General features: G+C 70.8%; 102 protein-coding genes and 4 tRNA genes (2 of these 106 running past the window's edge). 68 read left to right on the forward strand and 38 right to left on the reverse strand.

Going from position 1 to position 111305, the window contains the following annotated elements; all coding sequences use genetic code 11:
* Positions 1-1428 carry the 5' portion of a phosphoketolase family protein gene (locus AC3RJ6_RS09435; RefSeq protein ID WP_491426796.1) on the reverse strand. It extends 981 nt beyond the left edge of the window, so the window shows 1428 of its 2409 coding nt (coding positions 1-1428); its start codon is at positions 1426-1428; its stop codon lies off the left edge, out of view.
* Between the two features lie 114 nt (positions 1429-1542).
* On the opposite strand from AC3RJ6_RS09435, the gene AC3RJ6_RS09440 reads away from it, so the two are divergent.
* Both AC3RJ6_RS09440 and AC3RJ6_RS09445 read left to right on the forward strand, forming a co-directional pair.
* Positions 1543-2469 (forward strand): AEC family transporter, encoded by a 927-nt coding sequence (locus AC3RJ6_RS09440; protein WP_491426797.1) that lies wholly within the window; start codon positions 1543-1545, stop codon positions 2467-2469.
* 43 nt (positions 2470-2512) lie between these two features.
* Entirely contained in the window at positions 2513-3271 is a 759-nt protein-coding gene (locus tag AC3RJ6_RS09445) for a DUF1353 domain-containing protein (RefSeq protein ID WP_491426798.1), read from the forward strand.
* Here the strand turns inward: AC3RJ6_RS09445 and AC3RJ6_RS09450 are convergent.
* Positions 3261-3569: a hypothetical protein gene (locus AC3RJ6_RS09450; RefSeq protein WP_491426799.1), complete on the reverse strand. Its 309-nt coding sequence runs from the start codon at positions 3567-3569 to the stop codon at positions 3261-3263. The two genes, AC3RJ6_RS09445 and AC3RJ6_RS09450, sit on opposite strands and share 11 nt — an antisense overlap.
* A gap of 95 nt (positions 3570-3664) precedes the next feature.
* On the opposite strand from AC3RJ6_RS09450, the gene AC3RJ6_RS09455 reads away from it, so the two are divergent.
* Entirely contained in the window at positions 3665-4273 is a 609-nt protein-coding gene (locus AC3RJ6_RS09455; RefSeq protein ID WP_491426800.1) for a TetR/AcrR family transcriptional regulator, read from the forward strand.
* A gap of 192 nt (positions 4274-4465) precedes the next feature.
* Here the strand turns inward: AC3RJ6_RS09455 and AC3RJ6_RS09460 are convergent, their stop codons facing one another.
* The gene (locus tag AC3RJ6_RS09460; RefSeq protein WP_491426801.1) at positions 4466-7984 is read right to left on the reverse strand and encodes an OmpL47-type beta-barrel domain-containing protein; all 3519 of its coding nucleotides are present in this window, start codon (positions 7982-7984) and stop codon (positions 4466-4468) included.
* Between the two features lie 192 nt (positions 7985-8176).
* On the opposite strand from AC3RJ6_RS09460, the gene AC3RJ6_RS09465 reads away from it, so the two are divergent.
* Positions 8177-10723 carry a DEAD/DEAH box helicase gene (locus AC3RJ6_RS09465; protein ID WP_491426803.1) on the forward strand — a complete coding sequence of 849 codons (2547 nt, stop codon included), beginning with the start codon at positions 8177-8179 and terminating at the stop codon, positions 10721-10723.
* A 7-nt stretch (positions 10724-10730) separates the two neighbouring features.
* Here AC3RJ6_RS09465 and AC3RJ6_RS09470 read toward each other — a convergent pair whose 3' ends face one another.
* Positions 10731-11687 (reverse strand): EamA family transporter, encoded by a 957-nt coding sequence (locus tag AC3RJ6_RS09470; protein ID WP_491426804.1) that lies wholly within the window; start codon positions 11685-11687, stop codon positions 10731-10733.
* 267 nt (positions 11688-11954) lie between these two features.
* Between AC3RJ6_RS09470 and AC3RJ6_RS09475 the strand changes: the two genes are divergently transcribed.
* Entirely contained in the window at positions 11955-16190 is a 4236-nt protein-coding gene (locus AC3RJ6_RS09475; protein ID WP_491427161.1) for an ExeM/NucH family extracellular endonuclease, read from the forward strand.
* A gap of 160 nt (positions 16191-16350) precedes the next feature.
* Positions 16351-18417, forward strand: a complete 2067-nt coding sequence (gene recQ / locus AC3RJ6_RS09480) for a DNA helicase RecQ (protein WP_491426806.1) — start codon at positions 16351-16353, stop codon at positions 18415-18417.
* Between the two features lie 23 nt (positions 18418-18440).
* Here recQ and AC3RJ6_RS09485 read toward each other — a convergent pair whose 3' ends face one another.
* Positions 18441-19835: a TetR/AcrR family transcriptional regulator gene (locus tag AC3RJ6_RS09485; RefSeq protein WP_491426807.1), complete on the reverse strand. Its 1395-nt coding sequence runs from the start codon at positions 19833-19835 to the stop codon at positions 18441-18443.
* Between the two features lie 181 nt (positions 19836-20016).
* Here AC3RJ6_RS09485 and AC3RJ6_RS09490 point away from each other — a divergent pair, with 181 nt between their 5' ends.
* The 6 genes from AC3RJ6_RS09490 to AC3RJ6_RS09515 all read left to right on the forward strand — a co-directional run bounded on the left by AC3RJ6_RS09490 (position 20017) and on the right by AC3RJ6_RS09515 (position 27299).
* Positions 20017-20856, forward strand: coding sequence for a histidine phosphatase family protein (locus AC3RJ6_RS09490; protein ID WP_491426808.1), 840 nt, complete (start codon positions 20017-20019; stop codon positions 20854-20856).
* A gap of 115 nt (positions 20857-20971) precedes the next feature.
* Complete coding sequence (locus AC3RJ6_RS09495; RefSeq protein ID WP_491426809.1) at positions 20972-22819, forward strand: glycoside hydrolase family 3 protein; 1848 nt, start codon at positions 20972-20974, stop codon at positions 22817-22819.
* A gap of 10 nt (positions 22820-22829) precedes the next feature.
* Complete coding sequence (locus AC3RJ6_RS09500) at positions 22830-23228, forward strand: DUF7144 family membrane protein (protein WP_491426810.1); 399 nt, start codon at positions 22830-22832, stop codon at positions 23226-23228.
* Between the two features lie 218 nt (positions 23229-23446).
* Positions 23447-25603, forward strand: a complete 2157-nt coding sequence (locus AC3RJ6_RS09505) for an acyl-CoA dehydrogenase family protein (protein ID WP_491426811.1) — start codon at positions 23447-23449, stop codon at positions 25601-25603.
* A 96-nt stretch (positions 25604-25699) separates the two neighbouring features.
* Complete coding sequence (locus AC3RJ6_RS09510) at positions 25700-26443, forward strand: alpha/beta hydrolase (RefSeq protein ID WP_491426812.1); 744 nt, start codon at positions 25700-25702, stop codon at positions 26441-26443.
* 76 nt (positions 26444-26519) lie between these two features.
* Positions 26520-27299 (forward strand): TetR/AcrR family transcriptional regulator C-terminal domain-containing protein, encoded by a 780-nt coding sequence (locus tag AC3RJ6_RS09515; RefSeq protein ID WP_491426813.1) that lies wholly within the window; start codon positions 26520-26522, stop codon positions 27297-27299.
* A 187-nt stretch (positions 27300-27486) separates the two neighbouring features.
* Here AC3RJ6_RS09515 and AC3RJ6_RS09520 read toward each other — a convergent pair whose 3' ends face one another.
* Together AC3RJ6_RS09520 and AC3RJ6_RS09525 are read right to left on the reverse strand one after the other, a co-directional pair.
* Positions 27487-27669: an HPP family protein gene (locus AC3RJ6_RS09520; RefSeq protein WP_491426814.1), complete on the reverse strand. Its 183-nt coding sequence runs from the start codon at positions 27667-27669 to the stop codon at positions 27487-27489.
* Positions 27670-27697: 28 nt separating this feature from the next.
* On the reverse strand, positions 27698-28708 hold the full coding sequence (locus tag AC3RJ6_RS09525; RefSeq protein WP_491426815.1) for a malate dehydrogenase: 1011 nt from the start codon (positions 28706-28708) through the stop codon (positions 27698-27700).
* Between the two features lie 118 nt (positions 28709-28826).
* Here AC3RJ6_RS09525 and pip point away from each other — a divergent pair, with 118 nt between their 5' ends.
* From pip to AC3RJ6_RS09540, 3 genes are all read left to right on the forward strand, one after another.
* Positions 28827-29876: a prolyl aminopeptidase gene (gene pip / locus AC3RJ6_RS09530; protein WP_491426816.1), complete on the forward strand. Its 1050-nt coding sequence runs from the start codon at positions 28827-28829 to the stop codon at positions 29874-29876.
* A 9-nt stretch (positions 29877-29885) separates the two neighbouring features.
* Positions 29886-30776, forward strand: a complete 891-nt coding sequence (ypfJ, locus tag AC3RJ6_RS09535) for a KPN_02809 family neutral zinc metallopeptidase (RefSeq protein WP_491426817.1) — start codon at positions 29886-29888, stop codon at positions 30774-30776.
* A 194-nt stretch (positions 30777-30970) separates the two neighbouring features.
* Positions 30971-31255 (forward strand): hypothetical protein, encoded by a 285-nt coding sequence (locus AC3RJ6_RS09540; RefSeq protein ID WP_491426818.1) that lies wholly within the window; start codon positions 30971-30973, stop codon positions 31253-31255.
* On the opposite strand, the gene AC3RJ6_RS09545 is transcribed toward AC3RJ6_RS09540, so the two are convergent.
* Together AC3RJ6_RS09545 and AC3RJ6_RS09550 are read right to left on the reverse strand one after the other, a co-directional pair.
* The gene (locus AC3RJ6_RS09545; RefSeq protein ID WP_491426819.1) at positions 31247-31945 is read right to left on the reverse strand and encodes an alpha/beta fold hydrolase; all 699 of its coding nucleotides are present in this window, start codon (positions 31943-31945) and stop codon (positions 31247-31249) included. The two genes, AC3RJ6_RS09540 and AC3RJ6_RS09545, sit on opposite strands and share 9 nt — an antisense overlap.
* Positions 31946-31955: 10 nt before the next feature.
* Entirely contained in the window at positions 31956-32945 is a 990-nt protein-coding gene (locus AC3RJ6_RS09550; protein WP_491426820.1) for an EamA family transporter, read from the reverse strand.
* A 164-nt stretch (positions 32946-33109) separates the two neighbouring features.
* Between AC3RJ6_RS09550 and AC3RJ6_RS09555 the strand changes: the two genes are divergently transcribed.
* The 3 genes from AC3RJ6_RS09555 (at position 33110) to AC3RJ6_RS09565 (ending at position 35201) form a co-directional block, all read left to right on the forward strand.
* Entirely contained in the window at positions 33110-34153 is a 1044-nt protein-coding gene (locus AC3RJ6_RS09555) for a zinc-dependent alcohol dehydrogenase family protein (RefSeq protein ID WP_491426821.1), read from the forward strand.
* 69 nt (positions 34154-34222) lie between these two features.
* Entirely contained in the window at positions 34223-34930 is a 708-nt protein-coding gene (locus AC3RJ6_RS09560; protein ID WP_491426822.1) for a DUF2510 domain-containing protein, read from the forward strand.
* Positions 34931-34997: 67 nt separating this feature from the next.
* Entirely contained in the window at positions 34998-35201 is a 204-nt protein-coding gene (locus tag AC3RJ6_RS09565) for a hypothetical protein (RefSeq protein WP_491426823.1), read from the forward strand.
* 60 nt (positions 35202-35261) lie between these two features.
* Here the strand turns inward: AC3RJ6_RS09565 and AC3RJ6_RS09570 are convergent, their stop codons facing one another.
* A complete protein-coding gene (locus AC3RJ6_RS09570) occupies positions 35262-36713 on the reverse strand; it encodes an MFS transporter (protein ID WP_491426824.1) in 1452 nt (483 codons plus the stop codon).
* A 115-nt stretch (positions 36714-36828) separates the two neighbouring features.
* On the opposite strand from AC3RJ6_RS09570, the gene AC3RJ6_RS09575 reads away from it, so the two are divergent.
* The 5 genes from AC3RJ6_RS09575 to cls (AC3RJ6_RS09595) all read left to right on the forward strand — a co-directional run bounded on the left by AC3RJ6_RS09575 (position 36829) and on the right by cls (AC3RJ6_RS09595) (position 41888).
* A complete protein-coding gene (locus tag AC3RJ6_RS09575; protein WP_491426825.1) occupies positions 36829-37845 on the forward strand; it encodes a PHP domain-containing protein in 1017 nt (338 codons plus the stop codon).
* Complete coding sequence (locus AC3RJ6_RS09580; RefSeq protein ID WP_491426826.1) at positions 37845-38663, forward strand: hypothetical protein; 819 nt, start codon at positions 37845-37847, stop codon at positions 38661-38663. Before AC3RJ6_RS09575 ends, AC3RJ6_RS09580 begins: the two co-directional genes overlap by 1 nt.
* Positions 38663-39541 (forward strand): hypothetical protein, encoded by an 879-nt coding sequence (locus AC3RJ6_RS09585; protein ID WP_491426828.1) that lies wholly within the window; start codon positions 38663-38665, stop codon positions 39539-39541. Before AC3RJ6_RS09580 ends, AC3RJ6_RS09585 begins: the two co-directional genes overlap by 1 nt.
* Before the next feature lie 507 nt (positions 39542-40048).
* The gene (locus tag AC3RJ6_RS09590; RefSeq protein WP_491426829.1) at positions 40049-40312 is read left to right on the forward strand and encodes a hypothetical protein; all 264 of its coding nucleotides are present in this window, start codon (positions 40049-40051) and stop codon (positions 40310-40312) included.
* Between the two features lie 103 nt (positions 40313-40415).
* Positions 40416-41888 carry a cardiolipin synthase gene (gene cls, locus AC3RJ6_RS09595; RefSeq protein ID WP_491426830.1) on the forward strand — a complete coding sequence of 491 codons (1473 nt, stop codon included), beginning with the start codon at positions 40416-40418 and terminating at the stop codon, positions 41886-41888.
* Between the two features lie 39 nt (positions 41889-41927).
* Here cls (AC3RJ6_RS09595) and AC3RJ6_RS09600 read toward each other — a convergent pair whose 3' ends face one another.
* Positions 41928-42173 carry a hypothetical protein gene (locus AC3RJ6_RS09600; protein WP_491426831.1) on the reverse strand — a complete coding sequence of 82 codons (246 nt, stop codon included), beginning with the start codon at positions 42171-42173 and terminating at the stop codon, positions 41928-41930.
* Between AC3RJ6_RS09600 and AC3RJ6_RS09605 the strand changes: the two genes are divergently transcribed.
* A complete protein-coding gene (locus AC3RJ6_RS09605; RefSeq protein ID WP_491426832.1) occupies positions 42166-42624 on the forward strand; it encodes a nuclear transport factor 2 family protein in 459 nt (152 codons plus the stop codon). The two genes, AC3RJ6_RS09600 and AC3RJ6_RS09605, sit on opposite strands and share 8 nt — an antisense overlap.
* 19 nt (positions 42625-42643) lie before the next feature.
* On the opposite strand, the gene AC3RJ6_RS09610 is transcribed toward AC3RJ6_RS09605, so the two are convergent.
* Both AC3RJ6_RS09610 and AC3RJ6_RS09615 read right to left on the reverse strand, forming a co-directional pair.
* A complete protein-coding gene (locus AC3RJ6_RS09610) occupies positions 42644-43618 on the reverse strand; it encodes an epimerase (protein ID WP_491426833.1) in 975 nt (324 codons plus the stop codon).
* A 333-nt stretch (positions 43619-43951) separates the two neighbouring features.
* Entirely contained in the window at positions 43952-44296 is a 345-nt protein-coding gene (locus AC3RJ6_RS09615; RefSeq protein ID WP_491426834.1) for a DUF2750 domain-containing protein, read from the reverse strand.
* Positions 44297-44365: 69 nt separating this feature from the next.
* Here AC3RJ6_RS09615 and AC3RJ6_RS09620 point away from each other — a divergent pair, with 69 nt between their 5' ends.
* The 3 genes from AC3RJ6_RS09620 to AC3RJ6_RS09630 all read left to right on the forward strand — a co-directional run bounded on the left by AC3RJ6_RS09620 (position 44366) and on the right by AC3RJ6_RS09630 (position 46214).
* Positions 44366-44815 carry a hypothetical protein gene (locus AC3RJ6_RS09620; RefSeq protein WP_491426835.1) on the forward strand — a complete coding sequence of 150 codons (450 nt, stop codon included), beginning with the start codon at positions 44366-44368 and terminating at the stop codon, positions 44813-44815.
* A gap of 93 nt (positions 44816-44908) precedes the next feature.
* Positions 44909-45382 carry a hypothetical protein gene (locus AC3RJ6_RS09625; RefSeq protein WP_491426836.1) on the forward strand — a complete coding sequence of 158 codons (474 nt, stop codon included), beginning with the start codon at positions 44909-44911 and terminating at the stop codon, positions 45380-45382.
* Positions 45383-45590: 208 nt separating this feature from the next.
* Complete coding sequence (locus tag AC3RJ6_RS09630; RefSeq protein WP_491426838.1) at positions 45591-46214, forward strand: hypothetical protein; 624 nt, start codon at positions 45591-45593, stop codon at positions 46212-46214.
* 27 nt (positions 46215-46241) lie between these two features.
* Here AC3RJ6_RS09630 and mobF read toward each other — a convergent pair whose 3' ends face one another.
* Together mobF and AC3RJ6_RS09640 are read right to left on the reverse strand one after the other, a co-directional pair.
* Positions 46242-48887: a MobF family relaxase gene (gene mobF / locus AC3RJ6_RS09635; RefSeq protein WP_491426839.1), complete on the reverse strand. Its 2646-nt coding sequence runs from the start codon at positions 48885-48887 to the stop codon at positions 46242-46244.
* Between the two features lie 377 nt (positions 48888-49264).
* The gene (locus AC3RJ6_RS09640; RefSeq protein WP_491426840.1) at positions 49265-50521 is read right to left on the reverse strand and encodes a hypothetical protein; all 1257 of its coding nucleotides are present in this window, start codon (positions 50519-50521) and stop codon (positions 49265-49267) included.
* 115 nt (positions 50522-50636) lie between these two features.
* Here AC3RJ6_RS09640 and AC3RJ6_RS09645 point away from each other — a divergent pair, with 115 nt between their 5' ends.
* Positions 50637-50846, forward strand: a complete 210-nt coding sequence (locus tag AC3RJ6_RS09645) for a hypothetical protein (RefSeq protein ID WP_491426841.1) — start codon at positions 50637-50639, stop codon at positions 50844-50846.
* An 83-nt stretch (positions 50847-50929) separates the two neighbouring features.
* Here AC3RJ6_RS09645 and AC3RJ6_RS09650 read toward each other — a convergent pair whose 3' ends face one another.
* From AC3RJ6_RS09650 to AC3RJ6_RS09670, 5 genes are all read right to left on the reverse strand, one after another.
* Positions 50930-51892, reverse strand: coding sequence for a hypothetical protein (locus tag AC3RJ6_RS09650; protein WP_491426843.1), 963 nt, complete (start codon positions 51890-51892; stop codon positions 50930-50932).
* Positions 51893-52703: 811 nt separating this feature from the next.
* Positions 52704-53663, reverse strand: a complete 960-nt coding sequence (locus tag AC3RJ6_RS09655) for a hypothetical protein (RefSeq protein WP_491426844.1) — start codon at positions 53661-53663, stop codon at positions 52704-52706.
* Positions 53660-54145 (reverse strand): helix-turn-helix domain-containing protein, encoded by a 486-nt coding sequence (locus AC3RJ6_RS09660; RefSeq protein ID WP_491426846.1) that lies wholly within the window; start codon positions 54143-54145, stop codon positions 53660-53662. Before AC3RJ6_RS09660 ends, AC3RJ6_RS09655 begins: the two co-directional genes overlap by 4 nt.
* 20 nt (positions 54146-54165) lie before the next feature.
* The gene (locus AC3RJ6_RS09665) at positions 54166-54981 is read right to left on the reverse strand and encodes a TIGR04255 family protein (RefSeq protein ID WP_491426848.1); all 816 of its coding nucleotides are present in this window, start codon (positions 54979-54981) and stop codon (positions 54166-54168) included.
* 302 nt (positions 54982-55283) lie between these two features.
* The gene (locus tag AC3RJ6_RS09670; RefSeq protein WP_491426849.1) at positions 55284-55994 is read right to left on the reverse strand and encodes a hypothetical protein; all 711 of its coding nucleotides are present in this window, start codon (positions 55992-55994) and stop codon (positions 55284-55286) included.
* A 140-nt stretch (positions 55995-56134) separates the two neighbouring features.
* Between AC3RJ6_RS09670 and AC3RJ6_RS09675 the strand changes: the two genes are divergently transcribed.
* Both AC3RJ6_RS09675 and AC3RJ6_RS09680 read left to right on the forward strand, forming a co-directional pair.
* Positions 56135-56332 (forward strand): hypothetical protein, encoded by a 198-nt coding sequence (locus AC3RJ6_RS09675; RefSeq protein WP_491426850.1) that lies wholly within the window; start codon positions 56135-56137, stop codon positions 56330-56332.
* The gene (locus AC3RJ6_RS09680; protein ID WP_491426851.1) at positions 56332-57630 is read left to right on the forward strand and encodes a tyrosine-type recombinase/integrase; all 1299 of its coding nucleotides are present in this window, start codon (positions 56332-56334) and stop codon (positions 57628-57630) included. The genes AC3RJ6_RS09675 and AC3RJ6_RS09680 overlap by 1 nt, the downstream gene beginning before the upstream one ends.
* A 37-nt stretch (positions 57631-57667) precedes the next feature.
* Here AC3RJ6_RS09680 and AC3RJ6_RS09685 read toward each other — a convergent pair.
* The 3 genes from AC3RJ6_RS09685 to AC3RJ6_RS09695 form a co-directional block, all read right to left on the reverse strand.
* Positions 57668-57740 (reverse strand) — tRNA-Phe (locus AC3RJ6_RS09685).
* A 76-nt stretch (positions 57741-57816) separates the two neighbouring features.
* Positions 57817-57890 (reverse strand) — tRNA-Asp (locus tag AC3RJ6_RS09690).
* 65 nt (positions 57891-57955) lie between these two features.
* Positions 57956-58028: transfer RNA gene (locus AC3RJ6_RS09695), tRNA-Glu, on the reverse strand.
* A gap of 288 nt (positions 58029-58316) precedes the next feature.
* Here AC3RJ6_RS09695 and AC3RJ6_RS09700 point away from each other — a divergent pair.
* Together AC3RJ6_RS09700 and AC3RJ6_RS09705 are read left to right on the forward strand one after the other, a co-directional pair.
* The gene (locus AC3RJ6_RS09700; RefSeq protein ID WP_491426852.1) at positions 58317-59594 is read left to right on the forward strand and encodes a M23 family metallopeptidase; all 1278 of its coding nucleotides are present in this window, start codon (positions 58317-58319) and stop codon (positions 59592-59594) included.
* Positions 59587-60906, forward strand: coding sequence for a C40 family peptidase (locus tag AC3RJ6_RS09705; protein WP_491426853.1), 1320 nt, complete (start codon positions 59587-59589; stop codon positions 60904-60906). Before AC3RJ6_RS09700 ends, AC3RJ6_RS09705 begins: the two co-directional genes overlap by 8 nt.
* 147 nt (positions 60907-61053) lie before the next feature.
* Here AC3RJ6_RS09705 and ppa read toward each other — a convergent pair whose 3' ends face one another.
* Entirely contained in the window at positions 61054-61539 is a 486-nt protein-coding gene (ppa, locus tag AC3RJ6_RS09710) for an inorganic diphosphatase (protein ID WP_491426854.1), read from the reverse strand.
* A gap of 63 nt (positions 61540-61602) precedes the next feature.
* Here ppa and tilS point away from each other — a divergent pair, with 63 nt between their 5' ends.
* From tilS to cls (AC3RJ6_RS09800), 18 genes are all read left to right on the forward strand, one after another.
* Positions 61603-62676 (forward strand): tRNA lysidine(34) synthetase TilS, encoded by a 1074-nt coding sequence (tilS, locus tag AC3RJ6_RS09715; protein WP_491426855.1) that lies wholly within the window; start codon positions 61603-61605, stop codon positions 62674-62676.
* A gap of 161 nt (positions 62677-62837) precedes the next feature.
* The gene (gene hpt / locus AC3RJ6_RS09720) at positions 62838-63389 is read left to right on the forward strand and encodes a hypoxanthine phosphoribosyltransferase (protein ID WP_491426856.1); all 552 of its coding nucleotides are present in this window, start codon (positions 62838-62840) and stop codon (positions 63387-63389) included.
* 75 nt (positions 63390-63464) lie between these two features.
* Positions 63465-65207, forward strand: a complete 1743-nt coding sequence (locus AC3RJ6_RS09725) for an MFS transporter (RefSeq protein ID WP_491426857.1) — start codon at positions 63465-63467, stop codon at positions 65205-65207.
* Positions 65208-65238: 31 nt separating this feature from the next.
* Positions 65239-65955 carry a DUF2652 domain-containing protein gene (locus AC3RJ6_RS09730; RefSeq protein ID WP_491426858.1) on the forward strand — a complete coding sequence of 239 codons (717 nt, stop codon included), beginning with the start codon at positions 65239-65241 and terminating at the stop codon, positions 65953-65955.
* Positions 65956-66108: 153 nt separating this feature from the next.
* Positions 66109-68127, forward strand: a complete 2019-nt coding sequence (gene ftsH / locus AC3RJ6_RS09735) for an ATP-dependent zinc metalloprotease FtsH (RefSeq protein WP_491426859.1) — start codon at positions 66109-66111, stop codon at positions 68125-68127.
* A gap of 40 nt (positions 68128-68167) precedes the next feature.
* Positions 68168-68761, forward strand: a complete 594-nt coding sequence (gene folE, locus AC3RJ6_RS09740; RefSeq protein ID WP_491426861.1) for a GTP cyclohydrolase I — start codon at positions 68168-68170, stop codon at positions 68759-68761.
* A gap of 109 nt (positions 68762-68870) precedes the next feature.
* Positions 68871-69662: a dihydropteroate synthase gene (folP, locus tag AC3RJ6_RS09745; protein WP_491426862.1), complete on the forward strand. Its 792-nt coding sequence runs from the start codon at positions 68871-68873 to the stop codon at positions 69660-69662.
* Positions 69655-70035: a dihydroneopterin aldolase gene (folB, locus tag AC3RJ6_RS09750; protein WP_491426863.1), complete on the forward strand. Its 381-nt coding sequence runs from the start codon at positions 69655-69657 to the stop codon at positions 70033-70035. Before folP ends, folB begins: the two co-directional genes overlap by 8 nt.
* Positions 70032-70517 (forward strand): 2-amino-4-hydroxy-6-hydroxymethyldihydropteridine diphosphokinase, encoded by a 486-nt coding sequence (folK, locus tag AC3RJ6_RS09755; RefSeq protein ID WP_491426864.1) that lies wholly within the window; start codon positions 70032-70034, stop codon positions 70515-70517. Before folB ends, folK begins: the two co-directional genes overlap by 4 nt.
* Entirely contained in the window at positions 70514-70984 is a 471-nt protein-coding gene (locus AC3RJ6_RS09760; RefSeq protein ID WP_491426865.1) for a DUF3180 domain-containing protein, read from the forward strand. The genes folK and AC3RJ6_RS09760 overlap by 4 nt, the downstream gene beginning before the upstream one ends.
* Positions 70977-71525 carry a PH domain-containing protein gene (locus AC3RJ6_RS09765; RefSeq protein WP_491426866.1) on the forward strand — a complete coding sequence of 183 codons (549 nt, stop codon included), beginning with the start codon at positions 70977-70979 and terminating at the stop codon, positions 71523-71525. Before AC3RJ6_RS09760 ends, AC3RJ6_RS09765 begins: the two co-directional genes overlap by 8 nt.
* A complete protein-coding gene (locus AC3RJ6_RS09770) occupies positions 71522-73387 on the forward strand; it encodes a PH domain-containing protein (RefSeq protein WP_491426867.1) in 1866 nt (621 codons plus the stop codon). Before AC3RJ6_RS09765 ends, AC3RJ6_RS09770 begins: the two co-directional genes overlap by 4 nt.
* Positions 73377-74129 (forward strand): Rossmann-like and DUF2520 domain-containing protein, encoded by a 753-nt coding sequence (locus AC3RJ6_RS09775; RefSeq protein WP_491426868.1) that lies wholly within the window; start codon positions 73377-73379, stop codon positions 74127-74129. The genes AC3RJ6_RS09770 and AC3RJ6_RS09775 overlap by 11 nt, the downstream gene beginning before the upstream one ends.
* The gene (gene panC, locus AC3RJ6_RS09780; RefSeq protein ID WP_491426870.1) at positions 74126-75001 is read left to right on the forward strand and encodes a pantoate--beta-alanine ligase; all 876 of its coding nucleotides are present in this window, start codon (positions 74126-74128) and stop codon (positions 74999-75001) included. Before AC3RJ6_RS09775 ends, panC begins: the two co-directional genes overlap by 4 nt.
* Before the next feature lie 97 nt (positions 75002-75098).
* Entirely contained in the window at positions 75099-76610 is a 1512-nt protein-coding gene (gene lysS, locus AC3RJ6_RS09785; protein WP_491426871.1) for a lysine--tRNA ligase, read from the forward strand.
* 20 nt (positions 76611-76630) lie between these two features.
* Positions 76631-76768: a hypothetical protein gene (locus AC3RJ6_RS09790; RefSeq protein WP_491426872.1), complete on the forward strand. Its 138-nt coding sequence runs from the start codon at positions 76631-76633 to the stop codon at positions 76766-76768.
* Positions 76769-76783: 15 nt separating this feature from the next.
* On the forward strand, positions 76784-76960 hold the full coding sequence (locus AC3RJ6_RS09795; RefSeq protein WP_231430020.1) for a hypothetical protein: 177 nt from the start codon (positions 76784-76786) through the stop codon (positions 76958-76960).
* 4 nt (positions 76961-76964) lie between these two features.
* The gene (cls, locus tag AC3RJ6_RS09800) at positions 76965-78437 is read left to right on the forward strand and encodes a cardiolipin synthase (RefSeq protein ID WP_491426873.1); all 1473 of its coding nucleotides are present in this window, start codon (positions 76965-76967) and stop codon (positions 78435-78437) included.
* A gap of 72 nt (positions 78438-78509) precedes the next feature.
* Here the strand turns inward: cls (AC3RJ6_RS09800) and AC3RJ6_RS09805 are convergent, their stop codons facing one another.
* Positions 78510-79559, reverse strand: a complete 1050-nt coding sequence (locus AC3RJ6_RS09805; RefSeq protein ID WP_491426874.1) for a pirin family protein — start codon at positions 79557-79559, stop codon at positions 78510-78512.
* A gap of 75 nt (positions 79560-79634) precedes the next feature.
* On the opposite strand from AC3RJ6_RS09805, the gene AC3RJ6_RS09810 reads away from it, so the two are divergent.
* Together AC3RJ6_RS09810 and AC3RJ6_RS09815 are read left to right on the forward strand one after the other, a co-directional pair.
* Entirely contained in the window at positions 79635-80081 is a 447-nt protein-coding gene (locus tag AC3RJ6_RS09810; protein WP_491426875.1) for a hypothetical protein, read from the forward strand.
* A gap of 248 nt (positions 80082-80329) precedes the next feature.
* Positions 80330-84253, forward strand: coding sequence for a prealbumin-like fold domain-containing protein (locus tag AC3RJ6_RS09815; protein ID WP_491426876.1), 3924 nt, complete (start codon positions 80330-80332; stop codon positions 84251-84253).
* Positions 84254-84322: 69 nt separating this feature from the next.
* Here AC3RJ6_RS09815 and AC3RJ6_RS09820 read toward each other — a convergent pair whose 3' ends face one another.
* Positions 84323-84556: a helix-turn-helix domain-containing protein gene (locus AC3RJ6_RS09820; protein ID WP_491426877.1), complete on the reverse strand. Its 234-nt coding sequence runs from the start codon at positions 84554-84556 to the stop codon at positions 84323-84325.
* Complete coding sequence (locus AC3RJ6_RS09825; protein WP_491426878.1) at positions 84556-85170, reverse strand: hypothetical protein; 615 nt, start codon at positions 85168-85170, stop codon at positions 84556-84558. The genes AC3RJ6_RS09820 and AC3RJ6_RS09825 overlap by 1 nt, the downstream gene beginning before the upstream one ends.
* Before the next feature lie 191 nt (positions 85171-85361).
* Between AC3RJ6_RS09825 and AC3RJ6_RS09830 the strand changes: the two genes are divergently transcribed.
* The 4 genes from AC3RJ6_RS09830 (at position 85362) to AC3RJ6_RS09845 (ending at position 89932) form a co-directional block, all read left to right on the forward strand.
* Complete coding sequence (locus AC3RJ6_RS09830; RefSeq protein ID WP_491426879.1) at positions 85362-87890, forward strand: ATP-dependent Clp protease ATP-binding subunit; 2529 nt, start codon at positions 85362-85364, stop codon at positions 87888-87890.
* A gap of 93 nt (positions 87891-87983) precedes the next feature.
* Positions 87984-88490 (forward strand): amino-acid N-acetyltransferase, encoded by a 507-nt coding sequence (locus AC3RJ6_RS09835; RefSeq protein WP_491426880.1) that lies wholly within the window; start codon positions 87984-87986, stop codon positions 88488-88490.
* Positions 88491-88622: 132 nt separating this feature from the next.
* Positions 88623-89264, forward strand: coding sequence for a hypothetical protein (locus AC3RJ6_RS09840; RefSeq protein ID WP_491426881.1), 642 nt, complete (start codon positions 88623-88625; stop codon positions 89262-89264).
* Positions 89265-89524: 260 nt separating this feature from the next.
* Positions 89525-89932 carry a dehydrogenase gene (locus tag AC3RJ6_RS09845; RefSeq protein WP_491426882.1) on the forward strand — a complete coding sequence of 136 codons (408 nt, stop codon included), beginning with the start codon at positions 89525-89527 and terminating at the stop codon, positions 89930-89932.
* A 172-nt stretch (positions 89933-90104) separates the two neighbouring features.
* Here AC3RJ6_RS09845 and radA read toward each other — a convergent pair whose 3' ends face one another.
* Positions 90105-91469, reverse strand: a complete 1365-nt coding sequence (gene radA, locus AC3RJ6_RS09850; protein WP_491426883.1) for a DNA repair protein RadA — start codon at positions 91467-91469, stop codon at positions 90105-90107.
* A gap of 102 nt (positions 91470-91571) precedes the next feature.
* Here radA and AC3RJ6_RS09855 point away from each other — a divergent pair, with 102 nt between their 5' ends.
* Both AC3RJ6_RS09855 and AC3RJ6_RS09860 read left to right on the forward strand, forming a co-directional pair.
* The gene (locus AC3RJ6_RS09855) at positions 91572-92795 is read left to right on the forward strand and encodes an NAD(P)-binding domain-containing protein (protein WP_491426884.1); all 1224 of its coding nucleotides are present in this window, start codon (positions 91572-91574) and stop codon (positions 92793-92795) included.
* A gap of 48 nt (positions 92796-92843) precedes the next feature.
* Positions 92844-92934, forward strand: a tRNA-Ser gene (locus AC3RJ6_RS09860).
* 48 nt (positions 92935-92982) lie between these two features.
* On the opposite strand, the gene AC3RJ6_RS09865 is transcribed toward AC3RJ6_RS09860, so the two are convergent.
* Complete coding sequence (locus AC3RJ6_RS09865) at positions 92983-97770, reverse strand: NAD-glutamate dehydrogenase (protein WP_491426885.1); 4788 nt, start codon at positions 97768-97770, stop codon at positions 92983-92985.
* A gap of 191 nt (positions 97771-97961) precedes the next feature.
* Positions 97962-98339 carry a group I truncated hemoglobin gene (locus tag AC3RJ6_RS09870; protein ID WP_491426886.1) on the reverse strand — a complete coding sequence of 126 codons (378 nt, stop codon included), beginning with the start codon at positions 98337-98339 and terminating at the stop codon, positions 97962-97964.
* 283 nt (positions 98340-98622) lie between these two features.
* Here AC3RJ6_RS09870 and AC3RJ6_RS09875 point away from each other — a divergent pair, with 283 nt between their 5' ends.
* Positions 98623-99180, forward strand: coding sequence for a GNAT family N-acetyltransferase (locus AC3RJ6_RS09875; RefSeq protein ID WP_491426887.1), 558 nt, complete (start codon positions 98623-98625; stop codon positions 99178-99180).
* Positions 99181-99185: 5 nt separating this feature from the next.
* On the opposite strand, the gene AC3RJ6_RS09880 is transcribed toward AC3RJ6_RS09875, so the two are convergent.
* Positions 99186-100268: a DNA polymerase IV gene (locus tag AC3RJ6_RS09880; protein ID WP_491426888.1), complete on the reverse strand. Its 1083-nt coding sequence runs from the start codon at positions 100266-100268 to the stop codon at positions 99186-99188.
* 94 nt (positions 100269-100362) lie between these two features.
* Here AC3RJ6_RS09880 and AC3RJ6_RS09885 point away from each other — a divergent pair, with 94 nt between their 5' ends.
* From AC3RJ6_RS09885 to AC3RJ6_RS09895, 3 genes are all read left to right on the forward strand, one after another.
* Positions 100363-100656 (forward strand): DUF6412 domain-containing protein, encoded by a 294-nt coding sequence (locus tag AC3RJ6_RS09885; protein ID WP_491426889.1) that lies wholly within the window; start codon positions 100363-100365, stop codon positions 100654-100656.
* 127 nt (positions 100657-100783) lie between these two features.
* Entirely contained in the window at positions 100784-101572 is a 789-nt protein-coding gene (locus AC3RJ6_RS09890; protein WP_491426890.1) for a YidC/Oxa1 family membrane protein insertase, read from the forward strand.
* Positions 101573-101670: 98 nt separating this feature from the next.
* Entirely contained in the window at positions 101671-101940 is a 270-nt protein-coding gene (locus tag AC3RJ6_RS09895; protein WP_491426891.1) for a GlsB/YeaQ/YmgE family stress response membrane protein, read from the forward strand.
* 45 nt (positions 101941-101985) lie between these two features.
* On the opposite strand, the gene AC3RJ6_RS09900 is transcribed toward AC3RJ6_RS09895, so the two are convergent.
* Complete coding sequence (locus tag AC3RJ6_RS09900) at positions 101986-102729, reverse strand: glutamine amidotransferase (protein WP_491426892.1); 744 nt, start codon at positions 102727-102729, stop codon at positions 101986-101988.
* On the reverse strand, positions 102726-103463 hold the full coding sequence (locus AC3RJ6_RS09905) for a LysR family substrate-binding domain-containing protein (RefSeq protein ID WP_491426893.1): 738 nt from the start codon (positions 103461-103463) through the stop codon (positions 102726-102728). The genes AC3RJ6_RS09900 and AC3RJ6_RS09905 overlap by 4 nt, the downstream gene beginning before the upstream one ends.
* Positions 103464-103624: 161 nt before the next feature.
* Here AC3RJ6_RS09905 and AC3RJ6_RS09910 point away from each other — a divergent pair, with 161 nt between their 5' ends.
* Positions 103625-103993: a DUF5997 family protein gene (locus AC3RJ6_RS09910; protein WP_491427162.1), complete on the forward strand. Its 369-nt coding sequence runs from the start codon at positions 103625-103627 to the stop codon at positions 103991-103993.
* A 3-nt stretch (positions 103994-103996) separates the two neighbouring features.
* On the opposite strand, the gene AC3RJ6_RS09915 is transcribed toward AC3RJ6_RS09910, so the two are convergent.
* Both AC3RJ6_RS09915 and AC3RJ6_RS09920 read right to left on the reverse strand, forming a co-directional pair.
* On the reverse strand, positions 103997-104644 hold the full coding sequence (locus AC3RJ6_RS09915) for an alpha/beta hydrolase (protein ID WP_491426894.1): 648 nt from the start codon (positions 104642-104644) through the stop codon (positions 103997-103999).
* Complete coding sequence (locus AC3RJ6_RS09920) at positions 104641-105390, reverse strand: FadR/GntR family transcriptional regulator (RefSeq protein ID WP_491426895.1); 750 nt, start codon at positions 105388-105390, stop codon at positions 104641-104643. Before AC3RJ6_RS09920 ends, AC3RJ6_RS09915 begins: the two co-directional genes overlap by 4 nt.
* 127 nt (positions 105391-105517) lie before the next feature.
* On the opposite strand from AC3RJ6_RS09920, the gene AC3RJ6_RS09925 reads away from it, so the two are divergent.
* The 3 genes from AC3RJ6_RS09925 (at position 105518) to AC3RJ6_RS09935 (ending at position 108177) form a co-directional block, all read left to right on the forward strand.
* A complete protein-coding gene (locus AC3RJ6_RS09925; protein ID WP_491426896.1) occupies positions 105518-106954 on the forward strand; it encodes a GntP family permease in 1437 nt (478 codons plus the stop codon).
* Positions 106955-106970: 16 nt separating this feature from the next.
* Entirely contained in the window at positions 106971-107531 is a 561-nt protein-coding gene (locus AC3RJ6_RS09930) for a gluconokinase (protein WP_491426897.1), read from the forward strand.
* Between the two features lie 64 nt (positions 107532-107595).
* Complete coding sequence (locus AC3RJ6_RS09935; protein ID WP_491426898.1) at positions 107596-108177, forward strand: NUDIX hydrolase family protein; 582 nt, start codon at positions 107596-107598, stop codon at positions 108175-108177.
* Between the two features lie 12 nt (positions 108178-108189).
* Here AC3RJ6_RS09935 and AC3RJ6_RS09940 read toward each other — a convergent pair whose 3' ends face one another.
* Positions 108190-109164: a nucleoside hydrolase gene (locus AC3RJ6_RS09940; RefSeq protein ID WP_491426899.1), complete on the reverse strand. Its 975-nt coding sequence runs from the start codon at positions 109162-109164 to the stop codon at positions 108190-108192.
* Positions 109165-109218: 54 nt separating this feature from the next.
* On the reverse strand, positions 109219-109722 hold the full coding sequence (locus AC3RJ6_RS09945; protein ID WP_231430045.1) for a GNAT family N-acetyltransferase: 504 nt from the start codon (positions 109720-109722) through the stop codon (positions 109219-109221).
* 165 nt (positions 109723-109887) lie between these two features.
* Here AC3RJ6_RS09945 and AC3RJ6_RS09950 point away from each other — a divergent pair, with 165 nt between their 5' ends.
* Positions 109888-110532, forward strand: coding sequence for an RNA polymerase sigma factor (locus AC3RJ6_RS09950; RefSeq protein ID WP_491426900.1), 645 nt, complete (start codon positions 109888-109890; stop codon positions 110530-110532).
* Positions 110529-111026: a hypothetical protein gene (locus AC3RJ6_RS09955; protein WP_491426901.1), complete on the forward strand. Its 498-nt coding sequence runs from the start codon at positions 110529-110531 to the stop codon at positions 111024-111026. The genes AC3RJ6_RS09950 and AC3RJ6_RS09955 overlap by 4 nt, the downstream gene beginning before the upstream one ends.
* 103 nt (positions 111027-111129) lie before the next feature.
* Here AC3RJ6_RS09955 and AC3RJ6_RS09960 read toward each other — a convergent pair whose 3' ends face one another.
* Positions 111130-111305, reverse strand: the final stretch of a protein-coding gene (locus AC3RJ6_RS09960) for a hypothetical protein (RefSeq protein ID WP_491426902.1). 415 nt of this gene lie beyond the right edge of the window; 176 of the gene's 591 nt are visible here — the last part of the coding sequence; the start codon falls outside the window, past its right edge; the stop codon is at positions 111130-111132.

Here is a 111305-nt window from a genome sequence, read left to right on the forward strand (position 1 = left end):
GAGCAGGTATCCCTCGAGCAGGCCCTGCATGAGGTGCTCGCTGAGGGCCTCGATCACCCGGCCGCGCCGGGCGAGGTGCTCGTCGAGGGGATGCAGCGCCTCGGCCCAGACCCGGTCGGTGACCTCGAAGACCGCGCCGAGCCGGTTCGACAGCACCTCGTCGGGCCCGAACAGGCGGAACGAGTCGGGGTTGTCGCGCACGACGTCGGCGAGCCACGCCCCGAACACGCGGGTCGCCTCACCGGTGACGCCGCGCCCGTCGGCCGGCACGTCGACCGCGTGGGGCCGGGTCGGCGGCAGCTCGAACGGGCGCACGATGCCGCCGTTCGCGTGCGGGCTCGCGCTCATGCGCAACTCGCCCGCCGGGCGCAGCACGTCGAGCTCGCGGGCCGGGCGACCGGCGTCGTCGAACAGCTCCCCGGTGCGGTACGACCGCAGCCAGTCCTCGAGCATCGCGAGGTGCTCGGGGTTCTCGCGCACCTCCGCGAGGGGCACCTGATGCGCGTGGAACGTGCCCTCGACCTGCACCCCGTCGACGACGCCCGGGCCCGTCCAGCCCTTGGGCGTGCGCAGCACGATCGCCGGCCACCGCGCCGCCCGTGCCGCGAAGGCCCCCGCTGCGGCATCCGCCCGGATCGAGGCGATGCGGTCGTAGGCGACGTCGATCGCATCGGCCATCCGCGCGTGCACCGACATGGGGTCTTCGCCGTCGAACCCGCCGGTCACGAGCAGCGGCTCGTAGCCGTTGCCCCTGAAGAAGTCGACGAGCTCCGACTCGGGGATGCGCGCGAGCAGGGTGGGGTTCGCGATCTTGTAGCCGTTGAGGTGCAGGATCGGCAGCACGGCGCCGTCGGTCGCCGGATCGAGGAAGGCGTGGCCGCGCCAGCTCGCGGCGAGCGGTCCGGTCTCGGCCTCGCCGTCGCCGATGACGCACGCGACGACGAGCCCCGGGTTGTCGAGCGCCGCGCCGTAGGCGTGCATGAGCGCGTACCCGAGCTCGCCGCCCTCGTTGATCGAGCCCGGCGTCTCGGGCGCTGCATGCGAGGGGATGCCGCCCGGGAACGAGAACTGCCGGAAGAGCCGCGCCATGCCCGCACGGTCGGCCGTCACCTCGGGGAACAGCTCGGAGTACGTGCCGTCGAGCCACGCGTTCGCGACCATCGCCGGGCCGCCGTGACCGGGTCCGCAGACGTAGAGCGTCGGGGTGCCGCGCTCGACGATCGCGCGGTTGAGGTGCGCGTACACGAGGTTGAGCCCGGGGGAGGTGCCCCAGTGGCCGAGCAGGCGCGGCTTCACGTCGTCGCGCGTGAGCGGCTCGTCGAGCAGCGGGTTGCGCATGAGGTAGATCTGGCCGACGCTCAGGTAGTTCGCGGCGCGCCACCACCGATCGACGAGCTCGAGCGGCAGTCGTTCGTCAGCTCCGGTCATCGTCCACCCCGTTCGATCGCACCCGCATCCCCGAGCCTAGCCGGGCGCTTTCAGCGGGTTGAGGAGGGAGCGCAGCGACCGTCTCGAAACCCGGACACGGTTAGGCTCGAGCCGATGGGATCGGTGTTCACGGGATTCGCGGTGATCGCGCTCGCCGTGTTCGTCGGCTGGCTCGCCGCCCGCACCGGCGTCGTGGGGCCGGAGGCCCGGCCCATCCTCGCCCGCCTGAACTTCAGCGTGCTCGCGCCGTTCCTGCTCTTCTCGGTGCTCGCGACCGCCGACGTCGGGGCGCTGTTCTCGGCGCTGCTGCCCGTCTCCGCGCTCGCCGCCGTCACGATGATGCTCGTCTTCGGACTCGTGTCGATGCTCGTCTGGCGGCGCAGCCTCGAACGCACCGTGATCGGCTCGCTCGCCTCGGGCTACGTGAACGGCAACAACTTCGGCATCCCCATCGCCGTCTACATGCTCGGCGACGCGGCGTACTCGGCGCCGATCGTGCTGCTGCAGCTGCTGCTCTTCGCGCCGGTCGCGCTCGCGATCCTCGGCGCGCGGGTGCAGGGCGACACCTCGGCCTGGAAGATCATCCGGTCGACGTTCACGAACCCGATCATCGTCGGGTCGCTGCTCGGGGTCGGAGTGGCGGTGGCGGGCATCGACCTGCCGCCCGTCGTGCTCGAGCCGATCGAGCTCATCGGGCACGCGGCCGTGCCCCTCATGCTCATCTCCTTCGGCATGTCGTTGCACGGGCAGCGCCTGCTCGCCGCGGGAACGGGGCGGCGCGACGTCGTGCTCGCGGCGAGCCTGAAGCTCATCGCGATGCCCGTCGTCGCCTGGCTGCTCGGCAGGTTCGCCTTCGGCCTCGACGACACCGCGCTCTACGCCGTGACGGTGCTCGCCGCGCTGCCGACCGCGCAGAACGTCTTCAACTACGCGCAGCGGTACGACACCGCCGAGATCCTCGCGCGCGACACGGTCTTCATCACGACACTCGGCTGCCTGCCCGTGCTGCTGGGGCTCGCCCTCGTGCACTCGCTGACCTGACTGACGGGAGCGCCATGATGGGTGGGAGCCAAGGAGGTCGCCCATGCCGTTCCTCGCCGACGACGGTGCCCCGCTCGCCGAGCTCGGGCTCGCCCAGCGCCCCGCCGACCACCCGACGTTCGAGCTGACGGCCGCGTTCGCGTACCTCGACCCCGTCACCGGGCGCCGATACCGGGTGCCGGCCCGCGACGAGGCATCCCGTCGACAGGGCGAGGACGGCGCCGAACCGCTCGACGGCTTCTCGACCGACCTCGCCTCGGTGCCGACGCCCCTGTGGGGCATGATCGCGAGCTACGGGCGGCAGTCGGCGCCCGCCGTGCTGCACGACGCCAGGTCGCGCGAGGCAGCGGCGCTCGGCGACCCGCGGGCCGCGCTCGTGCAGCGCCGCGAAGACGACCGGGTGTTCCACACGGCGCTCCGCGAACAGGGCGTGCCGCGCATCCGCGCCCGGCTCATGCAGGCGTGGGTCGCCGCCGATCGCGAGCGGCAGTTCGGGGGTGTGCGCGGCTGGACCCTCGTCGTGCAGTCGGCGGCCGGTGCGCTCGCGCTCGTCGCGGCATCCGTCGCCGCGTTCTGGAACCCGTGGTGGCTCGTCGCGTGGCCCGTCGTCGCGCTCGCCGTGTTCGTACACGGCCGGCTCGCCGGGCTCGTGGCGACGCTCACGTTCTCGCTCGCGCTCGTGGGGCCGTTCATCCTCGTGCAGCTCGCCGCGCTCGTGCCGTTGCGCGTCGTCGAGGCGCTCGTCGAGCTGGTCACGGGCGGCGACCCCGGCGGCGTCTGGCGGCCGACGCTCAGGCCGTGAGTCGACGACGGGCGGCGCGTCGGCGGAGTGCCCCGTAGCCGCGCATGAGCTGCGGCACGACGACGTAGACGGCGGCCGGCACCACCACGAGCGTGAGCACGAGTGCGCGCAGCACTGGGTGCCACCCGTCGGTGATCGGGGCCAGCGCGACCATGCCGACGGAGACGAGCGGGAAGATCGCGAGCCAGGTGATGACCGCCCTGACGTGGACGGAGGGCGCGGCGGGGGCGGTCGGGGCGACCGGCGCGGTCGGCGCTGCGGCGGCGACGACGGATGGGGTGGCGGTGGTGACGTCCATGGATGATCTCCTCAATTCCAACTGAATGGTTGTAATTGAAGCACGGGGTTCGAAGAATCACAACCATCTGGTTGGAAATTGCTAGGATGGGTCGCATGGCCTGGGACACCGAGCGCACGAAGCGACTGCTGCTCGACGCGGCGACCGCCGAGTTCAGCACGTACGGGCTCGCGGGGGCGCGCATCGACCGCATCGCCGCCTCGGCCGGGGTCAACAAGGAGCGCATCTACCAGTACTTCGGCAAGAAGGACGAGCTCTTCGAGACCGTGCTCGCGACGCGGCTCCGCGCCACGATGGACGACGTGCCGATGGCGGGCGAGGGGCCCGAGGCCGTCGGCGACTACGCGGGGCGACTCTTCGACCACCACATCGCCGACGGCGTGATCCCGAGGCTCGTCGCCTGGGAGGGGCTCGAGCTCGGCGCGGCGCCCGTGGCTGGCGAGGACCGCCGCCGCTACCACGAGGAGAAGGCGGCGCGCTTCGGCGCGATGCTTCCCGGCGTCGATCGCGAGACGGCCGGCGAGCTGCTGCTCACCATCGTCACGCTGGTGAACGGCTGGCCGGTGCTCGCGCAGCTCGACGAGCTGCTCGTGCCCGGAGGCGGCGGTGAAACCCGCGGCCGCCCCGAGCGGGTCGAGCGCCGGCGCGCGGCGATCGTCGACATGGCCACCGCCGCGGCACGGTCGGCGCTCGCGAGGGCGTAGCCCGCCAGAGCACACCGCCCGCCGAGGTTCAGGGACAACCCTGATCCTCGGCGGGCGGATGCCGCGTACGTTGGACACCAGATCGTCGCCGCGGCATTGCAGGGGGAACTGTCACCGCGGGTCGAGGCGATCGCGCCGGCCGGTACCTCGGACCCGAAACGGGGCGCCGGCCGGCTTCACCTTCTCCGGCGGTCAGCCCTTCGGACCCGCCTTCCGCTCGAGTTCGAGCGTGCGCGCCGCTTCGGTGTTGCCCGCCGCGTCGACCGCGCGGTACTCGATCGCCGTCGTCGCCTTGCCGACCTGGATCGGACCCGTGTACGGCTGGAAGCCGCCGTCGCCGACGCGCACCTCGATCCGGTCGACGCCGGCGGTGGCGTCGACGGCCGTCAGCGTCACGATGCGCTTCTTCGTGTCGACCCGGGCCGTGGTGACCGGAGCGACCGTGTCGCGGCGGACGGTGATGGCGGCCTCGTCGGAGACATTGCCCGAGGCATCCGTCGCCCGTACCGTGACCGTGGTCGCGCCCTCGGCGGTGATCGCGATCGGCGCGACGTAGGGCTGCCAGCCCGACGCCGTCGAGACCTCGATCGCGGGTGACTCGTCGAGATCGTCCGTCGCGGTCGCCACGACCTCGACGGCGCCCGTGAACCAGCCGCTCGCCGGAGCCTCGGGCGAGGTGGCGAGGGCGACCGTCGGCGCCGTGGCGTCGCGCACGACCGGGTGGGTGCGGAACGCGTCGACGATCATGTAGCTGCCCGTCTTCATCGTGCCCGTGATCGTGTGCACGCCCGGTGCGAGGTCGTCGAGCGAGAGCACCGTCTGCTGGTGCAGCCGGGTCGGGCTCGAGAACGACTGCGTCTTCACGAACTGGCCGTCGATGCTGATGTCGACATCGCCGAGGTCGCTGTTGATCTGCGACACGATGTCGATGCCGGTGCCGTGGAAGGTGAGTTCCCACGAGTCCCCGAGGTTCTGCGTCGCGTCGATGTCGTCGAGCCAGGCCCCGCCGCCACCGCGCGCCGCGTCGCGCCAGAGCCAGGTCTCGCGGGTGGGCGATGCGGCCGTGCGATAGACGACGCCCGACGTGTTGTTGAGCAGCTCGGGTTCGGTCGGCTTCGTGAGCGAGACGGTGACGTCGGTCGAGGCGCGGCGCACACCGAGCGTGATCGGCTCGCCGGCGGGCAGCGCGTTGTAGGCCTGCCAGAACGAGTTGCGCTGCTCGGTGACGGCGGTGCCGTTGATGCTGCGCACGAGGTCGTCGGTGCGCAGTCCCGCGTCGGCCGCGACGCTGCCGGCGGGGACGGCGACGACCTTCACGCCCTTGAAGTCGCTGATCGCGTACGACGACTGCTCGGCGGTCGTGGTGATGTTCGCGATGCTGCCGCCCCAGAGCGGCTCGACGTACTTGCGCCGGGCGAGCTCGATCGGGTCGGGGCCGGTGGTCCCCGTCGGCAGCACGGCCTGCGGCGGCAACGCGCCGCCGGGGGCCCCGAAGCCCGTCATCGGGATGTTCTCGTAGCCGAGTGCGAGTGCCGGCGAGGCATCCCCGACCGTGAAGTCGTAGTCGCCCACGGGGTCGGCGTTCGAGAACGCCGGATCGCCGACGGCCGAGTCGCGGTCGAGGCCTGCCGCGTACCAGCTCGTCGCGGTGTTGAGCGTCTTTCCGTCGACCGAGAGCTTCTCGGTGCCGCCCCCGCCCGGCCGGATGTCGATCGCGGCGCCGGCGTTCCAGAACAGGTTCGCGCCGATCGCGTACCGGGCGCGGACCGGGTCGTTGAGCACGTTGTCGTACGGGAGCCGGCCGAGCGTGATGTTGTGGTCGATCTCGTCGCCGCCGGGCATGTAGCTGACCTGCTCGTAGGTCGACCCGTCGAGGATGAGGTTGTTGCGGAGCGTGCGGTCGAACCCGTCGCGCAGCTTCACGCCGCCCTTCAGCAGCACGTTGTCGGTCATGACGAAGTTCGAGGAGCCGTCGTCGAGGTCGATGGCCCAGTCGCCGTCGTGCCAGAAGCGGTTGTGGTCGATCGTGATCGGCTCGATCGTGTCGAGCTTCATCATCTCGCGCGCCTGCTCGGCGGTGAGTGCGCCGCCGGTGTTGCCCATGAACTCGACGCCGTCGGCCAGGCTCGCGAACGCGTTGTTCGCCGCGCCGGTCTTCCAGAACCGGGTGCGGCCCCACGCGTTGATCGAGCCGTTGTCGCCCGTCTCGCGCACGCAGTCGAAGATGTCGTTGTCCTGGACGAGGTGTCCGCCCCACGTGGTGTCGGAGAAGTTGAGGCAGGCGCGCGGGCTGTCCGAGAGCGAGTTGCCGCGCACGGTGACGTCGAGGGCCATGGAGATGTTGACCGACGAGGTCTGCTTCTCGTAGCGCCCGTTGTTGCGCATGACGTTGCCCTCGATGAGCACGTCGCGCGGGTAGTCCTCGGTCTTCGGTCCTGCGCCGAGGTCGGTGATGCGCGGGGTCGTGAAGTAGTTGCCCGCGTAGTCGCGCACGGCGGCGGGGGATCCGACGACGTGCACGTCGGTCGCGCCGTTGTCCTCGAAGCGGCTTGCGGTGATCTTCGTGCCGCTGTTGTAGCCGTCGAGGAAGATGCCGTTGCCGCCGAGGCCGGTGAACGAGGAGCCCGTGATCGCGACGTCGCGGCTGTTCTTCACGGTCGCGGCGCCCTTGCGCACGACCGACCAGTCGCCACGCGCGAGACCCTCGAAGGTGTTGTTGAAGAGCGTGCGGTGGGTGCGCTCGAAGGCGAGGTTCTCGAACGCGATGTCGTGGATCGGGTCGCTCGGCGACGTGCCCGTGAGCGTCACGAGCTCGTCGAGCTCGCCGACCTCGATCGTCGCGGCACTGAGGTCGACGCCCGCGGCGGGCTTGAGGTACAGCTTGTTCGCGTCGCGGTCGAGGAACCACTCGTTCGCCGCGTCGAGCTCCTCGCGGATGTTCTCGACCATGACGGCGCCGCTGTTCATCGGCAGTCCCGAGCCGCAGTCCTGCGGGCGGTTGTTGTCGCCGACGAACTCGAGCTGCAGCGCGTCGGCGCCGCGCCCCTCGATCGTGAACGAGACGCTGCCCCAGTCGTGGCAGTGCATCGCCCGCACGTAGCCGGTCGCCGGCTTCGACCAGTTCGCCGACCGGGAGTTCAGTGTCGCCATGGTGGTCGTGCCCTCGAGCCGCTTGGCGCTGTCGTCCCAGTTCGGGTAGCGCGCCATGACCTGGCGGGCGTCGTCGACGAAGAGCTCGTCGAAGTCGATGCCGGCCGGCACGTCGGTCACCATGATGCCCGGGTCGGCCGCGGTCGGCGCCCACGCGCCCGTGAGCTTGCGCCCGCCGTTGAGCGTGGCGCCGTCGCCGGCTCCGACCCAGCGCACGGGGGCGGCCGCACTGCCGGAGTCGGCGTTCGTGAGCGCGAGCGTCTCGTCGAGGTAGTAGTCGCCCTCGGCGAGCAGCACCGTGACGGGTGCGCCGCCGGGGAGGGCGTCGCGCACGAGCTCCTGCGCCCGCGCGAGCGACTTGACGGATGCCTCGGCCGAGTCGCCGGCCGCGGCGTCGTCGCCGTCGGGGGCGACGTAGACCGTCACGGCCTCGGCGGCGTGCGCCGGGAGGGCGGTGAACGTCGACAGCGCGAGGGCGGCGAGGCCGACGCCGGCGATCGTCTGGAGGAGGCGGTGCGCCGGCTTGGCGGCGTTGGATGACGGGTCGATCTGTGCTGACACGGGGAACTCCCTCGTTCGTCGGGTGTCGTGCGCCGGAATCGGCGAAACATCGGATCTCTATCGGCTCACGTTAGGGCCGTGAGTCGAATCCGTCAACGGTCGACGAAGATTCATCGCAGATTCCTCGGATGTCACGACATGAGCAGGTCGGCGCGAAGCGGTCGTGGTGGCGGCGCATGACAGACTCGACACGTGACCCAGCCGCTCCTCGACCGCGCGCCGAGCCCGTACGACGCCGACGAGATGTACGACGCGTTCGTCGAGTGGGCCGACGACCGGGGCTTCGCGCTCTATCCCGCGCAGGACGAGGCGGTCATCGAGATCGTGTCGGGGGCGAACGTCATCCTCTCGACGCCGACCGGCACGGGCAAGTCGCTCGTCGCCGTCGCCGCGCACGCGACGTGCGTCGCACGCGGCGGGCGCTCGTACTACACGGCGCCGATCAAGGCGCTCGTGAGCGAGAAGTTCTTCCAGCTCGTCGAGATCTTCGGGGCCCGGAACGTCGGCATGGTCACGGGCGACAGTTCGGTCAACGCCGACGCGCCGATCATCTGCTGCACCGCCGAGATCCTCGCGAACCTCGCCCTGCGCCACGGCGCCGACGCCGACGTCGACCAGGTCGTGATGGACGAGTTCCACTTCTACGGCGACCCCGACCGCGGCTGGGCGTGGCAGGTTCCGCTCATCACGCTGCCGCGCGTGCAGTTCATCCTCATGTCGGCCACGCTCGGCGACGTCGAGGCGATCGCCGACGACCTCTCGCGGCGCACCGGGCGACCGACCGCCCAGGTCACGGGCGTGGAGCGGCCCGTGCCGCTGCACTTCTCGTATGCGAAGACCCCCGTGCAGGAGACCGTCGAAGACCTCCTCGGCACGCGGCAGGCGCCCGTCTACATCGTGCACTTCTCGCAGGCCGCCGCCATGGAGCGCGCGCAGGCGCTGTCGTCGATCCGGGTCGTGACCCGCGAGCAGCGCGACGAGATCGCCGAGGCGATCGGCGGCTTCCGCTTCACGACCGCGTTCGGCAAGACGCTGTCGCGGCTCGTGCGCGCCGGCATCGGCGTGCACCACGCGGGGATGCTGCCGCGCTACCGCCGCCTCGTCGAGACCCTTGCCCAGCGCGGCCTGCTGCGCGTGATCTGCGGCACCGACACGCTCGGCGTCGGCATCAACGTGCCGATCCGCTCGGTGCTCATCACGCAGCTCTCCAAGTTCGACGGGCAGCGCATGCGCCAGTTGAGCGCCCGCGAGTTCCACCAGATCGCGGGGCGCGCGGGCCGCGCCGGTTACGACACGGCGGGCACGGTCGTCGTGCTCGCGCCCGAGCACGAGATCGAGAACGAGACGGCCGTGCGCAAGGCCGGCGACGACCCGAAGAAGCTCAAGAAGGTCGTGCGCAAGAAGGCGCCCGCCGGGTTCGTGACGTGGAGCGAGGTGTCGTTCGAGCGGCTCATCGCCGCGGTGCCCGAGGCGCTCACGCCGCACCTGCAGCTCACCGCGGCGATGCTCATCAACGTCATCGCGCGCGGCGGTGACGTCGTCGGCGACATCCGTGCGCTCGTCTTCGACAACCACGAGTCGCGTGCGCGCCGCTTCGAGCTCGCCCGGCGCGCCCTCGAGATCCTGCGCACCTTGCGCGACGCCGACGTGGTCGTGATCGCCCCGGCCGTCGACACGGCGACCCACCCGCTCGGCGTCGAGCTGCACCTCACGGTCGAGCTGCAGCCGAACTTCGCGCTCAACCAGCCGCTCTCGCCCTTCGCACTCGCCGCGATCGAGCTGCTCGACCCTCGAGCTGCACCCGGCACGGGCATCGCGACCGGCCACTACGCGCTCGACGTCGTCTCGGTCATCGAGTCGACCCTCGACGACCCGCGACCGATCCTCTCGCAGCAGCAGTTCAGGGCGCGCGGCGAGGCGGTCGCCGCGATGAAGCAGGACGGTGTCGAGTACGAGCAGCGCATGGAGGCGCTCGAGGAGGTCACCTGGCCGAAGCCGCTCGACGAACTGCTGCACCAGGCCTTCGAGACGTTCGCGTCGAGCCAGCCGTGGGTGCGCGACTTCGAGCTCTCGCCGAAGTCGGTCGTGCGCGACATGTTCGAACGCAGCATGTCGTTCGGAGAATACGTCTCGCACTACCAGCTCGCCCGCAGCGAGGGGCTGGTGCTGCGCTACCTGTCCGATGCGTTCCGCGCGGTGCGGCAGACGGTACCCGACGATGCGAAGGACGAAGAGCTCTACGACGTCATCGAGTGGCTCGGCGAGCTCGTGCGCCAGGTCGACTCGAGCCTCGTCGACGAGTGGGCCGAGCTCATCGACCCCACAGCCCACCTGCCTGAAGACGAGCGTGCCGTGGTGCCGCCCGCGCCGCCCTCGGTCGTCACGAACCGGCGCGCGTTCACGGTGCTCGTGCGCAACGAGCTGTTCCGCCGGGTGCAGCTCGCGGCCCTCGAGCGCGACGAGGAGCTCGCCGAGCTCGACCCCGAGGCGCACTGGCCCGACGCGCTCGACCGCTACTACGCCGAGCACGACGACATGGGCACCGGTCCGGCGGCGCGGTCGCCGCGCATGGTCGCGATCGACGAGTCGGATGCCGCGAACGGAATGTGGCGCGTCGAGCAGACGATCGACGACCCGGCGGGCGACCACGACTGGCGCATCCGCGCCGAGGTCGACCTCGAGGCATCCGCGGAGGAGGGCGTCGCCGTCGTGCGCGTCACCGAGGTCGTGCGGTTGTAGCGTCGGCCTACGCGGCCGCGAGCATTCCCGCGGCGATGAGCGCGAGCACGAGGCCGACCCACTGCACGGGCGCGATGCGCTCCTTGAGCACGAGCGCCGCGAGCAGGATGGTGCCCGCCGGATACATCGCGCCGAGCACGGCGGCGATCGCGAGCTCTCCCGCGCGGATGCCGAGCAGGAGCAGGGTGTTCGCCGCCGCGTTCACGAGCCCGCACGCGATCGCGATGCGGAGGCCGCTGCGGCGGTCGGCCGCGGCCCGTTCGACGGCGGTGAGCACGACGGCGGCCTCCGTGCCGGCTTCGGGGTCGGCGCGGTCGGCGTCGGCCGTCGGGGCCGCCTCGGGCCGAGGCATCCGCCCCGCCGTCGAACGCGCCCGCAGCGCGAGCCCGCCCGCGACCGCGAACATGATCGCCGCCGTCACCGCGCTGTTGACGAGGAGCGGCCACAGTCCGCTCTCGTCGGCGGTCTGGTCGATGATGATGAAGAACGCGCCGATCGCGGCGCCGGCACCGATGCCCATGACGATGCCGGCGATGCTCGGCCGCACGGCGCCCCGCTCGGGCACGAAGCCGACGAGCACGACGGCGACGAGGGCGATGGCGAGCGCCCAGTATGCGAGCGGGCCGAGGGAGCCGCCCGTCGCGAGACCCCACACCATCGGCACGACGGCCGACACGACGGCCGTGAGCGGCGAGAGGATCGACATCGGGCCGATCGCGAGCGTGGCGTAGAGCAGTCCGATCGCGACGGCCCCCGCCGCGCCCGCCGCCGCGCCCCACCAGAGGTCGGCGGGCGTCGCGGTGCCGCCGATCAGGGGTGCGGCGATCGCGAGTGCGACGAGCCCGGCGAGGCCCGAGACCGCGGTCGCGAGCACCGCGCCGATGCGCTTCGCCGCCAGTCCGCCGAGGAAGTCGGCCGCACCGAAGACGAACGCTCCGGTGAGCGAGAAGATGGCGGTGAGCATGGTCGGTCAAGCGTATCCGGCGGGATGCTGCTCATTCGCGCGGCCCTCATCAGGGGTTCTGCTCATCTGAGCACGACGTGCCGATTCCGTTATGAAATCGCGGCGAACAGGGCCTGAACCCCCCTTGGCAGGGTCGGAGGGCGGACCTAGGCTACGGAACATCGCCCTGCCGCCGGCGCGTTCGACTCGACGCCGAATCCGAGGTGGAGGCGTGGTCGTCCGATGAGGAGAGTCATGCAACGTCGCACAGTCAACTGCTTGTCAGCGGTGGCCTTGGCCGCCGCGGGCACGCTCGTCGCCGGGGTACTCGGCGCCGCGCCCGCGTTCGCCGCGGTCGACGGCTCGGGTGTCGTGATCAACGAGGTCTACGCGCGCGGAGGCAGCGCGAACCAGCCGTATCAGAACAAGTTCGTCGAGCTCTACAACCCGACCAACGCCGACGTCTCGCTCGCAGGCTGGTCGATCCAGTACCGCTCGGCGACGAGCACCGGAGCCTCGAGCGGTGTCGGCGCGCTGACCGGCACCATCAAGTCGGGCGGCTACTACCTCATCGGCCTGAACAGCAACGGCGGCACCGGTGCGGCACTGCCGACCCCCGACGCCTCGTTCTCGGTCGCGCCGAGCGGTACGACGGGCTCGCTCTTCCTTGCGAAGACCGCTTCGGCGATCAACCCGGGCAACGGATCGGTCGTGAACAACCCCCAGGTCGCCGACTACGTCGGCTACGGCGGGTCGCTGAACTTCGAGACGGCTGCGGCGGCCTACCCGGGCTCCAACTCCGACCCGGGCAGCATCGTCCGCACGAACTTCAAAGACACCGACGACAACTCGAAGGACTTCTCCTTCACGGCGACCCCGACGCCGCAGAACTCGGGCAGCCCGGGTGGACCGGTGCTGCCCGTCGCGAAGACGATCGCCCAGATCCAGGGCACCGACGTCGCGACGAGCCCGCTCGTCGGCCAGGCCGTCATCACCGAGGGCGTCGTCACGGCCGACCACCGGGTGGGCGGCTACGAGGGCATCTACATCCAGACGCCCGGCCCCGACGTCACGCCGAAGGCCTCCGACGGCGTCTTCGTCTACCTCCACGGCGAGAACCCCGCCGATGTCGAGATCGGCGACAAGGTGCGCGTCACGGGCACCGTCGAGGAGTTCAACGGCCAAACGCAGGTCAGGCCCGCCACGGCGGCCGACGTCGAGCTCGTGCAGGCGGACGCGGGGCTTCCCGCTCCCACCAAGCTCCCCGCGACGGCCGTCGGCAACGCGGCCCGCGAGGTGTTCGAGGGCATGCTCGTCGTGCCCGACGGCACCTACAAGGTCATCTCGAGCCACAACCTCAACCGCTTCGGCGAGCTCTGGCTGAACGCCGGCAGCGCGATGCCGGTCAAGTCGACCGAGACGCAGCGCCCGGGCACCAAGGCCGCGAACGACATCGCCGCGGCCAACAAGGCGAGCCGCATCCTCCTCGACGACGGCTACAGCATCGCCGTGCGCGATCGGGACGGCAACGACAACCCCGACCACCCCGGCGACCAGCCGTACTTCACCAAGGGCACCGTCGTGCGCAACGGCGACACGGTGAAGTTCCCGACCGCCGGCTACGTGCTCGGCTGGGGCTTCAACGAGTGGCGCCTGCAGCCGACGACGCCGATCAACGACGCGAGCCCGGCTTCGCTGAAGCCGACGTACACGGCGACGAACCCGCGCCCCGCGGTTCCCGCCGTCGGCGGCGACATCACGGTCGCGTCGTTCAACGTGCTCAACTACTTCACGACGCTCACGAGCGAGAACGGCGAGGCCCGCGGTGCGGACACCGCCGAGGAGTTCGCGGTGCAGAAGGCCAAGATCGTGAAGGCGATCAACAGCCTCGACGCCGACGTCGTGGCGCTGCAGGAGATCGAGAACTCGGCGGCGCTCGGCGAGACGCCCGACGAGGCGCTCGCGAACCTCGTCGCCGGGCTCAACGATGCCACGGCGCCGGGCACCTGGAAGTACGTGAAGACGCCCGAGGCCCTGCACGACGCCGCGATCACCGACGTCATCACGAACGCGATCATCTACAAGCCCGCCACGGTCAAGCCGAGCGGCGAGGCGCAGACGATCATCGATGAGACCGTGTGGGACATCGCGCGCGAGCCGATCGCCCAGACGTTCAAGTACGGCAAGCAGTTCGTGACCGTCATCGCGAACCACTTCAAGTCGAAGAGCGGCACCGACCCGACACCCCAGGAGGGCCAGGACGCCTTCAACGACGAGCGCGTGAAGCAGGCCGAGTCGCTGCTCGCCTTCGCGAACTCCCTCTCCGAGGACCGCAAGAACGCGATCTACCTCGTCGGCGACTTCAACTCGTACGCCAAGGAGGACCCGATCAAGGTCTTCACCGACGCCGGCTGGACCGACCTCGTCTTCAGCAAGGCGCGCGGCCAGTACACGTACACGTTCGACGGCGAGCTCGGCTCGCTCGACCACGTGATCGCGTCGCCCGCAGCGGCGAGCCGGGTGCAGAAGGCCGCGGTCTGGTCGATCAACTCGCCCGAGTGGGCGGGGCGCGAGTACTGGGGCCCGGCCGCCGAGACGGTCGCCGAGGCCACGCCGTTCCGTTCGAGCGACCACGACCCGATCCTCGTCGGCGTCGGCTCGGAGGGCGTGCCGGGCAAGGTCGACATCGACCTCGTCACGGTGAACGACTTCCACGGCCGCATCGAGCAGTCGGCCCCGTCGGGCGGCATCGCGGCGCTCTCGACCGCGGTCAAGCAGATCCGCGCGGGCAACCCGAACACGGTGTTCGCGGCTGCCGGCGACATGATCGGCGCCTCGACGTTCACGTCCTTCATCCAGCAGGACGAGCCGACGATCAAGGCGCTCAACGCCGCCGGTCTCGACGTCAGCTCCGTCGGCAACCACGAGTTCGACCAGGGCTTCGCAGACCTGACCGAGCGCGTGATGCCGATGGCCGACTGGGAGTACCTGGGCGCCAACATCCGTGACAAGGCGACCGGCGACGCCGCGCTGCCCGAGTACTTCACCCAGGAGTTCGACGGCGTGACCATCGGCTTCGTCGGTGCAGTCACCGACGAGCTCGAGTCCCTCGTGAGCCCGGCGGGCATCGCGGACATCTCGGTGGAAGACCCGACCACGGCGATCAACCGAGTGGCCGACCAGCTGAGCGACGGCAACGACGAGAACGGCGAAGCCGACATCGTCATCGCCCTCGTGCACGAGGGCGCGGCGACGACCGACATCTCGTCGGCGGTCGACCCGGCCTCGCGCTTCGGCAAGATCGTGCTCGGTGCCGACGCGAACGTCGACGCCATCGTCTCGGGGCACACGCACCTCGCGTACAACCACGTCGTGAAGCGCACCGACCACGCCCCCATGCCGGTCATCTCGAGCGGTCAGTACGGCGAGCGGTTCAGCAAGATGGACATCCAGTGGGACCGCAAGACGAAGACGTTCACCATGAAGAACGAGATCTTCAACCTGATGGACGGCACGACGCCGCTCTTCGCGGACGACCCGGCGGTCAAGCCCATCGTCGACGACGCCGTCAAGGTCGCCGACGAGCTCGGCAGTGTCGTGCTCGGTACCGCCGACGGTGCGTTCGGCCGCGCGGTGGCGTCCGACCCGGCAGGTGCCTCGTCGTTCCCCGAGAACCGCGGCGGTGAGTCCACGCTCGGCAACCTGGTCGCCGACGTGCAGCTCTGGTCGCTCAACGAAGACCGGGCGGACGACGCCAAGGTCGACGTCGCCTTCATGAACCCGGGCGGCCTCCGCGCCGACCTGGCTTCGGGCTCGGTCACGTACCGACAGGCCGCCAACGTGCAGCCCTTCGCGAACACGCTCGTCACGCTCGAGCTCACCGGTGCGCAGATCAAGCAGGTCCTCGAGGAGCAGTGGCAGCCGACCGGCTCGTCGCGTCCGTTCCTGAAGCTCGGTGTCAACAAGGAGCTCACCTACACCTACGACCCGTCGGCCGCCGCCGGTTCGCACATCACCGAGATGCTGCTGAACGGCGACCCGATCGACCCGGCCGCGGTGTACCTCGTGGGTGCGAACTCGTTCCTCGCTGCCGGTGGTGACAACTTCTTCACCCTCGGCAAGGGCGCGAACAAGGCCGACTCGGGCAAGATCGACCTCGAGTCGATGGTCGACTACTTCGAGGCGGCGCCCGACCACACCATCGCCCCCGACAACGCGCAGCGCGCGGTCGGCGTCCACGTGGACGGCGACGGTACCTACGCGCCGGGTGAGACCGTCACGGTGCAGCTGTCGTCGCTCGACTTCAGCCGCACCGAGCCGGTCGCCGGCACCGTCGTGATCTCGCAGGGCGGAGCGCAGCTCACCACGGCTCCGGTCGTGCGGGCCTACACGCCGACGGTCGACGAGATCGGCAAGGCGACGGTCACGTTCGCGGTTCCCGCGGGCGCGAGCGGACCCACCGTGTTCGACATCACGGTGCCCACCACGGGCACGGTGAGCTCGTTCACGCTCAACGTCGGCTGACCCGAATCCGACAGGACGGGGGCCGGGTGCATCGCACCCGGCCCCCGTTCCGTGTTCCGGCCGCGGCGGCACCCGTCCTCCACAGGGGCGGATGCCTCGGGCCGGGCGTGCACGCAGCCGCACCGGGCCGCGCGTCGGCGGCGCTCGGTAGACTCGCCGGGTGAGCTGGAGCGCCGAACCCGACTGGAGCGACGAGGTCCCGTTCGACCCCGACGAGCTCGCGCCGCCGCCCGACGACGAGTGGGCGCCGCCTCCGCCGCCCGACGAGTACCGGGGTGGCGCGGTCGCCTGGAGCGCCGCGGACTCCGGTTCGGCGAAGCCTCCGGCCGGCGCCGGTCGGCCCGCGGCGCACCGGCCGTCCGCGCGCGCGGCATCCGGTCTGCAGCGCCCCGCGGTCGCGGCACCGGCCCGCTTCACGAGCGCGCTCGAGGCGCTGCACACGGTCTTCGGCTACGAGTCCTTCCGCGGCGAGCAGGCGGCGATCATCGATCAGGTCGCGACCGGCGGCGACGCCGTCGTGCTCATGCCGACCGGCGGCGGAAAGAGCCTCTGCTACCAGGTGCCGGCGCTCCTGCGCGAGGGCACGGGCGTGGTGGTCTCGCCGCTCATCGCCCTCATGCACGACCAGGTCGACGCGCTCGTGCGCAACGGCGTGCGGGCGGCGTACCTCAACTCGAGCCAGCAGCCGGGCGAGCGCGCCGCGGTCGAGCGGGCCTACCTCGCCGGCGAGCTCGACCTGCTCTACATCGCGCCCGAGCGCCTCAACACCGAGTCGGCGAAGCAGCTGCTCGCGCGCGGCACGGTCGCCCTGTTCGCGATCGACGAGGCGCACTGCGTCGCGCAGTGGGGCCACGACTTCCGGCCCGACTACCTGGCTCTCTCCGAGCTCGCCGAGCGCTGGCCCGACGTACCGCGCATCGCGCTCACCGCGACGGCGACCGAGGCGACGCATCGCGAGATCACCGAGCGGCTCGCACTCGGCGACGCGAAGCACTTCGTGTCGAGCTTCGACCGCCCCAACATCCAGTACCGCATCGCGCCGAAGCTCGAGGTGCGCAAGCAGCTGCTCGACTTCGTGCGCAGCGAGGGCGTCGATGCGCAGGGCAACCCGGTGCCGGGCATCGTGTACGCGCTCAGCCGGGCGAGCACCGAGAAGATCGCCGCGTTCCTCGCCGCCAACGGCGTCAACGCGCTGCCGTACCACGCGGGTCTCGATCCCGAGCTGCGGCGCTCGACGCAAGACCGGTTCCTGCGCGAAGACGGCATCGTCGTCGTCGCGACGATCGCGTTCGGCATGGGCATCGACAAGCCCGACGTGCGCTTCGTCGCGCACGTCGACCTGCCGAAGTCGGTCGAGGGCTACTACCAGGAGACGGGCCGTGCCGGCCGCGACGGTGCGCCGGCGACCGCCTGGCTCGCGTACGGATTGCAAGACGTCGTGCAGCAACGCCGCATGATCGACGAGAGTCCCGGCGACCTCGCGCACCGCCGGCGCATGTCGGCGCACCTCGACGCGATGCTCGCGCTCTGCGAGACCGTGCAGTGCCGCCGGCAGAACCTCCTCGCCTATTTCGGCGAGCAGTCCGAGCCGTGCGGCAACTGCGACACGTGCCTCGAGCCGCCCGCCTCATGGGACGGCACGGTGCCCGCGCAGAAGCTCATGTCGACGATCGTGCGGCTGAAGCGCGAGCGCAGGCAGCAGTTCGGTGCGGGGCACCTCATCGACATCCTGCGCGGCAAAGAGACGCCCCGTGTGCGCCAGTACGGCCACGACACACTGTCGACGTGGGGCCTCGGCCACGACCTCAGCGACCAGCAGTGGCGCGGCGTGGTGCGGCAGCTGCTCGCGCAGGGGCTGCTCGCCACGCAGGGCGAGTACGGCACGCTCACGATCACCGACACCGCGGGCGAGGTGCTCTCGGGCCGGCGCAGCGTCATGCTCCGCACCGAGGTCGAGCGGGCGCCCCGCTCGCGTGCGAAGGCAGCTCCGGCCGCCGCCGACCTCGAGCCGGCCCAGGCCGAGCTCTTCGAGCGGCTCCGCGCCTGGCGCGCCGGTGAGGCGCGCGAGCAGGGGGTTCCCGCCTACATCGTCTTCGGCGACGCGACGCTCCGTGCGGTCGCGGTCGCGAAGCCGGCGAGCCTCGACGAGCTCGACGGCATCACGGGCATCGGGGCGAAGAAGCGCGAGGCCTACGGCGAGGCACTCATCGCCGTGGTCGGCGGCTGACGGCGGCTGACGGCGGCCCCGCGTCAGCGCGACGCCTCGGTTCGCGGCGGTCGCGCGCCGGGCACGATCAGATCGTCGAAGTAGACCCGCAGGTGGTCGCCGACGCCGATCGACGGGTCGTACAGCCACTGCACCTGCAGGCCGTCCCACGTCGCCGGAAGCCACTCCGCCTCGCGCCGGGGGTCGCGGTCGGGGCGCAGCGCGCCCTCGCTGCGCAGCCGGCGGAACAGGTCGCCGAAGTACCGGCGACTCTCACGGAACCGACGCGCGAAGTACTCGTGGGCGGGATGCCCCGGGGTCGCGCCCTCGCACGAGAGCACGGCGTACAACTCGATGAGTCCGGGTTCCGTCCGTGCGGTGCGGTCGGCCGCGTCGGCGAGCCGGTAGAGGCCCTCGACGGCGGTCGCTCCAGCGGGTTCTGGCGAGATCGTCCGCCGGTCCCGCAGTCGCAGCACGGCGGTCAGCAGTTCGTCCTTCGACGAGATGTGGTGCACGAGCGTCGCCTTCGACATGCCGGCGTGCTCGGCCAGTTCGCGCAGGCTCGTGCCGTGGTAGCCGCGCTGGGCGAAGAGCTCGATCGCGCTCGCGGTGATCTGCGCGCGCCGCTCGCGACCGACCCGGCCCTCGCGCTCCGCGGGTCCGCCCGGCGAATCGGGTGACTCGTCCTCGATGATCACGGTCGGTGAGAGCGGCCCGGAGTCCGACCCGCCGCCGTCGCCGTCCGCACCATCGGCGTCGTCGGCGCGGGGGCCGAGTCCCAGCAGCCACCGTTCGTGCCGCTCGAGGTGCTCGACGACGTCGATCGACGGGTCGTAGCGCTGCTGCAACTGCAGTCCGTCCCACGCGGCGATGACGAGTGCCGCGTGCGCGTCGGCGTCGAGGTCGGCGCGCACGGGCGGCGAGGCGAGCTGCTCGGCGATGGCGTCGCGCACGCGTGCGTAGCGCGCCCGCAGGTGGGCGTGCGCGGGATGACTCGGGCTCGTCGCCTCGCCCGAGAGCGCCGTGTAGAGCGCGAGGTAGCCGGGCGTCGTGGCGTTGCGGGCGGCGAGCTCGGCCATGCCGAGCGAGTCGGGGGCGAGCTCGAGCCGGTCGATCCAGTCGGCGTTCGCCTCGTCGAGCCGGGTGACGACGGCACTGAGCAGCGCCTCCTTCGAGCTGAAGTGGCGCAGCAGTCCGGGGTGCGTCAGTCCGGACTTCGCGGCGACGTCTCGCAGCGACACCGTCGCGATGCCCTCCGCGACGAACGCGTCGGTCGCCGCGTCGATGATGCGAGTCCGCGTCGCCGCAGATCGCGCCTGCCGTGCAGGAGCGGGGGAGTCGCCGAACGCCGTGCGGCCGGTCGGCCCGCCATCGGCGCCGTCCGGCGGCCCGCCATCGGCGCCGTCCGTCGGCACCGTGTCGGCCGGGTGCGGGCTCATCGGCGCCTCCTCATCGTCTCGAGGCTACCCGTGATGCGGCATCCAATATTGTTACCAATCGGTCGAAAAAGCGGCTAGGCTCCCAGCAACCCGATCTCGACAACCCGATCCCAGCAACCCGGTCCCTCCACGCGCCGACCCGTCCCGGCACGCGACCGCACACCGAAAGGACCCGATGACAATGTCGTCACGTCGCCTCATCCGCATCGCCGCAGCCGGCACCGTCGCCGTGGCGGCGATGTGCTCGCTCGCCGCCTTCTCGGCTCCGACCGTCGTCGACGCCGCCGCCCAGGCGGCCGCGCCGGCCGCGACCGGCACGAAGGCGAAGGGCAAGACGGTCACGATCTACCTCACCCGCCACGGCGAGACCATGCTCAACGCACTCGGTCGCGTGCAGGGGTGGTCCGACTCGCCGCTCACCGACGAGGGCCGCGCGGTCGCCGAGCACCTCGGCGCGGGGCTCGAGGAGTCGGGCATCGACTTCGAGGCCGCCTACTCGGCCGACATGGTGCGTCACTTCGAGACGGCCTCGATCGCGCTCGACGAGCTCGGGTACGCGGGCGACGTCGTGCGCGACGAGCGCCTCCGCGAGATCGCGTTCGGCAAGTACGAGGGCGGCGACGGCCTCGAGATGTGGAACGACATCGCGGTCGAGCTCGGCTACGCCGATCTCGGCGAGATGTTCGCCGACCCCGAGTTCGACATGAATGCCGCGCTCGAGGCGATGGCCCGCCTGAACGAGGGCTCGGGCCTGAAGGCCGAGACGCCGGGCGAGGTCGCCGACCGCGCGCTCGCCGCCCTCGACGACATCGCCGCGAAGCAGTCGAAGAAGGGCGGCGACGTGCTCGTCGTCTCGAGCGGCATCACGATCATCGCGGCGCTCGACGCGCTCGGCGCCGACCTCAGCGAGGTGGTCGAGGGCATCGAGAACGGCGCGGTCTCGGAGCTCGAGTACCGCGGCGGCGAGTGGAAGGTGCTCACGGTCAACGACCTCGGCTACGTCGAGGCCGGGGCGAACTGACGTCCGCCGGCCGGGCCGCACGGCCCGGCCGGCTCACCGAGCGGCGTTCAATCCCGAACGCCGCTCGGTTTATACTCGAGGGGCGACCTCGTCGCCCGCATGAAGGAGTGCAGACATGACCGATGTGCAGAACGCCGCCCCCGAGGCATCCGCGACCGAGACGCAGGCCGAGCCGATCGACACGCGCTACCTCGATGCGACCCTGCCCGTCGCCGAGCGGGTCGAGATCCTGCTCGCGCAGATGACGCTCGAGGAGAAGGCGGGCCTCTTCTTCCAGACGGTGATCGGCATCAACCCCGACGACACGCTGGCTGAGCAGCGCGAGGAGGGCGACGCCGGCGGCGGGTCGACCGACGAGTTCGTCAACGGGCTCAAGATGAACCACTTCAACATCCACCAGGCTCCGGCCGACCCGGGCGTGTTCGCCGAGTGGCACAACCGCATCCAGGAGCTCGCGGCGTCGACGCGCCTCGGCATCCCCGTCACGATCTCGAGCGACCCGCGCAACTCGTACAGCGACAACCCGCTCGCCGCGCTCTTCGCCGGCGCCTTCTCGGTGTGGCCCGAGCCCATGGGCCTGGCCGCGATCGGCGACGAGGCGACGGTCGAGCGCTTCGCCGACATCGCGAGGCAGGAGTACACCGCCGTCGGCATCCGCGTGGCGCTGCACCCGCAGATCGACCTCGCCACCGAGCCGCGCTGGTCGCGCGCCCTGCAGACCTTCGGCGAGGACGTCGAGCTCTCGAGCCGGCTCGGCGCCGCCTACATCCGCGGCTTCCAGGGCGAGACCCTCGGCGCCGACTCGGTCGCGACGATGACGAAGCACTTCCCGGGCGGCGGCCCCCAGCAGGACGGCGAGGACCCGCACTTCGCGCACGGCCGCGAGCAGGTCTACCCCGGCGGCGAGTTCGAGCTGCACCTGAAGCCGTTCGAGGCGGCCTTCGAGGCGGGCACGAGCCAGATCATGCCCTACTACGGCATGCCGGTCGGCACCGAACTCGAGGAGGTCGGCTTCGGCTTCAACAAGTCGGTCATCACGGGCCTGCTGCGCGAGCGCTACGGCTTCGACGGCATCGTCTGCACCGACTGGGGCCTCATCACCGACGACGAGATCATGGGGGAGCCGTTCCCGGCGCGCGCGTGGGGCGTCGAGCACCTGACCCCGCGCGAGCGGGTGAAGAAGGTCATCGACGCCGGCTGCGACCAGTTCGGCGGCGAGTCGTGCCCCGACCTCCTCGTCGAGCTCGTGCGCGACGGCGAGATCACCGAGGAGCGCATCGACGCCTCCGCCCGGCGCCTGCTGCGCGAGAAGTTCGTGCTCGGGCTCTTCGACCACCGCTTCGTCGACGTCGACCGGGCGCGCCGCGTCGTCGGCTCCGCCGAGTTCGTCGCGGCCGGCGCGGCGGCGCAGCGGGCGGCGATCACCCTGCTCGTCAACACCGAGCGGGCGGATGCCTCGGCCGGGGCATCCTCGCCCACCCTGCCCATCGCGCGGGGCCTGAAGCTCTACGTCGAGGGCATCGCCCCCGAGATCGCCGCCGAGTACGGCGAGGTCGTCGGCTCGCCCGCCGATGCCGAGGTCGCGATCCTGCGCCTCGCTGCCCCGTTCGAGCAGCGCCCGACGTTCTTCGAGAACTTTTTCCACTCGGGTTCGCTCGACTTCCCGGGCGACGTGCTCGACCACGTGCGCGAGGTCGCGGCCGCGGTGCCGACGGTCGTCGACGTGTTCCTCGACCGGCCCGCGATCCTCACGCCGATCGTCGACGAGGTGGCGGCGATCACCGCGAACTGGGGCGCCGACGCGCACGCCCTCCTCGACGTGCTGACGGGTGCGGCCGAACCGCAGGGCAACCTGCCGTTCGACCTGCCGCGCAGCATGGCCGCCGTCGAGCAGAGCCGACCCGACGTGCCGTACGACACGGCAGACCCGCTCTTCCGCCACGGGCACGGCCTGCGCTACTAGCATCGTCGCCATGGGAGCCGTGAAACGACCCGGTGGAGTGACGTTCGTCGCAGTGTTGACCTGGATCTCGGGCCTGCTCGAGATACTCGGCGGCACGCTGCTGCTCTTCCAGACGAGCGTGGCCGCGACGGTCGAGGCGTTCGGCGGCGCGAGCCAGCTCATCGCGTCGGCGATCGTGTCGATCCTCATCGGCGTGGTCGTCATCATCGTCGCGACGGGCCTGCTGCGGGGCAGCAACGGCGCCCGCATCGTCGTGACCATCGTCGAGGCGCTCTCGATCATCTCGTCGGTGTTCTTCGCGATCGCCTATCCGGCGGGCGCGATCGGCGAGTACTTCAGCGCCGCGATCGCCGTCATCGTGATCGCGATCCTCTGGACGCGCCGGGCCGACGCCTTCTTCCGCGGCTGAGCAGGTCGCCATTGTGGATGCCACTGCACCGCAGTGGCTCGGGTTTGTAGAGCCTGTACAGCGCCCATCGCGGCACCCCGATCGCCGTTTGTAGGGCGCGGACGCACCGTTTCGGGCTCGCCGGGCACGGTCATACCGTGGAGAGAGGTTCAGCGACGCCGCAGGCCGCGCGCCGCCAGGTCATGCACACCGACTCCATACGAAGGACGAGACCGACGATGGTTGACACCGCACCACGCACCTCGAACGAGCGCTCCGTCGAGCGCACCGCACCCGCGAACGCGCGCACCGCGTCCGCGAGCGCGCGCACCGCGCGCGCGGGCGCCGCGTCCGCGAACGCCGCCCGCCCCGAGGCATCCGCGCAGCCCCGCATCGACGTGGAGGCGCTCGGCCGGCAGCTGCTCGGCACGTGGGCCGACATCCGCATCGCCGCGCGCGAGCGCGCAGCCATGCCCGAGCTGCAGCGCATCGAGGGTCAGTCGATGAGCGAGCACCGCGAGCGCGTGCTCGGGCAGCTGAAGCTCCTCGTCGAGCAGGGGGCCGTGCACCGGGCGTTCCCGAAGTCGCTCGGCGGCCAGGAGGACCACGGCGGCAACATCGCCGCGTTCGAAGAGCTCGTGACGGCCGACCCGAGCCTGCAGATCAAGTCGGGCGTGCAGTGGGGCCTGTTCGGCGCCGCGGTGCTGCACCTCGGCACGAAGCCGCACCACGACAAGTGGCTGCCCGCCATCATGTCGCTCGAGGTGCCCGGCGCGTTCGCGATGACCGAGATCGGCCACGGCTCCGACGTCGCCGCCATCGCGACGACGGCGACCTACGACGAGGAGACCGAGGAGTTCGTCATCCACACGCCGTTCCGCGCGGCGTGGAAGGAGTTCCTCGGCAACGCCGGGCTCCACGGCAAGCACGCGACCGTGTTCGCGCAGCTCATCACCAAGGGCGTCAACCACGGCGTGCACTGCTTCTACGTGCCGATCCGCGACGACGAGGGCGAGTTCCTGCCCGGCGTCGGCGGCGAGGACGACGGCCTCAAGGGCGGACTCAACGGCATCGACAACGGCCGCCTGCACTTCACGAACGTGCGCATCCCGCGCGAGAACCTGCTGAACCGCTACGGCGACGTCGCGCCCGACGGCACCTACTCGAGCCCGATCGAGAGCCCCGGCCGCCGCTTCTTCACGATGCTCGGCACGCTCGTGCAGGGCCGCGTCTCGCTCGACGGCGCCTCGACCGTCGCGAGCGCGATGGGCCTCGCGATCGCGATCACCTACGGCAACCAGCGCCGCCAGTTCACCGCGTCGAGCGAGACCGACGAAGAGGTGCTGCTCGACTACCAGCGGCACCAGCGGCGCCTGCTGCCCCGCCTCGCGACGACGTACGCGCAGTACTTCGCGCACGACGAGTTCCTCGTGAAGTTCGACGCGGTCTTCAGCGGCAAGGCCGACACCGACGACGACCGGCAGGACCTCGAGACGATCGCCGCCGCGCTGAAGCCGCTCTCGACGTGGCACGCGCTCGACACCCTGCAGGAGGCGCGCGAGGCGTGCGGCGGCGCCGGCTTCATCGCCGAGAACCGCATCGTCGGACTCCGTCAGGACCTCGACATCTACGTGACGTTCGAGGGCGACAACAACGTGCTGCTCCAGCTCGTCGCGAAGCGCCTGCTGACCGACTTCTCGAAGCAGTTCAAGAACGCCGACGCCGGGGCGATGGCCCGCTACGTCGTGGCGCAGACCGCCGAGCGCGCGTACCACGGCACCGGCCTCCGCCGCCTCGGCCAGACGATCGCCGATTTCGGCTCGACCGCCCGTTCGGTCAGCGAGCTGCGTGACGAGGAGACGCAGCGCGAGCTCCTCACCGACCGCGTCGAGACGATGATCGCCGAGATCGCCGGCCGCTTGCGCGACGCGCGCAAGCTGCCGAAGGCCGACGCCGCGGCGGCGTTCAACCGCAACCAGAACGAGCTCATCGAGGCGGCCCGCGCACACGGCGAGCTGCTGCAGTGGGAGGCCTTCACCCGGGGCCTCGCCCGGGTCGACGACGAGGGCACGAAGCAGGTGCTCACCTGGGTGCGCGACCTGTTCGGGCTCGGGCTGCTCGAGAAGCACCTCGCCTGGTACCTCATCAACGGCCGGCTGTCGCCGCAGCGCGCCCAGGCCGTGACCGCGTACATCGACCGCCTCATCGAGCGCCTGCGCCCGCACGCGCAGGACCTCGTCGACGCGTTCGGCTTCAAGCCCGAGCACCTGCGCGCGACGATCGCGACCGGCATCGAGCAGGAGCGCCAGGACGAGGCGCGCGCCTACTTCGACGAGCAGCGTCGCGCGGGCACGCTGCCGGTGCCCGAGAAGGCGAAGGCCAAGAAGAAGAAGTAGCCGCCGCGCGCGGCGCGAGGGCCGAGGCATCCCGATCACGGATGCCTCGGCCCTCGGCCGTTCGCACCGCCGGCGCCGGCCCGGCAGACTGTGGGCATGGCCCGCTTCGTCCGCATCCTCGTCGCCGCGGTCGCGGTGCTCGGGCTCCTCGTCGTCGTGTTCCTCGTGTACGCCCACACGGTGATGCAGGGCGAGCGGCCGGCCGCGCTCGAGGCGTGGCGCGACGACGCGGTCGAGATCACGAGCACCGACGTCGGCATCGTGATCGAGCCCGTCGAGGGCGCGACCGGGGCGGGCCTCGTGTTCGTGCCGGGCGCCAAGGTCGACCCGTACGCGTACCTGTACAAACTCTCGGGCGTGGCCGAGGCCTCGGGGCTCACCGTCGTCATCACGAAGCCGACGCTCAATCTCGCCTTCTTCGACCAGCGGCCGCTGTCGACGTTCACCGATCTCGCGCCCGAGGTCGACGAGTGGTACGTCGGCGGCCACTCGCTCGGCGGCGTGCGCGCCTGCCAGCTCGCCGGCGGCGGGGCGGATGCCTCGGGCGAGCCCGCGGTCGTCGGGCTCGTGCTGTTCGGGTCGTACTGCGCGAACGACCTCAGCGGGTCGCAGCTCGACGTGCTCAGCATCTCGGGGGCGAACGACGGCCTCTCGACGCCGGCGAAGGTCACGGCCGCGGCGCCGCTGCTGCCGCCCGGTGCCGAGTTCGTCGAGCTCGAGGGCGTGAACCACGCCGACTTCGGCGACTACGGCCCGCAGCCGGGCGACGGCGAGTCGACGCGCGACGACGCCGACGTCCGTGACGAGCTCGCGGCGGTCGTCGCCGAGTTCGTCGGGTGATCCCCGAGCCTCGCGCCATCGGGACGCGCGTCGCGGTGAACGCCGTGAGGCGTACGCAGAATGTAGGCTAGCGCGCATGCCCGCTGATTCCACGGGGCTCGGCGAGCCCGACCTCACCCTGCGACTGCTGTGGCGCGAGCGGCTCGGCCGACCCGTCGGCACCCGCGGTCCGAAGCAGCGGTCGAGCGTCGACGAGGTCGTCGAGGCGGCCGTGGTGCTCGCCGACGACGAGGGGCTCGAGGCGCTCTCGATGCGCCGCATCGCCGACCGGCTCGGCATGAAGCCGATGTCGGTCTACACCTACGTGCCGGGCCGCGCCGAGCTCATCGACCTCATGGTCGACCACGTCGCGGGCGAGGTGCCGCTGCCCGTGGCGTCGGGGTCGCTGCGCGACCGGCTCGCCCTCATCGCACGCCTGCAGTGGAACGAATACCTGCGCCACCCCTGGCTGCTCGCGATCGACACGAGCCGGCCGCCGCTCGGCCCGCACATCTCCGACCACTGGGAGTGGTGCCTGCGCGCGATCGACGGCTTCGGGTTCGACGACGTCGACCTCGACCGGGTGCTCACGATGCTGCTCGGCTTCGTGGCCGGGCCCGCCCGGGCGCACCTCGACGCCGAGCGGCTGCGCCGGTCGTCGGCCGAGTCCGACGACGACTGGTGGGCGCGCAACGCCCCGTTGCTCGACCGCATCATGGAGCCTGAGCGCTACCCGGTCTCGGGCCGGGTCGGCCAGGCCGCCGGTGCCCTCGACGTCGCCCCGACCGATGCCTTCGAGTTCGCCCTCGCCCGCGTCATCGACGGCATCGAGGCCTACCTCGCGGCGACGACCGCGGGTTCACCGTCCGCTGGTTGAGGAGCGCCGACGCGGAGCGGCGACGCGTCTCGAAACCTCCACCCGCTGGTTGAGGAGCGCCGACGCGGAGCGGCGACGCGTCTCGAAACCCCGTGAGCCGCTCTCAAAAGCTGCTCCCGAGGTTTCGAGACGCGTGCTCCTTCGTCGCGCGCTCCTCAACCGGCAGAAGGGGTCGCCGGAGCCGGTGTCAGCTGTCGGCCGGGGGCTTCATGATGAGCCCGGCGACCGCGCCGACGACGAGTCCGGCGGGCAGCCACAGCCAGAACGTCGTCCACAGGCTGATGACGACGCCGATGATGAGCCCGACGATGAGCCCGACGATGAGCTGCTTGCGGCGGGCGGCGGGCGACGGGCTGGGGGATTCGGCCATGAACCAAGCCTAGGCGGCGAGTTCGCCGTCAGATGAGCGAGAGCGCCCGCACCGCCTCGCGCTCGTCGGCGAGCTCGGCGACGGATGCCTCGACGCGGTGTCGCGCGAAGGCATCGAGCTCGAGCCCCTGCACGATGCGCCAGGCGCCCTCGACCGACTCGACCGGGAACGATGAGATGAGCCCCTCGGGCACCCCGTACGAGCCGTCGGAGACGACGGCGGCGCTCGTCCACCCGTTCGGTGTGCCGGCGACCCAGTCGCGCATGTGGTCGATGGTCGCGGCGGCGGCCGAGGCGACCGACGACGAGCCGCGCACCTCGATGATCTCGGCGCCGCGCTTGGCGACCCGCGGAATGAACTCGTCGACGAGCCACTCGCGGTAGCCGTCGGTGCCGAAGCGGGCGGTGAGCAGCGCCGGCACCGAGTCGCCGGCCGCGGTCGCGTGCGCGAGGTCGGGGAACTGCGTCGCCGAGTGGTTGCCCCAGATGGTCACGCCGCGCAGGTCGGCGACCGGGGTGTCGACCGTGACCGACAGCTGACCGAGCGCCCGGTTGTGGTCGAGCCGCGTGAGCGCGGTGAAGCGTTCGGCCGGCACGTCGGGGGCGTTCGACGCCGCGATGAGCGCGTTCGTGTTCGCCGGGTTGCCGACGACCACGACGCGGATGTCGTCGGCCGCGCCGGCGTTGATCGCCGCGCCCTGCGGGCCGAAGATTCCGCCGTTGGCGGCGAGCAGGTCGCCGCGTTCCATGCCCGCCGTGCGCGGGCGGGCGCCGACGAGGAGCGCGACGTTCGCACCCGAGAAGGCGGCCTTCGGGTCGTCGTAGACCTCGACGTGGCGCAGCAGCGGGAACGCCGAGTCCTGCAGTTCGAGCGCGGCGCCCTCGGCGGCGCGCACGCCCTGCGGGATCTCGAGCAGGTTGAGCCGCACGGGGGTGTCGGGGCCGAGCATCGCCCCGGAGGCGATGCGGAACAGGAGTGCGTATCCGATCTGTCCGCCGGCGCCCGTGAGCGTGACGGTGACCGGCTTCGTCGAAGCCATACCGAGAGCCTAACCACGCGAGGAGGTCGTTCGCTGCGGTCGGCGGGCGGTTGTCAACCCCGACCCCGTTGCGGCGCGGCACCGGGTCGCGGCATCCTGCGATCGATACCGTTGCCGCATGCGAGAGATGTATCCGGAGATCGAGCCGCTGGAGACCGGCATGCTCGACGTGGGGGACGGGCAGCACATCTACTGGGAGGTGTCGGGCAACCGCCACGGCAAGCCCGTGGTGTTCCTGCATGGCGGCCCCGGCGGCGGCACGTCGCCCTCGCACCGCCGGCTGTTCGACCCCGAGCGCTACCGCATCGTGCTCTTCGACCAGCGCGGTTGCGGCCTCTCGATCCCGCACGCGTCGGAGCCCGAGGCCGACCTGTCGGCCAACACCACCTGGCATCTCGTCGCCGACATGGAGCGGCTGCGCACCCACCTCGGCATCGACCGCTGGCAGGTGTTCGGCGGCTCGTGGGGCAGCGCGCTCGCGCTCGCCTACTCGCAGACGCATCCCGAGCGGGTCACCGAGCTCGTGCTGCGCGGCATCTTCACGCTGCGCAGGTCGGAGCTCGACTGGTTCTACGAGGGCGGCGCGTCGGCGCTGTTCCCCGACCTGTGGGAGGAGTTCGTCGCCCCCGTCGACCCGGCCGATCGCGCGCATCTCATCGAGGCGTACGGGCGGCTCCTCTCCGACCCCCGCCCCGAGGTCTACGAGCCGGCGGCGATCGCGTGGTCGCGCTGGGAGTCGTCGACGATCACCCTGCTGCCGCAGGCCGAGACGATCGCGCGCTTCACCGCGCCCGAGTACGCGGCGGCGTTCGCCCGCATCGAGAACCACTACTTCCGGCACGGCGGCTGGTGGGAGGAGGGGCAGCTCATCAGGGACGCGGAACGCCTGCGGGACATCCCCGCCGTCATCGTGCAGGGCCGTTACGACGTCTGCACCCCCGTCATGACCGCGTGGGACCTGCACCGCGCCTGGCCCGAGGCCGAGTTCATCATCGTCGACGACGCGGGCCACGCGTTCGACGAACCCGGCATCCTCGACGCGCTCATCACGGCGACCGACCGGTTCGCCGAGGAGGCGCTCGGGTCGGGTGCACCGGCGACCGGCGACGACGGCCCGGCGCTCGCCGAAGACGGTTGGGATGCCGCGGACGAGCCCGCGTCGGAGTAGCGTCGGCTCATGACGTTCGATCCGAATGCGGACATCTCGCGGGGCCGGGCCTCGAAGCGGGGGCGCAACACGGGCATCGCCGTCGGCGGCGGCCTCGGCGTGCTCGCGCTCGTCCTCATCGGGGGCTTCTTCGGGGTCGACCTGTCGGGTCTCCTCGGCAGCGGCGGCGTCGACCTCGGCGGTGGCGGCTCGACGGAGGACACGTCGCTCGAGCAGTGCCTCACGGGCGAGGACGCGAACGAGAACGTCGAGTGCCGCATGAAGGGCGCCGCGGCCTCGCTCGAGGAGTACTGGGAGCGCGAGGCGCAGCGCCTCGACTTCGACTACGTCGCCCCGAACGACCTCGTGATGTTCGACACGGCGACCTCGACGGGCTGCGGCAGCGCGTCGGCGGCCACGGGGCCGTTCTACTGCCCGCCCGACCAGACGATCTACCTCGACGTCAGCTTCTACGACGAGCTGCGCCAGCGGTTCGGGTCGAGCGGCGGGCCGCTCGCCGAGATGTACGTCGTCGCGCACGAGTGGGGCCACCACGTGCAGAACGTGCTCGGCATCCTCGAGCAGGCGCAGGACGGGCAGACCGGGCCGGCGTCGAACGCCGTGCGCGTCGAATTGCAGGCCGACTGCTTCGCGGGCGCCTGGGCGGCGAGCGCTTCGAGCGTGCCCGACGTCAACGGCGTGCCGTTCTTGAAGCCCATCTCGCCGGAGCAGTACCGCGACGCGCTGAGCGCGGCCGCGGCCGTCGGCGACGACCGCATCCAGCAGGCCGCGCAGGGCCAGGTGAACCCGCACACGTTCACGCACGGCACGAGCGAGCAGCGGGTCGACTGGTTCCGCACCGGGTTCGAGCAGGGCGCCGGCGCGTGCGACACCTTCTCGGTGCCCGCGAACCGGCTCTGAGGCTCGGACTCGTCGACGCGGGGCGACCCCCGGTCGCGGATCACGCCGCTCGCGCCCGAGCGACGTCGACCCCGGGCGGCACCGTTCAGAACCCGCGTCATGATCTCTGCGGCATCGCGTCTCTTCGGTGAAGGGCGCCGCTGGAGCGCCCGTGGAGCGACGGGAGCTCGGAGATGCGACGACGCAGGATTCCGGTGCCGCACCGCGAATTCTTCCGTGCGGTGATGATCGACGAGACGGTGGCGCTCGCGTGCACGTGCCCGCGCGGCGTGGACCACTGGTACGCCGAGCCGCAGACGACCACCGGGTCGGCCGAGTCGGCCGACGCGGCAGGCGTCACGGCGACGACCGAGGCGAGCCGTTCGACCGGCCCGGCCGAGGCCGAGACGGAGAACGCCGGCCGACCGGCCGCAGGGTCGATCGCGGCCCTCACTGCCGAACGCGCCGACGCCGAGCCCGCCGCCCGGCCGTCAGCCTGAGACGGCCGCGACGATCGCCTGCCCGAGCTGCACGGGCTTCGTGAACTGCGGCCAGTGGCCGGTCGGCAGGTCGATGTAGTCGACGTGGTCGACCTTCGCGAGCTCGCGCACGTAGGGCACCTCGGCGGCGATCCACTCGGTGAGCATCGCGCTCGGGAACTCGCAGGCGATGATCGTGATCGGCACCGAGTAGCGGCGGTCGTCGCGCAGCTCGATCGGGTCGTACGCGACCGCGACCGGTTCGGGCACGGAGCGAGCACGGAACTCGGCGCGCAGCGCGTCGTCGAGGTCGACGAGGTCTTCGTCGCCGAACACCTCCCACGGGGGCAGCGGGATCTCGCCGTCGACGATCGGCAACTCGTCGTTGATCGAGTCGCCGTCGGCGAGCGGGCCCGCGTCGACGTAGACGACCCGCGCGATGCGGTCGGGTCGTGCGTCGACGACGCCGTGCGCGACCGCGCCGCCGCCCGAGTGCCCCACGAGCACGACCGGCCCCGGCAGCGCGTCGACCGCCGCCACGACCGCGTCGATGTGATCTCGGAGACCGATGCCCGAGCGGTCGGCGTCGACCGACTCGAGGCCCGGCAGGGTGAGGGGATGCACCGTGTGCCCCGCCTCTTCGAGGAGCGGGGTCACCTGCGACCACGATGACGCGTCGAGCCAGAATCCGGGAATGAGGATGAGGTCCATACCGGCGACGTTAGGGCCGACCGGTGACATCGGCGGACCGCACGGGCTGTGCCGGCTCGGTGCTGCGGCGTCGGCCGCCGGCACCGCCCGCCGCGAGCACGACGATGCCGGCGGCGAGCACCGAGAGCCCCACCGCGGCGCCCGCCGTCAGCTGCTCCCCGAGCAGGGCGACTCCGAGCACGCCCGCGGTCAGCGGCTCGGCGAGCGTGAGCGTCGAGACCGTGGCCGGTGCGAGCCCCGTGAGGCCGTAGCCGAACAGCACGTACGCGAGCGTGGTGGTGACCAGCCCGAGCCACGCGGCCGTCGCGAGCCCTGCGGGGGTCGCGAGCCACGAGGCATCCGAGCCGAAGAGCACGGGCACCGCGGCCGCCGCCGCCGTGCCGAAGAGCGCGCCCATGCTGCCCGTCGACGACCAGCCGCGGTCGAGCAGCGCCTTCGCCGCGAGCGTGTAGACCGCGTACGACGCACCGGCGCCGACCGAGGCGAGCAGGCCGAGCGGCCCCACCGACGCGTCGGCGCCCGCGCCGCCCGCCGTGCTCGCCGCGAGGATCGCGACCCCGGCCGTCGCGATCGCGGTCGCGACCGCCCAGCGGTGGCCGGGGTAGCGACGGCGCAGCGTCCAGTCGAGCGCGCCCGTCAGCACCGGTGCCGAGCCGAGCGCGACGACCGTGCCCACGGCGACGCCGTTCGCCGCGGTGCCGGCGAAGAACGCTGGCTGGTAGGCGAGCACGCCCGCGGCGCCCGCCGCGACGAGCAGCCAGGCCGGCAGCGGATGCCTCGCGGTGAGCGGTCGCGCTGGGCCGGTCGGCGGCGCGGCGGGTGTCCCGTCCGCGTCGCGCCGCCGCCGGAGCCCGAGGGCGAGCAGCCCGAGCGCGCCGCCGCCGATCACGAGCCGGGCGGCCCCGAGCGAGATCGCGCCGGCGTCGGGTCCGAGCGCCTGCGCAGTGCCGGTCGTGCCGAAGCACACGGCGGCGAGGAGCACGGCGAACACGAAACGCATGAAAGATTGTTACACAATTTCGCCCCGGCGGCAGCCTCGCGTGGGCGCGACCCCCGCGGGCCGGTAGGCTGCCGGATGTCGCGCGCGCGGCGCGGGTGGGGCCGCCGGGCCGAGCGATACACCGCGTCCCGACCCGACGGGCCGGCTGAACCGAGAGGACCCCCGTGCGCGCCGTGCTCTTCGACGACTTCGGAGCCCAGCCCCGCCTCACCGAGGTGCCCGAGCCCGCCTGCCCGCCCCGCGGCGCCGTCATCCGCGTGCGCGCGACCGGGCTCTGCCGCAGCGACTGGCACGCCTGGATGGGCCACGACGACACCGTGAGCCTGCCGCACGTTCCCGGCCACGAGTTCGCCGGCGAGATCGCCGCGCTCGGCTCGGAGATCGCGGAGGACAGCGGCTGGCAGGTCGGCGACCGCGTCACCGCCCCGTTCATCTGCGCGTGCGGACGCTGCGACGAGTGCCGCTCGGGCAACGAGCAGGTGTGCGACCACCAGTCGCAGCCGGGCTTCACGCACTGGGGGTCGTTCGCCGAGCTCGTCGCGATCGACGAGGCCGAGCTCAACCTCATCCGCCTGCCCGAGTCGCTCGGCTTCGTCGAGGCGGCCTCGCTCGGCTGCCGCTTCGCGACCGCCTACCGCGCGATCGTGTCGCGCAGCCGTCTCGCGCCCGGCGAGCAGATCGCGGTGCACGGATGCGGCGGCGTCGGCCTCTCCGCGATCATGATCGCCGTCGCGGCCGGTGTGAAGGTCTACGGCGTGGATGTCTCGGACGCGGCGCTCTCGGCGGCCGAGTCGCTCGGCGCCGTGCCCGTGCAGGGTGGCGAGGGCGCCGCTGCGCGGATCGTCGAGGCCTCGGGCGGCGGGGTCGACGTCTCGGTCGACGCGTTCGGATCGAGCGAGACCTCGTTCGCCTCGGTGCAGAGCCTCAAGAAGCGCGGACGCCACGTGCAGATCGGGCTCATGGTCGGCGACTCCGCGCTCGCCGCGATGCCGATGGACGCCGTCATCGCCGGCGAGCTCGAGCTGCTCGGCAGCCACGGCATGGCCGCGCACGAGTACCCGTCGATGCTCGGGGCGGTCGCCTCGGGCGACTTCCGCCCGATCGAGCTCGTCGGCCGTCGCATCACGCTCGACGAGGTGCCGGCGGCGCTCGCCGCGATGGGCACCGCCGGCGCCTCCGGCTCGGGCATGACCGTCGTCGAGCTCTAGCGACGGCCGGTCCCCGGGCGCCCGGTGGGTCGCGCGGCCTACGATGGGCTCGACCCGACTGGAGGAACGATGAGCGATCCGCGACTGCCCCCGCCCGGCTGGTATCCCGAGCCGAGCGGTGTCGAGGGCCAGCGCTGGTGGGACGGAACCCGCTGGACGGAGTACGCGACCCCGCTCGCACCGCCGCCCCAGCCCGTGCAGCCGGCCTACCGGGCCGAGCAGCCGCAGTACGGGGCGTACGCGCAGCCGCAGCAGCCGGCCCCGTACGGCAGCGCGCAGCCGGCGGTCGCGGTCGGCACACCGACCGATACGGTGTGGATCTGGCTCATCATCTTCGTGCCGGTGCTCGGCGTCGTGCCGTTCTTCCTCGTCGACTGGCATCGGGTCATGGGGCTGGGCATGGCCGCGCAGAACTCGCTCGACCCGGCCGCGCAGCTCGCCGTCTACACCGACCCCTGGTACATCGTCAGCTCTCTGAGCGGCTGGGTGATTCTCGGCCTTGTCGTGCTCTTCGCGTATCTCGACCGACGCGAACTGCTGCGGCGTGGATTCGCGCGACCGTTCCACTGGGCGTGGGCGTTCTTCGCGTTCGTCAGCACCCTCGTCTATGTGATCGGCCGCTCGGTCGTGGTCAAGCGGGAGGCCGGTCGGGGATCCGCCCCGATGTGGGTCGCGATCGCGATCAACGTCGCGATCATCGTCGGGGGGATCGTGTGGTTCGTCGCACTGATGGCCGAGGTCTTCCGCATGGCCGTGGAGCTGGCCCCGACGTACTGACGCCGGGAGCTGTGCATCGGGGCCCCGCGCCGCTAGCCTGACCCCATACGAACAGGGAGGTCGGCTCATGGATCTCGGCATCATCGCCATCATCGGCGTCGTGGTCGTCATCATCGCCTCGGCGATCTGGCTGGCCCTCCGCGAGCGGCGCACCCGCACTCGTCCCGGCGATCCGCACGTCGCGCTGCACTCGGGCGATCGCGCGCACAGCGAGGCCGTCGCGGGCGCTCACGTCGCCGACGCGGTGCGCGATGGCGGCGGGGTGCTCTGACGCGCTGACACGACGCGACGCCCGCCCCGGTTCGCCAGGACGGGCGTCGCGTCGTGTTGCTCAGGCGTCGACGGCGACCGATGCCGTCGACGTCGTCGCGTCGTCGGCCGAGGCGGTCGCACCGCCGCGCGCCCCGCGCAGGAACAGTGCGGTCGCGATGAACCCGAGCACGGCGACGACGCCCGCGCCGAGGAACGCCGCCGAGAAGCCGGCGGTGAGCGCCGCGGCATCCGCCCCGCCCGCCGTGACGGCCGCGCCCACCGCCGTGAGCACCGCGAGCCCGACGGCCGAGCCGATCTGGTAGCTCGTGTTCACGAGGCCCGAGGCGACGCCCGTCTCCTCGGGGTTCGCTGCGCCGATCGCGGTGCCGAGCGACGGCACGAACGCGAGTGCCATGCCGAGGGCGGCGACGAGCGACGCAGGCAGCACGTCGGCGACGTAGCTGCCGTCGGGCCGGGCGAGCGAGAGCCAGCCGAGGCCGACCGCGAGCAGCACGAAGCCGGTGACGATGAGCGGCTTCGCGCCGAACCTGGCCTGCAGACGCGGGGCGAGCGCGACCATGCCGATCACGATGAGGGCGGTCATCGGCAGGAGCGCCGCTCCTGAGGCGAACGCACCGGCGCCGAGCACCTGCTGCAGGTAGAGGTTCAGGAAGAACCACATCGGCACCCAGGCGGCGCCGAGCAGCAGCTGGGCGAGGTTCGCGGCGCCGAGGCGCGGTGCCCGGAAGATGCCGAGCCGCAGCAGCGGCTGGCGGCTGCGCGCCTGGATCACGAAGAACAGGGCGAGCAGTACGGCGCCGACCGTGAGGGCCACGATCGTCTCGGCCGAGGCCCAGCCGACCTCGGGTGCGCGCACCACGCCGTAGACGACCGCGGCGAGTCCGCCCGTTGCGGTGATGGCGCCGGCGACGTCGACCGATCCGCGACGACGAGGCACGGCGGGCAGGGCGAGCGGCGTGAGCGCGATGACGAGCACGGCGATCGGCACGGTCACGTAGAACACCCACGGCCAGCTCGCGTACTCGGTGAGCACGCCGCCGAGGAAGACGCCGGCGGTGCCGCCGATGGGCGCCGCGGCACCGTAGACGGCGAATGCGCGGGGGAGTTCGGGCGTGCCGCCGAAGAGGACCATGAGCAGGGTGAGCGCGGCGGGGGCGATGAGCGCGGCGCCCGCACCCTGCACGGCGCGGCCGGCGATCTCGAGGCCGACGTTCGAGGCGGCGCCGGCGAGCACCGAGCCGGCGGCGAGCGTCAGCCACCCGGCGATGAAGACCCGGCGGGCGCCGAACAGGTCGGAGAGGCGGCCGCCGAGCAGCAGCAGTCCGCCGAAGGCGATGACGTAGGCGTTGAACACCCACGACAGCGACTCGGGCGTGAAGCCGAGCTCGGCCTGGATGTCGGGCAGGGCGACGCCGATGATCGACGTGTCCATGATGACGACGAACTGGGCCGCAGCGATGAGCGCGAGGCCGAGCCACCGACGTGGTGCGGCGGCCGTGGAGGTGGACATGATGTGCTGCTCCTTCGGATCTGCTTGGAACTAAATACCCCTAGGGGGTATAGATATACCGACGAATCCGGCCCGCGTCAAGCGCGATGCGGTCGACTCGCGACACAATCGGGGTATGGATCCCGTGACGGCCCTCGAGGAGATCGCGTTCCACCTCGAACGCGATCGCGCCTCGGCGTACAAGTCGAAGGCGTTCCGCAAGGCCGCCGACGCGATCCGCGACCTGTCGCCCGACGAACTCGCCGCCCGCGCGGCCGACGGCCGGCTGCGACGCACCGCGGGCGTCGGCGACTCGACGTTCGCCGTCATCTCGCAGGCGCTCGCGGGCGAAGTCCCCGAGCGGCTCGCCGACCTGCGCGCGAAGGCCGGGCTCTCGCCGGCGGGAACCGCCGCCAACGGGCTGCGGGCCGACCTCCGCGGCGACCTGCACGCGCACACCGAGTGGTCCGACGGCACGACGAGCCTCGCCGTCATGGCGAAGTCGGCCGAAGCGCAGGGCCTCGAGTACCTCGCGATCACCGACCACTCGCCGAGCCTCAGGGTCGCGAACGGGCTGAGCGCCGAGCGCCTCGCCGAACAGCAGGAGCTCATCGAGGTCGTGCAGGCCGGCGAGCCGAACCTGCGCCTGCTCGCCGGCATCGAGGTCGACATCCTCGTCGACGGCTCGCTCGATCAGACGCCCGACATGCTCGACCGGCTCGACATCGTGGTCGCGAGCGTGCACTCGAAGCTGCGCACCGAGCGGGCCGAGATGACGAGACGGATGCTCCGTGCCATCGCCGACCCGCACATGAACGTGCTCGGCCACTGCACGGGCCGACTCGTCGAGGGCTCCCGCGGCACCCGCCCGCAGTCGGAGTTCGACGCCGAGGCCGTGTTCGCGGCGTGCGCCGAGCACGGCGTCGCCGTCGAGATCAACTCTCGCCCAGAGCGGCAGGACCCGCCCGACGACCTGATCGCGATCGCCCTCGACGCCGGGTGCCTGTTCTCGATCGACAGTGACGCGCACGCGCCCGGCCACCTGTCGTTCCTCGAGCTCGGCGCAGCGCGCGCCGAGGCGAACGGCGTGCCCGCCGACCGCATCGTCACGACGTGGCCGGTCGAGCGGCTGCTCGAGTGGGCGCGCGGCTGATGGGCGGCATGCGAGCGGCGCGCGCCGCGGCGGCGGCCGTGGCGGCGATCACGGTCGTGCTGCTGACCGGCTGCGTGAGCGGCCCGGCCGCGCCCGATCCGTCATCCGCATCGTCACCGTCAGCATCGCCGAGCGGGTCACCGGGGAGCGGGCTCGATCCCGAGACGATCCTGACGTGCGGGGGTGTCGAGGTGACGGCCGGCGCCCTCGATCAGCAGGTGCCCGTATCGTCGCTGCCGCCCGCCTTCGGGGCACTCCTCGATGAGTCGCCCGTCGTGCCGATCGACGATCTCGACGACTGGTTCGTCGCCGTCGATCGCGACGACCACGTCGTGCTCATGCGCGAGGCCGACCCGCCCGTCGACCTCGGTGGCGGAGACGTGCGCGACTTCGACCTGATCTCGGTCTCTGCGAACCCGGGCGCGATGCCGATCGACGACAACTGGGGCGTCGACACGGCGACGAGCTGCTCGCCTCGCATCGACCTCGGCGGGCTCGGCGAGGCGTCGCTGACCCTCGACCCCGCGGCCATGCCCCGACCCGCCGATCGTGAGATCGCACTGCTCGCGACCGAGCGGTCGTGCAACTCGGGGCAGCCGGCAACGGGGCGCATCGAGGTGGTCGACGTCGTCGAGACCGAGACCGCGGTCGAGCTCGTCGTCGGCGTCGCGCCGCAGACCGACGGGGCGTACACGTGCCAGAGCAACCCGCCGACGCCGTTCACCGTCGAACTCGAGCACGAACTCGGTGACCGGGTGCTCCTCGACGCATCGGTGGTTCCCGCGCACGAGATCATCGCGCCGGGGGCGATCCGCTGATGCCGGCGACGAGGGGCGAGTCGCCGAGCGAGACGCGCGGCGAGCTCCTCGCCCTCGTGCGCGCGCAGGCCGAGCGACGCCGGCCGACCGACCTCGTGCGCCAGTACCGCGACGACGGGTTCGTCGCGCCGAGCCCGATCGACCAGCGCCTCTCCACGACCCTCGACCGGCTGGCGCTCGATTCGGCGCCGTTCGCCGAGGCACTGCTGCTCTCGCCCGTTGCGCCGCTCGGCACCAGCTCGGTCGTCGCCCCGACCTCGCAAGACCGCACGGTCTCGACGATCCGCACCACCGAGGTCGTCTCCGATCCCACGAACGTGCTCGCGCTCGAATGCGCCGCGCGGCTCGCGGAGTCGCCCGAGCCCGTGCACCTCGCGACAGTGCACCAGACGATGCGCGCGCAGTCGCTCACGGGCGGCAAGCCCTCGCACTCGCGCCACTTCCGGCTGTTCGCGCTCGCCTCGGCCGGGCGTGCGCAGGCCGACGACGGCTTCGAGGTCGACGCGGTCGCTCGTCAGCTCGGCGTGTTCGACCGGTTCTTCGACGCCTGCGCCGACGAACTCGGGCTCGCGTTCCGCGACCGGCGCGCGATCGTGCGCACGGCGCCCGGGGCGCAGACGCTCGGCGACCGGATCCGCGAGCGCCTCTCCGAGCGTTTGCCGCACGTCGAGACAACGGCCGAGACGCTCGCGTCGAACTACTACGACGGGCTCAGGGTCGGGTTCGGCGCGCACGACCGCGCCGGCGACTTCGTCGAGATCGCCGACCTCGGCCGGTTCGACTGGGTGGCGCGTCTGCGCAGCGACCGGCGGCTGCGCCTCGTCGCGAGTGGACTCGGCATCCAGCTCGTGCCGCTGCTGTTCGGCGACGCGCGCTGAACTGCTGCCATCATGGCCGAGTGGACGACGAGCAGGCCTTTCCCGAGATCCCCCTGACCGGCGGCAACATGGAGCCCGTCGTCCGTGTGGGCGACACCGTGCGCCGGGTCGCGGGGGAGTGGACGCCCGCCGTGCACGCCCTGCTCGCCGCCGTGCGGGCTTCGGGCGTCGACGAGGTGCCCGAGCCCTTCGGCCTCGACGAGTCCGGTCGCGAGGTCGTGAGCTTCATCGAGGGAGGCATGCTCGTCGACGCGCCGTTCGAGGTGCAGTGGTCGACCGCCGTGCTCGAGCAGGCCGGCCGGTTGCTGAGACGCGTGCACGAGGCATCCCTGCCGCTCGCCCACGACCCGGCGCTCACGTGGCGAAGGCCGCCGCACGAACCCGTCGAAGTGGTGCGCCACAACGACGTCGCCCCGTACAACCTCGTCGTCGAGGGTAGGCGCATCGTCGGGCTCATCGACTTCGACTTCGCCGCGCCTGCACGATCTCGCCTACCTGGCGTACCGCATGGCGCCGTTCGCCGAGGACGCGGAGGGGTACGACCCCGACACGACGTCCGACGGGGAGCGACCGGTCGACCGGGTGCGCCGGCTCGTCGCCGCCTACGGCGCCGACTACTCGGTGACCGAGGTGCTCGCGGCCGCCGCCGAGCGGCTCGACGAGCTCGCCCGCTTCACCGACGGCCGTGCCGCGACGACCGGACGCGACGACTTCGTCGAGCATGCGGCGATGTACCGGCGGGATGCCGCGCGCCTGCGCTCGTCCGAGTGACCGCCGACCGCTATCGTTGTCTCACCCGCGGCGGCGAGGGGTGCCGCCGGGCCCGAGGAGGAGCCATGATCCGTTACAGCCGTGAGTCCGACGGACGGCGTTCGTGAACTTCGATCCGACGGTCTTCTGGACTGTCGTGCTCATCCTCGCGGACTGGACCATCCGCATCATCGCGCTCTTCATCGTGCCGAAGGATCGCAAGCCGACGGCGGCGATGGCGTGGTTGCTCGCGATCTTCCTCATCCCGTTCATCGGCGTGCTCCTGTTCCTCATCATCGGCAACGCCAAGCTGCCCGAGAAGCGGCGCAAGCGTCAGCAGGAGGTCGACGCGCTGATCGCGCAGAATGTCGACGCCCACGACTACACGGTCGACCGCTCGACCTGGCCGGCGTGGTTCGCCTCGATCGTGCAGCAGAACCGCACGCTCGGCGCCCTGCCCGCATCGGGTGGCAACCGAGCCGAGCTCATCGGCGACTACCAGGCCTCGATCGACCGCATGGCCGCCGAGATCGACACGGCGCAGTCGTGGGTGAACATCGAGTTCTTCATCGTCGCGTGGGACGACACGACCCGCGAGTTCTTCGCCGCGATGGAGCGTGCGGTGCAGCGCGGTGTGAAGGTGCGCCTGATGATGGACTACATCGCGTCGGCGAAGGTGCCCATCCACAAGCAGACGATCGCCGAGCTCGACCGCATCGGCGTCGCGTGGAAGTACCTGCTGCCCGTGAAGCCGTTCAAGGGGCAGTTCCAGCGGCCCGACCTGCGCAACCACCGCAAGCTCGTCGTCGTCGACGGGCACGTCGGTTACACCGGTTCGCAGAACCTCATCTCGCGCGACTACGACTCGCCGAAGAACCAGAAGCGCGGACTCATGTGGCAGGAGCTGGTGACGCGCGTCACCGGGCCGACGGTCGCGGCGATCAACACCGTCTTCCTCTCCGACTGGTACGCCGAGACCGGTGAGAACCTCATGGACACGGCGCACGTCAAGGTCGCCGAGCTCGCGCTCGACGAGTCGCCCGAGGCGCTCGTCTGCCAGGTCGTGCCGAGCGGCCCGTCGTTCGACGAGGAGAACAACCTGCGCATGTTCCTCGGCCTCGTCAACGCCGCGCAGGAGAAGGTCATCATCACGAGCCCGTATTTCGTGCCCGACGAGGCGATGATGTACGCGATCACCTCGGCGAAGTTCCGCGGCCTCGACGTGCAGCTCTTCGTCTCGGAGATCGGCGACCAGGGCATGGTGTGGCACGCGCAGCGGTCGTACTACGAGCCGCTCCTGCGCGCGGGCGTGCGCATCTTCATGTACCCGGGCCCGTACATCCTGCACTCGAAGCACATGACGATCGACGACGACATCGCGTTCATCGGCTCGAGCAACATGGACATCCGCTCGTTCCTGCTCAACTTCGAGATCTCGATGCTCGTGCGCGGCGAGTCGTTCGTGCGCGACATGCGCGAGGTCGAGGAGGGCTACCGGCAGATCAGCAAGGAGCTCACCCTCGACGCCTGGCTCAACGAGCCGACGCGCGCGAAGTTCCTCGACGGCGTCGCGCGGCTGACGTCGGCGCTCGAGTAGCGGAGCGGCATCCGCTTCGCTAGAGGGCGGTGCCCGGTCTCAGGCCGGCGTGCCGCCCTCGACCGCGCTCAGCACGGCGTCGACGTCGCTCTCGTCGGAGCCGAGCCCCGCGTCGGCGAGGCGGTCGCGCACCATGCCGCGCGCGTCGTCGACGTGGCCGAGCAGCAGGTCGCCGCGAACCTGTTCGATCACGCCGTCGAGCTTCTCTGCGCGCGTCGCGTCGTCGGAGCCGGCCTCGACGGGTTCGGCCTGCAGGTCGTCGTTGCGCTCGTGAAAGGTGTCCATCGGCCGATGCTCGCAGCTCGACGGCCGGGCGCCAACCCCCTTCACAACACGCGCTGAATGTGCTCGGATCGCCCGCATGAGTGATCTCACCCTCGACGAACTGCTCGCCATCGAACACGACGGCTGGTCATCGCTGTGCTCCGGCACGGGCGGGGCCTTCTACGGCGAGCTGATGACCGACGACGCCGTGATGGTGCTCGTGAACGGAATGGTGCTCGACCGCGATGCCATCGCGAGCTCGCTCGACGACGCACCGCCGTGGGCGCGGTACGAACTCAGCGACGCGCGCCTGGTCGACATTGGCGAGGATGCAGCCGCCCTCGTCTATCGTGCGGTCGCGTCGCGGGATGACGGCAGCGAGACGTTCGAGGCGCTCATGTCGAGCGTCTATCGCCGCGTCGACGGGCGGCCGCGGCTGGCGCTGTATCAGCAGACGACGATCACGCACTGAGGGGGCCGGGCCACCTTGCTCAGCGAGCCGAGACGTTCGTGATGGCGGCACGCACGTCGGGGTACTCGAAGGTGTAGCCGGCCTCGACGAGAGCAGCGGGAAGCACCCACCGGCTCTTGAGGACGAGTTCGGGTTCGGTGCGCAGCGCCCACATCGCGGGTTCGAGCATCCACCTCCAGGCTGGGAGGCCGACGGGTGCGCCCACGCTGTAGCGCAGGGTTCGCATCAGCGTTCGGTTGTCGGTCGGATTCGGGCTCGCGAGGTTCACGGGGCCGGAAATGTCATCGCGGTCACGGATGAAACGGATGGCGCCGATGACGTCGTCGAGGTGGATCCAGCTGAACTTCTGCCGCCCCCGGGTGCGATGCCACACCGACTGATCGGCACCGGTCGGCGCCGGCCCGATGCCCCGGTAGCGTCTGTGCGGGAACCACGGGCTGTCGATCTGCGGACCGCCGAGGCCGAGGCGTGCGAGTGTCACCAGCGACTTCGTCGCCGGTCCGTCACCCAGCACGATGGCCATGCGGAGCGCGACTCGGCGAGTGTGCGGCAGATCGCCGGCGAAGAACTCCCGCTCCCAGTTGCGCGCCACGTCGACGGAGAACCCCTCGCCGAGTTCACCGTCGGCTTCGGTGTTCGGCCGATGCATGCTGTGCCGGTAGATCGTCGCGGTCGAAGCATTCAGCCACAGCGCGGGTGGCGCCTCGGCGATTCGAACCGCTTCGCGGAGTGCGCGCGTGGTGTCGACCCTGGATCGGAGGATCTCGTTGCGGTTCGCGTCGGTGTAGCGGCAGTTCACCGACTTGCCGGCCATGTTCACGAGCACCGACGATCCGTCGACGGCACGGGCGATCGCAGAGGGATCGCTCCACGTGACTTCTCCGGTTCGACCGATCCGCCGCACGACGTATCCGTCGTCGATGAGGGAGTGAACGATCGCGGTGCCGACGAACCCGCTTGCGCCCGCGACCACGGCGACCGGCGTCTGCGACATGTGACCCCCAGTTCATTCCGGCGCTGTCGCCAGCGTAGTGAAGCGACCGGGCGGGTCCGCGAGAACACAAGAAGACCACCAAGGCTACCCGGGGGTCTTCATCCGGTGGCTCCGACCGACTCGATTCGATGACCTTTCGATTTTCAGTGAGCCTGGGCGGTTTTCGCTCAATTCTTGTGGTTGCGATATCTCTCTGATCAGGGATTCTTCGAAACGGTCACAGTTGGTTTCAGATAGTTTTCGCGCATTCAATGGCACATTAATGGCACAGATTTCCGTGGCGGAGGTAGGAATCGGCTTCGCGAAGAGAGCGGTTTTCGATGCCTGCGGGTGTCAGCCATTCAGGCGATCGAGCACTTCCGTCGGCGTGAATTCGTAGCCAGTGGCGTTGGGGCCCGCCCAGTTCAGGCCCACCAGCAAGCCGTCGCGCTCGAGCCCAGGCAGCCACCGATCCACAAACTCACCGCGGCCCAATTCGCGCGGTTGGAACTGCGCGTAAGCCGGAACGGTCGCGATGATTCGCTCGACCCGTGAGAGCCGGGACCAGAACGGCATCGATCGGCGACCGTCTACTCCTTCGGGTGCGGGGAAGCCGCCGTCGTCCTCAACGGTCCACACCGATCCGTCGCCGCCCACCTCGCGGAAGAATGCACTCGCCTGCGTAGCGCTCGTCGTCACGGACTGAAAGTAGCGCACCCCTGCCGCGTCGTCCTACTGCCGGAGCTCAGCAAGTGTTTGAATCGCACTATGGCCGAAGTGGACGCGATTCGGCTCCGCGAGGCGTTCGGTGCGGATATCGGGTGCCTTCCTGACGGACTTGTCGTCAACTCCACCGCAGATGACTGGCCGGAAGTGCTCCGTGCGCTGAGCTCAGCTGGCTGGACCCCGGTCTGGGACGACCACGTGGTTGTTCTTCCCGACCACCTCGGACAGTCGGCGCGCGAATACGAGACATTCGCAATCAATCCAGGGGAGGACCTTCACATTCGTTTCTTCCCAACGACCGAGGTCCTCTTCGACATCGATCTCCGCGAACTCAAAAACCAGGCATCGGTGGACTTGCTCTGCGATGTCATTCGCCGAGTCGGAGGACACCTGGCCAAAGACGTCCTGATCTCGCAGGAGGGAGATTGGGAACAGGTCGTCGTTCGGTACGACTCCGCAGCAGACCGCTTCATAATCACCGCATCGGCGTGAGATGGCGGAGTACCTGCTCCCATTCCGGCGCATATCCTCCAACCGCGTCGAGGCGGATTGGCTTTGCGCCCCTGAGCAACTACGTTCCTGAACGTGACGATGAAGTGGCTCACCCGTGAATGGGCTTCAGGCGGGCTCGATGACGACGAGGCGGACGAGCGTTGGGAGAGCTACCTGGCGCACAATGACGAAGTGCTTCCGCGACTGGGTAGTGGTGCAGAGCGATTGGTCCGGGACATCAATCTGCATGACGCACAAATCCATGCCTTCGATCACAGGGCGGACAACGTCCTCGTGGTTCGTGCCCTCATTGGTGACCTGCAGGTCGGCTATGAGTTCATCGAGCTGTCATTTCTTGAATCGCAACTCCGCCTCGAACCTGGATCAACCCTCGAATCACTGCGGCTGCTGGAGGACGAGACCGAGATCGCCTACGACGAGGTTGACGTCGAAGCCAGTGGGCGTTTCGTGCACCGCGTGCTCCTCTGGCCGCGCGGCGAGTACGAAGTGGTCTTCACAAGTCTCTCCGAGCGCCGGGAGCCAGCGGCCCAAAGCTCCCGTCGCTGATTCATCTCTGAGACCTTGCGCGCCGAAGGCTCGGAGTAACGGCAAACCACGCTCGCAGGGGGGCGAGCACCGATCTGCATCATTCGCTGGGTTCTCTGGGATCGGGAGTGCTCGTCATCGGCGAGAGGTCACGCCCGCACCAAAAGCGTTGGAAGTGCACGCTCACCAGTTGAGCGCGGGCCGATCCAGCACAGGTTACGCTCGGCGGATGGCACTGAAGCTCGAGGTCCGCGGAAGTCGTTCTCTCGATTTCCCTAGTTATGACCGCGCAGCCGAGATCTCACACCTGCGCGTTGTCGAATGCCGATTTGAGCGGTGGGACACGATCGGCGATCTGCACAACCTCGTCTCGCTTGAAGTGTTCGGCTGGCTCGCACCTTCATTCGATGCGCTGCGGCCGTTGGAGCAGCTTGAGCAGCTGCGCATCCACCACATGCCGAACGTGGCGAACCTCACGGCGCTGAGAAGTTTGCGGTCACTTCGGCGGCTGATCCTTGAGACGAGACCGAGCTGGGATGGCAGCAAGGTCACGCAGGTCGAGTCGCTTGAACCACTTCGCCTTCTCGCGCTCGAGGAGATCAACATGTTCGGTGTGCGGCCCGTATCGAAGGCAGTCGATGACCTCCTGGCGATCCCGACGCTCGAGAGGGCGCGCCTGTCCAAGTTCGCCTCTCGGGAAATCAAACGGATCAATGCCGTCGTCCCAAATGAATGGGTTGCGTGGCAGGAGCCAACGTGGGAGGTCCTCGAGGAGGTAGCTACCAATGGAGGTCCGCGCTCACAGAGCGTCACCATTTGGTCGCGGCGGATCGAGGCAAGCGCGGCGACCTGATTACCAGGCCAGCCCACTGAAGGATCCTCATCGGCTCAGCCCGTATTCAGGCGTCATCCGAGGCACGGTGCCGGCAGCGAGCCCGCGCACTGACTCCCGCGCAGCCGCCGCAGCATTCGTGAGCCCGTGATCAGCGCGGTCGCGTTCTGTCGCAAGTACGAACTGTTCGCAAGCCTCCTCGGCATCCGCCGCCGCAACGAGATGCACGCGGTTCAGGCTCCGCCCACGCGTCATCCCCACATAGACGCACGCCGCCCCCGTTGCATCGCCAACCGCCGTGTGTGACTCGTCCACCGTCGACCCCTGCACCCCGTGGGCGGTCACTGCGTACGCGAGATGGGTATGCTCAGCGACGTACCCGGCAGGCAGTCGCACTGATCTCGGCCGATGGTCAGCGGCACGCTCCGTCGCCCACACCGCGCCGTCCTCGTCGACGCTCTGAACGACCCACACCTGCCGATTCGCGACCCGCACGCCCGAGTCGTTCCGCCGAGTCTGAACTACATCCCCGCGCCCAATGCTCAGCCCATCGCTCCCGGTCACCGTGCGGTTGTCATCGACGTCCCTGGCGCGCACCCGCTCCTCGCGGATCCGCGCGTTCAACTCGCGCGCCTCGTCGTTCGTCGCAACGGTCATCGCGCAGCCCTCGCGCCATTCGCTCGCAAGTGCCTCGAGCTGCGCATCCGGGCTCTCATGAATCGCAACGAGACCGAGCGCGCACAGCCGATCGAAGACCGCCTCCGGATGATCGCCGCTCCGCATCTGCACGGTGAGCGCGGCGTACGCGGGGTCGACGAATCGGTGCACGGCCGTCATGCGATGCGCGCGGGGGAGCAGCTGCGCGGCCATGTCGAGCACACCGCCGCGGCCGACCGCGGCGAGCTGCGCGCGGTCGCCGACGAGGGCGACGCCGGCGAGGTGCTCGTTGGCGATGGTCAACACCGCGACCGCGGTGTCCTGGTCGAGCATGCCCGCCTCGTCGACGACGATCCGTTCGCCCAGCGTGAGCCGAGCGGATGCCGCGGGGCCGACGTACGCGGCATCCGTATCGGGGTCGTGGTCGCCGAGGGCGAGCCGCGTCCACACGCCGTCGCGATCCCACCGCCACCCGTGCTCGTGCACGAGCTTGGCGACGCTGTCGGCCGCAACCCCGAGCTCCTGGTGCACAACGTCGGCCGCCTTCTTCGTCGGCGTGACCACGCGGGTCTTGCGACCCTGCATCGCCGCCGCCCTGATCGCGGCGGCGAGCATCGTCGTCTTGCCCGCACCGGCCACACCCTCCACGACGACGAGCGATTGAGTGGATGCCACGGCCGCAGCCGCGCGCGCCTGTGCCGGGTCGAGTCGGAGTCGCCGTGCGATGCGCGACAGGTCGGGCGCGCGTACCTGCGGCCGCTCGGCCCGAGCCGTGAGCAGATCGCGCAGCCGGGTCTCGACGGCGATGACGTGCACGCTCGTCAGGTGCGCGACGTGCTCAGGTCGCGGCCCATCGGGCGGCAGCACTGACAGGCAGTTCTCCTCGCCGAGCTCCGTGGCGAGCGTGACGAACTCGTGCAGCGGCGTCGGGTCAGCAAGCACGCCGGCCTCGGTGATGAGGTGCGATACGTGCTCCTGGATGTCGTGCACCGTCCACGTCGACGCGGCGGCCGCGCATCGATCGAGCGCGCGGGACGCGACATCCTGCACGCTCAGCTCATCGAGCGCGACGGCCCGTTGCGCCGGCACGCGTTTGAGATCAGGTCGATAGCCGGATGCCTCGAGCTCGCGTCGCCACGCATCCTCGCTGCCGAGCTGGGCCGGCTTCTTGTGCGGCCGCTCGTGATCCCACGACATCGCGGTCAGACGCGACATCGCGGCGGGCCCTGGTTCCTGGTGCGGATGCTCCGCACGCCACTCCTTCTCAAACTGCGCCAGGTTGCGCGCGACCTGCTCGGCACGCTTGCTCATCGCCGCGTTGAACGGCTGCAGTTCGGTGACCTCGGCCGTCACTGGATCGAGCGTGAGGCCGTGCGCGTCGAGGGTGGCCGCGAGCTGCGGGTGCGCCGCGATCACCGCGGTGCCGAGCGCGCGGATGGCACCTTGCTGCCGGAACAGCGCGGCCGTGTCGAGACCTCGCCACGCGGCATCCGCCCACACCCGCGTGCCGATCTGGAAGTGGATGTGCCGGTGCGGGTCGCCGGCCCGCGAGGTCTTGTGCGAGACCGCGACTGTCTCGAGTTGCTCGACCGGCACCACCCGCTGCGCGCCTCGCGGGCCGACTCGCGTGACCGAGTGCTGGCCGAGCCAGACGCGGATCTCGGCGACCGCGTCGCGCTGCGCAGCATCGAGGGCATCGGATACCTCGGGGTGAAGCGCTGCGGCGATCGACAGCGACTTCGGCGCGTTGACGACCATCTCGGCGAACCGCGGAGATCCGTGGCGGGCGTCGCCGGCGTGGCGGGGCGTGCCCATCGACTCGCCGGTGAGCGGGTTGATCCAGTCGACCCACTGGGCGTACTGGTCGGGAGTGAGTGCGCCCTCGCCGATCAGGTCGCCGTTGCCGTCGACGACGGCGAACTCAGCCAGCGCCGTGCCGCCCTCGAGGTAGTAGTCGTCGGCGCGGGAGCGATCGGACTCGAGGTACCGGCGCGCGTCGGCTCCGGAACCTCGGTACAGGATCACTCCACCACGCATCGCCTTCCTCCGAGCTAGCTCAGGTTCTTGCAACTACCTACGGTAGCATACGTCCATTCAGGTTTGAGGCATGAGGGCATGATTCCACTTGGGTGGGCGACGACGAGGTGACCAATGTGGCGTCTTCGAAGGGCAGTGCCCCTGTATCCGTCAGGTCGGCTGGCGCTGCAGTAGCTGAATCCCGCCGGTGGTTCCTCGATCACCGCTGGTGAGGTCCGTCTTCGTGAGGCAGCCGGTGAGCAGCAACGGCGAGTCGAGACGAACAGCAGCTGCGACGAGTGGAGCGGGCGCGGTGAGCGCTTGGGTTCGGGTCGGTGGGCGTTCCATCGCCTGCTGGTCGATGCCGACCGCGCCCGCGAGGGCACCGGCACTGCTCCCTAGGTCACGTCGCCCTTGCGTGGGCGATCGAAAGCGGCTCGCACCTGGTCGAAGACCTCCTCGATCACGTAACCGGGGTGCACCTCGATGAGTGCGCAGCCGTTGTCTTCGCAGAGGCGGCGCTTGGTTCGATCGCGATCCTGCTGGCGGCTGAATGCTTCTTCACCTCCGAAGAAGCCCACCGGCTTCGAGTGCTGGGCACCTTGGTACTCGACGCCGACCAGGCGATGCGGGAACCCGATGTCGAGAGATTGCTGACCGAGCCACCATGGTCGCCACTGATGGACGACCTTCTCGTCGGGAAACGCTCGCTGGAGCTCACGAAGCAGCGCCGTCTCGGATACCCAGCCTTCGCCGACCCCGGGGAGCCCATCCGCGCGGCGCTGGGCGTTCTCGGCATCGCGCAGGAGTTGGCGACACTTCGCCGTGACGAGGAACTCGCGCGGATCGTTCACGCCCCAGGCCGCCGGCCAGTGGATCTCGCGTGTGATTTCGGGGTATCCGCCGAACGCGGAAAGGGCTCGCGGCGTGAACTCGGGCGGCCGCGAAGCCGACAGGATCGCTCGAACCTGCTCACCGTTGAAGCGCTCGGTCACGTCGTCTTCGACAGAGAGTGCGACGTCTTCGACGGATGCGTCGACGTTCAGCCTCCGCCAGAACTCGTCGAGGACGCTGAGTCCGTGTTCGGCATGGAACGCATCGAGTGCAGCGTCGAGCCTGTCGAGGATCCCTTGGCCGCGACCGTTTGAGCTTCGCGCGGGCAGACGATCGCTCCAGAAGAAGATGTCGATCGAGGTCAGCGGCGGGTATCCCAGGTGCTCGGCAAGCGCCAGGTGAAGATTCATCCGACGGGTCTGTGGGAACGCCGAATAACCTGCTGCGAAGTTCCCCTCGAGGAAGTAGGTGGCCGCAGTGACATCCATTGGAAAGGACAGTCCGCCGCTGTCGCGGTATGTGTCCGCCAGACGCCGGATCTCGCTCAAGGCGCTCGTTTCTGCCTCGATCGTGTCTGCGAGCTCGTGGAGCAACACCGTGGCGTAGCCGGACTGGCCGTCGACGTCGACAGGATCCCCGCTCATGAACCCCGGTTGGAAGTCGCGCACGTAGAACGAGCGTTGCAGCCTGTTCATCTCCGGGCGTTCGCCGAGTCGGCCTAGGAGGTCGAACTTCGGTACTCGGCGCTCGGCGACACGGAGTGAACCCGGCGCAGGCGGCGTTGCTGGTGCCGGTGCGGGTGTGGTCGTCTCTGCGGTCATCCGGCCATCATGGCATCGAGCTGGATGCCTGTTCGGTCAACCCTCTGCCGCTGGTCATCTCGTTGACAGCAATCTGGTGCGCGGGCAGTCTGATCGTTCACGAGAAGGAGTGTGTATGGGCTACAAGGTCGTCATGAAGTACTCGGATGGGTCCACCGAGGAAGAGGACGAAGTCTTCGAGACTGAAGAGGAGGCCAACGCCTACGGCGAGGACCAGGTCGGCAACTACAGCACAGGCGGCGAGATCCTGCATCTGTCCAACCCGGGTGACTACCCCGATGACGATGATGAGGCGGACTTCGAAGTCATCGAGATCGACGACTAGGTCAAGGCGACGACGAGATCCACGAGAAGACCCCCGAGGCGATGCTGCCTCGGGGGCCTCTATTTTCGTGCTCGGCGGCACGCTTAGCGCTGTAGCGTGTCCCAGTCAGCGACTGCGCTCTCCGCAGCGTGGAAGAACTCCGGGTCTGCTCCCACCTCGTGCAGGATGAGGAGCAGATCCGCGCCGTTGGTCGCGACGCGGTGGTCGCCGGCCTCGACACCCATCAGGTAGTCGGCCGCGACATTCTCGCGGGTCGCGAACTCGCCGCGCGCACCCGAGGGATCACGCTGCGCGATCAGCCACTCGTGGAAGGGGCTGGTCTTCAGCTCTGCGTACGGGTCTGCGCCTGCCCAGCGAGCAGGCGCGGCGCTCCTCGGGCTTCCCGCACCAGGCTGGTCGAGCACGTGACGGAGGTGCTGGAACCCCGGTGGGCGGTGATGGTGAGCCTTCGGCACAGACCCGCCACGGCCGAGGGTCTTCTGCACGTACAGGTACTCGAACGCGGGAAGCGCGATGACCACGTCCGGGCTCGTGGCATCGAACGACGGCGCCATCGGAAGCCCCAGCACAGCAGCTGCGCAGATGAGCTGACCGTTCGTGACGTAGCCGTACACGGGCTCGAGGAACTTCTCGGCGATCTCCTTCAGGCCGTGGCTGCCGTGCCATGGGTCATCGCGATCCGGCAGTTCGTCGATCGCCGGCGGGTTCAGGCTCTCGATCGGCGTGAACATGCGCAGCATCTCCGCGCAGAGCACCACCGTGAGGAATCCATCGGCGCCCGAGACCGGCAGCGGCTGGGTGGAGTGCATGCCGCCTGCACCCAGGAGCGGGTCCCCGGTGCTGCTGGTGCCGCCGATGACCGGATGGTCCTCGAGGATGGCGATGAGTGCTCGTGCACTGATTCTGTCGCCGAGGATTCCCTGAGCGAGCGGGTGCTCCATCATGCGAAGGCACGTGGTGTAGCTCAGGCTCGTGAAGCGGCTCCATGCGCGAGCGTCGCGTTTGATGTCGGTTATGACGCCGAGGGTGCTGTTAACGTTGGTCATCTTCTCTGTTCTCCGGGCTTCGCAGTACTCCCACGCCTGATTGCGAACCCTGGAATCAGAGTGTGAACTCGATCGTCAGATCCTGCGCTTCTGGATCACCATGGTTGTCCTCGGCGCCGGAACCGCGTGGAGTTCTGACTCGGAGAAGGGCCGACCAGACTGCCCTGAGGACAAATTCTAATTGACCGGGCCTCCGCTGTCCGGGCACTCCTTCGAAAAGCTAGTGGTCTCAACCGATCAACGCACCACCTCGCGGCATGACGATGGGGAGGTACCAGCGCGGGTTTCTCAAGCGTTGAGGAAGACGAGCTGTGGTCGCGTTGGCGGGCGGGTGACTCGATCCGGTTGATCGCTCGTGTTCTGGGGTGCACGCCCTCTCGCGTCCAGCATCATCTCGCGCGAGTCGGTGGGGTCCGCCCAGCTGATCGTCATCCTGCGGAGGCGCACTTGAACGCGATCGAGCGCGAGGAAGTGTCCCGGGGCATAGCTGCCGGTAAGTCCGCTCGCGTTATTGCCGGTGCCCTGGCCGTTCGCCGTCGACGATCCCGCGTGAGATTCGACGCAATGGCCGCCGTGACGCGTACTGGGCGGCCGCAGACCGCCGCCGCGGAGCGGGCTCGCAGGCCGAAGCCGACCCGGCTCGCCAGTGATCCGGCGCTGTCGGCCGTAGTGACGGAACGCGGCCCTGATCTCCGCGGCGAGATCGATATTGGGACCCACGAGCACTGCGCCCGCTGCCGGTCTAAAATTCATCCGCTGCACGCCTGGATCTCATCCGGAGCCTGTGGATGCCGAGGCGGTAGAACGCCACTCAGGTCGCGGCGACTGGTCCTTCGCTGGAGGAATCCGAGAGAACAGAGAAGTCCAGCGTCTCTGACGATTTCATGAGTCTGTAGGTGTATTCGATGTCAGACATCACGCTCAACTCGATGGAAGCCACCTCGGCGGTCGCGGCAGGTAGCACTGCCTTGGCAAGGGCGACTATCCATGTCTCCCATAGGGCGACGACCGCGGCGTCATTCTCGGCCTCGATGTTCTTTAGGATGAGGTGAGACACGCGCTCCAAGGCGATGGTCGCGGGCATCTCGCCATTTTTCAGGTCTGTGACGGTGCCCACGCCCCATCTCCACGACGAGTCGCGGGCGTCAGCGGCAGGAAGATACTCCTCGGGGACGACTGCCGTGATGCTGATGTCTCGACCAGCTGACTCCCAGTCCAGACAGGAGATGCGGAACTCGTCGACTAGCCGGAGAACGGTCGCCAGCGAAGTGCTCTTCTCGTACCACTCAGCGATCTTCTTCTTCATCTTGCTGAGCGAGTCGTGAACCGCGTCGGGGAAGGCGAACCGATGCAATCCGCGACCGATACGGGCAGATAGCCGGTCAGCAGCTTCACCGCTTCGTTCCTGGACCGCATGAGTCAGAACCGCAGCACCGTCAAGGACGGCCCGAGGAACGGAGAGGACGCGTTCCAGATCAGCAACGTGGTTTGGTTGTGCGCCAACCGGGATCAACAAGGGCTTGGCGCCTTTGCGAACCGCCGACATCACTGCTGCTGTCACCTCGGCGACTGGCGCTACCAGGACACGCTCGCGATCTTGGACCAAGTCACAGGTCTGACTCATCAGGACTACACCGTGCGGCGTCTCCACCTGCTCGGGGTCCTCATCGTCACCGACCCAGTAGCTGAGATGATCGAGCGCGACGGTGTCGCCCTGCGCGGCCGCGCTCCAATTCAGCGGCTCCCCCAGGCCGCCCCTGTCCGGGCTCACAGGCCCAAACGTTCCTCAACCGGAACGCCGAACTTGATCTTTTGCGGCGCGTCCGCCTTGGCTGCGAACTGCTTGAAGATGCTGGGGCCCTTTGAGGAGTCGAGAAGGATCTTGCGCCGTTCTTCCGGAGAGTCTGCGGAGAGCGAGAACACCAGCATCTCCAGCTCGCGCAATCTTTCCTCGTGCGCCGGAGCTATCGCGGTGCCAGCCGCCCAGTTATGGATTGATCGCCTAGACACCCCCAGGAGCCGACCCAACTGATCCGCAGTCAGACCGGACTCCACCTTCAGGTTGGCCACGATCGCAGACAGGTCAGCGGCAGGGTCCGTCTTTACGGTGAAAGCGCCTGTGGCCGTACCGAGACCGGCCTGAAGCGCCTCGTCAGAAAAGATCATCCAGGCAGACTTCGCCACTTCGCGCGGCTCGTCGACCACAACAGACCACGGCGAGACGATCATTGCCAGCGACGCGGTGATGCTCAATCCGGTCGTAGTTATGCCGCTCATGAGTGACCATCCAGTCGCTGCTCCGCTTGCTCCTTGAGTACCAGCTTAAAGAAGTCGTAGGCCGTGTCGGCCAGGCGACCAGCGACTGCCTGGATCTGGCCGGTCGAGTAAACCATCTTCGTCTCTTGCGAGGCGTCCAGGTCGAGCACCCACGACTGAAGGGGCACAGGCTGAATAGATGGATCCATTGTTTCGTTCGGTCCGAGATAGCCAGACCGTACATGCAAAGTTACGTCTTCGGCCCTATAAATCGCTTGACTCAGCGTGTTTATGAGCTGCACCCCGTTCTCCCCCTCCAGCCCCGCCATTCCCAAGACGCGACGGTCGAAGATCTCAGGCAGTTCGGACATGAAGTCTGGCTCGGAAAGGCGGTTCACGTACCGAACACCCACGCGATCCGTCACCTGGATCTTCAGCACGCTGTGCAACAAGCCAACCACCTGATCGAGACGCTCAGCCAACTCGGAATAGCGGTAGTCCAGGTGAGGCGCGCAGTACAGACTCACAAACGTCTTCGTCAGTTGAACGACCCAAACGTCGTCGATGGAGCGCCACTGATACGTGGTTTCACCTCGAACGGGCTGGACACCGTCAGGGGTGATTTGGAATCCTTGATCAACGATCTCGTGGTACAGGGGGAAGTTGTCCAGGTGCTTCCCAAAGGTCAGCGCAAGCTCTTTGAAGTCCAGGGCGAGATGGCCGTGCTCGGGCCACCGGACCTGCACAAGGACGAGGGCTAGCGGCGCACGGGACATCTCCACACGGCGCTCGGAGTCGCCGGTAAACGGGCGGAAGCGCACTCTTTCGGTCATGCTTCACACCCTACTTCACACCCCCGACGATGAGCCAGGGGTAACCCGGGAGCAAACGTAGTGAGGCCGCCCAAGGTCCGCCACCAGACGGTGACCCTGAGGGCCGAACTACGGGCGAGTGGTGATCCGTAGATCGTGGCGGTCGCTTACCTCGCCCTTCATGATGCTCTGTTGAGGCGCGTCAGCCGCAACGGTCGGCGCCGTCTGGGATCGGGCAATCGGCGGTGTCAACACAGCTGGATGCGGTGTAGCTCGCGCTGGAGCGACCACCGAATGTGTGGGCGCCCGGCTCCATCGTGGAGCTACCCCGCCCGCCCTCGGCGCCCAGGTGGCAAGAGCCCGCGCTCGCGGGCTTTCGTGATCCAGCCTTGCGCGGTCGAGAGGGCGACAGCGTTGATCTGCGCCATCGTCGCGCTCGGGTTCGCGTCGCCCTGCTGCGTCAGCTGGCCGTGCTGCAGGGCGACCAGCTCGTAGAAGTCGGACACCTTCTTCGGGTCGCCGAGGGGCTTGAGCAGGTCGCGCTCGCTGACCTTCCGGCCTGAGGGCAGCACGATCTTGCCGCCGGTGATCGTCTCGGTGCGCTTCATCGCGAAGAGGCGCTTGTTGATCGCGGCCTCGATGCGGGCGGTCGGCAGCTCGCGCAGGAGCTGGCTCGTGATCGGGTCGCCCGGACGCCAGGGGAGGTAGATCACGCCGGTGATCCGGATCTCCTCGGGCACGGCGAAGAGCTGACGCTGCAGGCGGATCATCACGCGGGTGTGCGTGGCCTCGTGCTCGAGGTAGCGCCAGCGGCCGTCGATCGTCTCATTCTCGTCAGAGGTGCGCTGGCCTTCACCCTGCGAGTCGGTGGTGATGCTGTCGCCGTAGCCGAGCACGGCGTCGATCTGTGCGCTCGCATCGTCGTCGCGCTCACCGGGAAACCGGCTGGGCAGGTACCAGCCATCGGGCAGGTCTTCGGCGAGCAGCAGGCCGTCGTGCGACTGGTCGCCTGGGCGGTGCGGGGAGTCCGACATGCGACGAGTCTAGCCACACAACTCAGGTACTTGCCGAAACCCGCGACTTCGGGCATAATCTCAGGTACTTGCAAATAGCCGCGCGTGGGTCGGCATGCACGAGGTGCCAGCCGGCGGCCGATGAGTCGAGGGGGAGCGTCATGTCCGACACCGCTTGGAGGGTGGAGTACCTGAGCCGAGTCGAGGCGGCCGAGCGCTGCCGCATCCCGGTCTCGAGCTTCGACAAGCTGCGCCACGACGGGCTCATCCCCGAGCCCGACGCGCGCATGGGCAAGCACCTGCTCTGGAGCGCCGACACGATCGACGAGCTGCTCGCGCGGGGTGGAACGGAACTCTGATGGCCGGGCGGCCGACGAAGGACACCCCGTCTCGGGTCGATCCGCGCACGGGTCGGCCGCTGCCCGAGGGCATCCGCTGGCGCGCCGACCGTCAGCGCTACCAGATTCGCGTCGTCGGCCCGAGCGTCGAGGGCGGCGCCGCCGAACGCTCCCGCACGTTCTTGACTCTCGCCGAGGCGAAGCGCGAGCTCGCCAAGATGGTCGCCGGACGCAACCCGAACGGGTCGATGACACTCGACCAGTGGCACGACAAGTACTGGCCCGCGATCGCGTCCTCCATCCGCCCGGCAACGGCCCGCAGCTACGGCGTCGCCTGGCGGCTCCGCGTGAAGCCGAGCCTCGGCCGGCATCGGCTCGACGAGATCACCTCGCCCATGATCGAGTCGGCGATGGTCGCCTGGTCGGGCGGGGCATCCGCCAAGAACGACGCGCTCGCGGTGCTCTCCCGCCTCCTCGACGGCGCAAGGCGGTCGCGGTTCATCGACTACAATCCGGCCCGCGAGGTGAAGCGGCCGAGCATGCGCGAGTCGATCTCGCCGGTGTCGCGGGCGCTCACGCTCGAGCAGATCGCCACCCTGCTCGACCTCATTCCCGACGGCGTCTACCGCCGATACTTCGCCGCCCTCGTCTACACGGGCATGCGCGCCGGCGAGGCGACCGCGCTGCGCGTCGGCGACGTCGACTTCGGGCGCGGCGTCATCCGCGTCAGCCGGTCGCTGAGTCCGGGCGTGCGTGGCGAGCTCATCGAGCAGTCGCCCAAGAGCCACAAGTCGCGGGATGTCCCGCTGATCGACGCGCTGCGCCCGTACGCCGAAGCTGCGGCGCGCGGCAAGCGGGGGAGCGACCTGCTCTTCGACGGTCCCGACGGCGGGCGACTCACCAATCACAACGCACGTCGCGCGGTGGGCTGGGAAGAGCTGCGCGAGGCGATCGGCCGACCTGATCTGCGCATCCACGATCTGCGGCACACGTTCGCCACGATCCTGTTCGACGCCGGCGCCACGGCACCCGACGTGCAGGCGACCCTCGGCCACTCGAGCCTGCAGGTCACCGAGCGCTACTCGCGCGCTCGCGAAGGCGTCGCGATCCGAGCCGGTGCAGCACTGAACGATGCGCTCAAGAGAGCCGACGAAAACACAGATGCGAGCAGAACCAAGACCGGCACCAAGAGCCAAGCCAAGAGCACCGCCAAGGCCGCCCATCCAGAACCGGAAATGGCACAACGCCGAACCAGGCGAACCCTTAATGGCACATTAATGGCACAGCCTCACCGACCGCCTCGAGGGATGTCCCTCTGACACGAAAAAACCCCCGGCGAACCGGGGGTTTTGACTGTGGCTCCGACCGGCATCGATCCGGTGACCTTTCGATTTTCAGTCGAACGCTCTACCAACTGAGCTACAGAGCCTCGCGGCATCCTCGAAAAGATACCTCGATAAGGAGAAAGCCCCTTCTCTCGTAAGGGAAAGGGCTTGTCGCCTGAGCGACCCTGACGGGACTTGAACCCGCGACCTCCGCCGTGACAGGGCGGCACGCTAACCAACTGCGCCACAGGGCCTCGATGTGAGTGAACACTGCGTGATTTCTCACTGAGACTATTCAATTGTAACTTGCCGTATTCAGTGACCCCAACGGGATTCGAACCCGTGCTGCCGCCGTGAAAGGGCGGTGTCCTAGGCCACTAAACGATGGGGCCGGAGGTCTTGCCTGGGGCATGACCGCCGACAGCCAAGCATACGTGCTGATTCGCGAGAGTGCAAAACGAGCGATCGGATGCCTCGTGGCGGCCCCGTTCGCGACCACGTCGGGCCCTCGTCGACGACCCTGCGGGCGCCCGCGGCATCCTCGGACATGCCCGCCAAATCCCCGGAATCGGCACGGCCCGTGCCTATCGTGAAGGCTGCCAGGGCCTGGAATTCGCCTGCGCCTGGAATCGAGAGAGCGAGGAGCGCGGGGAACCCGAGGCCCGCGTGGACGGGGAACCATGATCCGCACCACAGCACGAACGAGCGCAGCGCGACGGCTGCTGGCCGGCGCCCTGCTCGCCGCGGTCGCCGTCGTCGGAGCGGTCGCCGCACCGCAGTCGGCGTCGGCCGCCGACTATCCGACGTGGGACGAGGTCGAGCAGGCGAAGGCCGACACCGCGGCGGGTGCCGCGGCGGTCGAGGAGATCACGGGACTCATCGGGCAGCTCGAGGCGAACGTGGCCGAGACCCGCGCCGAGGCCGAGCGGCGCACCGACGACCTCCTGGTCGCGCAGCAGAAGTACGACGACGCGGTGACGAAGGCGAACCGCATCCAGGCCGAGGCCGACGCGTCGAAGAAGGAGGCCGACGACGCCGAGCGCAACGCCGGGCAGGTGGCCGCGCAGCTCTACCGCAGCGGCGCGGGCGACCTCAGCGTGAACCTCTTCCTCGAGGCCGGCGACGCGAAGTCGACCGACGCGCTGCTCGCGAAGCTCGGCAGCATGAACCAGATGGTCGAGCGCTCGAGCGAGGTGTACCGCCTCGCTCAAGAGAAGCAGAACGCCGCCGCCGCGCTCGGAGACCAGGCCGAGGTCGCGAAGGCCGAGCGCGAAAAGCTCCGCATCGCCGCGGAGGAGGCGCTGCGCGCCGCGCAGGAGGCGCAGGCGCAGGCCGAGGCCGCGCTCGCCGAGTCGCAGGCGAAGAAGACCGAGCTCGAGGCGCAGCTCAAGTTCTTGAAGGACGCCGAGGCGAAGACCACGAAGGCCTACGAAGAGGGCGAGCGCAAGCGCAAGGAAGAAGAGGAGCGCCGGCGCAAGGAGGAGGAGCGTAAGCGGCGCGAGGCCATCGAGAACGGCAACTCGGGCGGCGTCGCGAGCTCGGGCTGGGCGCTGCCGGCGTCGGGCTGGATCTCGGGCGACTACGGACCGCGCGAGGTGATCTGCTCGGGCGGGTACTGCTCGAACTCGTTCCACTACGCGACCGACCTCGCGACGGGCTGCTGGGCGCCCATCTACGCCGCCAACAGCGGCGTCGTCACCTACGCGGGCTGGTCGGGCAGCTACGGCAACTTCGTGAAGATCGACCACGGCGGCGGCATCTCGACCGGGTACGCGCACATCGTCGACGGCGGCCTGCTCGTCGGCTACGGCCAGTGGGTGTCGTCGGGGCAGCAGATCGCGTGGACCGGCACCACCGGGGCGTCGACCGGCTGCCACCTGCACTTCGAGGTCTACGACGGCTGGAACCGCATCGATCCCGTGCCGTTCATGGCGGCGAGGGGCGTCTACCTTGGCTGAGCAGCGCACCGGCCCGATCTCGCGGAACTCCGCGGCCGCCTTCTCGGCGGCCGTCGCGGTCGGTGCGGTCACGGCGTCGATCGGCCTCGTCGGGCCGCCGGCGGCCGCCGAACCCGACTACCCGTCGTGGGCCGAGATCGAGCAGGCCAAGCAGAACGAATCGACCAAGCAGGCCGAGATCGATCGGCTCGGCGGCCTCATCGCCGGCTTGCAGGCGACGGCGGATGCCGCGATCGAAGCCTCGATGAAGGCCGACGAGGCCTACCGCCAGGCCGTCGACGCCCGCGACGCGGCGCTCGCGCGCGAGACCACGCTCGCCCGCCAGGCCGACGAGGCCGAGGCGGTCGCCGAGATCTCGAAGATGCGCGCCGGGCTCATCGCCGCGCATCTCGCCCGCTCGGGCGGCGGCGACCTCACGAGCGAGCTCATGTTCGCCCCCGACCGCGCCGACGACCTGCTGCACCAGCTCGGCACGGCCGCGAAGATCGGCGAGCAGGCGCAGGGGCTCTACGAGCAGGCGCGGGCCGACCGCAACTCGGCCGACTCGCTGCGCGCACAGGCCGAGCAGGCCGCCGACGAGCGCGAACGGCTCGCGGGCGTCGCCGAGGCACGTGCCGACGAGGCGCGCTCGGCCGCCGACGCCGCGACGGCCGCCGTCGCCGACGCCGAGCGGCGCTCGGTCGAGCTCTACGCCCAGCTCGCCTCGCTCAAGGACACGACCGCCGAGCTCGAGCGTGAGCGCGTCGAGGGCCAGGCGCGCGAGGCGGCGCAGGCCGCCCTCGAAGAGCAGGAGCGCAAGGAGCGCGAGGAGCGCGAGCGGCAGCAGCGCGAGCAGGACGCGCGCGATGACGCGGCGTCCGGCGGTGGCGACTCCGGCAGTGCGCCCGCGCCGGCTCCCGCGCCCGCGCCGGCACCGCCGCCGGCTCCGGCTCCGCCGAACAGCGGCGCGGTCGAGTCGGCCATCTGGTTCGCGAGCCAGCAGCTCGGCGAGCGCTACGTGCTCGGCGGTGCGGGGCCCGACGTGTGGGACTGCTCGGGCCTCACGAAGGCCGCGTACGCGTACGCGGGCATCGGCATCGGCACGCACTCGGCGACGAACCAGTACTACACGCTCGCGGCGCGCGGCAAGGCGGTGCCGCTCGGCAGCATCCAGCGTGGCGACCTGCTGTTCTGGGGGTACGGCGGCGACTACTACCACGTCGCCATCTACCTCGGCGGCGGCCGCATCCTCGAGGCGCCCCGCGAGGGCGTGCCGGTGCGCGAGTACTTCATCTGGGGCAGCCCCTCGGCGGCGGCGCGGCCCGCGGGCTGACGTCTGCCGTGGGTTGAGGAGCGACGAAGGAGCGTCTCGAAACCCGGTGACGCGAGGAGGTTTCGAGACGTCGCTGCGCTCCTCCTCAACCCGCATGGTGCACGAAAGGGGGCGAGCCGATGGCTCGCCCCCTTTCGAATGCGGCGCTCAGTGGCCGGGGAAGGCCTCGATCGCCTTCTGGATGAGCGCCTCGGCCTCGGCCGCGTTCGCCCAGCCCTCGGTCTTGACCCACTTGCCGGGCTCGAGGTCCTTGTAGTGCTCGAAGAAGTGCTCGATCTCCTTCTTCGTGTACTCGGGGATGGAGTCGACGTCCTGGATGTGGTTCCAGCGCGGGTCGCCCGCGGGCACCGCGATGACCTTGGCGTCGCCGCCGCCGTCGTCGGTCATGTGGAAGACGCCGACCGGGCGCACCTTGACGCCGACGCCCGGGAACAGCGGGTACTCGAGCAGCACGAGCACGTCGAGCGGGTCGCCGTCGTCGCCGAGCGTGTTCTCGAAGAAGCCGTAGTCGGTCGGGTAGACGAACCCGGTGTAGAGCACGCGGTCGAGGAAGACCCGGCCGGTCTCGTGGTCGACCTCGTACTTGTTGCGGCTCCCCTTCGGGATCTCGATGACGGCGTTGTACTCGCCCATGTGGCTCTCCTGTTCTGGAAGTCTCGCCGGGCCCTCGGCACACGGCGGAATAAGGTTACCCCGATGACTTCCGACGAAGAGCTGGATGCCTCGAGCCCCCGCCGTCCGCGGTTGACCCCGCCGATCGCCGATACCCGCCGCGCGGTGCGCGCCGTCGTCGGTCGAGTAGCGACGAAGGAGGGTATCGAGACCACGTCGCAGGATCCGCTCGTGCTCGTCGCGCTCTCGGGCGGTGCCGACTCGCTCGCGCTCGCCGCGGCGACCGCGTTCGAGGCGCCGCGTGCGGGAGTGCGGGCGGGAGCGGTCGTCGTCGACCACGGGCTGCAGCCGGGTTCGGCGGATGCCGGGGAGCGAGCCGCACGCGCCGCTCGCGAGCTCGGGCTCGACCCCGTCGTCGTGCGACGCGTCGACGTGGCGGCGGGCGCCGGCCCCGAGGCATCCGCCCGCGAAGCCCGGTATGCCGCGCTCGACGAGGTCGCCCGCGAGACGGGCGCCGCGCTCGTGCTGCTCGGCCACACGCTCGACGACCAGGCCGAGACCGTGCTGCTCGGGCTCGCACGAGGGTCGGGGGCGGCGAGCCTCTCGGGCATGGCGCCGGTCGTCGGGCGGTACGCACGGCCGTTCCTCGGCATCCGCCGTGCGACGACGCGGCAGGCGTGCCTCGACGCCGGACTGGAGCCGTGGGACGACCCGCACAACCTCGACGCGGCGTACGCGCGGGTGCGGGTGCGCGAACGCGTGCTGCCCGTGCTCGAGGCCGAGCTCGGACCGGGCATCGCCGAGGCGCTCGCCCGCACCGCCGAGCAGCTGCGCGAGGACGAGGCGGCGTTCGACGAGCAGATCGAGGAGTTCATCGAGGAGATCTGCGAACCCGCCGAGGCGGGCATCGCCGTGTCGGCCGCCGCGCTCGCCGCGAACCCCGCAGCGCTCAGGCAGCGCATCATCCGGCACGTCGTCGCGAGCGAGTTCGGGGTGTCGCTCAGCCGGGTGCAGACGCTCGAGGTGGCGAGGCTCGTCACCGACTGGCACGGCCAGGGGCCGATCGACCTGCCCGGGGGAGCGCTCGCCACCCGCTCGGGCGCCCACGTCGTGTTCTCGACGACGGGGTCGACCGAGATCCTGCCGCACGATCACTGACCAGGTCGGTCGAGGAGCGAAGCGTATCGAGACCACTACCCGTCGGTCGAGTAGCGACGAAGGAGCGTATCGAGACCACGCGCCGCAGGCACGGGTGGTCTCGATACGTCGCTTCGCTCCTACTCGACCGACCGAGAGGGCCGCTCGCCTAGAATCGACGCATGGATGCGCGCGAGATTCAGGCCGACCTCACCGAGACCCTCGTCACCGAAGCCGAGATCCACGCGAAACTCGCCGAGCTCGCCCGCCGCATCGAAGCCGACTACGACGGCAAGGACCTGCTGCTCGTCGGCGTGCTGAAGGGCGCGGTCATGGTGATGGCCGACCTCGCGCGCGAGCTCAAGGCGCACGTCAACATGGACTGGATGGCGGTCTCGTCGTACGGCGCGGGCACGCAGTCGTCGGGCGTCGTGCGCATCCTGAAGGACCTCGACGCCGACCTCACCGGCCGCCACGTGCTCATCGTCGAGGACATCATCGACTCGGGCCTCACGCTCAGCTGGCTGCTCGGCAACCTCGAGTCGCGCGGCGCCGAGTCGGTCGAGATCTGCGCCCTGCTGCGCAAGCCCGACGCGGCGAAGGTCGAGGTCGACGTGAAGTACCTCGGCTTCGACATCCCGAACCAGTTCGTCGTCGGCTACGGCCTCGACTACGCCGAGCGCTACCGCAACCTGCGCGACGTGGCGATCCTCGCCCCGCACGTCTACAGCTGAGTGCAGCCGGAGCGGGGTCTCGATACGCTCCGCTACTCTCGACCACCCGGGTCGCCGGGGCATAGGGTCGACGCCATGGGCGACGGCCGCCGAAGCAGATTGCGCGACGCTGCCGCTGCCTTCGCCTCGAACGCCCGCAACCCCAACCTCCGCCGGGCCCAGCTGAGCTTCCTCGGCGCGTGGACGGCGGAGTGGGCGTTCACCGTCGCGCTCGGCATCGTCGCGTACCGCGACGGCGGTGCGGCCGCGCTCGGCCTCGTCGGCCTCTTGCGAATGGTGCCGTCGGCGATCTTCGCGCCGCTGCTCTCGCCGATCGCCGACCGGGGCCGGCGCGAGCGCGTGCTCATCCTCGTCTCGACGGTGCGCGGAGCGGCGACCGCCGGGGCGGCCGTCGTCGTCGCGATCGCGGGCCCGCCCGTCGTCGTCTACGTGCTCGCGATCGTCTCGACGATCGCGGCGACGCTCTACCGCCCGGCGCACTCGGCACTGCTGCCGTCGCTCTGCAGCACCGGCTACGAGCTCGCGAGCGCGAACATGGTGCGCGGCCTCCTCGACTCCGCCGCGACCCTCGTCGGTCCGCTCGTCGCCGCCGTGCTCCTGCAGTTCACGGGCGTCGACGTCGTGTTCGCGGTCGCGGCCGCCGCCTCGTTCGCCGCGGCGGGCCTGCTCGTCGGGATGCGCTACGAGGCGCCGCCGCGACCCTCGGCGCCTCCGCGGCGCAGCCTCGCCGCGGAGGCCGTCGAGGGGGTGAAGGCCGCCGCCTCGAACCGCGACCTCCTGCTCATCCTCGGGCTCGCCTCGGCGCAGGCGCTCACCCGCGGGGCGCTCACCGTGCTGTCGGTCGTCGTCGCGATCGAGCTGCTCGGCACCGGCGAGCCCGGCGTGGGAGCGCTCATGACGGCCGTCGGCGTCGGCGCCGTGATCGGCTCGCTCGCGGCATCCCTGCTCGTCGGCACCGCACGCCTCGGCGCCTGGTTCGCCGCCGGCGTCGCGCTGTGGGGGCTGCCGCTCGCGCTCATCGGGCTCGTGCCGCAGCAGGCGGCGGCGCTCGGCCTGCTCGCCTTCATCGGCGTCGGCAACTCGCTCATCGACCTCGCGGGCTTCACGCTCATCGGCCGGCTCGCCCCCGACGAGGTGCTCGCGCGCGTCTTCGGCGTGCTCGAGAGCGTCGTCGCCGTCTTCATCGGCATCGGCGCGGTGGTCGCGTCGACGCTCGTCGACCTCGCGGGCGTGCAGACCGCGCTCATCGCGATCGGCCTCGTCTGCCCCGTGCTCGCGGTGGTGTCGTGGCGAAGGCTCCGCCGGCTCGATCGCACCGTCGACGCCCTCGACGACGACGTCGCGCTGCTGCGCCGGGTGCCGATGTTCCGCACGCTGCCCCTGCCCGCCGTCGAACAGCTCGCCCGGGGGCTCGAGCCGCCCGTGCGGCTCGCCGGCGGCGAGACCGTCTTCAGGCAGGGCGAGGTGGGCGACCGCTACTACCTCATCGAGGCCGGCGCGGCCGAGGTGGTCGGCGACGGTCGCGCGGTCGCGACGCTCGAGGCCGGCGACGGCTTCGGCGAGATCGCCCTGCTGCGGCGCAGCCGGCGCGCGGCGACCGTCGTCGCCGACGGTCCGCTGACCATTCGGGCGCTCGCCTCCGACCGGTTCCTGCCGGTCGTGCTCGGCTACACGCCGAGCGCCCGGCAGGCGGCGGCCGACGTCGACGTGCGGCTCGAGCGGTTCGAACCGGCCGACGGCTCGGCCGCGCCCGGTCTTCCTCCGGTCGACGGGGCCTCGCCCGACGAGCCGCCCGAGACCCCCGATTCGCGGGGTTGAGGCCGCCGCCGATCGGTGCGAGCCTGAGCGGATGGAGTCCGGCCGAGCGGTGCTGCTGATCGCCGACATCGGCGGCTACACCGACTACATGAGCTCGCACCGGTTCAGCCTCGCCCACGCCGAGGTCAACACCGCGCGCATGCTCGAGAAGATGATCGACGCCGCACCCGGCTACGACCTCATCGAGATCGAGGGCGACGCCGCCTTCATCTCCCGGCCGGCCGACGGCCGCGACCCCGAGGCCGAGGTCGCCGACATCCTGCGCGTCGCCGTCGCGATGCACCGCGCCTTCCACCTCGAGCGGCAGAACGTCGCCGCGAACCTCTGCCCGTGCGCCGGCTGCAAGGAGGCCGCGGAGCTCAAGCTGAAGTTCGTCGCCCATGTCGGCGACGTGGCGACGCAGACGATCCGCGAGCGCATCAAGCTCGTCGGCATCGACGTCATCCATGTGCACCGCATGCTCAAGAACCCGGTCGCGATCCCCGAGTACGTGTTGCTCTCCGACGAGCTGCATGCGAGCGGCACGGGCGCACTGCCCGCGTCGGTGCACGAGATCTCGCAGGACCTCGAGGGCATCGGCACCGTGCGCGCCTACTTCGTCGACGTCGGCGACCTCGACGGCGAGCTCCCGCCGCTTCCGCCGCCGTCGGTGCGCGGACGGCTCGGCCGCACGTTCGCGGCGGCCGGACTCAGCATGCCCTACCTGCTCGGGATGCGGCGCACGCGACGGGATGCCGCGGCGCACTGAGAGCGCTGCGCGCTTTCAGCGGCAGCGAACAATCGTCCGCTTCAAGCGCTGCGCGCTTTCAGCGGCAGCGAACAATCGTCCGCTTCAAGCGCTGCGCGCTTTCAGCGAACAGGCAGCCGCCGCCCAGCGGTGCCGGGGTAGCCTTGCAAGATCATGAACATGAAGAAGGTCTTCCGCGGGCCGATCATCTACATCCTGCTCGCGATCGTCGCCGTGTGGATCGGGTCGAGCCTCATCACCGCCTCCGGCTTCAAAGAGGTGTCGACGCAGAAGGGCCTCGAGCTGCTGAGCGACGGCAAGGTCGCCGCCGTGAAGATCGTCGACGGCGAGAACCGCGTCGACCTCACCCTCGCCGAAGAAGACGAGAAGCTCGGCAAGCAGGTGCAGTTCTACTACGTGACGCCGCGCGGCACCGACATCGTCAACGCCGTCGACGACGCGAACCCGAAGGACGGCTACAACGACGAGGTGCCGCAGCCGAACTGGTTCATGTCGATGCTCGGCATCCTGCTGCCGCTGCTGCTCATCGGCGTCTTCTTCTGGATCATGCTCTCGGGCATGCAGGGCGGCGGCAACCGCGTCATGCAGTTCGGCAAGTCGAAGGCGAAGCTCGTCTCGAAGGAGAGCCCGAAGGTCACCTTCGACGACGTCGCGGGCGCCGACGAGGCGATCGAGGAGCTCCAGGAGATCAAGGAGTTCCTCAAGGAGCCGGCGAAGTTCCAGGCCGTGGGCGCGCGCATCCCCAAGGGCGTGCTGCTGTACGGCCCTCCCGGCACCGGCAAGACGCTCCTCGCCCGCGCGGTCGCGGGTGAGGCGGGCGTGCCGTTCTACTCGATCTCGGGCTCCGACTTCGTCGAGATGTTCGTCGGCGTCGGTGCATCCCGCGTTCGCGACCTCTTCGACCAGGCCAAGCAGAACGCGCCGGCCATCATCTTCGTCGACGAGATCGACGCGGTCGGCCGCCACCGCGGCGCCGGCCTCGGCGGCGGGCACGACGAGCGCGAGCAGACGCTGAACCAGCTGCTCGTCGAGATGGACGGCTTCGACCCGAAGACGAACGTCATCCTCATCGCGGCGACGAACCGCCCCGACATCCTCGACCCGGCGCTGCTGCGCCCGGGCCGCTTCGACCGGCAGATCGGCGTCGACGCGCCCGACCTCAAGGGCCGCCAGCGCATCCTCGAGGTGCACTCGAAGGGCAAGCCGCTCGCCAAGGGCGTCGACCTCGAGGTGCTCGCGCGCAAGACGCCGGGCTTCACGGGCGCCGACCTCGCGAACGTGCTCAACGAGGCCGCGCTGCTCACCGCCCGCTCGAACGCGCAGCTCATCGACAACCGCGCCCTCGACGAGGCCGTCGACCGCGTGATCGCCGGCCCGCAGCGCCGCACCCGCGTCATGAAAGACAAGGAGAAGCTCATCACGGCCTACCACGAGGGCGGCCACGCCCTCGCCGCAGCCGCGATGAACTACACCGACCCGGTCACGAAGATCACGATCCTGCCGCGCGGCCGCGCCCTCGGCTACACGATGGTCATGCCGCTGGAGGACAAGTACTCGGTCACCCGCAACGAGCTGCTCGACCAGCTCACCTACGCGATGGGCGGCCGCGTCGCCGAGGAGATCGTGTTCCACGACCCCTCGACGGGCGCCTCGAACGACATCGAGAAGGCCACCGCCACCGCCCGCAAGATGGTCACCGACTACGGCATGTCGGCCAACGTCGGCGCCGTGAAGCTCGGCCAGTCGTCGGGCGAGATGTTCCTCGGCCGCGACATGGGCCACCAGCGCGACTACTCAGAAGAGATCGCCGAGAAGGTCGACATCGAGGTGCGCACGCTCATCGAGCAGGCGCACGACGAGGCCTGGCAGGTGCTCAACGACAACCGCGACATCCTCGACAAGCTGGCCGCCGAGCTGCTCGAGCACGAGACGCTCGACCACAACCAGATCGCCGAGATCTTCAAGGACGTCCGCAAGCTGCCCGAGCGCCCGCTGTGGCTCTCGAGCGACAAGCGACCGGTGAGCAGCATCCCGCCGATCAGCTTCCCGACCGAGAAGATGCCGATCGACTCGGGCGCCGTCGACGGCGGCGTCGACTCGGGCGCCACGCCGACCGAGGAGCCGGCCGCCGCGCGCGCGCCGCGGTCGAACCCGCGGCCCGCGACCGCGTGAGCCCGGTGAGCTCGTAGGCACAGATCCGAAGGGCGGCCCCATGGCCGGAGTCGACACCGAACGCATCGAGCGGGCCGTGCTCGAGATCCTCCTCGCGATCGGGGAGGATCCGGCACGTCCCGGCCTCGAACGCACTCCGCAGCGCGTCGCCGAGGCGTACGCCGAGTTCTTCGGCGGCCTCGACGTCGACCCGATGACGCACCTCGCCGACAGCGTGCCCCTCGGCGACACCGAGTCGGGCGTGCCCGCGACGAGCGACGCGGTCGTCCTGCGCGACCTGTCGTTCCGCTCGGTGTGCGAGCACCACCTGCTGCCGTTCGTGGGCACCGCGCACGTCGCGTACCTGCCCGGCGACCGGGTCGTGGGCCTCGGCCGCATCCCCGCGGTCGTCGACACGCTCGCGCACCGGCCGCAGCTGCAGGAACGGCTCACCGAGGAGATCGCCGACGCGCTCGTCGAGGGCCTCGACCCGAAGGGCGTGCTCGTCGTGCTCGACGCGCAGCACCGGTGCGTGACCACCCGCGGGTCGCGCCAGGAGCGCAGCTCGACGGTGACGATCGCGAGCCGGGGCGCGCTCGCGGAGCCCGCGGCACGAGCCGAGATCATCGCGCTGATCGGGGCGGACGATGGGTGAGGCATCCGGCCGGTCGAGTAGCGCGGAGCGCGTATCGAGGCCCTCCGCTGAGCATGGTCTCGATACGGTCGCTCCGCTCCCTACTCGACCGACCGACACGATCGCCGTGATGGGCGTCGTCAACGTCACGCCCGACTCGTTCAGCGACGGCGGGCAGTGGTTCGACGCCGACGCGGCGATCGCCCACGGCGTCGAGCTCGTCGAACAGGGCGCCGACCTCGTCGACGTCGGGGGCGAGTCGACCAGGCCGGGCGCCGCCCGGGTCGAACCCGACGAGGAGTTGCGCCGGGTCGTGCCCGTCATCAGGGAACTCACGGCACGGGGCATCCGGGTCAGCGTCGACACGATGCGCGCCGCCACCGCCCTCGCCGCGGTCGAGGCCGGCGCCGAGATCATCAACGACGTCTCAGCCGGGCTCGCCGACGAGGCCATGGCGAGCGTCGCGGCCGAGACCGGCGCACGCTACGTCGCGATGCACTGGCGCGGCCACTCCGACCGCATGGACTCGCTCGCCGAGTACGGCGACGTCGCCGTCGACGTGCGCGACGAGCTCGCGGCCCGCGTCGACGCGCTCGTCGCCGCGGGCGTCGCGTCCGAGCGCATCATCCTCGACCCCGGACTCGGCTTCGCGAAGCGCGGCGAGCAGAACTGGCAGCTGCTCGGCCGGCTCGACGTGCTCGGCGCACTGGGCCTGCCGATCCTCGTCGGCGCGTCGCGCAAGCGATTCCTCGGGGCGATGCTGCCCGACGGGGCATCCGTCGCCGAGCGCGACCTGCCGACCGCGGTCGTCAGCGTGCTGTCGGCGCAGGCCGGCGCGTGGGGCGTGCGCGTGCACGACGTCGTCGGCACGCGCCGCGCGCTCGACGTCCTCGGGGCGTGGCAGAGTGGACGACGTGGCTGAACCGCGCGATCGACGTGACCGCATCACCCTGACGGGACTGCGCGTGCGCGCCCATCACGGCGTCTTCGAGTTCGAGCGCGTCGAGGGGCAGGAGTTCGTGATCGACGTGTCGGTCGCCGTCGACCTCGCAGCCGCCGCACGCGGCGACGACCTCGCGCGCACCGTGCACTACGGCGAGCTTGCCGAGCAGGTGGTCGCCGCCGTCGAGCGCGACCCGGTCGACCTCATCGAGACCGTCGCCGAACGCGTCGCTGGGGTGGCTCTCGGCTTCGCCGCGGTCGACGAGGTCGAGGTCACGGTGCACAAGCCGCAGGCGCCCATCACCGTGCCGTTCGACGACGTCGCGGTCACGATCACGAGGCGCCGGGCATGAGCCGCGCCGTCATCGCCTTCGGGGCGAACCTCGGCGACCGCGCGGCGACCATCGCCGCCGCCGTCCGCGAGCTCGCCGACGCCGACGGGGTCGAGCTCGTCGCGGTGTCGCCGCTCTACGAGACCCCCGCACTCAAGACGACCGGCGTCGACCACGACGCGCCCGGCTACCTCAACGGCGTGCTCGTCGTCGAGACCGTGCTCGACCCGCACGCGCTGCTCGACGTGCTGCAGCGCATCGAGCTCGAGCAGGGCCGGGTGCGCGCCGAGCGCTGGGGCGACCGCACGCTCGACCTCGACCTCATCGACGTCGACGGCATCGAGCTCGCCGACGAGCGCCTCGAGCTGCCGCATCCGCGGGCGTGGCAGCGGGCGTTCGTGCTGCAGCCGTGGCTCGACGTCGACCCCGACGCCGTGCTCGCCGGGCGGGGCCGCGTGGCGGCGCTGCGCGCCGAGGCCTCCGACGAGGTGGTGCGGCGATGAGGCGCACCCATTTCTCGACCGTGCTCGCATTCGTGCTCGGCGGCCTCGTCATCGGCTACCTCGGCGACCTGGCGATCGTGAGCGCCGGCTCGAAGGCGCTCGTGCCCCCGATCTCGCTCGCGATCACCCTCGTGGGCGTCGCCGCGATCGTGGTGGCGCTCGCCTGGCCCATCCGCCGCGCGGTCACGGGCAAGACGGTCCGCCGGCTCGACCCGTTCCGCGCGATGCGCATCGCGGTGCTCGCGAAGGCGTGCAGCCTGAGCGGCGCGCTCGTGCTCGGAATCGGCCTCGGCATCGCGCTCTTCCTGCTCACGCGCACCGTGATGCCGCCCGTGGGCGTCGTCTGGCAGGCGGTCGCGACCGCGATCGGCGCCGCGCTGCTGCTCGTGGGCGGACTCGTCGCCGAGTGGTGCTGCACGCTCCCGCCCGACGACCCCGACGAGAAAGAGGAACACGCGCATGCCTGAGCCCGACGGCGCACCGGCCGAGACGCCGGCGACACCGGCCGAGCACCCCGCGCCCCCGCGGCTCGACGCGCACGTGCCCGACGTCGAGTGGCGACGCGTGTCGCCCAAGTACATCGTCGTCGAGGTGGTCGGCTCGCTCATCGGCATGGCGGTGTTCGTCGGCGGCCTCGTCGTCGTGCACCTGCTCTGGCAGCCGTGGTGGGCGCTCTGGGCGGCGGGCGCGGTCGCGCTCGTCTCGATCGTCGGCATCGCCCTCGAGCCGCGACGCGTGCGCTCGATCGGGTACCGCCTGCGCGACGACGACCTGCTCTTCCGCCGCGGCATCATGTTCCAGCGCCAGGTCGCGGTGCCCTACGGTCGCATGCAGCTCATCGACATCACGCGCGGCCCCGTCGCCCGCGCGCTGGGCCTGGCCGAGCTCAAGTTCGTGACCGCGGCCGCGTCGACCGCGGTCACGGTGCCGGGCATCCCGATGGAAGAGGCCGACCGGCTGCGCGACGAGCTCGTCGCCCTCGCCGAGACCCGCCGGGCGGGATTGTGACCGCACCGACCCGCCCGGCGCCGGTGACCGACCTCGCCGACGGCGAGTGGCATCGGCTGCACCCCGCGAGCCCGCTGCTGCGCGGCGGCCTCGTGTTCATCGCGGTGCTCGGCTTCGTGATCGCCAACCTGCGCGAACGCGCCGTCGACCTGCTGCTGCCGATCTTCGCGCCCGAGGCCGACGAAGAACTCGGACCCCGCTACGACGAGTGGCAGAGCGACTGGGTGAACGACCCCATCGGCGGCGTCGTGTCGCACGGGCTCGTGGGCTGGGCCCTGCTCGGGGTCGCCGTCGTCATCATCGCGGTCATCATCGGCTTCTGGATGTCGTGGCGCATGCACACCTTCCGCGTGACGCGCGAGGCGGTCGAGGTGCGCCGCGGCATCCTGTTCAGGTCGCACCGCAGCGCCCGCCTCGACCGCATCCAGGGCATCAACGTGAACCGGCCGCTGTTCGCGCGGCTCTTCGGCACGGCGAAGCTCGAGGTGTCGGTCGCCGGCCAGTCGGGCAACGTCGAGCTCTCGTACCTCGGCTCGGCGCTCGCCGACGGGCTGCGTGCCGACATCCTGCGGCTCGCGTCGGGCGTGCGCGCCGAGCGCGCGGCGGCCGACGCCGCGGCCCGCGGCACGACGGCGGCTCCGGGCGCCCCGGCGGTCGTCGGCGCGCCGTCGCCGGAGGCGCCGGCCGAGTCGCACCGCGCCGCCGTGAGCGCCCGCGCCGGTGCCCTCGTCAACCAGCGCGTCGACGAGTTCCTCGCGCCCGAGCTCGACCCCGACCTCGCCCCGCCCGAGTCGGTCGTGCACCTGCCGCTCGCGCGGGTGGTCGGCTCGACCGTGCTCGGCGGCTCGACGCTCTGGGCGATGATCCTCGTCGTCATCATCGCCGTCGGGGTGTCGACGGGCCAGTCGTGGGTGCTGTTCAGCTTCGTGCCCGCCGCGATCGGTCTCGTGAGCTACATGTGGTCGCGCATCACCAAGTCGCTGCGCTACTCGATCGCGGGCACGGCCGACGGCGTGCGCATCGGGCACGGCCTGCTCTCGACCGGCAACCAGACCATCCCGCCGGGGCGCATCCACGCGATCGAGGCGACGCAGTGGGTGTTCTGGCGCCCGTTCGGCTGGTGGTCGATCCGCATCAACGTGGCCGGCCACTCGGTCGCGAACTCGAACGAGGCGGCCCAGCGCACGACCGTGCTGCCGGTCGGCACGGTCGCCGACGTGCACCGAGTGCTGGCCCTCCTGATTCCGGATGCCGCAGCCGAGGTTGACCCGCTCATCGATGCCGGCCTCACGGGGCGGGGGCCGTCGGCCGGCTACTCGGCGACCCCGCGTCGTGCCGCGTGGCTTCGGCCGTTCTCGTGGCGCCGGGTCGGCTGGGCCGCGGCCGACGGCGTCGCCCTGATCCGGCGCGGTGCCCTCGTGCGGAGCCTCACGCTCGTGCCGCTCGCCCGCATGCAGTCGGTCGCGGTGTCGGCCGGCCCGATCGACCGCGCCCTCCGGCTCGCGGCGCTGCGGCTGCACACGGTCACGGGCCCGGTGAGCGCCGTGCTGCCCGTCGTCGACCGTGATGAGGCCGGTCGCCTGTTCGACCGGCTCGCCGACGAGGCCGTCGCGCGCGCGGCGACCGACACGACGCACCACTGGGGAGCGCGGCCCGCACCCGCGGCCGTCGCGCCCGCGCCCGCCGCGCCCGCGCCCACTGCGCCCGCTGCGCCGGATGCACCGGCTGCGCCCGCTGCGCCCGTCGAACCCGAGGGTGCGGTTCCCGAACACGTGGGCCCCGAAGGCGCCGCGCCCGAACACGTCGCGTCCCCGCTCTCCGAGCCCCCGACCGCAGGAGACGGAGTCCCCGATGCCCGCTGAACGCGCAGGCCGACTGGGTGTCGGCACGATCGGCGCGGGCCGGGTCGGCGCCGTGCTCGCCGCCGCGCTCGGCGGAGCCGGCCACGCGCTCACGGGCGTCGCCGCCGTCTCCGAGTCGAGCCGCGAGCGCGCCGCCGTGATGCTGCCGGGCGTGCCCGTGCTCGAGGTGCCGGTCATCGTCGAACGCAGCGAGCTCGTGCTGCTGGCCGTGCCCGACGACGAGCTCGAGGCGCTCGTCGCTGGCCTCGCCGATGCCGGCGTCTGGCAGCCCGGGCAGCTCGTGCTGCACACCTCGGCCGGGTTCGGCACGGCGGTGCTCGACCCCGCGCGGCGCGCGGGCGCGATCCCGCTCGCCGTGCACCCGGCGATGACCTTCACGGGCACGAGCATCGACCTCGCCCGCCTGCCCGGCACGTGGTTCGCGGTCACCGCGCCCGCACCGGTGCTGCCCATCGGGCAAGCGCTCGTCGTCGAGATGGGCGGCGAGCCGTTCATCGTCGCCGAGGCCGACCGCCCGGCGTACGGCGAGGCCGTCGACACGGTGGTCTCGTTCTCGAGCGCGATCGTCGACCAGGCGAGCACGCAGCTCGACGCGATCGGCGTGCCGCGGCCCGGCGCCGTGCTCGCGTCGCTCGCGCGCAGCGCGGTCGAGAACGCGCTCGCACGGCACGACGGCGGGCCGTTGCCCGAGGGTACGATCGACGGGGCCGCGTCCGACCGGCCGTCAGGAGGTGGCGCGTGAGCACGATCGAGGCTCGAGCCGAGGGCCCTCGAGTGGTCTCGACGATCGCCGAGCTGCGCGGCCTCGTCGCCGCCGAGCGTCGCGCCGGGGCATCCGTCGCCTTCGTGCCGACGATGGGCGCGCTGCACGACGGCCATCTCGCGCTCGTCGCCCGGGCGCGCGAGCTCGCCGACGTCGTCGTCGTGTCGATCTTCGTCAACCCGCTGCAGTTCGGCCCCGGGGAGGACCTCGACCGCTACCCGCGCACCCTCGACGCCGATGTCGCCGCGCTCTCGGGCCTCGGGGTCGAGTTCGTCTTCGCGCCGTCGGCCGCCGAGATGTATCCCGACGGACCGAGCTCGACGCGCGTCGTCGCGGGCGAGATCGGCGGGCTCTACGAGGGCGCCTCGCGCCCCGGGCACTTCGACGGCATGCTCACCGTCGTCGCGAAGCTGCTGCACATCGTCGCGCCCGACGTCGCGGTCTTCGGCCAGAAGGACGCGCAGCAGGTCTTCCTCGTGCGGCGCATGGTGCGCGACCTCGATCTGCCGCTCGCGATCGAGACGGTGCCGACCGTGCGCGAGGCCGACGGGCTCGCGCTCTCGAGTCGCAACCGGTTCCTCGACGACACCGCGCGACGCACGGCGCTCGTCCTCTCCGAGGCGCTCGCCGCCGCCGCCGATGCGGCGGGCGACGGCGCCGACGAGGCGCTCGCCGAAGCCGTCGCCGCGTTCGGCGACCACGACGGCGCCGAGCTCGACTACTTCGTCATCGTCGACCCGGCGACCTTCCTGCCCGTGACCGCGGATGCCTCGGGGCCGGCGCTCGCCCTCGTCGCCGCGCGGGTCGGCGCGACCCGGCTGATCGACAACCGCCTGATCGAGCTCGGCTGATCGAACCCGGCTGAATCGCCGCCCGGCACGCGGCAAGTAGGCTTGTCCACGCACCCAATCCAGCCGAGACAGCACTGTCGCGCGACGAGAGAGAACGATGGCCGACGAGACGCAGCCCGCAGAGCCCACCGCCGACGAGATCAGCGAACAGAAGGCCGTGCGGCTCGCGAAGCGCGAGCGGCTCATCGACGAGGCATCCGATCTCGGCGGCGGGGCCTACCCGGTGCGACTGCCGATCACGGCGACCATCCCCGAGGTGCGCGACCGCTTCGTCGGCCTCGGCGTCGACGAGGCGTCGGGTGAGACGGTCGGTCTCGCCGGCCGCGTCGTGCACCTGCGCAACACCGGCAAGCTGTGCTTCGCCGCCCTGCAGTCGGGCGACGGCAGCCGCATCCAGGCCATGGTCTCGCTCGGCGAGGTCGGCGAGGAGTCGCTCGCCGAGTGGAAGGAGCTCGTCGACCTCGGCGACCACCTGTTCGTCTCGGGCGAGGTCATCACGAGCCGTCGCGGCGAGCTCTCGATCATGGTGAAGGAGTGGCGCATCGCGGCCAAGGCGATCCAGCCGCTGCCGAACCTGCACAACGAGCTGAGTGAAGAGACGCGGGTGCGTTCGCGCTACCTCGACCTCATCGCACGCGAGCAGGCACGCCGCAACGTCATCGACCGTGCGAAGGTCAACGCGAGCCTGCGCCAGACGTTCACGAGCCTCGGCTTCATCGAGGTCGAGACCCCCATGCTGCAGGTCATGCACGGCGGCGCCTCGGCGCGTCCGTTCGTGACCCACTCGAACGCGTTCGACACCGAGCTCTACCTGCGCATCGCGCCCGAGCTGTACCTCAAGCGCGCCGTCGTCGGCGGTATCGAGCGGGTGTACGAGATCAACCGCAACTTCCGCAACGAGGGCGCCGACTCGACGCACTCGCCCGAGTTCGCGATGCTCGAGGCCTACGAGGCGTACGGCGACTACACCACGATCGCCGACCTCACGCAGAAGCTCATCCAAGACGCGGCGGTCGCCGTGTCGGGCTCGCACGTCGTGACCTGGGCCGACGGCACCGAGTACGACCTCGGCGGCGACTGGGATCGCATCTCGATGTACGGCTCGCTCTCCCAGGCGGTCGGCGAAGAGATCACGCCCGCGACGCCGATGTCGCGCCTGAAGGAGCTCGCCGACGAGGTGGGCATCGAGGTCGACCACCCGCTGCCCGGCAAGTACGTCGAAGAGCTGTGGGAGCACCACATCAAGGGTGACCTCGTGCGGCCGACCTTCGTCATGGACTTCCCCGAGGACACGTCGCCCCTCGTGCGCGGCCACCGCGAGATCGCGGGCGTCGTCGAGAAGTGGGACCTCTACGTGCGCGGCTTCGAGCTCGCGACGGGCTACTCCGAGCTCGTCGACCCGGTCATCCAGCGCGACCGCTTCGTCGCCCAGGCGAAACTCGCCGCGGGCGGCGACCCCGAGGCGATGCGCCTCGACGAGGAGTTCCTGCGGGCGCTCGAGTTCGGCATGCCGCCGTCGGGCGGCATGGGCATGGGCATCGACCGGCTGCTGATGGCCGTCACGGGCCTCGGCATCCGCGAGACCATCCTGTTCCCGCTGGTCAAGTAGACGAGGGGCGGATGCCGCGCATGAGCGACCGATCGAACGACGAGAAGCCCGACCGCGAGCCGCCGTCGAAGGCGCGCATCGTCATCTGGATCGTCGTCGCCGCGATCGGGCTCTACCTCGTGGGTTCGGGCGTGTGGGGTCTTCTCACGCCGGGTTGATATCCTGATGCCACTATGAACGACTTCTGGGCGAACGCGATCTGGTCGCTCGCGCCGACCGTGCTCATCGGCCTCATCTTCTGGTTCGTGATGCGCGCGGTCATCCGTGCCGACCGCAACGAGCGCAAGGCGTACGCACGCATCGAAGCCGAAGAGCGCGCCAAGATCGCCCGCGAGCATCCGGCCGCCTGACGGCATGAATTCCGGCGTCTCGCAGACCACCCTGATCATCACGGTGGTCCTGCTCGTCGTCGATCTCATCGTGCGCGTCGTCGCGATCATCGTCGTGCCGCGCAACCGTCGCCCGACGGCCGGCATGGCCTGGCTGCTCGCGATCTTCTTCATCCCGTTCCTCGGGGTGCTGTTCTTCGTGCTCATCGGCAATCCGAAGCTGCCGAGGCATCGTCGGCAGAAGCAGGCCGAGGTCGACCGGTACATCCGCGACTCGACCCACGGCGTCGAGCGGGTCAGCGACTCGCGTGCGTGGCCGGGCTGGTTCGAGGGCGTCGTCAGGCTCAACCGCAACCTGGGGTCGATGCCGCTCATCGGCCAGAACAGCGCGAGCCTCATCGGCGACTACCAGGGCTCGCTCGACGCGATGACGGCGGCGGTGCGGTCCGCGAAGCGGTACGTGCACGTCGAGTTCTACATCTTCGCGCTCGATGCGACGACGGCGCCGTTCTTCGACGCGCTCGGCGACGCCGTCGCCCGGGGCGTCGACGTCAAGGTGCTGCTCGACCACATCGCCTCTGCGCGGGTTGCCGGCTATCGCCGGACGCTGAAGCGCCTCGACCGCCTGGGCGTGCGCTGGCAGCTCATGCTGCCCGTGCAGCCGTGGCGCGGCAAGTACCAGCGGCCCGACCTCCGCAACCACCGCAAGATCCTCGTCGTCGACGGCGACGTCGGGTTCATGGGCTCGCAGAACATCATCGACCGCAGCTACAACAAGCGGTCGAACCGGCGCCGCGGGCTCAAGTGGAAGGAGCTCGTCACCCGCGTCGAGGGTCCGATCGTGGCCGGCCTCGACGCGATCTTCGCGACCGACTGGTACCTCGAGACCGGCGAGGAGCCCGCGCGCGACCTCGCCGAGTCGCTCGAGCAGCCGGGGGAGGCGCAGGACCTCGACTGCCAGGTCGTGCCGAGCGGGCCCGGGTTCCGCAGCGAGAACAACCTCAAGCTCTTCCTCGCGCTGCTGTACGCGGCGAAGGAGAAGATCATCATCACGAGCCCGTACTTCGTGCCCGACGAGTCGATGCTCTACGCCATCAGCGGGGCGACGCAGCGCGGCATCCACGTCGAGCTGTTCGTCTCGGAGATCGGCGACCAGGCGCTCGTGTACCACGCGCAGCGCTCGTACTACGAGGCGCTGCTGCGGGCGGGCGTCAAGATCTACATGTACAAGGCGCCGTACATCCTGCACGCGAAGCACTTCACGATCGACGACGACGTGGCCGTCATCGGGTCGAGCAACATGGACATCCGCTCGTTCGAGCTCAACATGGAGGTCTCGCTGCTCGTGCGCGGTGCGTCGTTCGTGCGAGAGATGCGCGCCGTCGAAGACGGGTACCGGCACGACAGCCGTGAGCTCACCCTCGACGAGTGGCTGCAGCAGCCGCTGCGCTCGACCGTGCTCGACAACCTCGCGCGGCTCACCTCCGCGCTGCAGTAGCGGCGCCGCAGCGGCGGACCGAGTGGGGGATACCGCTCGGGGGGTCCGCTCGCGAGGGTCGGGCGCCGACGGTCAGGCGCGCGGCTTCAGGCGGACGGTCGGCATATCGGGTGCGGGGAGCGGGCTGCCGTCGTAGTCGACCTGGCCGAACCGCCCGTCGGGGTTGTCGCGGCCGATCACCTCGGCCTGCCACTGCCGGCGGTACTCGACGATCTCGTCGTGGTCGCGGCCGATGAAGTTCCACCACATGACGAGCTCTTCGCCGAACGGCACGCCACCGAGCAGCACGACCCGCACGGGGCCGTGGTCGGCGCGCAGTCGCACGCCCTCGTGCCCGACCGGCAGGTAGCCGAGCTCGCTCCACTCCAGAGTGGCCGAGTGCCCCGCGACGGCCAGCCCGTCGGCGTCGGCGGGCGAGTCGTCGACCTCGTCGTCGGTCGGGGCGATCGTGACGTGCACGGGGCCGGCGTCGACGAGCACGCCGTGCTCGAACGACGGGTCGAGCTCGATCCACGCCTCACCGCCGGCGGGCAGGTCGATCTGGGCGCCGACGAGCGGGCTGAAGAGGGTGACTTCTGCGTCGTCGCCGACCGACGGCAGCGAGCCGGCGAACACGCGCACGGTCGCGTCGTCGACCTCGTGCGCCGCGACCTCGGCGTGCTCGAAGAAGGGTTCCGCGTGCCGCGAGGCGTCGGGCAGCGCGACCCAGAGCTGCACGCCGTGCAGTCGGCTCGTCCCGGGCGTCGACACCTCGGAGTGCGAGATGCCGCGGCCGGCCGTCATGAGGTTCACCTGACCGGGGCGCACGAGCTCACGGCTGCCGGTCGAGTCGCGGTGCTCGATCTCGCCCTCGAACAGCCAGCTGACCGTCTGCAGGCCGGTGTGCGGATGCGGCGGGACGATCATGCCCCCGGAGACGGCGACGTCGTCGGGACCGTAGTGATCGGCGAAGCACCAGGCGCCGATCGTCGTGCGGCCGCGCTGGGGCAGCGTGCGGCGCACGTTCATCGCGCGCGGACCGCCGAGCGGCACGTCGCGCGGGGCGAGCACCTGCACCGCAGGGCCCTGCCCGCCCTCGGGCGGGCAGAGGAGTTCGAGCGGCTCCTTCTCGAGATTGCTCATGACGCCAGCCTAATCCGGCGTTCGAAGCGGCCCGGCTGGCTGAATCGCCGGGGATCGACCGGATAGCATTGCCGCATGGATACCTCCGTGCGTCTTCGTCGTGCCGGCCTCGCTGCCGCGGCCCTGGCTTCCGTGTTCCTGCTCGCCGCGTGCGCGCCGCCGAAGACGCCGGCCGAGAACTACTCGGGGGCGCCCGTCTCCGACCACGAGGGCGAGGGCGAAGAGGCAGGCGACGGCACCGGTGAGCCGCAGGCCGACTGGGTCGGCGAGGGCGGCCAGCTCTCGGTGACCTTGTGGGGCAGCTCGACGTGCCCGCTGGTCGGCGAGCGCATCAGCGTCGTCGAGCCCGCCGAGACCGGCAACCGCGTCGCGATCGAGCTCAAGGAGTACCCCGCGAACCAGGTCTGCACGATGGACCTCGTGCCGCACACGACCGTCTTCTGGACGCCGATGGACGTGACCACGACCAAGCCCCTCGTCGTCGAGGTGCAGGACACCGAGATCACGGTTCCGATCAAGTAATCGGCGCAGCGTACCCCGGGTCGCCGGCCCGGTGTACCCCGAATCGGAAATTGCCCCTGAACTGGGGACAAGACGATCGGCCCCTCACTGGTTCGTGAGGGGTCCTGCTCCACTAACGTTGCGCTCACGTGCGCCGTCCACCCGGGACGGCAACCCGACACGTGAGGACATCCACTGTGCCACGACGCAGAAGAATCACTGCTGCTGCCGCAATCGCCGCGCTGTTCGGCGCACTCATAACGCCTGCATTGCTCGCAGCCCCCGCATCCGCCGCCGATCTCCCGGGTGGAATTCACACCGGCTTCCAGATCGACGGCAACATGGACGGCGGGACACTGCCCGACACCTTCGACTGGCACAGCTTCATGAGCCCGATTCCTGCCGGCGGGCCGTCGACGTTCACGTCGCCCGGGCCGTACACGACCGATCAGGGTTTCGAGTCGACCGGCATCGTCTACGGCACGGCGGGCTGGGACAACGGCACGCTCGCGACGTCGTGTCCGCCGGTCGGCAACGAGGCGACCGGATCGCCGGGCTCGCAGACGCAGGACTCGAACCCGTGGCTGCCCGGGACGGCGAACGTCAACGCGAAGGGTGATCTCTGCAGCGGCGGCGCCGCATACGAGATCGTCACCGATGACCAGGACGTCGACCACGTCGTCTTCTACATGTACTGGACGCGCCTCGACGGTGACGGCGACATGAGCACGTTCGAGACGCTGCAGGGCCCCGAGGACGGGCGCTGCGACGACTTCCTCATCGAGTTCAACTACGACTCGGCCAACAACACGACGAGCCTCGACGTGCTCACGTGGACGCCGACCGCCGGTGACGACTGCGCCGACCCGAACGGCGCCGGCACGTGGCAGTCGAGCGGCATGTCGCTCGACTACGTCGCCGCCGTCGGCGGGCGCACCGAGGGTCCCGCAGTCGGAATGGGGGAGCAGGGCACGTTCGGCGAGCTCGCCGTCGACCTCACCACGGCCGGGCTCTTCTCGCCCGACACCTGCACGGGCTTCGCGACCGGCACCGGGTTCAGCCGCACCGGCAACTCGCCGACCGCGGAGATCCAGGACTACTTCGAGCCGCAGAACCCGCTCATCATCACGAACTGCGGCGGTCTCAGCATCACGAAGCTCTCCGACCCGCCTGCGAGCACCTCGCAGGACGTGTTCGACTACACCGTGAAGCGCTCGGGCGGTGGTGCGATCTTCGAGCCCGACGCCGACGTCCCCGACCAATTCCAGATCGACGACTCGCTGCAGATCGGCGACACGGACATCTGGTCGAACGTCCTCGCGGGAGACGACTACACCCTCGCCGAGTTCATCGACGACGGGCTGCCGTGGACGCAGAAGTCGATCACCTGTCAGATCGACGACGAGGTCATCGAGATCACCGACCCCACGACGGAGTTCCCGGTCGAGACCGGTAACGTGACCGCCTGCACGATCGTGAACTCGACCTCGTGGGTGACGCTCGAGAAGCAGACGCTGCCCGACGGTACCGCCGGCACGTTCGACCTCTCGGCCGGTGACACGCACGTGCAGCTCGCCGACAACGGCGTGAGCGACCCGATCTACTTCAAGCCGGGCACCGAGGTGCCCGTCGCCGAGACGGTTCCGGCCGGCTGGGACCTCACGTCGCTGGTCTGCGACGGCGAGACCCTCGACAACGGCGACTCCGTGACCACGGTCGCCGGCGAAGGCACCCACTGCGTGTTCACGAACACCGCGCAGCCCGGTGAGATCACCGTCACGAAGACGGCGAACGGCAACGACGGCACCTTCGAGTTCACCCTCACGCCGCTCGACGAGAACGGCGACCCCTCGGGCGAGCCGTTCGTCGAGAGCGTCACGACCGTCGGCGGCACCGGTGTCGCGACGTTCGAGGACGTGGAGGTCGGCGGCCGCTTCTCGCTCGCCGAGACGAGCCCCGGCTCGCCGTGGACCGCGGGTGAGCTGACCTGCACGGTCGACCCCGCCGGCGAAGCCGGTCCGACCGAGCTCGACCCGGCCGACTTCACCGTCAACCCCGGCGACGCGATCTCGTGCGCGATCACGAACTCGACGTCGTGGGTCACGATCGAGAAGCAGACGCTTCCCGACGGCTCCGACGAGACCTTCGAGTTCGACGTCGAGGGCACCCAGGTCGAGCTCGGCGACGATGAGACGAGCGGAAAGATCTACTTCACCCCGGGCACCGAGGTCTCGGTGACCGAGACCGTGCCCGAGGGGTGGAACCTCACGTCGCTCCTCTGCGACGGCCAGTCGATCGCCAACGGCGGCGCCGTGACCACGGTCGCCGGCGAGGGCGTGCACTGCGTGTTCACGAACACGCAGAACGGCGAGATCCTGGTGCACAAGATCGTCGACGGCCCGCAGGGCGCGATCTTCACGTACACCGGCAGCTGGCTGGCCGACCCGTCGACGTTCCAGATCGACGCGACCGACGGTTCGGGCGACAGCGAGATCTTCTCGGTCGTGCCCGGCAGCTACGACCTCGCCGAGCAGGCGCTCGAGGGCTACGACACGACGAACCTCGTCTGCGTCGACCCCGACGACGGCACCGAGGTCGACCTCGAGGCCTTCGCGGCGACGCTCGACGTCGACCCGGGCGAGCGCGTCGAGTGCACCTTCACCAACACGCAGCGCGGTGAGATCCGCGTCGACAAGGAGACCATCCCCGACGAGTGGGACCAGGACTTCGACTTCTCGCTGACGGGTGAGGGCACCGACGAGCAGTTCACGCTCAACGACTCGACCGACGACGAGGCGAACCCGTGGAGCTCGGGTCTCATCGTTCCCGGCGACTACACGGTCGCCGAGACGGTGCCCGCGCACTGGGAGCTCGACTCGATCAGCTGCGGCACCCCCGAGGGTGCATCCACGGCGATCGTGCTCGAGCCCGGCGCAGTGATCACCTGCGTGTTCACCAACGAGGCGCTGCCCGGCTCGGTGAGCGTGGAGAAGAGCGTCGAGGGCGTCGCCGACGGCTTCGAGTGGTCGTTCGACCTCACCATCTCGCCGGTTCCCGGCGAGCAGGACGGCACGCAGACGGTGACGGGTACCGGCAACGGCTCCGACACGGTCACGTGGACCGACCTGGTTCCCGGCCAGCACTACACCGTGACGGAGAGCGCGGTCGACGGCTGGAACATGGGTGAGATCACCTGCACCGGCGGCGGAGCGCTCGAGGACCTCAACGGCGACGAGCCCGGCTTCGAGTTCGTGGCCGAGATCGACACCGTGATCGACTGCGCACTCACGAACGAGGCGCAGCCGGGCGAGATCGAGGTCGCGAAGTCGACCGTGGGCGGCGACGGCACCTTCGACTTCGAGCTCACCCCGCTCGACGCCGACGGCGAGCCGGCCGGCGACCCGATCGTCGAGAGCGTCACGACCGAGGACGGCGCGGGCACCGTGGTGTTCGGCGACATCCTCCCCGGCAGCCGGTTCTCGCTCGCCGAGGCCGACCCGGGCGAGGCGTGGGTCGCCGGAGCGCTGACCTGCACGGTCGACCCGGTCGGTGAGGCGGGTCCGCAGTCGATCGACGCGAGCGACTTCACGGTGCAGCCGGGCGACGCGATCTCGTGCGAGATCGAGAACGTCGCGCGCGGCCCGCTCGAGATCGTCAAGACGGTCGACGGTCCCGCCGTGGACAACGGCGACGGCACCTGGGACGTCTCGTACACGATCACCGTCACGAGCAAGTCGGCCACCGACGAGTCGTACGACCTCAGTGACGAGCTGAAGTTCGGCGACGGCATCACGCCGCTCTCGGCGTCGATCACGGGGCCCGAGGGCGTCACGATCAACCCCGACTGGGACGGCATCGACGACATCGCGGTCACGACCGCGGTCGTGCCCGCCGGCGGCACCCACGTCTACGCGGTCTCGGTGACCGCTGACGTGGAGGTCGGCACGGCAGCCTCCCAGGCCGACTGCGAGGTCGGTGCGGGTGAGGATGGCACGGGCCTGCTGAACGCGGCGGAGATCGAGTTCTGGAGCGGCACCGCCGAGAGCGAGGACTGCGCCCCGGTGACGCCGGAGCAGCCGCCGGCACCGCCGCTGCCCTCGACCGGTGTGAGCCTCGCGGCCGGTGGTCTCGCCCTCGCGGTGATCGCAGCCGGTGGCCTGCTGCTCTTCCTGCGCCGCCGCCGGTCGGCATAGCGCGGCCGAGCACCGAACGACGGGCCGTCGGGCCGGGATCTGAATCCTGGTTCGGCGGCCCGTCGTCGTTCAGCGGGGCCGCACGACGAGCAGGTCGCCGACCTCGCACTCGAGCGCCTCGCAGATGGCCTGCAGGGTCGAGAACCGGATGGCTCGGGCGCGGTCGTTCTTCAGCACGCTGAGGTTCACGACGCTGACGCCCACGAGCTCCGCGAGCCGGGTGAGGGTCATGCCCCGCGCCTCGAGCAGCTCGTCGAGGCGGCAGTGCACGTCGGACGCCTCGTCGGGTTCGGCGGGCGCCATCAGACGAGCCCCTCCGCGTCGCGCTGGAGGCGCTCGCCGACCTGGAACGCGGCGCCGACGACGGCGAGCACGAGCACCGCGAAGAACGGCACCCAGCTGATCGCGAACGTGATGCCGTCGTAGGTGTAGTCGCTCACGGCCGACAGCGCGCCGTTCACCGACATCGTCTGGAAGAGCGACCCGAGCACCCAGCCGACGGTGATCGCGGCCGATCCCCACCAGATGATGCGGGTGTTCGCCCGCGTGAACGCCCGGCCCCGTGCCAGGTTCCAGCACAGTAGCGCGAGCAGCACGACGCATGCGGCGGCCGAGAGTGCGACGACGACGGGTTCGGCGACGAGTGCGAACTGCGTCGCGGCCGCCGGGTGCGGCACCGTCACGGTCGCCTGCTCGACCGCGACGTCGACGGGCGCGCCGTCGGGGCCGATGGGCAACGGTGCGCGCTCGCCGATGAACGGCACGAGCACCGGGACGTCGCGGCCGGGGAGCACCTCGACGAGACGGGCGACCGCCTGCCACACGATCGTGACGATCGCGACGACCGCGATGGCGATGGTCAGGAACATGCCGGCCTGGTCGCTGCGACTCAGGCGGGTGTCGGCTGTGCTGGTCATGCTGCACTCCATATCGAGAAACAATAACAACGAATATCGATAAGGATGCCGCGACCGTCGGCCCGCGTCAACCCCGTGCCTCGTGCGCAACCGTGATGCGCCCACGGCGAACACCGGCCCACGAGGCATCCCGAGTGTTTACGCTCGATGTATCGACGTCCCCTGCCCAGTGGGGCCGTGAGGAGTAGAGCATGTTCGAGAGATTCACCGACCGAGCCCGTCGTGTCGTCGTCCTGGCCCAAGAAGAGGCCAAGATGCTCAACCACAACTACATCGGCACCGAGCACATCCTGCTCGGGCTCATCCATGAGGGTGAAGGCGTCGCCGCCAAGGCGCTCGAGTCGCTCGGCATCTCGCTCGACGCGGTGCGCGAGCAGGTGCAGGACATCATCGGCCAGGGCCAGCAGCAGCCGACCGGGCACATCCCGTTCACGCCGCGCGCCAAGAAGGTGCTCGAGCTCTCGCTCCGCGAGGCGCTGCAGCTGGGCCACAACTACATCGGCACCGAGCACATCCTCCTCGGCCTCATCCGCGAGGGCGAGGGCGTCGCCGCCCAGGTGCTCGTGAAGCTCGGCGCCGACCTCAACCGCGTGCGCCAGCAGGTCATCCAGCTGCTCTCCGGCTACCAGGGCAAGGAGCAGGTGCAGGTCGGCGCGAACGAGCAGCAGCAGGCCCAGGGCGGCTCGCAGATCCTCGACCAGTTCGGCCGCAACCTCACGCAGGCCGCACGCGAGGGCAAGCTCGACCCGGTGATCGGCCGCGAGAAGGAGATCGAGCGGGTCATGCAGATCCTCTCGCGCCGCTCGAAGAACAACCCCGTGCTCATCGGCGAGCCCGGCGTCGGCAAGACCGCCGTCGTCGAGGGCCTCGCGCAGGCGATCGTCAAGGGCGAGGTGCCCGAGACGCTGAAGGACAAGCAGCTCTACTCGCTCGACCTCGGCTCGCTCATCGCCGGCTCCCGCTACCGCGGCGACTTCGAAGAGCGCCTGAAGAAGGTCACGAAAGAGATCCGCACGCGCGGCGACATCATCGTCTTCATCGACGAGATCCACACGCTCGTGGGCGCGGGTGCCGCCGAGGGCGCAATAGACGCCGCTTCGATCCTGAAGCCGCTGCTCGCGCGCGGCGAGCTGCAGACGATCGGTGCGACGACCCTCGACGAGTACCGCAAGCACTTCGAGAAGGACGCCGCGCTCGAGCGCCGGTTCCAGCCGATCCAGGTGGCCGAGCCGAGCCTGCCCCACGCGATCAACATCCTGAAGGGCCTGCGCGACCGCTACGAGGCGCACCACAAGGTGTCGATCACCGACGGCGCGATCGTCGCCGCGGCGAACCTCGCCGACCGCTACATCTCCGACCGATTCCTGCCCGACAAGGCGATCGACCTGATCGACGAGGCCGGCGCCCGCCTGCGCCTCTCGATCCTCTCGTCGCCGCCCGAGCTGCGCGAGTTCGACGAGAAGATCGCCGTGGTCCGCGCCGCGAAGGAGACGGCGATCGAGGAGCAGGACTTCGAGAAGGCCGCGTCGCTGCGCGACGAGGAGAAGAACCTGCTCGGCGAGCGGCTGCGACTCGAGAAGCAGTGGAAGTCGGGCGACGTCAAGACGACCGCGGTCGTCGACGAGGGCCTGATCGCCGAGGTGCTCGCCCAGGCGACCGGCATCCCCGTGTTCAAGCTCACCGAGGAGGAGAGCTCGCGACTCGTCTTCATGGAGAAGGCGCTGCACGAGCGCGTCATCGGCCAGGAGGAGGCGATCTCCGCCCTGTCGAAGACGATCCGCCGCACCCGCGCCGGCCTCAAGGACCCGAAGCGCCCTTCGGGCTCGTTCATCTTCGCCGGCCCCACGGGCGTCGGCAAGACCGAGCTCGCCAAGGCGCTCGCCGAGTTCCTCTTCGACGACGAGGCTGCGATGATCTCCCTCGACATGTCGGAGTACGGCGAGAAGCACACCGTCTCGCGACTGTTCGGCGCCCCTCCCGGGTTCGTCGGCTTCGAGGAGGGCGGCCAGCTCACCGAGAAGGTGCGTCGCAAGCCGTTCAGCGTCGTGCTCTTCGACGAGATCGAGAAGGCGCACCCCGACATCTTCAACTCGCTGCTGCAGATCCTCGAAGAGGGGCGTCTGACCGACGGTCAGGGTCGCGTCGTCGACTTCAAGAACACCGTCATCATCATGACGACGAACCTCGGCACGAAGGACATCGCGGGCGGGCCCGTCGGATTCCAGGTCGAGGGCGACACCCGCACCGGGTACGACCTCATGCGCGGCAAGGTGAACGAGGAGCTGAAGAAGCACTTCAAGCCCGAGTTCCTGAACCGCGTCGACGAGATCATCGTGTTCCCGCAGCTCTCGAAGGAGGAGCTGCTGCAGATCGTCGACCTGTTCATCAAGCGGCTCAGCGAGCGCATGCTCGACCGCGACATGACCGTCGAGCTCACGCAGGCGGCGAAGGAGCGGCTCATCGAGGTCGGCTTCGACCCGGCGCTCGGCGCCCGTCCGCTGCGTCGCGCGGTGCAGCACGAGGTCGAAGACCGCCTGAGTGAGAAGATCCTGCACGGCGAGCTCAACGCGGGCGACCACGTGCACGTCGACTTCCGCGACGGCGAGTTCGTCTTCACCACGTCGCAGCGCGCGCTGCCGGCGAACGTCGGCGTGAACGCGAACGCCGCGCTCGGCACCGGCACCGCGACGCCCGACCTGGCGGCCGCCTCGGGCGAGTAGACGCGAACGTCGCGAAGGGGCGGATGCTGCGGCATCCGCCCCTTCGTCGTCTCCGCCGCCGTCATGCTCGTCCGGCGGCAATACGATGGGCGGATGACGACCGAGTTCCACGTGCGCCGTGCGCGCACGAGCGATGTGCCCAAGATCATCGAGGTCGTGGAGCCGTTCGTCACCCGACGAATCCTGCTGGGCAAGGAGCGGGTCGACCTCTACGGGGCGATCCAGGAGTTCCGCGTCGCCGAGACGGCCGACGGCCGGGTCATCGGCGCCGGCGCCCTGCACGTCATGTGGGAGGACCTCGGCGAGGTGCGCACGCTCGCGGTCGGCGACGGCTGGCTCGGCAGGGGCGTCGGGCACGCGCTGCTCGACGCGCTCGAGGCCGACGCCCGAGAGCTCGGCCTCTCGCGCCTGTTCTGCCTCACCTTCGAGGTCGAGTTCTTCGGCCGCCACGGCTTCGAGGACATGGGCGCCGAGACGGTCGACCCCGACGTGTACGCCGAGCTCGTGCGTTCGCACGACGAGGGTGTGGCCGAGTTCCTCGACCTCGCCCGGGTCAAGCAGAACACGCTCGGCAACACACGCATGCTGAAGCTCCTGTGACGCCGTAGCGGCGTCGAGCGCCCCGCCCGGCCCTGCGGCCCGGCTCACGCCGTCCGGAGCCGCGACCGGGCGTCTGGAAACCCGCCGACGGGATGCCACGGCGCCGACGCCTCGCGGACGTACCCTGTGACCATGTCCACGAATCCACCCGCAGGGCGCCAGTCGCCGCAGGTGTACCGCCGACGGCGGATCGTGGTGCTGCTCGTGCTGCTCGCCGTCGTCGCCGCGATCGTGCTCATCATCGTGCGGCCCGGAGCGAGCCAGGGTGAGGAGCCGGCGAAGAGCGAGAAGCCGGCGGCCTCGGAGGGCGCGGCCACGAGCGACCCGGACTCGACGACCATCCCGACCGAGCCGACGGCGGCCGACGGCGACCCGTGCTCGCCCGAGCAGGTCGTCGTCGAGCCGATCACCGACAAGTCGTCGTACCAGGCCGGCGAGCAGCCGCAGCTGTCGGTGACGATCGAGAACACCGGCAAGAACGTCTGCGTGCTGAACGCGGGCACGAAGGCGCAGGTCTTCACGATCACGAGCGGTGACGACGTCTACTGGACCTCGACGGACTGCCAGGTCGACGCCATCGACGCCGAGGTCTCGCTGCAGCCCGGCAAGCCGATCTCGTCGAGCTCGCCGATCGCGTGGGACCGCACCCGCTCGAGCCCCGAGACCTGCGAGGGACCGCGCGAGGCGGTGCCCGCGGGCGGGGCGTCGTACTACCTCGCGGTGTCGATCGACGGATTCGACTCGGCCGAGAAGAAGCAGTTCCTGCTCTACTGATCGCCGGCTGCGACCGCCGCGATCACGGACGAGTCGCTTGCGCACGGAGATCATCCGTCCTGCCCCTCGAACTGGGCGTACCCCGATCACCGGCGATCGGGGGACACTCGGGGGCAGGGATGGTCGAGGGCCTGGCAGGGCGAGACCACCTGGGGGTCGCTTCGAGGGCCGGCTCAGACGAGTACCCGACCGTCGCCCCCTCGAGGCGACCCCGCTCCCGGCGGCGGAGCCGCGACGCCGCCCCGGCTACGCTGGATGCCATGGCAGGCAAGGCGAAGAAGACGGCGAAGCCGCCGGTCGAGTTCCGGTCGCAGGCGCTCGCAGAGGCGCTCGAGCGGCAGGACATGGCGGCGGTCGCCCTCGCGCTGCGCAACGGCAACACCGTCGTGCCGCTCATCAAGCCCGGCCCGCGCGACAAGCCGCTCGACGGCGGCGAGGTGTGGACCTTTCGCGACCCCAAGACCGGCGAGATCGCCCTGCTGCTCTTCAGCGATGCCGCCAACAAGCCCGCGAACCTTCCGCCCGCGGTCGGCCTGCACAGCCCGGCCTGGCTCAAGAGCTTCCTGAAGCGGCACGAGTCGACGATCACCACCGTGTTCCTCGACATCGCCGGCCCGCACCCGATGCAGGCGTCGCCCGCCGAGTTGCTTCGCGCCCTCGAGATCTGAGCGGCGCATTTCGAGTCGCAGGATGACCGGGTCGGCAGGCGCGCATCCGCGAGTGCTCGCAGCATGATCCGGTGACTCCCGCAGCTCGCCCGCGACTCCGGGATGCTCCGCGCCGACGATCGCGCCGGGCGACGTCGTGCGCGCCGACGAACGCCGTGGTGCGGAACCCGCGTCAGAACGCGGCGTCGAGCTCGCGCTGGCGGGCGTCGGTCGAGGCGAGCATCGCCCGGGCGACGGCGGCGCGCACGCTGCCGGCCTCGACATCGAGGATGGTCGTGTAGCCGAGGCGACGGGCCTCGGCGGCGCGCTGCTTGGCGGCCGTGACGGGGCGCACCTCGCCCGCGAGGCTGATCTCGCCGAAGGCGGCGATCTCGTGCGGCACGGCGGCGTCGCGCATGGCCGACGCGATGGCGACGGCGATGGCGAGGTCGGCGCCGGGCTCGGCGAGCCGCACGCCTCCGACGGTCGACACGTAGACGTCGTGCTCACCGAGCGCCCGCAGCCCGGCGCGGCGTTCGAGCACGGCGATGATCATGGCGACGCGCGACGGGTCGACGCCGTTGACGACGCGTCGCGGCTGCGGGGCCTTCGTCGCGACGACGAGCGCCTGCACCTCGACCGGGAGCGCACGGCGCCCCTCGAGCGCGACCGTCACGCACGTGCCGCTCACCTCGCGCCGCCCTGACGAGCGGAAGAGGCCCGACGGGTCGGGCACCTCGGCGATGCCCTCGCCCGTCATCTCGAAGCAGCCCACCTCGTCGGTCGGCCCGAAGCGGTTCTTGAGGGCGCGCACGAACCGCAGCGCGGTCTGCCGGTCGCCCTCGAACTGGCAGACGACGTCGACGAGGTGCTCGAGCAGGCGAGGGCCCGCGATCGAGCCGTCTTTCGTGACGTGGCCCACGAGCAGCACCGGCAGCTGTCGCTCTTTCGCGACCCGGATGAGCGTCGAGGCGACCTCGCGCACCTGGCTCGGCTGCCCGGGCAGGCCGTCGGAGAGCGACGACGAGACGGTCTGCACCGAGTCGACGATGAGCAGCTCGGGGGAGACGGCGTCGACCTGGCCGAGCACGGTCGCGAGGTCGGTCTCGGCGGCGAGGTAGAGCTCGTCGTGCAGGGCACCGGTGCGCCCGGCTCGCAGGCGCACCTGCGCCGTCGACTCTTCGGCCGTGACGTACAGCACCCTGCGACCCGTTGCGGCGACGCGGGCGGCGACCTCGAGCAGGAGCGTCGACTTGCCGACGCCGGGCTCGCCCGAGAGCAGGATCGCCGCGCCCGCGACGATGCCCCCGCCGAGCACCCGGTCGAACTCGCCGATGCCGCTCGGCCGGTGCGCCGCGTCGGCCGTCTCGACCTCGACGATCGGGCGAGCCGTTCGCGCCTCGCCGAGCTGCACGGCCTGGACCGCGCGCACGATGCCCGTCGGCTCGGCGACGTCGACGACGGTGCCCCACTGCTGGCACTCGACGCAGCGGCCGACCCACTTGACGGTGGTCCACCCGCATTCGGTGCAGCGGAACGACGAGGTGGGTCTGGCCATGCCTGGAGACTACCCGCGGCCGCCGACAAACCGCGGCTCGACGGGCGCACCCTCCCGATCTGGGGAGTCGCCGCCCGCCCACCGTGGGCGTACCGTCGAAGCATGCGAGCCGATGTCGACGTGCTCGTGATCGGCGCGGGCCAGGCGGGCCTCGCGATGAGCCATGAACTCACCGCAGAGGGCGTGGAGCACGTCGTGCTCGACGGCGAGACCGTCGGCAGCGCGTGGGCCGACCGGTGGGACTCGTTCCACCTCGTGACCCCGAACCACTTCATCCGCCTGCCGGGCGGCGAGTACCGCGGCGCCTATCCCGACGGCTACCTGTCGCGCGACGAGATGATCGCGCACCTGCGCCGTTACGCCGACTCGTTCGGCGCGCCCGTCGAGGCGCATCGACCGGTGACCGCGCTCCACGTCGACGGCGACGACGGCTTCCTGGCCGAGACGCCGGCGGGAGGCATCCGAGCCCGCCGAGTGGTCGTGGCGACCGGCGCGTACCAGCACGAGCGGCGCCCCGCATGGGCGCAGGAGCTCGCGCATCGCATGCCGGTGCTGGGATCGACCGACTACCGGTCGCCGGCCGACGTGCCCGACGACGTGCCCGACGGCGTCGTGCTCGTCGTGGGCGGCGGGCAGAGCGCCGCCCAGCTCGCCGACGAGCTCTTCGCCGCCGGCCGCGAGGTCGTGCTGGCGGCGGGGTCGGCCCCGGCGATCCCGCGCAGGGTCGGCGACCGCGACGGCATCGACTGGCTCGAGGCGGCCGGGTTCTTCGAGCAGACGCTCGCCGAGCAGCCCTCGGTCGCGGTGCGGGTCGCCGCCAACCCGCTCGTCACGGGGAGCCACGGCGGGCGCGACCTGAACCTGCGCACCCTCGCCGACGAGGGGGTTCACCTGAGCGGTCGCGTGCTCGGCGTCGACGACGACCGGCTGGTCGTGGCCGACGACCTCGCGGCGTCGGTCGCGAAGGGCGACGAGACCTACCGGCAGGTCTGGGAGGCGGCCGCGAGGATCTCGGCCGGGTGGGGCCTGCCCCCACCCGAGGCGCTGCCCGCCGACCCGCCGGTTCCGGTGGCCGTCGCGCCGCCGCGACTCGGCCGGGTCGCCGCGGTCATCGTCGCGTGCGGCTACCGGCCGGACTACGGATGGATCGAGCTCGGCGGCGCCACCGACGAGCACGGCTTCCCCGACCAGGAGGGCGGTCGCAGTCGTCGTTCGCAGGGGCTGTGGTTCGTCGGCGTGCCCTGGATGACCTCCCGCCGATCGCCGCTCCTCATGGGCGTCGGCGACGACGCCACGGCCATCGCACGAGTGCTCGCGGCGGCGTGAGCACCGCTCGTTTTGGTACTCGGGCCGTCGTCGTCTACTATCGATCCCGGTGACGTGTCCGAGCGGCCGAAGGTGCAACTCTCGAAAAGTTGTGTAGGGTAACCCCCTACCGTGGGTTCAAATCCCACCGTCACCGCCACCACGAAGGCCCCGACTTCTGAAGAAGTCGGGGCCCTTCGTCATTCCATCACCGCACGAGCGAGCGCAGCCTCCGCACCGCGACCGAGAGGGTCGCGAGGCCTGATCCGTCCTGGGCGTGGGCGGCGGCGAGCGCCTCCTCGAGCACCCGGCGCGCGGGCGCGCCGCCGGCATCCAGCCAGGCTTCGATGCGCTCCTCGGGGTCGCCGGGCTCGGTCTGCGCGGCGATGGTCGCGGTGAGCTCGGTGATCACGGCGTACAGGTCGTCACGCATGGTGGCGCGGGCCATCGACCCCCACCGGTCGGTCTGCGGCAGGGCCGTGGCCTTGGTGAGCATCTCCTCGAAGCGCAGCAGCGCCGACAGCGCGTAGTACAGGGCCGCGACGTCCTGCCGGTCCCAGTCGTGCAGCCGCGCGCACTCGACGATGTCCAGCAGCGAGTACGCGTCCAGCAGTCCGGCCCCGTGCGCCGCGAGCTCCGGCGGCACACCGGCCTCCTCCAGCTCGGCCACGCGAGCATCGAACCGCAGCCGGTCGCCACCGCGCAGCAGCGCGCCCAGCTCCTTCCACAGTGCCGTCACCGGCTCGCGGAACAGCTCGATCTCCGCGCCGATGTCGACTCCGGCCGGCCTGTGGGCGACGAACCAGCGCGTGGCCCGGTCGAGCAGGCGGCGGAACGTCAGGTACAGGTCGGTCTGCACCGCGGTGGGCACGATGTTGTCGGTGGCCTCGACGGCGACGACGAACGCGCGGAGGTCGAAGATCTCGCGCACGGCGACGTACGCACGGGCGATTTGCTCGCTGGATGCCCCGGTCTCGTCGGCGGCGCGGTAGGCGAACGTGATGCCGCCGCGGTTGACCATCGAGTTGACGACCGTGTTGACGATGATCTCGGTGCGCAGCGGATGCCGGTCGAGGTCGTCTGCATATGCGTCGCGGATCTGCTCGGGGAAGTACTGGGCGAGCGTGGCGCCGAACCACGGGTCGTCGGCCAGGTCGGTGGATGCCAGATCCGCCTTGAGCGCGAGCTTCGCATACGCGATCAGCACGGCGAACTCGGGACGGGTGAGCCCGCGCGCCTCGCCGATGCGCACCTGCACCTCGGCGGAGCTCGGCAGGAACTCGAGCTCGCGGTCGAGCTCGTCGCGTGCCTCGAGCCACTCCATGAGCCGCTCGTGCACTGGCAGCATCACGGTGGCGTTGGAGCGCGAGTTGCCCAGCAGCACGTTCTGCTCGTAGTTGTCGCGCAGCACCTGCCCGGCGACCTCATCGGTCATCGAGCGCAGCAGCTCGTTGCGGGCATCCCGGTCGAACCGTCCGGCGCGTTCGAGCGCGCCGAGCAGGATCTTGATGTTCACCTCGCGGTCCGAGGTGCCCACGCCTGCGGAGTTGTCGATGGCGTCCGTGTTGATGCTCACCCCCGACAGGGCCGCCTCGATGCGGCCGCGCTGGCTGACCCCGAGGTTGCCGCCCTCGCCCACCACGCGCAGGCGCAGGTCGGCGCCGTTCACCCGGATCGCGTCGTTGCCGCGGTCGCCGATCTCGGCGTTTGTCTCGTCGCTCGCCTTGATGTACGTGCCGATGCCGCCGTTCCAGAACAGATCGACGGGCGCGAGCAGCACCGCCTTCTTCAGCTCCATCGGGGTCAGCTGCGTCACGCCCGCACCGAGCCCGAGCGCGTCGCGCATCTGCGGGGTCACCGTGATCGACTTCAGCGACAGCGGGAATACTCCACCGCCCGCCGAGATCAGCTCGCGGTCGTACTCGCCCCACGACGAGCCCGGCAGGTCGAACAGCCGCCGGCGTTCCGCGAAGGATGCCGCGGCATCGGGATTCGGATCGACGAACACGTGCCGATGGTCGAACGCCGCCACCAGGCGGATGTGCGGCGAGCGCAGCATCCCGTTGCCGAACACGTCGCCCGACATGTCGCCGACACCGACGACGGTGAAGTCCTCGGCCTGGGTGTCGAGGCCGAGCTCGCGGAAATGGCGCTTGACCGACTCCCACGCGCCTCGCGCGGTGATGCCCATGCCCTTGTGGTCGTAGCCGGCCGAGCCGCCGGAGGCGAACGCGTCGTCGAGCCAGAAGCCGTATTCGGCCGAGATGCCGTTGGCGATGTCCGAGAACGATGCCGTGCCCTTGTCGGCCGCGACCACGAGGTACGAGTCGTCGCCGTCGTGGCGCACCACATTCTCGGGCGGTACGATGTCGGCGCCGACGCGGTTGTCGGTGATGTCGAGCAGGCCCCGGATGAACGTGCGGTACGCGGCCTTCCCGGCATCCATCCACGCAGCGCGGTCGGTCGGCGAGGGCAGCCGCTTGCCGAAGAACCCGCCCTTGGACCCGGTCGGCACGATGACGGCGTTCTTCACCATCTGCGCCTTGACGAGGCCGAGCACCTCGGTGCGGAAGTCCTCACGGCGGTCGCTCCAGCGCAGGCCGCCGCGGGCCACCTTGCCGAAGCGCAGGTGGACGCCCTCGACCTCGGGGGAGTACACCCAGATCTCGGCCATGGGGTGCGGCTTGGGCAGCCCCGGCACGCGCTTGCAGTCGAGCTTCATCGACACCCAGGGCTTGGGGGAGCCATCGGATGCCGGCTGGTAGAAGTTGGTTCGCCAGGTCGCGCCGATCACGCCGACGAACGAGCGGAGGATGCGGTCGTCGTCGAGGCTGGACACCCCGTCGAGCGCCTGCAGCAGGGATGCCTCGGCGGCAGCCATCCGCTCGGACCGGTCGCCGCCGAGTGCAGGGTCGAAGCGCAGCTCGAACAGCCGTACCAGGTCGCCGGCGAGGCCCGGATTGGTCACGAGCGCCTGCTCGATGTACTCCACCGAGAACGCCGAGCCGATCTGCCGCAGGTACATCGCGATCGCGCGCAGGATCACGATCCGGCGCCAATCGAGGCCGCCGAGGAGTACGAGGGAGTTCAACCGGTCGCTCTCCGCGGCGCCGGTCCATGATGCCGCGAAGGCGTCTTCGAAGTCGGTGCCCCAGGTCGGGTCGGCCCACCGGGCGGTGCTCGCGGCATCCACCCTCGGCGCGATCAGGCCGAAGTCGGAGATGTACCGGATGTCACCGCTGGGCAGCGTGATCGTGTACGGGCGCTCCTCGACGACGTCGGTTCCGAGGTCGGTGAGGATCGGCAGCACCTGCGTGAGCGCGTACTCGCGGTGCGACACGACGGTGAGCACGCGCCGGTCGGGCGCGTCGCGTTCGGGCACGTTGAGGTGGACCGCGAAGTCGCGGCCGTCGAGGCTCTCGAGCAGGGCGATGTCGTCGAGGGCCTCGTCGGGGCGCACCGACTCCTTGTACGCGCCGGGGAACGCCTCGCCGTAGCCGGCGAGCAGGCGGGCGGCCTCGTCTTCGCCGTGGGCCTGGTGCAGGGCGTCGACCAGGCCCTCGTCCCAGCCGCGCACGGCATCCGTCAACCGGCGCTGCAGGGCGGTCTCGTCGACGTCGGGCAGGGTGGACCCGCGGGGCACGCGCACCACGAAGTGCAGCTGCGCGAGCGGGGCGTCGCCCACCCGGGTGGTGTGGTCGATCGTCTCGGCGCCGAACACCGTGCGCAGCAGGTTCTCGATGCGCAGGCGCACCACCGTGTTGTACCGGTCGCGCGGCAGGTAGACGAGCGCGGACACGAAGCGGCCGAACTCGTCGCGCCGCAGGAACGTGCGGGCGCGGCGCCGCTCGCGCAGACGACTCACCTCGGAGGCGACCTCGAGCAGGTGCTCGGCGTTGTCCTGGAAGAGCTCGTCGCGCGGGTACTCCTCGAGCACCTGCAGCAGGTCTCGACCGGAGTGCGACAGCGCCGGGTGTCCGGATGCCTCGAGCACGGCGTGCACCTTCGTCGACACGATGGGCAGCGTCATCACGGATGAGGCATACGCCGCCGACGTGAACATGCCGAGGAAGCGGCGCTCGCCCGTGACGTTGCCGTCGGCGTCGAACGTGCGCGCGCCGATGTAGTCGAGGTACACGTCGCGGTGCACGGTGGCGCGCGAGTTGGCCTTCGTGATGGTGAGCAGGCGCGGGTCGCGGGCGGTGCTCTGCGCCTCGGGGCGCAGGTGGGCGACCGCAGTGGTGGGCTTGCGCAGGATGCCGAGGCCGGTCTGGTCGATCGGGACGAGGACGTCTTCGCCGTCGCGCGCCTCGAGCGTGTACTCGCGGTAGCCCAGGAAGGTGAAGTTGTCGTCGGCGAGCCAGCTGAAGAAGTCGATCGCCGGTTGAACCGTGGCGGGGTCGGCCGTGCTCGGCGGGGCGGTGCGGAGGTCGGTGACGAGGTCGAGGCAGGCGCGGCGCATGGCCTGCCAGTCGTCGACGGCGGCGTGCACGTCGCCGAGCACCTCGAGCAGGCGATGCTCGAGCTCGCTGCGGCCCTCGTCCGTGGGGATCCGGTCGATCTCGAGGTGGATCCACGACTCCAGGTCGCCGCCGTGCGCGTTCATGTCGGTCAACTCGCCGTCGGCGCTGCGGCGCACCTCGACGATCGGGTGCACGAGCAGGTGCACGGCCAGGCCCTGGCGAGCGATCGCGGCGATGACGGAGTCGACGAGGAACGGCGAGTCGTCGGTGCAGATGTTCACGATCGTGCGGCGCGAGCTCCACCCGTGCTCGCCGACGGTGGGGGTGAACACGGTGACGAGGGTCTGGCCCGCGTCGCGCCGGGCGGCGAGCTCGCGCATCGACAGTGCGGCGCCCACGATGTCGCGCGGTTCGCGGTCGGCGAGATCCTCGGCGTCGAGGCTGCCCAAGAGCCGCGCAAGCCCATCTCGCAGGTCGGGATCGATCTCGGCGATCGCCTCGTGAAGCGCAGCGGATACGGTCGTGTCTTGCATGAACCTCGTCGTCCTTCCGGCGCCCGGTCCCGCAGGTCACTGAGCCTGCCGAAGGGCCGGACGCCCCGCATTCGAGCCTACCGATCCGGCGAAGGCGGCGACCAGCACCCCGATCGCCCGGCGGGCGGGTGGCGCCACGCACGAAGGCCCCGACTTCCGGGGAAGTCGGGGCCTTCGTCAGGTGCGGATGGTCAGGCGGCGGCTTCGCCCGTCACGACCTGGGCGCGCAGCGGCATGAGGGCGCCGGCGACCTCGCCGATCGTCTCGGCGTCGACGCCGGCCTCGGTGAGGGCGGTCGCCGCGTGGCCGATCACCCGGTCGAAGTCGGCGTCGGTGATGCCGCGGCCGGCGTGGGCGGCGTCGAGGTCGAGGCCCTTGTAGCCGTTCGGGCCGCCGGTCGCCGCGGCGAGGAACATCGCCATGTGGCCCTTCTGCTGCGCGAGACGGGTCTCGACGAAGTAGGGCGCGAGGGTCTCGTCGGCCATGATCAGCTCGTAGAGGCGGTCGACCACACCGGCGATGCCGGCGCCTTCGCCGAGCTGCTGGTAGAGCGTCTTCGCTTCGGACATGTTCGGATCTCCGATCGTTCGGGCAGATGCGACGACGCGGGTGGGAACGGCGTCGTTCGCTGCGGAACCGGCGAGCGGGGGCTCCACCGGCGTGGGGCCGACGCTAGCGCGTCGTCGCCGAGCGGGACAAATCCCCGAGCGACCCGAACCCGGCCGGCCCGGTCCGTGCGCGGCCGGGCCGGGTACGCTGCTGGAGTCCCTCGTCGAGCGGGCGCCGCCGGTGCAGAAGGCGGCGCGGTGCGTGCGACGCGTGTGGCGACGAGCGTGGGAACGGAGGCCGTGGGTGATCGAACCGGTCGAACTCGACGGCGGCGTGGTCGTGCGCCTGCTCGCGCCCGGCGACGGACCCGCCGTCGCCGCGGCCTACGAGCGCAATCGCGAGCACCTCGCCCCGTGGGAGCCGTTGCGCACCCCCGAGTTCTTCACCGCCGCCTGGCATGAGCGGGATGTCGCGGGCGCGATGCTGCGGCTCGAGGCAGGCACCCTCATCCCGCTCGTGCTCGAGCGCGAGCCGGGCGAGGGCGGCGCACCCGAGATCGTCGGCCGGCTGAATCTCTCCGACCTCGTGCGCGGCGTGTTCCAGAACGCGCACCTCGGCTACTGGGTCGACGGACGGCTCAACGGACAGGGGCTCGCGACGACCGCGGTCGGCGTCGCCCTGCACCACGCCCGCACGGCCGGCCTGCACCGGGTGCAGGCCGGCACGCTCGTGCACAACGTCGCGTCGCAGCGCGTGCTCGAGCGCAACGGCTTCGAGCGGATCGGGCTCGCGCGCCGCTACCTCCGCATCGCCGGCGAGTGGCAGGACCACGTGCTCTTCGAGCGGCTGCTCGAGGACTGAGCGGCTCACCACCCGCTGCGGGTGGGCGTGTGCCCCTCGCGGGCGTCGTCGGGCATCGGCATCTCGAGGCGGAGGCCCAGCAGCCGGATCGGCCGGCCGGCCTCGATGCGGTCGGCGGCGAGCGCCTCGACGCTCGTGAGCGCGGTGTCGCGGTCGCCCGTCGCCGGGATCTTGCGCTGGTGCGTCGTCGTGATGAACGGCGCGTACCTGACCTTCAGCGTCACGCCGATCGCCGGGCGGCCCTCGCCGACGAGGTCGGCCCAGACCTGCTCGAAGAGCGCGTGCAGCGCGTCGTCGACCTCGCGGGGGTCGACGAGGTCGCGCTGGTAGGTGGTCTCCCGGCTGTGTCCGCGGGCGATCCACGGCGTGTCGTCGACGACGCGCGAACCCTCGCCGCGGCCGAGTTCGCCGTACCAGGGCCCCATGCGGGGGCCGAACTCGGCGGCGAGCACGGCGGGCTCGGCCGCGGCGAGCTCGGCGACCGTCGTGATGCCGTGCGCGGCGAGGCGGCGCGAGATCTTGGCGCCGACGCCCCACAGGTCTCTCGTGGGTCGCGGACCCATCACGTCGAGCCAGTTCTCGGCCGTCAACCGGAACACCCCGCGCGGCTTGCCGAATCCCGTCGCGACCTTCGCCCGCACGAGCGTGTCGCCGATGCCGACGCTGCAGTGCAGCGCGGTGCGGTCGAGCACGGCCCGCTGCACCCGGCGCGCGTAGTCCTCGGGGTCGTCGACGTCGACGCCGACGAACGCCTCGTCCCAGCCGAGCACCTGCACCGTCGCGCCCGGCTGGGCCCGGAGCGTCGACATCACCTCGTCGGAGGCGGCCAGGTAGGCCTCGGCGTCGACGGGCAGGATGACGGCGTCGGGCGCCTTGCGGGCGGCGATGCGCAGCGGCATCCCCGACCCGACGCCGAACTCGCGCGCCTCGTACGATGCGGTCGAGACGACCGCGCGCTCCGTCGGGTCGCCGCGGCCGCCCACGATGACCGGCCGCCCCGCCAGCTCGGGGCGGCGCAGGATCTCGACCGCGGCGATGAACTGGTCGAGGTCGACGTGCAGCACCCACGGGCGCACGGGCCGGCTCATTCCGCCAGTCTGCCGTCTCGCGGGGGCCGGGTGTTAGCGTTGATCGCGACCCGCCGGCGCACCGGTGGGCCGGGCCGACGAGAGGAGCGCAGCCGTGATCGAGCTGATCGCCGGGCTCTTCCGCTACCTCCAGGCCTCGGTCGAGCTCGCGCTCGCCTCGAACGCGATCCTCGCGGTGCTGCTCGTCGGCGTCGTCGGGGCGGCCGCGCTCGCCGTCGTGGTCCTCGCGGTACGCGCGCTTCCCGCGCTCGTCGCCGCCGACGCCTCGGGTGCCGCCCGACGCCTGCGGCAGACGGCCGACCCCGGCGCCCTGCTCTCGCAGAGCGACCCCGACGCACCGGGGCGTGCCCGCCCGAGGGCGCCCGGGCGCGGTCTCGCGGCCGCGTAACGCCCGCGAGACCCACCACGAGCCGATACCCGGCTCCGTCGCCGACCCGGTAACCCGGGCGACGGTCTCCGCAGCGTTCGCGCGGCCGGATGGAACCCCGATTTCCCGACCGCGAACGGACTTCACCTTGGACCTCTACAGCTTTCCGCCCATCGCCGCGCTGCTCGACGGCGCGCATGCCCTGCTCATCGGCCTCGCCGAGGTGCTCGAACCCCTCATCGGCGTCGCGAGCGCGGCTGCCGCGATCGTGCTCGTGACCCTGCTCGTGCGCACCGTGCTCATCCCCGTCGGCGTCTCGCAGGCGAAGGCCGAGCAGGGTCGCGCGCGGCTCGCCCCGCGCCTGGCCGCCCTGCAGCGCCGCTTCGCGAAGCAGCCCGAGCGGCTGCAGCGGGAGATGATGGCGCTCTACCGCGACGAGGGCACCTCCCCGTTCGCGGGCTGCCTGCCGATGCTCGCGCAGGCCCCGGTGCTCGGCGTGATCTACGCGCTCTTCATCCTGCAGACGATCGCCGGGCATCCCAATGCGCTGCTGCAGCACACGATCGCCGGGGTGCCGCTCGGATCGAGCCTCGCCGGCATGCTCACGACCGGCACGCTCACGCCGGCAGCGCTCGCCGTGTTCGCGATCGTCGTCGTGGCGATCGCGCTCGTCGGCGAGACGACGCGGCGGGTCTTCGGCCGGCCCGCGTCGCCGGCAGCCGAGGGGACGTCGGCGTCGCGGTCGGGCCCGGCTCCCGCGACGCCCCTCGCGAACCCGGGCGCGATGCGCATGCTCGGCCTCCTGCAGTTCGCGACCGCCGTCGTCGCGATGTTCGTACCGCTGGCCGCAGCGCTCTACCTGCTCGTGACCGTCGCGTGGACCCTCGCACAGCGCGTCGTGCTGCGCCGGGTCTACCCGCTGCCCGACCCGGCGTGAGTGGGGCCGTCTACCGTCTGCGCGCCGCGCCGCACAAGCCCTTGCGGCGTGCGGCCGGTCGGTGGTTCGGTGGGGGCAACAGATCGAAGGAGCCCCCCATGAGTTTCCTCGCATTCCTGGTGCTCGGCCTCATCGCCGGCGCCATCGCCAAGCTGATCCTGCCGGGCAAGCAGGGCGGCGGCTGGTTCGTCACGCTGCTGCTCGGGGTCGTCGGTGCCCTGCTCGGCGGCTGGCTCGGCAGCCTCATCCTCAACCGCCCGCTCACCGAGTTCTGGGACCTCGGCACCTGGCTGCTCGCCATCGGCGGGTCGATCGTCGTGCTGCTGATCTGGGGACTCATCACCCGCGGCAACCGGCGCGAAGCCTGAACCGCGCTCGGCGGGCGCATGCCTCGCGCGGCATGCGCCCGCCGCTCAGCGCGCGTCGGCGAACTCGACGAAGCGCCGCAGCAGCCGCTGCGGTTCGGTGACGGATGCCGCGGCCAGGCGTTCGGACACCTCGCGCAACTCCGACGCCGGGAAGTACCCGTGGTGCCGGTACACCTGCGCACGGGCGACGAAGTCGGTCGTCGTGACCTCGGGGTGGAACTGGGTCGCGTGGACGCTCGAGCCGACGCGATAGATCTGCACGGGGCATGCGGCCGAGGAGGCCAGCAGCACCGCGTCGGGAGGAAGCCGCTCGGTCGACTCCTTGTGCCCGACGAGCGCATCGAAGCGCCGGGGCAGCGCGCCCACGAGCGGATCGGCGACGCCGTCGTCGGTCAGCGTGATCTCGACCGCGGCGGCGTCCTCGCCGTGCCGGGTGCCGACCGTGCCGCCGAGCACGCGCGTGAGCACGCCGATGCCGTAGCAGGTGAACAGCAACGGGAAGCCGTCGTCGAGGGCGCGCTCGGCGAGCCTCGCGAGCTCGGCCTCGACCCGGCGCTGCACGGGGTGCTTGTGCTCGTCGGCGGTCGTCACGTTGTAGGGGCTGCCGCCGACGACGATGCCGGCGAGCGCGTCGAGCGACGGGTCGCCGAGCGATTCGACGTCGAGCCGGTGGTGCTCGAGGCGACCGGCGTCGAGGCCCATCGCGCGGCGCACCGACTCGTACTCGGGGCCGACGGCTTCGACCTCGGGTCGCGCGGAGAGGAACAGGAACGGCTTCGGCACGGTCATCGACCCCGCCGCCGATGCCGCTGCTTGGCGCCCTGGCCGGTGCGCGGTGCGGGGCGGCCCGACTTCGCGGTGCCGCCCTTCGACGCGCCGCCGTTCTTCGCGCCGGCCTTGCCCGTGCCACCGCCGGCCTTTCCGGCGGCCGCCCGCCGCTCGGCCGCCGCGAGCTTCGCCGCCTTCGCCGGCTTCATGCTCGGCGCCTCGTCGCCGCGCGAGCTGCGGGCGGTGCGGCCGCGCACGACCGCGACGAACTCCTGGATGTCGGCGTCGTCGCGCTCGGTGCGCCACACGAGGGCGATGCGCGTCGGCGGAGCATCGGTCACGGGGACGGCGACCACGTCCTTGCGGTGGTGCAGTCGCGCGATCGAGTGCGGCACGATCGCGTGGCCGCTGCCCGCCGCGACGAGCTCGATCGTCATCGCCGGGTCGGGCTGCTCGGGCGCGAGCGGCTCGCCGGCGAGATCGGCGAGTGAGAGCTCGGCCTCGTCGGCGAAGGCGTGGTCCTTCGGCAGCACGGCGACGGCGACCTCCTCCCACAACGGGATGCGGTGGAGTCCCTCGTCATCGATCGGCAGGCGCACGAACGCGAGATCGACCTCGCCGGCGCGCACGCCCTCGAGCTGCGCCGCCTCGTCGACGCGGACGGCCTCGAGCGGCAGGTCGGGTCGACGATCGGCCCACGCGCGCAGCCATTTCGACGGGGAGACGCCCGCGACGTAGTCGAGTCGCAACGCCATGTCGCCCCCTGTCGTGCCGTGTGCCCGGCGTACCGCGTGCCCGTGTGCCCCGCGCCGGTGCCTCTCAGGCTACCGTCGGCTACGGTTGCAGGGTGAGCGAGAACGAGTCGCCGGCCGCCGAGCCGCGTGAGAAGCAGCCCCGGGCCAAGAAGCCGCAGACCATGAAGGCCGAGACCGCGGCCAAGAAGCTCGGCATCCTGCTCTCGGCCGCGCCCGAGGAGTTCCGCACTCGTTCGATCACGCGTGACGAGGTCGACGCGCTGCAGGCCGACCCGCCCGAGTGGCTCGTGACGCTCCGCCGCGAGGGACCGCACCCGCGCCAGGTCGTCGCCGCGAAGCTCGGCGTCTCGAACTCGGGACTCGCGCGCGCGGGCGTGACCGACTCGCTCACCACCGCCGAGATCAAGGCCCTGCTCGCCGCGCCGCCCGCCTGGCTGGTCGAGGAGCGTGCGACGCAGGCCGCCGTGCGCGCCGAGAAGCAGCGCGTCGCCGAGCGCGACCGCGAGCGCGCCGCGAAGCCGGGGGAGTAGGGCTCAGGCCGCGTAGCGGTCGCGCAGGAAGGCCGTGAGGTCGGCGAGCTCGCGCTCCGACACCGAGTGGCCGAGACCCTCGTAGATGCGCGCGTCGAGCGTCGCGTGCTCGGGCAGCCACTCCTGCGTCCGGGCGACGGATGCCTCGGGGATGACCTCGTCGAGGGTGCCGCGACCCCAGAACACCGGCGGGCGGAGCTCGGCCAGGCGCGCGTCGCCCGGGCGGGACCCCGGCATCGCGAACCCGGCGAGCACGGCGGCGAAGCCGAACCGCTCGGGCGCGAGGCGCAGGAGCTCGAGGCTCACGGCACCGCCCTGCGAGAAGCCGACGAGGCCGGCCGGGGTATCGGGCGCAGCGCGCTCGAGCCACGCGAGCACGGCCTCGGCCGCCGCGCGCGAGGCCGCCTGCTTCTCGGAGGAGTCGTCGGAGATGCGGCCGCCGGCGTCGAAGATGTCGAACCACGCGTACCCGTAGCCCGCGTCGATCGGCGCGCGGAGCGAGGCGATCACCGGCTCGAGCGGCAGGTAGGGGGCGAGCCCGAACAGGTCGCCCTCGTTCGAGTTGTAGCCGTGCAGCAGCACGAGCAGCGGTCGTCCGGTGCGGTCGTCGCCCGACGCCGACCAGAGCACCGCCTCGTCGTCGATGGTCATCGGATCTCCTCCTCGACACGGCCGGCGTGCGTGCCGGACTCGGCGACGGCCTGCACCGCCTGATCGGCCTCGGTCACGATCGCCGCGAGTGCGCGCTCGGCGTCGTCGCGGCGGCCCTCGGCGACGGCGAACGCGACCTCCTGATGCAGGCGCAGCGCGGTGGGGTTGGCCTCGTGCGGCATGAGCGCGTGCTGGGTGCGACCGCGCAGCACCTCGCCGACGACGGGACCGAGCGCCGCGAGGAACGGATTGCCCGAGGCATCCAGCACCGCGGCATGGAAGGCGATGTCGTGCTCGAGGTAGGGCGGCTCGTCGGCCTCGCGCGCCCGCTCGGTCATGCCCGTCACGGCGGCGATGATCGCGGTGCGCTGCGCGGAGTCGGCATGCTCGGCCGCGAGCCTGGCGGCGAGCGGCTCGATCGCGCTGCGCAACTGGCTGAGGGCGTGCAGCGTCTCGATGCGGTCGGGCCCGGCCAGGCGCCACCGGATGAGTCGCGTCGAGTACGGATTCCAGCGGTCGCGCGGCAGGATCTCGACGCCGGCGCGCCGGCGCACCTCGACGAGCCCCATCGACTCGAGCACGCGCACCACCTCGCGCAGCGCCGACCGCGAGGCGCCGAAGCGCTCGGCGACCTCGGTCGTGAGGATGCGGGAGCCGGGTGCGAGCCGGCCCGAGACGATGTCGGCGCCGAGCGACTCGAGCACGCGTTCGTGCAGCGCGGACGAACCGGTCGGCGAAGCATCCATCCACTGATTATCGCCGAGCCACGCGCCGACGTACATGCCCGCCGTGTTCACACCGTGCTTGAAATATGTCCTACATATATGTAGAGTCACCTCACCCCGTCCGCCAGACCGAGGAAGTTCAGGCCCCATGTCCACCGTGCTCTCCACCGCCGTAGCGCTCGTCTCCGCCGCCGATCCCGTCGTCCCCACGACGACCGCGCCCGAATGGCAGCTCATCACCGCCGCACTCGTCGGCATCGCCGTCATCGTCGTGCTCATCACCTGGGTGAAGCTGCACCCGTTCATCTCCCTCATGATCGGCGCGATCGTCACCGGCCTCGTCGCCGGCATGACCGCCGTGCAGACCATCCTGAGCTTCACCAACGGCTTCGGCGCCACGATGGGCGGGGTCGGCGTGCTCATCGCGCTCGGCGCCATCTTCGGCAAGCTGCTCGCCGACTCGGGCGGCGCCGACCGCATCGTCGACACGCTCATCGCACGTTCGAGCGTGCAGGCGCTGCCGTGGGTCATGGGCGGCGTCGGCGCCCTCATCGGCCTGCCGATGTTCTTCGAGGTCGGCCTCGTGCTGCTCGTGCCGGTCATCATCCTCGTGGCCCGTCGCTCGGGACTGCCGCTCATGCGCATCGCGATCCCGACCCTCGCCGGTCTCTCCGCCATGCACGGGCTCGTGCCGCCGCACCCCGGTCCGCTCGCCGCGATCGACCTCGTCGGCGCCGACCTCGGCCAGACCCTGCTGTTCGGCGTGATCGTCGCCATCCCCGCCGTGATCATCGCGGGCCCGCTCTTCTCGAAGCTCGCCGCGCGCTGGGTGAAGGTGCCGGTGCCCGACCTCTTCGTGACCGCCGAGGACCGCGGCGAGGACGTCTCGGCGAAGCCCCGGCCCTCGTTCGGCGCCGCCCTCTTCTGCATCCTGCTGCCGGTCGTGCTCATGCTCGCCTCGTCGCTCGCGAACATCGTCGCGCCGACCTCGGCCGACGCGTGGAAGCTCGTCGTCGACTTCCTCGGCAAGCCCGTCATCGCGCTGCTGCTCGCGGTGCTCGTCGGCATGGTCGTGCTTGGCCGCGGCGGCCGCATGGGGCGCAACGAGATCGCCGCCTCGGTCGGCTCGTCGCTGCCGCCCATCGCAGGCATCCTGCTCATCGTCGGCGCCGGCGGCGGCTTCAAGCAGGTGCTCGTCGACTCGACGATCGGCCAGGTCATCGCCGACGCCATCTCGGGCATCGGCGGCTCGCTCGCCGTCGTGCTCGCCCTCGCCTGGTTCGTCGCGGTGCTCATCCGCGTCGCGACCGGCTCGGCGACCGTCGCCACGATCACGGCAGCGGGCATCCTGCAGCCGCTCGTCGCCGACCTCGACCTCTCGGCGGGCGCCACCTCGCTGCTCGTGCTCGCGATCGGCTCGGGCTCGGTGTTCCTCTCGCACGTGAACGACGCCGGCTTCTGGCTCATCAAGGAGTACTTCGGCCTCACGATCGGCCAGACCCTCAAGTCGTGGACCGTGCTCGAGTGCCTCATCTCGCTCGTCGGCCTCGCCGGCGTGCTCGCCCTGAGCCCGTTCGTCTCGTGACCGGGGGAGGACGACCATGAACCGCGAAGCCGACGACCGCCCCGAGGCGTCCCGCATCGACGACGAGCACCCGCCCGTGCTCGTCGTCATGGGGGTGTCGGGCAGCGGCAAGACGACCTTCGCCGAGCTCATCGCCGAGCGCCTCGGCTGGGACCTCCAGGAGGGCGACGCGCTGCACCCCGCAGCGAACGTCGCCAAGATGGCGAGCGGCACGCCGCTGACCGACGACGACCGGTGGCCGTGGCTCGACCGCATCGCCGCCTGGATCGACGGGCACCTCGCAGACGGCGAACCCGCCGTCATCACCTGTTCGGCCCTCAAGCGCGCGTACCGCGACCGGCTGGCGCGACCGAATGTGGTCTTCGTGCACCTCGAGGGCACGCGCGAGCTCATCGCCGGCCGGCTCGAGCACCGCACGGGCCACTACATGCCCGCCTCGCTGCTCGGCTCGCAGTTCGAGACGCTCGAACCCCTGCAGCCCGACGAGCGCGGGCTCGTCGTCGACGCCCGCGGCACGCCCGACGACGAGGTCTCCGCGACGATCGCGCGGCTCGGACTCGGCCCCGACGCGGAGTGAGGCGTCCGGGGCGGTCTGCCGGAATCCCGGGCGCGCGCCCGCGCCGTGGGGCAGAATCGGAGGCATGAGCGTGCGCACCCCCGATCCCGACTGGAATCCCGACGACGAGCCCGTCGTGCGCCCGCCCGCGAATCCCGGCTGGCTGAGCGACCTCGAGCTCGCCGAGGTGCGCGGCCGCCTGCCGCTGCTCTACGTCGAGGCCGTGCCCGTGCGGGTCGACGGGCTCGGCCAGGTCGGCGAGGTGGGCATGCTGCTGCGGGCGAACGCGCTCGGCGAGATGACCCGCACGCTCGTCTCGGGGCGCGTGATGTACGGCGAGACGATCCGCGATGCGCTCTTCCGCCACCTCGAGAAGGACCTCGGGCCGATGGCGTTCCCGCTGCTGCCGGCGAGCCCCGTGCCCGCGGCGGTCGCCGAGTACTTCCCGCTGCCCGGCATCTCGCCGTTCACCGACGAGCGCCAGCACGCCGTCTCGCTCGTCTACGTCGTGCCGGTGACCGGCACCTGCGAACCCCGGCAGGACGCGCTCGAGGTGACCTGGATGACCCCGCAGGAGGCCGTCGGCAAGCCCGTCGTCGACGAGATGGAGGGCGGGCGCGGCGTGCTCGTCGCCCAGGCGCTCGCCTCGGTCGGCGCGCTGCGCTGACCCGGGCGGCCGCTAGTCCGCGCGCGGTGCCGTGACCGTGTCGAGGAAGAGCGCGGCGACGCGATCGGCCTCGACCTCGAGCGCGACCTCGACGACGGGCCACGCGTCGGCGAGGCCGTGCAGCATGTCCTCACCGGCGAAGTCGCGCCGGTCGACGAGCGTCTGACCGCGCCCGAAGCCCGCGAGCTCGACGCGCACGGGCCGGCGTTCGGTGCGCAGGGCGTCGGGCGCGACGATCGAGCACACGGCGCCGGCGTCGCCGATGAGTCCCGTGTACTCGGCGTCCTCGTCTTCGCTGAGCGCGACGCGGTGGCCGAGGAGCTCGCCGACGATGCGACCGACGGCGTGCTCGCCGTGCTCGAGCTCGTGCGCCCGGTCGGCCGAGACGGAGACGCGGTTGAACACGTCGAGCCCGTACATGTACACGGGGATGCCCGCGTCGAGCACGATCGCTGCGGCCTCGGGGTCGTGCCACACGTTGAACTCGGCGACGGCCGTCGCGTTGCCGACGCTCGCCGACCCGCCCATGACGACGATGCGCGCGATGCGCTCGGCGACCTCGGGGTGGGTGCGCAGCAGCAGGGCGAGGTTCGTCTGCGGTGCGAGGGCGACGAGGGTCACGGGCACGGGGTGCTCGGTGATCAGGCGCCGGAGCAGCTCGACCGCGTGCTCGTCGCGGGGCCGGCGGTCGGTCGCCGGCAGCACGAGACCGCCGAGGCCGTTCGCGCCGTGCACGTGCGAGGCCGAGCGGGCGGGCGCGATGAGCGGGCGGGTGGCGCCGGCCGCGACGGGGATGTCGCCCGCTGACGCGGCATCGAGGATGCGCAGCGTGTTGTCGACGACCTGCTCGAGCGGTGCGTTGCCCGCGACGCATGTGATGCCGAGCACCTCGAGCTCGGGGTGGGCGACCGCGAAGAGGATCGCGAGGGCGTCGTCGACGCCCGTGTCGACGTCGAGGATGACGGGCGTGGGCAGCTGCGCGGGCATGCGTGACAGCCTATGCCGAGCGCGGCCGGCCGAGGGCGTCGTCGGCCGCGGGGGTCACCGGACCAGGCGGACCTCGTGGATCTCCTCGCCGAGGAACGGCACGTGCTGGTCGGCGCCGTCGGCCGTGAAGCCGTTGCGCTCGTAGAAGCGGTGCGCGCGCGGGTTGTCGGAGGCGACCCACAGGTAGACGGCGTCGTCGCCGACGGCGGCGTCGAAGAGCTTCTTGCCGATGCCGGTGCCGTGATAGGCGTCGAGCACGTAGATGAAGTACAGCTCGCGCTCGCGGGGCGGGTTCTCGTCGCGCGCCGGGCCCGAGCCGACGAAGCCGACGATCTCGCCGTCGACGAGCGCCGCGAACTGGGCGTACTCCTCGCCGCGTGCGGCCATGTGCGTCCACAGGTCGGCCATGCGCCGGGGCGAGAGCTTCTCGAACGCGGCGGCGCTGATCAGGTGGTCGTACGTCTCGTGCCAGCACGTCGCGTGGACGCGGCCGAGCGCCTCGACGTCGGAATCGCGGATGGGACGGACGACGACTTCGGCAACGACTTCGGTGCTCATGCCCCGAGACTAGGCCAGGCCGCGCCAGCCGCGAAATCGAGCCCACCCGACTGATCGGGAACCTTTGCGGGGCATCCGGACATATCAGTACATGGCATTCACGCTGCAGGCGCCGGCACCTGCGGATGCTCGATCCGTCGTGCGCCCGGTTAGGCTTGGCCGGGCATGGAGCAGGATCGGCGTAGCGACTCGGCGCTCTGGCTCGAAGCGACTTCGGGCACAGAGGCCGCGTTCGGCGTGGTCTACGACCGGTACCGCGCGCGCATCTTCCGGCGTGCGTACGCGCAGGTGCTCAACACCGCCGATGCCGAAGACATCGTGGCGGTGGTCTTCCTCGAGGCGTGGCGCCGTCGCAAGAGCGTGCGCTTCGTCGACGGCTCGCTCCTGCCCTGGCTGCTCGTCGTGACCACGAACGTCTCGCTCAACGCGCGCCGGTCGATCCGCCGCTACGACCGGCTGCTCGCGGCGGTGCCCCGCGACCCGCAGAGCGTCGACCCGAGCCGCGAGGTCGAGGAGCGCATCGACGGCGAGCGGATGTCGGCGGCGATGCGCTCGGCGCTCGCGCGGCTCACGGCGCCCGAGCGCCGGGTCGTCGACCTCTGCCTCATCGAGGGGTACCCCCTCGCCGATGCCGCCGCAGCGCTCGACGTGCCGATCGGGTCGGTGAAGTCCCGGCTGTCGCGTGCGCGCAAGAAGCTGAAGGAGTCCATCGGCGCGTCGCCGTGGGCCGAGCAGACCGCCGCCGAGGCATCAGGCCAGCGCGCCGCGACGGCGACCGCGTCGGCCGGCGACCTGGAGGTGCTCGGATGACCGAACCCGAGATGCGACCCGAGCGCGACGCGGCGATCCGCGCGATGCTGGTCGAGCACGTGCGCACCGAGCCGGCGGCGCAGGCTCGTCGTCGGCGCAACCGGATCATCGGCTGGGGCGGGCTCGGGGTGCTCGCCATCGGCGTCGGCGCCACCGCGGGCGCGGTGATCCTCAGCCCCGCAACCGTCACCGAGTCGGGCTACGTGCAATGCCTGAGCGCGCCCGAACGCAACCCCGACGGCACGTACCCCGGCTCGGGCGCCACGACGTCGCCCGACAACGGGCTGCCGACCGACCCGATCGAGCTCTGCACGCTCATGTGGGAGCAGGGCCTCTTCGAGGAGGACTTCGATCCGCTCGCGGTGACCCACCCGCCGGGCCGCGTGCCCGAGCACCTGCAGCTGTGCGTCATGGACGACGGCGCCGCCGCGGTCGTGCCGTCGTCGAATCCGTCGATCTGCGCCGCCCTCGGCCTCGCCGACCCGGCCGAGTGACCCGGCCGAGTGACCCGGCCGAGTGACCGGCCGAGTGACCCGGCGGAATGACCCGGCCGAGTGACCGGCCGGCTGACGGCGATCACCGCGCGTCGGCCGGGCCCTAGCCGACCGTCCCGGTGGGCCGGAAGACGAGCGATCGCACGCGATCGTTGTAGGCGCCGAGGCTGCTGCAGTACGGGGTGCAGTTGGCACGGGAGCCGCCGTAGTTCGTGGCCGTGTAGTAGGTCGCCCAGCAGCCGTTCAGCCCGGTCAGCGAACTGATCGACGTGTTCCAGT

The sequence above is a fragment of the Agromyces cucurbitae genome (assembly GCF_058349945.1).

Coding starts and splice junctions, on each gene's coding strand:
- AC3RJ6_RS09760 (WP_491426865.1), top strand. CDS start 70,514: ATGAGGCGCACCCATTTCTCGACCGTGCTCGCATTCGTGCTCGGCGGC.
- AC3RJ6_RS09620 (WP_491426835.1), top strand. CDS start 44,366: ATGGCCGAAGTGGACGCGATTCGGCTCCGCGAGGCGTTCGGTGCGGAT.
- AC3RJ6_RS09550 (WP_491426820.1), bottom strand. CDS start 32,945: ATGCGTTTCGTGTTCGCCGTGCTCCTCGCCGCCGTGTGCTTCGGCACG.
- AC3RJ6_RS09520 (WP_491426814.1), bottom strand. CDS start 27,669: ATGGCCGAATCCCCCAGCCCGTCGCCCGCCGCCCGCCGCAAGCAGCTC.
- AC3RJ6_RS09865 (WP_491426885.1), bottom strand. CDS start 97,770: ATGCAAGACACGACCGTATCCGCTGCGCTTCACGAGGCGATCGCCGAG.
- lysS (WP_491426871.1), top strand. CDS start 75,099: ATGGCCGACGAGACGCAGCCCGCAGAGCCCACCGCCGACGAGATCAGC.
- AC3RJ6_RS09725 (WP_491426857.1), top strand. CDS start 63,465: ATGGGCGACGGCCGCCGAAGCAGATTGCGCGACGCTGCCGCTGCCTTC.
- AC3RJ6_RS09590 (WP_491426829.1), top strand. CDS start 40,049: ATGGCGCCGTTCGCCGAGGACGCGGAGGGGTACGACCCCGACACGACG.
- cls (WP_491426873.1), top strand. CDS start 76,965: ATGAATTCCGGCGTCTCGCAGACCACCCTGATCATCACGGTGGTCCTG.
- AC3RJ6_RS09810 (WP_491426875.1), top strand. CDS start 79,635: ATGGATACCTCCGTGCGTCTTCGTCGTGCCGGCCTCGCTGCCGCGGCC.
- AC3RJ6_RS09490 (WP_491426808.1), top strand. CDS start 20,017: ATGTCGTCACGTCGCCTCATCCGCATCGCCGCAGCCGGCACCGTCGCC.
- folK (WP_491426864.1), top strand. CDS start 70,032: ATGAGCCGCGCCGTCATCGCCTTCGGGGCGAACCTCGGCGACCGCGCG.
- AC3RJ6_RS09765 (WP_491426866.1), top strand. CDS start 70,977: ATGCCTGAGCCCGACGGCGCACCGGCCGAGACGCCGGCGACACCGGCC.
- AC3RJ6_RS09495 (WP_491426809.1), top strand. CDS start 20,972: ATGACCGATGTGCAGAACGCCGCCCCCGAGGCATCCGCGACCGAGACG.
- AC3RJ6_RS09805 (WP_491426874.1), bottom strand. CDS start 79,559: ATGAGCAATCTCGAGAAGGAGCCGCTCGAACTCCTCTGCCCGCCCGAG.
- AC3RJ6_RS09910 (WP_491427162.1), top strand. CDS start 103,625: ATGAAGGCCGAGACCGCGGCCAAGAAGCTCGGCATCCTGCTCTCGGCC.
- AC3RJ6_RS09445 (WP_491426798.1), top strand. CDS start 2,513: ATGCCGTTCCTCGCCGACGACGGTGCCCCGCTCGCCGAGCTCGGGCTC.
- AC3RJ6_RS09665 (WP_491426848.1), bottom strand. CDS start 54,981: ATGACCGAAAGAGTGCGCTTCCGCCCGTTTACCGGCGACTCCGAGCGC.
- AC3RJ6_RS09650 (WP_491426843.1), bottom strand. CDS start 51,892: ATGACCAACGTTAACAGCACCCTCGGCGTCATAACCGACATCAAACGC.
- AC3RJ6_RS09670 (WP_491426849.1), bottom strand. CDS start 55,994: ATGTCGGACTCCCCGCACCGCCCAGGCGACCAGTCGCACGACGGCCTG.
- AC3RJ6_RS09895 (WP_491426891.1), top strand. CDS start 101,671: ATGAGTTTCCTCGCATTCCTGGTGCTCGGCCTCATCGCCGGCGCCATC.
- AC3RJ6_RS09915 (WP_491426894.1), bottom strand. CDS start 104,644: ATGACCATCGACGACGAGGCGGTGCTCTGGTCGGCGTCGGGCGACGAC.
- AC3RJ6_RS09525 (WP_491426815.1), bottom strand. CDS start 28,708: ATGGCTTCGACGAAGCCGGTCACCGTCACGCTCACGGGCGCCGGCGGA.
- AC3RJ6_RS09470 (WP_491426804.1), bottom strand. CDS start 11,687: ATGCTCACCGCCATCTTCTCGCTCACCGGAGCGTTCGTCTTCGGTGCG.
- AC3RJ6_RS09565 (WP_491426823.1), top strand. CDS start 34,998: ATGGATCTCGGCATCATCGCCATCATCGGCGTCGTGGTCGTCATCATC.
- AC3RJ6_RS09580 (WP_491426826.1), top strand. CDS start 37,845: ATGGGCGGCATGCGAGCGGCGCGCGCCGCGGCGGCGGCCGTGGCGGCG.
- AC3RJ6_RS09940 (WP_491426899.1), bottom strand. CDS start 109,164: ATGCCCGCGCAGCTGCCCACGCCCGTCATCCTCGACGTCGACACGGGC.
- folP (WP_491426862.1), top strand. CDS start 68,871: ATGGGCGTCGTCAACGTCACGCCCGACTCGTTCAGCGACGGCGGGCAG.
- AC3RJ6_RS09930 (WP_491426897.1), top strand. CDS start 106,971: ATGAACCGCGAAGCCGACGACCGCCCCGAGGCGTCCCGCATCGACGAC.
- AC3RJ6_RS09920 (WP_491426895.1), bottom strand. CDS start 105,390: ATGGATGCTTCGCCGACCGGTTCGTCCGCGCTGCACGAACGCGTGCTC.
- AC3RJ6_RS09950 (WP_491426900.1), top strand. CDS start 109,888: ATGGAGCAGGATCGGCGTAGCGACTCGGCGCTCTGGCTCGAAGCGACT.
- AC3RJ6_RS09585 (WP_491426828.1), top strand. CDS start 38,663: ATGCCGGCGACGAGGGGCGAGTCGCCGAGCGAGACGCGCGGCGAGCTC.
- AC3RJ6_RS09500 (WP_491426810.1), top strand. CDS start 22,830: ATGGGAGCCGTGAAACGACCCGGTGGAGTGACGTTCGTCGCAGTGTTG.
- AC3RJ6_RS09450 (WP_491426799.1), bottom strand. CDS start 3,569: ATGGACGTCACCACCGCCACCCCATCCGTCGTCGCCGCCGCAGCGCCG.
- AC3RJ6_RS09455 (WP_491426800.1), top strand. CDS start 3,665: ATGGCCTGGGACACCGAGCGCACGAAGCGACTGCTGCTCGACGCGGCG.
- AC3RJ6_RS09845 (WP_491426882.1), top strand. CDS start 89,525: ATGGCAGGCAAGGCGAAGAAGACGGCGAAGCCGCCGGTCGAGTTCCGG.
- AC3RJ6_RS09560 (WP_491426822.1), top strand. CDS start 34,223: ATGAGCGATCCGCGACTGCCCCCGCCCGGCTGGTATCCCGAGCCGAGC.
- AC3RJ6_RS09505 (WP_491426811.1), top strand. CDS start 23,447: ATGGTTGACACCGCACCACGCACCTCGAACGAGCGCTCCGTCGAGCGC.
- AC3RJ6_RS09545 (WP_491426819.1), bottom strand. CDS start 31,945: ATGGACCTCATCCTCATTCCCGGATTCTGGCTCGACGCGTCATCGTGG.
- AC3RJ6_RS09900 (WP_491426892.1), bottom strand. CDS start 102,729: ATGACCGTGCCGAAGCCGTTCCTGTTCCTCTCCGCGCGACCCGAGGTC.
- AC3RJ6_RS09645 (WP_491426841.1), top strand. CDS start 50,637: ATGGGCTACAAGGTCGTCATGAAGTACTCGGATGGGTCCACCGAGGAA.
- AC3RJ6_RS09935 (WP_491426898.1), top strand. CDS start 107,596: ATGAGCGTGCGCACCCCCGATCCCGACTGGAATCCCGACGACGAGCCC.
- AC3RJ6_RS09870 (WP_491426886.1), bottom strand. CDS start 98,339: ATGTCCGAAGCGAAGACGCTCTACCAGCAGCTCGGCGAAGGCGCCGGC.
- AC3RJ6_RS09795 (WP_231430020.1), top strand. CDS start 76,784: ATGAACGACTTCTGGGCGAACGCGATCTGGTCGCTCGCGCCGACCGTG.
- folE (WP_491426861.1), top strand. CDS start 68,168: ATGGCCGGAGTCGACACCGAACGCATCGAGCGGGCCGTGCTCGAGATC.
- AC3RJ6_RS09575 (WP_491426825.1), top strand. CDS start 36,829: ATGGATCCCGTGACGGCCCTCGAGGAGATCGCGTTCCACCTCGAACGC.
- AC3RJ6_RS09880 (WP_491426888.1), bottom strand. CDS start 100,268: ATGAGCCGGCCCGTGCGCCCGTGGGTGCTGCACGTCGACCTCGACCAG.
- AC3RJ6_RS09905 (WP_491426893.1), bottom strand. CDS start 103,463: ATGGCGTTGCGACTCGACTACGTCGCGGGCGTCTCCCCGTCGAAATGG.
- mobF (WP_491426839.1), bottom strand. CDS start 48,887: ATGCGTGGTGGAGTGATCCTGTACCGAGGTTCCGGAGCCGACGCGCGC.
- AC3RJ6_RS09825 (WP_491426878.1), bottom strand. CDS start 85,170: ATGACCAGCACAGCCGACACCCGCCTGAGTCGCAGCGACCAGGCCGGC.
- AC3RJ6_RS09680 (WP_491426851.1), top strand. CDS start 56,332: ATGGCCGGGCGGCCGACGAAGGACACCCCGTCTCGGGTCGATCCGCGC.
- AC3RJ6_RS09600 (WP_491426831.1), bottom strand. CDS start 42,173: ATGGACACCTTTCACGAGCGCAACGACGACCTGCAGGCCGAACCCGTC.
- AC3RJ6_RS09775 (WP_491426868.1), top strand. CDS start 73,377: ATGCCCGCTGAACGCGCAGGCCGACTGGGTGTCGGCACGATCGGCGCG.
- ypfJ (WP_491426817.1), top strand. CDS start 29,886: ATGACGTTCGATCCGAATGCGGACATCTCGCGGGGCCGGGCCTCGAAG.
- AC3RJ6_RS09610 (WP_491426833.1), bottom strand. CDS start 43,618: ATGTCGCAGACGCCGGTCGCCGTGGTCGCGGGCGCAAGCGGGTTCGTC.
- AC3RJ6_RS09570 (WP_491426824.1), bottom strand. CDS start 36,713: ATGTCCACCTCCACGGCCGCCGCACCACGTCGGTGGCTCGGCCTCGCG.
- AC3RJ6_RS09835 (WP_491426880.1), top strand. CDS start 87,984: ATGACGACCGAGTTCCACGTGCGCCGTGCGCGCACGAGCGATGTGCCC.
- AC3RJ6_RS09945 (WP_231430045.1), bottom strand. CDS start 109,722: ATGAGCACCGAAGTCGTTGCCGAAGTCGTCGTCCGTCCCATCCGCGAT.
- AC3RJ6_RS09730 (WP_491426858.1), top strand. CDS start 65,239: ATGGAGTCCGGCCGAGCGGTGCTGCTGATCGCCGACATCGGCGGCTAC.
- AC3RJ6_RS09830 (WP_491426879.1), top strand. CDS start 85,362: ATGTTCGAGAGATTCACCGACCGAGCCCGTCGTGTCGTCGTCCTGGCC.
- AC3RJ6_RS09700 (WP_491426852.1), top strand. CDS start 58,317: ATGATCCGCACCACAGCACGAACGAGCGCAGCGCGACGGCTGCTGGCC.
- AC3RJ6_RS09440 (WP_491426797.1), top strand. CDS start 1,543: ATGGGATCGGTGTTCACGGGATTCGCGGTGATCGCGCTCGCCGTGTTC.
- AC3RJ6_RS09510 (WP_491426812.1), top strand. CDS start 25,700: ATGGCCCGCTTCGTCCGCATCCTCGTCGCCGCGGTCGCGGTGCTCGGG.
- AC3RJ6_RS09790 (WP_491426872.1), top strand. CDS start 76,631: ATGAGCGACCGATCGAACGACGAGAAGCCCGACCGCGAGCCGCCGTCG.
- AC3RJ6_RS09925 (WP_491426896.1), top strand. CDS start 105,518: ATGTCCACCGTGCTCTCCACCGCCGTAGCGCTCGTCTCCGCCGCCGAT.
- AC3RJ6_RS09640 (WP_491426840.1), bottom strand. CDS start 50,521: ATGACCGCAGAGACGACCACACCCGCACCGGCACCAGCAACGCCGCCT.
- AC3RJ6_RS09675 (WP_491426850.1), top strand. CDS start 56,135: ATGTCCGACACCGCTTGGAGGGTGGAGTACCTGAGCCGAGTCGAGGCG.
- AC3RJ6_RS09855 (WP_491426884.1), top strand. CDS start 91,572: ATGCGAGCCGATGTCGACGTGCTCGTGATCGGCGCGGGCCAGGCGGGC.
- hpt (WP_491426856.1), top strand. CDS start 62,838: ATGGATGCGCGCGAGATTCAGGCCGACCTCACCGAGACCCTCGTCACC.
- AC3RJ6_RS09820 (WP_491426877.1), bottom strand. CDS start 84,556: ATGGCGCCCGCCGAACCCGACGAGGCGTCCGACGTGCACTGCCGCCTC.
- AC3RJ6_RS09630 (WP_491426838.1), top strand. CDS start 45,591: ATGGCACTGAAGCTCGAGGTCCGCGGAAGTCGTTCTCTCGATTTCCCT.
- radA (WP_491426883.1), bottom strand. CDS start 91,469: ATGGCCAGACCCACCTCGTCGTTCCGCTGCACCGAATGCGGGTGGACC.
- AC3RJ6_RS09955 (WP_491426901.1), top strand. CDS start 110,529: ATGACCGAACCCGAGATGCGACCCGAGCGCGACGCGGCGATCCGCGCG.
- AC3RJ6_RS09840 (WP_491426881.1), top strand. CDS start 88,623: ATGTCCACGAATCCACCCGCAGGGCGCCAGTCGCCGCAGGTGTACCGC.
- ftsH (WP_491426859.1), top strand. CDS start 66,109: ATGAACATGAAGAAGGTCTTCCGCGGGCCGATCATCTACATCCTGCTC.
- AC3RJ6_RS09515 (WP_491426813.1), top strand. CDS start 26,520: ATGCCCGCTGATTCCACGGGGCTCGGCGAGCCCGACCTCACCCTGCGA.
- AC3RJ6_RS09485 (WP_491426807.1), bottom strand. CDS start 19,835: ATGAGCCCGCACCCGGCCGACACGGTGCCGACGGACGGCGCCGATGGC.
- pip (WP_491426816.1), top strand. CDS start 28,827: ATGCGAGAGATGTATCCGGAGATCGAGCCGCTGGAGACCGGCATGCTC.
- tilS (WP_491426855.1), top strand. CDS start 61,603: ATGACTTCCGACGAAGAGCTGGATGCCTCGAGCCCCCGCCGTCCGCGG.
- ppa (WP_491426854.1), bottom strand. CDS start 61,539: ATGGGCGAGTACAACGCCGTCATCGAGATCCCGAAGGGGAGCCGCAAC.